Source organism: Catellatospora sichuanensis (assembly GCF_007483665.1).
Lineage (GTDB): Bacteria > Actinomycetota > Actinomycetes > Mycobacteriales > Micromonosporaceae > Catellatospora > Catellatospora sichuanensis.
Window position 1 is genome coordinate 5105 of sequence record NZ_ML660188.1, and the last position, 109187, is coordinate 114291.

Sequence of the window (109187 nt, forward strand, 5' to 3'; positions counted from 1 at the left end):
GCCCAGTGGCTCGCGCCCCCTCCGGGCACCGGGGGCGCGGCGGGGGGGGGTCCCCCCGGCCGCGCCGGTTGTCAGCCGCGAGCCGTAATGGCCTGTTCGGTGCGCCGGCGCAGGTCGTCGAGGTCGATACCGGCCTCGGTGACGATCAGGGCGGCGAGCCCTTTGCCCTCACGGATCATGCCGAGCAGGATGTGCTCGGTGCCGATGTACTTGTGTTTGAGGCGCAGGGCTTCGCGCAGGGACAGTTCGAGCACGACTTTGCTGCGCGGGGTGAAGGGGATGTGGCGGCCTTCGCTGACGGCGACGTGGGGGCGGCGGCGGAACAGGCCGCGCCGGGGTGGTGGGGTGACCTGGTTGAGGGCGCCGGGGCCGAAGGTCTCCTCGAGTTTGGCGCGTACCGCGTCGAGGTCGATGCCGATGGCCTGGAGCGCGGCGGCATCGGCGGCGCCGAGGGGCTCGGCGGTGCCGAGGTGGCGGCTGATGGCGGCGGTTACCTGGTCGCGGTCGAGGCCCGCGGCGGTGAGCAGGTCGTACGGGATGCCGCTGGTCGGGCGGAGCAGGCCGAGCAGCAGGTGTTCGGTGCCGATGTAGTGCTGCTGACCGCAGTGGCGGGCTTCGTCCTGGGCGCCCCTGACGACTTCGCGTGCGGCGGTGGTGAATCGTTCGAACATCACTTCTCCCGTCGGTCCGGTCCGGGCCAGCGGCCGGCGTGTTTCTTGTGTACGGCCTGTCGGCTGACGCCGAGGGCGTCGGCGATCTCCTGCCAGGACCAGCCTGCTTTGCGGGCGTTGCCGACCTGCAGTGTCTCGAGGGTTTCGAGCAGCCGTCGCAGGGCGAGCACGGCGCGCAGGCCGACGCCGGGGTCGGCGCTGCCGGCTGCGGCGGCGAGTTTTGTCGCGTCGCTCATGATGTCAATGTAGGTTGACAACCGCCGCCGTGTCAACTCCGGTTGACGCCAGGCTCGGTCCGAAGTGTCGCTGACCTCCACCGAAATTGAGCGAGCGGGTCGTTGTGAGTCCGTCGCGTCGTGAGGTCTGCCCGATATGCGCGACACAAGCCTTTGGTGCTGCATGGTCACCATTGGCGGTGTTAGCTTCTGCGGGCCCCCGCCACGCGCCGACGCCGTCGAGTGGCGCCCTGCTGCCTGGACCCAGGACGGAACACGATGACAGGTGCCACCGTCACTTTGCGTTTAACCGTGGTGCGCGATGCGCTGCTGTGGGCCGCGGTCGCCGCGGCCGCGGCGTGGACGTTCGCCTACCGGGCCGCCACCAGCCGCGCCCAGGTACTGGACTACGACGACGGCGTGTACTGGCAGACCGCGCTGGCCATCGCCGACGGCGCACGGCCGTACACGGAGGTTTTCCACGCCCAGCCGCCGCTGTTCCCGTGGCTGGTCGCACAGCCGTTCGCGCTGCTCGGCGCAGTGGACGGGGAGACCACCGCCCGGCTGCTGATGACCGGGTTCACGATGCTGCTCGCGGCGAGCGCGGCCGGTATGGCCGCGGTGCTGCGCGGACCCCGCGCCGGGATGCTCGCCGCGCTCGCGGTGGCCGCATTCCCGCTGGTGCAGCGTTACAGCTTCCAGTTCGGCGCGGACCTGCCCGCCGCGGCGCTGGGCGGGGTAGCGCTGTGCCTGGCGCTGCGGGCCCGTAGCGCGGGCCGGTCGGCCCGGTGGTGGTGGGCCGGGTCGGGGGCCGCACTGTGCCTGGCCGCGCTGGTGAAGCTGATCGCCGTGGTGGTGGTGCCGTCGCTGGCGCTGGCGCTGCTGGCCACCGCCAGCGCGGGCGTGCCCGGGTTCTGGGCGTGGCTGCGGCGCACCGCGGTGGCGATCGGGTGCTTCCTGGCCGGGTTCGCCGCCGCGGCGGCGACCGCGCTGCTGGTGATACGCCCTGGGCGGGCGGCCTGGGACCAGGTGTTCTCGTTCCATCTGAAGGCGGCGGAGTCCGTCAACTCGCCCGACGTCGTCGGGATGATCCGTAACACCGGGGACTGGGGTCTGCCGTACTTCATCGCCGCGGGCGTCGGCGGGCTGCTCGCGCTGTGCCTGCCCGGCCGGTCCGGTGGGCGTGCCGACGTCGCGGCGATCGCGGTGTGGGCAGCGGCGATCGTGCCGTACGGGTACCTGCATCATCCGGTGTTCAAGCACCACGTGCTGCTGTTCATCGCACCCGCCGGGGCGCTGATAGTGCTGGGCGTGGCCGCGCTGTGGGCGGTGGCGCGGCGTGTGGTGCAACGGATCACCGGGCCGCGCCGCCGCTGGGCCGGTGCCGTGGCGGTCGTGGCGGCTCTCGTGGCGGGAACGTGGCAGACCACGCACAGCACCGTCGCGCCGGTGCTCGCCGACACGTCGGTCGAGGCGTGCCTGCGCGCCCTGCCCCGCGATGTGGTGCTCGTGTCCGACGATCAGGCGATGCTGGCCCGCGCCGGGCTGCGTACGCCGCCGTGGCTGGTGGACACCTCCCACGTGCGTATCGACTCCGGCTGGCTCACCGATGCCGAGATCACCGCCGCGGCGTCCGCCGCCGACGGGGTGCTGTTCGCCCGGCCGCGTCGCATCGGCAAACACCCCGAGGTCAGGGTCTGGGCCAAGGCGTACTTCCCGGTGCGGTACACCGCCGACCGGTACGAGCTGTACGTCCACGCCGCACCGCTGGTCACCGGCTGCGCCGGCAAGGTCGAGATCGACGGGAAGACCGTCACCCCCAAGCCGTGACGACGAACTGCGGGACGTCCCCCGAGGTGGGACGTCCCGCAGTTCGTACCCGGCGGCGGCCGGATGCATGGCAGGTAGGAGGCAGCCGCCGGGAGCTCTACCGCTCCAGCAACTGCTCGTGGAAGTCGCGGTAACGCTGCACGGCCAGGCGCAGCCGCTCGGTGTCCGTGCCCGCGTCACCGAACGCCCCGTCCAGCTCACGCTGCCGGTCGGCCAGCGACTCCTGCAGCGTGCGCACGGCCTCGCCGACCAGGTCACGCAGCTCCGCGGCCACCGCGGGCGGGTCGTCGACGAACCGCAGCTGCGCGGCCTGCCACCGGGTACGCAGGTCCTCGGCGGCCGTCGCAGGCCACAGCGAGGCCGCCGCCACCAGCGTGTCGACGTCGGTGGACTCGGTCGCCGGCGGCGGGTCGACCGCATCCGGTCCGCCCACGACCTGCACCCCGTCCTCGGTCGCGAGGTCTGCGGCGTCGGTCGCCACGGGCTGGTCCACCGGGTCATCGGCGCGGTCCGGGTCATCGGCGGTCGCGTCCGGCGTGGTCAGGTCCTCGACCGCCAGGTCGGCTGGGGTGGGCTCGTCGGCGGGTGTGCCGTCGGGGGCCACGACGTCGTCGTCGTGGCCGTCCACCGGGCGGTCCGCGGTGTCGGCGAGGGCGTCGTCGGCCGGCACCTCCACGTCGGCCAGATCGTCGAGCGTCCTGGTCTCCGAGTCGACCGGCTCGTCGTCGTCGACGGCCTGTGCGACCGTCTCGTCCTGCACCTCGTCGGCGGGCACGACCGGGTCGGCCCGGTCGGCCGGGTCCTCGCCGATGTGGGCCTCGGGATGGGCCGGGTCGTCGGTCGCGTCGGGCTCGTCGTCGGCGACGTCCTCCAGGGCCGGCGTCTCGCCGTCGTGGGGGGTGGCGACGTCGTGGCCGCCCTCGGTGCTGCCGCCGAAACCGTCGAGGTCCACCGGCTCGACAGGCTCGCCGTCGCGTGCGGCATCCTGCTCGGCGTGCACGACGCCGTCCTGGTCGTGGCGGTGCTCCGGCTCGCCGTCGGGGTCCACGATCTCGCCGTCGACGACGTCGTCGGAGCGATCCTGGTGCGGCACGCCGTTGTGCCGGTCGCGCGGGTCCAGGTCGTCGTCGGAGTCGACGAGGCCTTGGTTGAACTGGGCTCTGGTGTCGTAGGTCATGCGTGGACCTCCTCGTCACGGCGGGTGGTGGGGGGCGCTGCGGCGGCGGGCGTCGCGGCGGGGGTGGGCTCCGCGGGCACCGGGTCCTCGCCGAGCAGCTGGGCGACCAGCTCGCGGTAGCGGACCACCCCGATGCGCAGGTCCTCGGTGCCGGCTTCGCCGCGGCTGTTGCGATCGGCGATCTCCTTGGCCTCGCGGTACGAGGCCAGCGTGGCGGCGTGGTCGACGGACAGCTGAGCGAGCTGCTCCTCGTCGTCGTCGCCGGGGTAACCGCGCGCCGTGATCAGGTCACGGACGAGCTCGTCGGCCTCCCCCACCGCGTCGGCCGGGGCGTCGATGAAATGCGACTGCAGCGCGTGCCAGCGGACCACGAACTGAGCGTGGTCCTCCGGGGTCAGCTCCCGCAGTTCCAGCTCGGCGTGGCGGCGCTCGCGGTCGCGCAGGTCCCGCTCGGCGTCAGTCCGGGTGTCGTGCTCGGCGACGGCGCGGTCGTACTCGGGGCCGAAGCGGCGGCGCAGCGACTGGCGGCGCATGGCCGTCCAGGCGACGTACGCGCCGGCCGCGAGCACGGCGAGCACGATCAGCAACAAGATGATCTGTCCGGTGTTCATCGGGGTACCTCCTTCGGCCAGGAGATACCCCTTTTCGCGGCGCTAAACCGCGGAATTGCGCCGGTGACGGGAATCGAACCCGCGGCCCCCCGCTCGACAGGCGGGTGCTCTCACCACTGAGCCACACCGGCAGCGTATGAAGTTGTGTCGCACGGGCGGCAGGATTCGAACCCGCAACCTTCGGATTTGGAGGCCGGTGCTCTGACCGTTGAGCTACACCCGCATGCGTGGAAATGAAGAACCGCCCGTCGCCCGGTGTTCCGGGGCGAGGGCGGCGTCGGCCGTTCGCAGGGCGCTCAGCGGCGCCGGTCACCCGGGATCGGATCGTCGGTGTCGTCCGTGGACCAGGAGCGGGTCACGGCGCGGCGGGACGGGGACCATCGCTGATCGCCGGTGTGCTGCGGTCGCATCGCTGTCCTCCTGTCCTGTCCGGGTGGTGTCCATACCGTAGGCGGTCGTGATCGCCTGGCACAAAGGATTTACGGTGGCGCGGCGCGCGGCGCGCCTGGGCAGGCGGTCAGAGTTCGGTGACGATGACGTCGAGCTGCCAGGGCCGTCCAGGCTTGGCGGGCGGCTGTTCCTCGACGGTGTGCTTCAGGTCGCGCAGGGCGGTGGCGAGTTCGGCCGGGGTGCGCGGGTTGCCGCCGTCGGCGAGCAGGTCGCGCACGATGCGGCCCTTGGTGGCCTTGTTGAAGTGGCTGACCACGGTCCGGGCACCGTTGCGTTCGTGCAGCACCCGCACGGTGGCGGTGCGGGTGGCGACGTCGCCGCGGGGCGTCCACGCCGGGGTGTACATCGACGAGCGCAGGTCCAGGACCAGGCCGGTGCCCGCGGCCTCGGGAAGGGCCTGGGCCATCGCGTCGCGCCAGTGGGTGGTGAGCAGGCCGACACCGGGTAGGCGCACGCCCATGGCGCAGCGGTAGGGCGGGATGCGGTCGTCGATGCGCAGCGCGCCCCACAGCCCGGAGAAGATGAGCAGCGAGCGTCGGGCGCGGGTCTTCGCCGGGGCGGGCAGGTCGGCCAGGCCCAGGTTGTCGTATAGCACGCCGGTGTAAAGGCTGCCCGCGGGCAGTGCCTTGGCGGTACGCAGCAGCGTGTTGCGGGTGATCTCGCCGCGCAGGCCGGGGCTGAGCCCGAGCACGTCCGCGGCCGTGTCGGCGTCGCCGGAGCACAGCGCCAGCAGCGCGGCCAGGGCGCGCTCGCGGGCGGGGTGCAGGGCGGGCAGGGACAGCCCTGCCAGGTCCAGCGGCTTGCCGGAGCCGGCGTCGGCCTTGCCCTCGGACGGCGGCAGCAGGATCAGCACCGGCTCACTCTAGGTGACCTGCCATGCCCGGCCGGCGTCGGCACGGCCGGTCAGCTCGTGATCGTCTTCCCGTGGACCTGGGCGAACGCGCTGGCGATCAGCTCCCGCAGGGCGGCGGTGTCCACGTCAGCCAGCTTCTTGACGTACAGGCAGGCCTTGCTGGTGGTGACCGGGCCGAGCCTGGCCAGCAGGTCGCCGTGCACGTCGAAGCCTTCGGTGACGTACAGGACCAGGCTCTGCTTGCGCGGGGAGAAGCCGACGGCGGGCCAGTCGCCCTGCTTGCCGGAGGCGTAGACGTAGCGGTATTGCCCGAAGCCGACGATGGCGCTGCCCCACATCACCGGCGGCTGCCCGGTGACGTCCTCCATCAGCTCGCACACCGCCTGGGCGTCGGCCCGGCGGCGGGCGTCGGCGACACCGGCGAGGAACTCCTCGACGCTCGCGTCGTTCTTCGTCGTCTTGGGCTCGGACATGGGGCCAGCGTATGCCGCCGGTCCGACAGCCGCGGTCGCGGGACAGCGCGGGCGTGACGTGGCGAAGTAGGCTCGCCCCATGACCACCCGTATCGCGCTGACCGCCCTGGTGGGCCGGACCGGCGCCGTGCTGCTGCGGATGCGCGACGAGCAGTCGACGGTGCGGGCCAACCGGTGGAGCCTGCCCGGTGGTGCGATCCGGGCCGGTGAGACCCCGGTCAACGCCGCCAAGCGGCACGTCGCCGAGCAGACCGGCCTGCCGGTCGACGGCGAGCCGGGACTGTTCTGGCACGGATTCCTGCCGGGCACGCGGACCGACGTGTACTTCTTCGCCGCGGGCACGCCCGCCTGGACTCCGGACATCGTGCCGCAGGACGGCGTGCTCGCCGAGTTCGTGGCGGGCGAGGACGTGCTCAGCGGGCGCGCGTTCACCCCCGCGTCCGGGTTCGTGCTGGGCCGGTTCCTGGAGTCCAACGAGTACCTGACGTTGGCCGGGCGGTTCTTCCCGGCCGATCCGGTCTGATGCCGTCGCTGCGCACGCCGGGGCTGTTCGAGGCCCTGGCCGGGTGCGAGCGCGTGCTGATCGCCGGGGCCGGGGGCGGATTCGACGTGTACGCGGGCCTGCCGCTGGCCCTGCAGTTGCACGCCGACGGCGTACAGGTGCACCTGGCGAACCTGTCGTTCGCCGATCTGAACGCCCTCGACACCGAGGTGTGGCTGGACCCGGACGTCGCGGCGATCGGCCCCTGGACCAAGGGCCTGGACGACTACTTCCCCGAGCGGACCCTGGCGCTGTGGCTGGAGGCCAACGGCCTGCCGTCGACGGTGTACGCGTTCCCGCGGGTGGGTGTGCAGCCGCTGCGCGAGGCGTACCGGCTCCTGGTGGGCCGGCTGGCGCCGGACGCGATCGTGCTCGTCGACGGCGGCACCGACATCCTGATGCGCGGCGACGAGACCGGGCTGGGCACCCCGGAGGAGGACATGACCAGCCTCGCCGCGGTCGCCGGGCTGGACGTGGCCGTCAAGCTGGTCACCTGCCTCGGCTTCGGCATCGACGCCCACCACGGCGTCAATCACGTGCAGGTGCTGGAGAACCTCGCCGAACTCGACAGGGCCGGGGCGTATCTGGGCGCGCTGTCGATCCCGGGGCACTCACCGCAGGGCCGGGCGTACGTGGAGGCGGTCGTGCACGCCCGGGCGCTGACGCCGGGGTGGCCGAGCATCGTCAACGGGCAGATCGCCGCGGCGCTGCAGGGCCTGCACGGGGACGTGCAGTTCACCCGCCGCACCGGCGGCAGCCGGCTGTTCGTGAACCCGCTGATGGCGGTCTACTTCACCGTCGACCTGGCGGGGCTCGCCGCGCGCAACCTGCTGCTGGACCGGATCGAGGGCACGCACCTGATGCGGCAGGTGAGCGCCGCGATCGAGGCGTTCCGCAACGAGACCGACACCCGGATTCCGCGGGTCTTCCCGCACTGACCGCCGGTCCTGCATACGGCCCGACCCGGCGAGACCGGCACGGTCCCCTTCGAACGGTCTGCACTCGCCGCGACGGCAGGCGGTCCTCCGTTGCGGGGTGGGCAAAGTGGATGAATGAGGTATCGCGTCGAGTCGATCGGACGGTTAGGTTCTGTGCATGTCCGGGGACGCGCTGATGATCGGCATTATCGGAGTGCTGCTGGGGATCCTGGTCGGCCGCCGGTGGCTGAAGATGCAGCAGGCGGGTGCGGGATACAAGTCCGCCGTCGCCGGGGTGCCGAAGGCCAAGGCCGCGGTGAAGACCGCCCGCAAGGCGTGGATGCTCGCCATGCGCGCCGCGATGCTCGCCGCGGTGCTGATGGTCGTGTACTTCCTGGCCACCACGACCGCGGTCTTCCAGTCCGCGCGGTGACCCAGCTCACCTGCGGCCGATATCGGGAGGCGGAGCCCGAGTTTGATCACTAACGTGGCCCGCGATGACACTTTCACATGACGTGGCCGGTGACGGCCCGACGATCGTTCTGCTGCATTCCACGGTCTGCGATCGGCGGATGTGGGATCCACAGCTGCCGGTCCTGACCGCGGCCGGTTACCGCGTGGTGCGCTGCGACCTGCGCGGATTCGGTGACACCCCCATGCCCGACCGGCCGTTCAACAACGCCGACGACGTCGCGGACCTGCTCGACGCGCTCGGCATCGAGCGCGCGGCGCTGATCGGGTCGTCCGGTGGCGGCCGGGTCGCGCTCGAGTTCGCGGCACGCCTGCCGCAGCGCACGACCGCGCTGGCGCTGCTGTGCACCGCGGTCGCCGACCACGAGCCCAGTGCCCGACTCAGCGCGTTCGGCGACCAGGAGGACGCGCTGCTCGAAGCCGGCGACGTCGCCGGGGCGACCGAACTCAACGTCACGGCGTGGATCGGCCCGCACGCCGACGACGCGACCCGCGACCTGGTGCGCCGGATGCAGCGCCACGCGTTCGAGGTGCAGCTCGCCCCCGTGGAGGAGGAGCACGGCTCGATCAAGAAGGACGTCGACCTGACCGCGATCACCGCACCGTGCCTGCTGGTGTCCGGGGAGCACGACTTCGCCGACTTCCGCGACATCGCCGAGCGGCTGTCGAAGCAGCTCGCCGGGTCGCGTCACGTGCACCTGGACTGGGCCGGGCACCTGCCGAGCATGGAGCGGCCCGAGGAGCTGAACCCGCTGCTGCTCGACTTCGTGCGCGAGACCGTTCCCGTCGCCTGAACCGGCGAGCCCGGCGGTCACCATGTCGCACTGTGTAGGCGTATAGCTACGTACAGTGCGGCATGGCGCCGCCGGTTCGCCCTATTAGCTCGCTATAACCGTCTTCTCCGATCCTTCACCGGGATCCGATCTTCCATCGAGGAGAGACGTGAATTCGTTCGTCCGACGCCGGGCGCAGCGCGTGCTGGGCGTGGCGGGCCTGGCGGCCGCGACCCTGCTGGCCTTCGGCAGCTTCGCCCAGGCCCAGCCCGAGGCCGCCGCCGTCATCAAGGCGTGCGTGAACAAGAAGACCGGCGACGTGCGCATCCCCGAGCTGCCCAGGGGCGGCGGCAACGGCTGCACCAAGCAGGAGCAGGCCCTCACCTGGAACGTCAAGGGGCCCAAGGGCGACCGGGGCACGCCAGGACCGCAGGGCCCGAAGGGTCCGGCTGGGCCTGCCGGACCGGCCACGCCGCCCGCCGGGTTCAGCGACGTCGAGCGGGACGGCACCCTCTCGGCCGATGACACCACCGTGCTGAGCCTCACCAACCTGCCGGCCGGCACCTACCAGGTGACGACGACGCTCAGTGCGGCGAGGATCGGCCAGTCGCCGCAGTTCCAGTGCCTGCTCGCGTTCAAGGCCACGGCGGACGGCCCGGCCCAGGCTGCCGGCACCATGGCCGAGGCGGACCCGCGGGCAGGTGTCGACGGCGCGTCGTTCGCCAGCTCCGGCGCCGTCGCCGCCCAGGTCAACCTGGGCGCGGGCGGCGAGGTCGTGCTCCTGTGCAGGGGTTCCGGCGGTTTCACGGCGGCGATGAACGCCGTCGCGGTGACCGCGCAGCCTGCGGCCGCCCCGTAAGAGGACACGAAGGGGGTCGACGGCCACGAGCGGCCGTGGGCCCCCTTTGCGGTGCGGTCCGGCTCGCTGGGGCTCAGGCTTCGGCGAGCGCGGCCGCGATCGCGTCGGCGTGCGAGCGGGCTTGCGCGTCGTCGGCGTACTTGGTGCGGGGCCAGAAGAAGCCGCGCAGGCCGTCGCCCTTGCTGCGGGGCACGACGTGGGTGTGCAGGTGCGGCACGCTCTGGCTGATCTTGTTGTTGAGGGCGACGAAGGTGCCCTGGGCCGACATCGCCGACTCGACGGCCCCGGCGATGCGCTGGACCTGCTGGAAGTAGCCGCCGACGGCCCCGGTGGGCAGGTCGTGCAGGGTCGGCACGTGCTCGCGCGGCACCACCAGCACGTGACCGGGGAACACCGGCCGGGTGTCCAGGAAAGCCACGACCGTGTCGTCGGCGTGCACCAGCCATGCCGGGCGCGCCCCGGCCGCGATCTCGCAGAACAGACATCCCTCCATGGCAACGCCGAGCCTATCGGTTGCCTGGGTAGCATCGGTCGCATGTCTGCTGCACCCATCGGAAACTTCGAGGCGGCCTGGCCCGCCGTGGACCGTGCCGACCTCGTGGCCGCGCCCGTGACCAAGGCCCTGGCCGGTTGGACCGGCGCCGAGCCGGTCGAATCGGTCCTGGTCGTGGACACCGACCCGGAGCTGGCCGACACCGCGAACTTCGGCGAGGCGTACGAGGTGGCGCCGGAGCTGTCCGCCAACTGCGTGGTGGTGGCCGCCAAGCGCGGGCAGGACGTGACCTACGCGGCGTGCATGGTGCTGGCCAGCACCCGCGCCGACGTCAACGGCCTGGTCCGCAAGCACCTCGGGGCACGCAAGGCGTCGTTCGCGCCGATGGACGAGGCCGTGTCGCTGACCGGGATGCAGTACGGCGGCATCACCCCGATCGGCCTGCCCGACAGCTGGCCGGTGCTGGTCGACGCCGCCGTCGCGGACGCGCCGTATGTGGTGATCGGCTCCGGCAACCGGCGCGGAAAGATCATCGTGCCCGGCAAGGTGCTGGCGGGCCTGCCCGGTGCCACCGTGCTGGAAGGGCTGGGCCTGTAGCGCCCCGGCGCGGCGAGATCGGCCCGGGACGCTCGGGCGAGCGCCTGGGCCGCTCGGCCGGGGCGCCGCCGCGGGCGGCCCGAGCGCGACGGTTCAGTTCGGCAGGGCGGCCAGCAGGCCCAGCAGCTCCCACCGCTCAGTCTCGGTCAGCACTTCGTAGATCGGCTCGTCACGGCGGTTCGTATCCTGCTCGATCGACACCCGCAGCGGGTCGCCCGGCGACAGCGCGCGCAACTGCTCCAGGGTCAGCCCGGCGGCGGCCCAGGCCGCCCGGTGCGCGTCGCCGCGGTGGTGGCGCAGCGCACCCAGCCGGGTGCTGACCTGCAGCGCGTACGACGCACCGGCCGGCTCGTACACCGGCGTCGCGGCGCCGAACGCCGGACCGCCGGTGGCCTCGCCGGCCTTGAGCAGGACGGCGAGCAGCTCGGCCAGCCGCGGCAGGGCCGCCTCGCCGGGCAGTGCGCCGCGGAACGTCTGGCCCCATTGCTCCTGCGCCGCGTCGGCGATCGCCTGCTGCAACGCCAGGGTGTAGGTGTGTCCGGTGTCGGTCAGCGACCACGTGCCGGCGTCGTCGACAGCCATGATGGCCTGCTCCAGTTCGTCGCTCATGTCGCCGGCACCGTAGGCGGTGACGGCCGCGAACGCGGCGGCGGGCATCGGCCGGGCCAGCAGCCCGAAGTAGAAACTGCTGTTGAGGCCTTGGCGCAGCCCGGTCTGCTCGGTCAGCAGCCGCACCCGGTCGCGGGCGGCCGTACGCATTCCGATGTAGACGCGGTCGATCGCGGGCCGGACGAGAGCGGCGTACGACATGTGGACTCCCCGTGGTCACTGTGCTGAACCCGACACCCTACCGAGCGGCTCGGAGGAGTTCCAGGCCACATTCCACGCTCACTCCGTAGTGCAGCACACATCGAAAGTGTCGGCTGGATCGCAGCAGAGCGTGCAGTCGCGGGCCACCATGGATGGCATGTCCTCCGTTCCCGATCCGATGGTGGTGGCCCGCGCGGCAACCTTCGCCGTCGTGCTCCTCGTGCTGTACGTCGGGCACCAGCTCGGCGACCACGTCGCGCAGACCGACCGGCAGGCGGAGGGCAAGGCCGCGGCCGGCCGGCGCGGCTGGACCGCGATGGCCGGGCACCTCGCCGGATACCACGTGACCATGGCCGTGCTGCTGGTCGGCACGACGGCGGTGCTGCGGCTGCCGCTGTCGGGTTGGGGCATCGCCGCGGGCCTGGCCTTCTCCGTGGCGACCCACGCGCTGCTGGACCGCCGCTGGCCGGTGCGGGCGCTGCTGCGGGCCACCGGCTCGCCCCGCTTCGCGGAGCTGACCACGCCGGTCTGCGGCATGTACGCCGCCGACCAGGCCCTGCACCTGCTCGCCCTGCTCGTGTCGGCGCTGCTGATCGTGGCGGTCTAGCCGAATTCCGGACAAACGGTGTGCGCAGGCGGCCGGAATATCGCGGGCGGCGCAGGTCAGCGCGCCGGTAGCCTGCCGGACATGGACAACACCGTGACACCCGACTGGGCGCAGGCGCTGGCCTGGATCGACGAGTCCCTGGCCGAGGCCGGTCTGCGGGCGACCGGCCCGGTCGAGCAGACCCGGGTACGGCCGTGGTCCGTGCTCGCGAAGGTGCCGGTCGGCGACGGCACGCTGTGGTTCAAGGCCAACGGCCACTGCTCGACGTACGAGGCACGCCTGCTCGACGCGCTGGGCCGCTGGGCGCCTGGCCGGGTCCTGGAACCCATCGCGATCGACGGCGAGCGCGGCTGGTCGCTGCTGCCCGACGGCGGCAGGACGCTGCGCGAGGTCGCCGCCGACGACCCGGCGCACTGGGAGGACCTGCTGGCCCGGCACGCCGAGCTGCAACGCGACCTGGCCCCGCGCGCAGCCGAGATGATCGCGCTGGGCGTGCCCGACATGACTGCGGCCCAGCTGCCCGGCCATTTCGCGACCCTGCTCGGCGACCCGCTGGTCGGCGGTTCGCTGGCTGCGGAACAGGCGGCGCTGCTGCGGGCGTACGAGCCGGGCTATCGGCTGCTGTGCGAGCAGGTCGCCGCGAGCGTGGTGCCGGTGTCGGTGCAGCACGACGACCTGCACGACGCGAACGTGCTGGTCGGTGACGGGTACCGGTTCTTCGACTGGGGTGACGCGTCGGTGGCGCACCCGTTCGCGGTGCTGCTGATCGCCATGCGGATCGCTGCGGACCGCTACGACCTCAAGCCCGGCGACCCGGTGCTGGCCCGGTTGCGCGACGCCTACCTGGAGCCGTGGACCGGGTTCGGCACCCGCGCCGAGCTGGCCGCCGAGGTCGAGCCCGCGGTGCAGGCCGCCAAGGTGAGCCGTGCCCTGTCCTGGCAGCGCTCCCTGCAGGACGCCGACCCCGGGTCGCTGGCCGAGTACGGCCCCGCCGTGCCCGGCTGGCTCGAGGAGTTGCTCGTCCCCAACGTCCTGTAGCAACGGTGGGCGTTCGCCTGCCGGTTGCCTGCGGCAGGCGGTTTCGGCTGCCGAACCGGCTGCCGCCCGGTTCGCCAAGAGCCGCCTCGCGGCGACCGGCGGCCGATAGCGTGGGAACGTGCGGATGTGGATCGCCCATGAGGCCGGTCGGGAGTTGATGGGACCACTGCCGGGCGGTGTCGACATCGCGGTGCTGCCGGCGGTCGACGCGCCGCTGCCGGGTGATCCCGCCGAGGTCGAGTTCTGGGTGCCGCCCAACGTGAACAGCCCGGACCTCGTCGCCCTGGCCCGGCCGATGACCGGCCTGAAGGTGATCCAGCTGCTGTCGGCGGGAGCCGACGCGTGGATCGGGCGGCTGCGGGACGGCGTGACACTGTGCGACGCGCGTGGCGTGCACGATCCGAACGTCGCCGAGTGGGTGGTCGGCGCGATCATCTCCTCGTTGCGCCGCTTCGACCACTTCGCCCGCGCGCAGGCCGCGCACCGGTTCGCGGACGGGGAGGTGACGCCCACCGATGAGCTTTGCGGCAAGCGGGTGCTGATCGTAGGCGCGGGCTCCATCGGCGCGGCCGCCGCGGCCCGGCTGACCCCGTTCGGCGTGCAGGTGACGAACGTGGCGCACACCGCCCGCGACGGCGTGCACGGCGTCGCCGACCTGCCCCGGCTGCTGCCCGACGCCGACGTGGTGGTGCTGCTGGTGCCGCTGACCGAGCAGACCGAAGGCATGGTCGACGCCGCGTTCCTGGCCGCGATGCCCGACGGAGCGCTGCTGGTCAACGCCGCCCGCGGGCGGGTGGCCGACGCCGCGGCGCTGACCGCGGAGCTGGCGAGCGGGCGGCTGCGAGCGGCGCTCGACGTGACCGACCCCGAGCCGCTGCCGCCCGACAGCCCGCTCTGGGACATGCCGAACGTGCTGCTGACACCCCACATCGCGGGCGCGGTGCGGGGCACGGTGCCGCGGGCGTACCGGCTGGTCGGCACCCAGGTGCGCCGCCACATCGCGGGCGAACCGCTCGACAACCAGGTCCGCGGCGGCTACTGAGCATCCGGATCCGCGGACGGCGTCGCACGTACCGGCGGTGCGACCAGGCGCGCTGTGGCGATCAGGCCGCTCTGTGCAGCTCGGCGAGCAGGGCGTCCGCGGACGGCGGGCGGCCGAGCAGGTCGCGCAGTACGTCGCCGGAGGGGCGGGCGAGACCGAATCGGTAGAGGTGCGCACTGACCCAGGCGTACCAGCCGGGGTCACCGGTGGACCAGTCGCCGCGGGCGGCGCGCACCGCGGCCCGCAGTTCGGCGGCGAGGATCGGCCCGAGCGCGTAGTTGACCATGTAGCCGGGTTCCTGGACGAGCTGGCCGCGCATGGCCCACCAGGACAGCTCCGGATGCGCGACGACGCCGAGGTAGGTCGAGGTCAGCTCGGTCCAGACGTCGTTCGGGCGGCGGGCAGGGTCGGCGTGCATGCGCATCTCGAACAGGGCCCAGCACACGTCGAGCATCACGTCGGCGTACCGGTCACGCAGCGCGGTCCGCTCCGGCACGCTCACGCCCAGCCAGTGCCGCTGCCAGGCGGGCTCGGCGGTGTCCAGCGCGGTCAGCTCGGCGATCGCCTCGGTCAGCGCGTCGCTGTCCGGCCAGTCCGCGTACGCGGGGCGGGTCGCGATCGCGGCGACGTGCAGTGCGTGGCCGGTCTCGTGGATCAACTCGGTGAGCTCGCCCAGCCCGCCAGCGGTGTACGTGCCGAGCACCCAGGGCACCGCCCGGATCCAGCCGGCGGAGGTCTCGCGCGGGCGGGACCCGAAAGTCGTGTACGCCACCGGCACCGGCGGCCGGGCCGGCCGGGCCGTGACGTCGTAGCGCACGCCCAGTTCAGCCGGGTCCGCGCCGAGCGCGGCGTGGTACGCGTCGGACAGCGGGCGCAGCCGGGGCAGCGGGATCGCCTCGCGCAGCGCCCGCGCGGTCGTGCCGTGGGTGTGCCACCAGTCCCAGGGCTCGATCGGCGGGCCGCCCACGGTGATCGCGCGCCAGGTGTCCAGGATGGCGACCAGTGCCGGTTCGACCTCCGACGCGTCCATGCCCAGGGCGGCCCCGTTCGCGGCGACGGGCGAGCCGTGCGCCCAGCGCCGGGCGCTGTGTGACAGCAGCCGACGGTACGGGCTGTCGTCGCCGTCACCGTCGATCGCCTGCCAGACCGGGCGCAGCGCGTGGAACAGGCGGCGGCGCTGCTCGGGGTCGGGTTCGTCGCCGAGCCTGCCCAGTACCGCCAGCCGGGTGAGCGTCCGCCCCTCGTGCTCCACGGCGGCCTGCCGAGTGCCGTAATCCCGTTCGATCGCGTCCCTGATCTCGTCGAACTCAGCCGTCACGCGCTGCCCGGGAGGCCCGGCTTGAGCAGGCTCGGCGGAAGTCTCGGCCCAACGCCGCATGATCTTCACCGCGCGGAGGTCGGCGTCGCCCGCAGAACCCGGGACGGGAAGCCAAGCGGCCGGTTGAGCGGCGGTAGGGCCGGTGAGGTGGTCAGCAGCCTGTCTGCTGTCGGTGAGGTGGTCGGTGTCCGGGCCGAGCTTCGCCAGGGCGGCGAGCAGGCGGGCGCGGCTGAGCGCGGCGTCCTCGGCCAGGCCTGGCTCGACGGCGCCGCGGGCGTCGGCGAGTTCCAGCCGGTCGGCGAGCTCGCGGGCATGCAGGTAGCAGCGTTCGGCGGCGGTGACGGCGGTGTCGGCCATGGCCGCGACCTTAGCCGAGCATGATCGTCGTAGGGCTCCTCCGTTCGACGCAGGCATCGCGGACCGTGTGCCGGTGGCGGCCTGCGGCGGTACAGTCCGGCCGTGACGGCTGAGACTTCTCCGCTCCCGCTCAAGGCGCGGCTGGCGGCGTGGCGGTACGCGTTCCTCACCACCAACCCGCCCGAACAGGGCGTGGTCGACGGGGTCACCCGCTGGCTGGTGGTGACCCGCGCCGGGGTGCTGCCGATGACGCTCACCTCGGGCCTGATGGCGGTGCTGCTGGCCGCCGTCTCCGACGCGCGGGTCGACTGGCTGAACGTGACCCTGGCCGTGGTCGGCATCGTGGTCGCGCACCTGGCCAACAACCTGATGAACGACCTGGCCGACACCGAGGTCGGCAACGACACCGCGGACTACCCGCGGGCGCTGTACGCACCGCACCCGATCCTCGCCGGGCTGGTCACCAAGCGGCAGCTGATCGCGGGCATCCTGCTCTGCCAGGTCGTCGACCTCGCCATCATGGTCACCCTGGTCGTGCGGCAGGACTGGTGGATCGTCGCGTTCGCGGTCGGCGGACTGTTCCTGTCGTACGCGTACACCGCACCGCCGCTGCGGCTGAAGAAGGTCGGCCTGGGCGAGCTGGACGTGCTGCTCACCTGGGGGCCGCTGATGGTCGGCGGGGTGTACTACGCGGGCACCGGCACGCTGCCGTGGCAGGTCCTGGCCGCGGCGACGGTGTACGCGCTGCTGCCGACGACGGTGCTGATGGCCAAGCACATCGACAAGCTGCCCTACGACGGCCCGGCGGGCACGAGGACGTTCCCGGTGCTGATCGGCGAACGGGCCGCCAAGCGGCTGACCCAGGCGATGATGGTCGCGTTCTATGTCGGCGTGGCCGTGCTGGTGGCGGTCGGGGCGCTGCCGTGGCCCGCGCTGCTGGTGCTGTTCGCGGTGCCGATGCTGGTCAAGGTGGTACGGGCGTTCGACAAGCCGGTGCCCGACGAGCCGCCCGCCGACAACCCGGTGTGGCCGCTGTGGTGGGCGCCGATCGCGTTCCTGCACACCCGGCGGGCCGGTGGCCTGCTGATCCTCGGGCTGCTGGGCTGGGCCGTCTGGCTCGCGGTGCGGAGCTAGCGGGCGGCCGCCGAGGCCGCGGGCAGGCCCGCCGGTTCGGCAGGCACGGCCACGCCGGCCAGGCTGCGCAGGATCCTGGTCGCGACGACGCAGATCGTCACCGCCAGGATGACGGAGAGCACGGCGGAGATGGCGACTGCTACGGGAGTCATACGTGGCCGGCTCATACCCGCCCTTCGGCGTCGAGGGTGACGAATGCCGGTCACGGTAGCGAACTCACGAGCCTCCCGCTGACCCGTCGTCGTGCTGCGCCGCGGACGGGTAGGCAAACCGAGGCCTGTACGTGTGGGGCAGTTGCCCCGGAACGTACAGGCCTCGGACGTGACATCGCCGCGTGGGCGGCGCGGACTCAGCTGGCGGCGCGCAGCGCCTGGCGGTAGTCCTTGTTGAGACGCGCGATGGTCTCCAGCGGGATGCCCTTCGGGCAGACCGAGGTGCACTCGCCGGTGTTGGTGCAGCCGCCGAACCCGGCCTCGTCATGCGCGTTGATCATGTCGATGACGCGGGTGTTGCGCTCGGGCTGACCCTGCGGCATCAGGCCCAGGTGGGTGATCTTCGCGGCGGTGAACAGCATGCCGGAGCCGTTCGGGCACGCCGCGACGCAGGCGCCGCAGCCGATGCAGGTCGCGGCCTCGAAGGCGGCGTCCGCGTCGAGCTTGGGCACCGGGGTGGCGTGCGCGTCCGGCGCGGAGCCGGTCGGCGCGGAGATGTAGCCGCCCGCCTGGATGATCTTGTCGAACGCGCGGCGGTCCACGACCAGGTCCTTCACGACCGGGAACGCGGCGGCCCGCCACGGCTCGATGTCGATCGTCTGGCCGTCGGTGAAGTGCCGCATGTGCAACTGGCAGGTGGTGGTCGCCTTCTCCGGGCCGTGCGGCACGCCGTTGATGACCAGGCTGCACATGCCGCAGATGCCCTCGCGGCAGTCGTGGTCGAACGCGACCGGGTCCTCGCCGTCGAGCGTCAGCCGCTCGTTGAGCACGTCGAGCATCTCGAGGAACGACATGTCCGGGGAGACGTTCTGCAGCTGGTAGGTCACCATGCTGCCCTTGTCCCGCGCATCGGCCTGCCGCCAGATGCGCAGCTTCAGGCTCATCAGCTTCTCGGTCACTTGTAGCTCCGCTGGCTCGGGTGTACGTACTCGAAGTTCAGGTCCTCCTTGTGAAGGACCGGCAGGTCGCCGCCGAATTCCCAGGCCGCGACGTAGCTGAAGCGCTCGTCGTCGCGCTCGGCTTCGCCCTCCTCGGTCTGGCTCTCGGCCCGGAAGTGACCGCCCGCGGACTCCTCGCGGTGCAGCGCGTCGATGCACATCAGCTCGGCCAGCTCGAAGAAGTCGGCCACCCGGCCGGCCCGCTCCAGGGACTGGTTGAGGCCCTCGCCGTCGCCGGGCACCTTGGCCCGCTGCCAGAACTCGGCCTTCAGCTCGCGGATCTCGCCGATCGCCTTGCGCAGGCCGGCGTCGGTGCGCTCCATGCCGCAGTACTCCCACATGATGCGGCCCAGCTCGCGGTGGAAGGAGTCGACGGTGCGGTCACCGTTGATCGACAGCAGCTTCTCGATGCGGTCCTCGACCAGCTTGCGCGCCTGCGCGACCTCGTCGTTCTCGCCGTCGAGCTTCGGGAACGGACCCGCGGCCAGGTAGTCGCCGATGGTGTTCGGGAGCACGAAGTAGCCGTCGGCCAGGCCCTGCATCAGCGCGGACGCGCCCAGGCGGTTGGCACCGTGGTCGGAGAAGTTGGCTTCGCCGATCACGAACAGGCCCGGGATCGTCGACTGCAGGTCGTAGTCCACCCACAGGCCGCCCATGGTGTAGTGCACGGCCGGGTAGATGCGCATCGGCGTCGAGTACGGGTCCTCGCCGGTGATGCGCTGGTACATCTCGAACAGGTTGCCGTACTTGGCCTCCACCGCGTCGCGGCCCAGGCGGCCGATCGCGGCGGCGAAGTCCAGGTAGACGCCCAGACCGCCGGGGCCGACGCCGCGGCCCTCGTCGCAGACGTTCTTCGCGGCGCGCGAGGCGATGTCACGCGGCACCAGGTTGCCGAACGCCGGGTAGATGCGCTCCAGGTAGTAGTCGCGCTCGTCCTCGGGGATGTCGGCCGGCACGCGGTCGTCGCCCTTGGCCTTCGGCACCCAGACCCGGCCGTCGTTGCGCAGCGACTCCGACATCAGGGTCAGCTTGGACTGGTGGTCGCCGGAGACCGGGATACACGTCGGGTGGATCTGCGTGTAGCACGGGTTGGCGAACAGCGCGCCCTTGCGGTGCGCCCGCCACGAGGCCGTGACGTTGCAGCCCTTGGCGTTGGTGGACAGGAAGAACACGTTGCCGTATCCGCCCGAGGCGAGCACGACGGCGTCGGCGAACTCGGTGCTGATCTCACCGGTGACCAGGTCGCGCACCACGATGCCGCGGGCCCGGCCGTCCACGATGATCAGTTCGAGCATCTCGTGCCGGTCGTGCATCTGCACGGTGCCGGCCGCGATCTGGCGCTCCAGGGCCTGGTACGCGCCGAGCAGCAACTGCTGGCCCGTTTGGCCCCGGGCGTAGAAGGTGCGGGAGACCTGCGCGCCGCCGAAGGATCGGGTGTCGAGCAGGCCGCCGTACTCGCGGGCGAACGGCACGCCCTGCGCCACGCACTGGTCGATGATCTGCACGGAGATCTGCGCCAGGCGGTGCACGTTCGACTCGCGGCTGCGGAAGTCGCCGCCCTTGACGGTGTCGTAGAACAGCCGGTGCACGGAGTCGCCGTCGTTGCGGTAGTTCTTCGCGGCGTTGATGCCGCCCTGCGCCGCGATGGAGTGCGCGCGGCGCGGGGAGTCCTGGTAGCAGTACGACTTGACCTGGTAGCCCAACTCGCCCAGGGTCGCCGCGGCCGAGCCGCCGGCCAGGCCGGTGCCGACCACGATCACGGTGAGCTTGCGCTTGTTGGCCGGGTTGACCAGCTTCGCGCCGAAGCGGCGGCGCTCCCAGCGGGTCTCGATCGGGCCGTCAGGCGCCTTGGTGTCGGCGACCGGGTCGCCGAGGGTGTAGTAGTCCGTCATGGTCACTTCACCAACCCTGTGAGTACGGCGAACGGAACAGAGAGGAAGCCCGCGCAGATCACGAAGGCGACGGCGAACGCGATGCCCTGCAGGAGGCGCTCGCGGCGGGCGTTGCTGACGCCGAGGGTCTGCAGCCCGCTCCAGATGCCGTGGCGCAGGTGGAACCCGAGCGTGGTCACGGCGAGGGCGTAGAAGGCGGTGACGTACCAGCGGTCCGGGCCGAAGTCGGCGGCGACCGCGGCGTGGGCCTTGCTGGTGTCCGCGACCGGGTTCAGGTGGCGGGTGGTCAGGTCCAGGATGTGGTAGACCACGAACAGGAAGACGATCACGCCGCCCCAGCGCATGGTGCGCGCGGCGTAGCTGCCCTGGACCGGCTTGCGGTGGGCGTACTTGACCGGGCGGGCCTTGCGGGCGCGGATGGTCAGCGCGGCGGCGGACCAGACGTGCAGGCCCAGGGCGACCAGCAGGCCGATCCGCTGGATCCACAGGAAGCCCGCGGTGGGCAGCATCGGCGCGCCGATCTCCCGCAGCCAGTGCGCGTAGTGATCGAACGCCTCGGCGCCGAAGAAGATCTTGAGGTTGCCGATCATATGAGCGAGCAGGAACAGCACGAGGGCTGCGCCGGAGATCGCCATGATGACCTTTTGGCCGACCGTGGATCGGAAAAGTCCAGGTCGGGAGAGGGTCTGATTCGCTACTGCCACGCCTCGGAGGCTAGGGGGAAGTGGATCAGGCGTCCAATGCATGGCTCCCGCGGTGTCGATAGCCGTGAGCTATCTGGAAACGCGCTGAAGACCTGAACGCAGGCTGTAAACGCGTGCCTGCCAGCGGCGGCGTGCCCTCGACCACGCCTTGACCTGTGATCCATCACTCAGGGCGTGGTCAAACTCACTGCGCGAATCGGCCGCCGCAGGGCTGGACCTTGACCCTGGGGCAAGGCCCAGCATGATGGGCGACCGACACGGAGGGAGCCGGGAGTGCAGTTGCTGACCATCGGCGCGTTCGCACGCGCCGCCGGGCTGTCGCCGAAGGCCCTGCGCCTCTACGACGAGCAGGGCCTGCTGCCGCCGGCGGCCGTCGACGCCGAGACCGGGTACCGGTTCTACGACCCCGACCAGCTCGAACGCGCCCGGCTCATCGCTGCCCTGCGCAGGCTCGACATGCCGCTGACCCGCATCCGCGGGATCTGCGAGCTGCCGCCCGACGCTGCTGCCGACGAGGTCGGCCGCTACTGGGCGCAGGTCGCGGCCGACACCGCAGCCCGCGAGCAGCTCGCCGCGGTGCTGGTCGGCCGCCTCTCGACGCAGGCCGAGACCGCACCCGCGCCGCACCTCACGCTGCGTGCCGCGGCGCGTTCGGTCGTCGGACTGGTGCGCGACACCGACGAGGACGTCGCGTACGCGGGAACCCGTCTGCTCGCCGTCGCCGACGGCATGCGCGGCACGGCCGGGGCGCTGGCCGCCGAGGCCGCCGTCGCGGCGCTGCACAGACTCGAAGCCCGCCCGGGTGACGATCCCGGCGCGCTGCTCGACGTGCTCGCGGCCGCGTTCGACGACGCCGACGCGGCGGTCCGGGACGTGGCGCGACGCGATCACGGCCAGCGGGAAACGGCGCGGCGCGACGGCGACGCGGCGCGGGCCGTGACCACGTTGACCGCGCTGCTGTGGACCGGCTCCCACACCGGACTCGCCCACGTCGGCGACACCCGCGCCTACCTGCTGCGCGACAGAGGGCTGCGGCAGCTCACCGGCGACCAGAGTTGGGTGCGCGAGCAGCTCGACCTGGGGCGGCTCAGTCACGAGGAGGCAGCCGTACACCCGCGGCGCTCGCTGCTCACCGCCGCGCTCGACGGCAGCGGCAGGCGGCCCGACCTGGCCCTGCATCCGGTCGCCGCCGGAGACCGCTACCTCCTGTGCACCGACGGGTTGTGGAGCGTCGTGGCCACCGCGACGCTGCGGACCGTGCTGTGCCGCTGCGCCGAACCCGGGCAGGCCGCCGACGAGCTGGTCGCGGCCGCGTACGCGGCGGGCGCGCCGGACAACGTGGCCTGCGTCGTCGCCGACGTCGTGGCGTCATGAGGCTCGGGGCGTACGCGGCCGACCGGCGGCCGCTGGCCGTTCCCGCGTTCCGGCGGCTGTGGGCGGCGTCGGCGGTGTGCGCCGTGGGCGGCTCGTTCAGCGGCGTCGCCGTGCCGACGCAGCTCTACACCCTGACCGGCTCGTCGGCGACGGTCGGGGCGGCTGCCGCCGTGTCGTTCGGCGCGCTGGTCGTCGCCGCCCTGTGGGCCGGGGCGCTGGCCGACCGCGTCGACCGCCGGCGGCTGCTGCTGGCCGCGCAGGGCGCGCTCGCGCTGACGTACCTGGGGCTGTGGGTCCAGGCGGGGCTCGGCGGGTCCGTCGCCGTGGTGCTGGTCCTGGTGGCGTGCCAGGGGCTGAGCTACGGCGCGGTCATGGTCACGTCCGGCGCGGTGGTGCCCCGGCTGGTGCCCAGGGACCTGCTGGCCGCGGCGACCAGCCTCAGCTCGCTGGTCCGCTACGGCGGCGCGATCGCCGGGCCGGTACTGGCCGGAGCGCTGATCCCGCTGCTCGGTCTCGACACGCTGTACCTGCTCGACGCGCTCGCCCTGTCCGCCATGCTGTGGGCGGTGCACCGGCTGCCGCCGCTGCCGCCCCTCCCCCAGGCGGAACCCGGCCCGGCGGCTCACGCAGCGCGGCTCCGGGGCGGCGCTGGGGGGCGGCGTTCTACCGTCGGGCAGGTGCTGGACGGGTTCAGGTACCTGCTGCGCCGGCGGCTGCTGGTCGCGGTGCTCGCCGTCGACCTGGCGGCGATGGTGTTCGGGCTGCCGTTCTCGCTGTTCCCGGAGCTGGCGCAGCAGGCGTTCGGCGGGGCTGCGGGCGGCGGTGTCGAGCTGGGGCTGCTGTACGCCGCGTACCCGGTGGGGGTGTTCGCGGCCGGGCTGCTGTCGGGTGTGTTCACCCGGGTCCGGCGGCACGGGGCGCTGATGGCTTCGGCCGCGGCGGCCTGGGGCGTGGCCGTGGTGCTGCTGGCGCTCGCCCCGCGGCTGGGGCCGGCACTGGCCGCGCTGGCGGCGGGCGGCGCGGTGAACTTCGTCCTCAGCACCTGCCGCAACGCCGTCTCGCAGGCGTACACCGATGACGCGCTGCGGGGCCGGATCTCCGGCTCACTGACCGTGGTGGTGATGGGCGGCCCGCAGCTCGCCCACGTCCTGCACGGCGCGGGTGCGTCGGTGCTCGGGCCGCGGGTGGCGATCGCGGTGGGCGGCCTGCTGACGGTGGCCGCGGTCGCCATGATCGTGCGCGCTGTACCGGCGCTGTGGACCTACACCGTCGCGCAGGCCGCCCCGGAGCCGTCCCCCGCGATGGCGGCATCGCCGGGCCGCAGACCATAGCTATACGCTATCGAGGTGCAGTTGCAGCAGCTCAAATACTTCGTGGCGGTCGCCGAGACGCGGCACTTCACCCAGGCGGCCGAGCAGGCCGGGGTCACCCAGCCGTCGCTGAGCAAGCAGATCCACGTGCTGGAGACCGAACTGGGTGCGCCGCTGTTCACCCGCTCGCGGGGCAACATCATGCTCACCCCCGCCGGGGAGGCGCTGCTGCCCCGCGCCCGGCGCATCCTCGCCGACGTGGAGACGGCCCGGCTGGAGGTGCAGGAGCTGATCGGGGTGCGCCGCGGGCGGCTGCGCCTGGGCGCCACGCCCAGCCTGTGCACCAGCCTGGTCGCCCCGGTGCTGCGGCGTTACCAGGAGGGCTATCCGGGCGTACGCCTCATGCTCGAGGAGGGCGGCTCGCAGGACCTCGTCGGCAAGCTCGCCCGCGGCGGCCTGGACCTGGCCCTGATCGTGCTGCCGGACCAGGGCACCGACCCGGCGCTGCGGGCCGAGCCGATCCTGCGCGAGAGCCTCGTCGTCGCGTCCGCGGCGACGCTGCCCGCGCCGACCGAGGCGGGCACGCTGAGCCTGTCCGAGCTGGACGGCCAGCCGCTGGTCATGTTCCGCCCCGGATACGACCTGCGCGACACCACCCTGGAGGCCTGCCGCCGCGCCGGGTTCACCCCCACCTTCGCGATCGAGGGCGGCGAGATGGACGCCGTGCTCGGCTTCGTCGAGGCCGGACTGGGCGTCGCCCTGGTCCCGTCCCTGGTCCTGTCCGGCCGCACCCGCCTGCGTTCCACGCCCCTGGCCCCGCCGGGGGTGCAGCGCACCATCGCCCTGGCCCACCGCCGCGACGTCACCCCCACCCACGCCGCCCGTGCTTTGCGCGAGGTCCTCCTGGCCTACGTCCACGAAGAGTCCGCCTGGTCCCGCCTCCCCACCGGCGTAGAACCCATCTGAGCGAAGGAAGGGCACCTTCTTATCGGATTCCGATGTAGAAGGTGCCCTTGCCAACCTCGCGGAGCGCTGATCAGGCCGCGGGGTCGGCGATGCAGGCGGTGGCGATGCGGGTGAAGCCCTGGCGTTCGTAAACGCGGGCCACGTCCTCCGACGCCGCCGACAGGAACACGAGGCCCGCGCCCTGCCCGAGGGCGTGCCGGGCGAGCAGCGCGGTGACGGCCCCGCCAAGGCCGCGGCGGCGCGCCGAGGGCAGCGTGGCCACCCCGACGATCTCGGCGACGTCGCCTGCGCGCTGGTAGAGGCCGCTGGCCACCGGGCCCAGGTCGGGCAGCTCGGCCAGGGCGTTGGCGTGGACGCCACTGCGGATGTCGGCGAGCTCCCGGGCGAGACGCTCGGCGTCCGGAACGGTCAGGGCGGCGTCGCGTTCGGCGGGTCCGGCGTCGCCGACCCCGGTGCCCGGGGAGCCGAACCCGATGTGGGCGACGGCCGCGACCGCGGCGAGGTCGGCGGCGGCGTCAGGGGCGTCCGCGTCGATGATGCGGGCGAGGTCCGTGGCGGCGGCGAGCCGGGCCGGGTCGAGCACGAGCAGCGGCGCGCGCAGCACGGACAGCCCGGCGGCCTCGGCGACCGGCAGCAGCCCAGGGGTGGTCTCGTCGACCCATTCGAACGCCTCGGGCACGCCGAGTTCGCGCTGGCGGGCGCGTACGGCGGCGACGTCTGCGGCGGTCGGGGCCGGCCCGCCCAGCACCGGCCGGGCGTAGAAGGGGTAGGGCGTGCTCTGCCGCAGGAACAGTTCGAGGGTGCCGTGGCGTTCCACGGCGGCCCGGTCACGGGGCACGGCGTCGTAGAAGCGTTCCAGGCGGTTCAGTAGATCGTCGGTCACCGGCTGAGGCTAGTGCGCGCCCAGCGCCCCGTCGCGCGGTTTACCCGGCGTGCCGAGATCGCCTTGACGGCGTAGGCAGCCGGATAAAGGGCTGCGCCTCTTGCGATCGCCATGTACTTTGCATTACAAAGTTCTTGGCGACCACGGAAAGGAGTTCGTCGATGACGACACCGGCGACCGCGTACCCGGAGCAGATGCTCGACGAGGTGCGCCGACTTCGCGAGCAGGCCCGCAGGCAGGCGCACGCCGGGGCGTGGTTCCCGGTGGCCGCGCTGGCGGTGCTGCTGCTGACCAGCATCAGCCTCTATGAGGTGCCGTTCGCGCAGGTCGACGCGGTGGGTGTCCACTCCCCCTGGGCGGGCCTGCCCGCCACGCAGCGCAGCGAACAGGCGTCCTACCTGTTCTGGTTCATCGGCACTCCGCTCACCATCGCGCTGATCGGCGCCTGGTACCGCTGGCGCGCCCGCCGCGTCGGAGTCCGGGTGCCATGGCGTTGGTTCGCGATCACGGCCATGGGCGCCCTGCTCGCGCTGGCCGTGATCGCGGCCATGCCGGCCGACCTGCCCGCCGGCCCGGACGCGATGGCGTCCTACGCCGCGGTCCCGTTCCTCGAGCAGATCAGGCTCGGGCTGTATACGCCGCTGATGCCGATCGCGCTCGCGATCGTGGTGCTCGGCTGGGCCGAACGCAGCCGGGCCGTGGCGCTGTCCGGCATCTGGGTCGGCGCGATCACCTGGTGGCAGTGCTCGCAGGGCCTGGGTCAGTTGACCGGCTGGCAGGCGTGGGTGCTCGGCGGATTCGAGGGTCCGGCGCTGGGCGGCGAGCTGACCCTGTTCGGACTCAACCGGCCCGGGCCGACGCTGATCCTGATGGCGCTGCCGCTGCTGGCCTTCGCCACGGTGCGGGCCGTACGCACCCGGGGCGGCCTGCGGTGACCGGCGACGACACGGCGCACCCGGCGCTGGCCCTGGACGAGACCGTCCACCAGCGCTTCCGGCTGGGCATCATGGCCGTGCTCGCCGAGACCGCCGAGTGCTCCTTCACGACTCTGCGCGACCAGCTCCAGCTCAGCGACGGCAATCTGAGCCGGCACCTGCGGGTGCTGGAGGAGGCCGGGCTGGTGGAGATCCGCAAGGGATACGAAGGCCGCAAGCCCTGCACCTGGCTCAAACTGACCCGCCAGGGCGCCGCCGCGCTCCGCCAGGAGATCGCCGCCCTCGAACAGCTCGTCGCGCGCATGCGCGCCACCGACCCCCTGCGCTGACCAGGCGCCCGCCCGCACAGGGACGAGGAAAGGGCACCTGCTGGACGTCCGTTCAGCAGGTGCCCTTTCCTCGGTCAGTACGGGTGGTGGTCGGGCTTGTTCTGCCAGGCTTCGTAGACGACGGCGCCGAGTTCGGGGTAGATCTGCTCCAGGTGGATGCGGCGCTGGTCGACGGGCTTGGCGAAGTCCTCGTACTGGAACGCGTCGTCGAAGCCGATCTTCCGGGTGGCTTCGACGTCGCAGCTGTAGTAGACGGCGTCGATCCGGGACCAGTAGATGGCGCTCATGCACATCGGACACGGTGCGCCGCTGGTGTAGATCGTGCAGCCCATCAGCATGCGGGCCCGTCGCGGCAGCGGATCGGGCGAGCCCTCGGGGCGCTCGACGTAGGCCAGGGTCGACTCGTCCTGGTGGTCCTCCGGGATGGACGGGGCCTCGGGGTTGAGCACCTGCACGGCCTTGCGGATCGCCTCGACCTCACCGTGCGCGGTGGGATCGCCGGTAAGCAGCACACGGTTCTGCCCGCGTGCGATGATCTCGCCGTCCCTGGCGATCACCGCACCGAAGGGGCCGCCCCAGCCTCGCTCCACGGACTCCGCCGCCATCCGTACGGCTTCAGCCAGGAGCTCCTTGTGGTCCATCGCGCCTCCCGTCGACGGGGTCCCCGAGCTTCACCTTAGTGTCCATCATGTTCTGTTCACGCTGATTGCACGATAAGTTCCTCTTGTGTAGGCTAGTTGATCGTGGAGCCACGGGTGGACCCGGCGGCGGCGGACGGGCACACCGCCAGTGCGACCGTCGTCATCACCCAGCACGTCACGGCGGGCCGCGAGGACGACTACCAGCCCTGGCAACAGCGGGCCATCGAGGCCGCCCGCGGCTTCGACGGATTCGAGAACGCCGAGATGTGCCCGCCGGAAGCCGGCGGCGAGCGGGTCGTGGTCTACCGTTTCACCACCGTCGACCAGCTGACCGCCTGGATGCAGTCCGATGTGCGCCGACGGCTGCTCGACGAGGGCGAAGCCCTGTTCGACGCCCCGCCCACCACCGAAGTGCTCGTCGGTGAGCCGCCCGCGCGGGACGTCGTCACCGCGGTCGTGTCGCACGACGTGCTGCCGGGTAAGGAGCAGGCGTTCGCGCGGTGGCAGGACCGGATGAGCCAGGCCCAGGAGCGGTTCCCCGGATACCTCGGCAGCGAGCTGTTCCCGCCCGTGCCGGGCGTCCAGGAGCACTGGGTCGCGCTGCTGCGCTACGACACCGCGGCGCACCTCACCGGATGGCTCGACTCGGACGCACGTGCCAGGCTGCTGCGCGACGGTGGACGGTTCCTGCGTCGGCCGTTCGACCTGCACACGGTCCGGTCGCCGTTCAGCGGCTGGTTCGGCTTCGGCGGCGCACCCGCCGCGGTGCCCAGCTGGAAGCAGGCGATGGCGGTGCTGCTCGCGCTGTTCCCCACGGTGACGCTGCTGTACTACGGCGCCGGTCCCCTGTTCCGGGCACTGCACATCACCGGGTCGTTCGCCATCTTCGTCAGCAACGTGCTCAGCAGCGTCATCCTCACCTGGGTCCTGATGCCGCTGGGTCAACCGGGCCCTGGCGTTCTGGCTGGTGCCGCACGGTCCGCACCGGGTCCGCACCGACATCGTCGGCGCCACCGTCGTCGTGGCCTGCTACGCGGTGCTGATCGCCGTCTTCACCGCCCTGTTCGGGTGAGGCGGTCGGCGACGTCGGGAGTCACCGCCGGGCGGGCCACGTGTTCACTCGTGCGGGTGGCGACCGGCGGTGTGCGCCGGCGGGACTTCCGCACCGGCGGCGAGGCTCAGGCAGACCCGGTCTCGTGACAGCGGCAGGGTGCCGAAACGGATCCCCGTGGCGTCGCGTACGGCGTTGGCCAGCGCGGGAGCCACCGGGTTGAACGGGCTCTCGCTCATCGACTTCGCACCCAGCGGGCCGAGCCGGTCCACGGTGTCGGCGAAGTGCACCTCGGTGCGCGGCACGTCGCCGAACGCCGGAACGTGATAGTTGCGGAAGGTCTCCGTGGTGACCCGCCCGGTCTCGTCGAGCACCATCGACTCGTACATCGCCGCGCCCAGCGCCTGCGCGACGCCGCCCTCGACCTGCCCGCGGCACTGCATCGGGTTGACCACGCGCCCGGCGTCGGCAGCGTGCACGCTCTGCATGATCCTGATCTCGCCGGTGCCCGGATGCACCGCGACCCGGAACCCGTGCACGTTGAACGCCACCGACCGCGGCGTGCCGTCGCACGCGCCCTCACCTGCCGCCTCCCAGCCGCCCTGCGCGAGGTCGGCGAGCGGGAGACGTACCCCGCCGCAGCGCACCGCGTCGCCGTCCAGCTCGCAGGCCGACGGGTCCAGGTTCGTCCGCGCGGCGGCCGCGACGATGAGCTGGTCCCGCAGTGCCTGCGCGGCCCGCGTCGCGGCCAGGCCCGCGACCACGATCCCGGTGGAACCGAACGCGCCGGTGTCGTACGCGACGACGTCCGTGTCGGCCTGCCGCAGCCGGATCCGGTCGACGCTCGTGCCGAGCACCGACGCGGCAAGCTGGCGGTGCACCGTGGAGGTGCCGTTGCCGAACTCGGCGGTGCCGACCGCGAGCTCGTACCCGCCGTCGGCGCGCAGGCTGATCCGGGCGCGGGACCGGTGGCCGTGCGGCGGCACCGTGTCGATCATCGCAAGCGCGATACCCTGCCCGACCAGCCAGCCCGGCCCCGGGGCCGTCCGGTCGCCGCGGTGCAGCGCCGCGTCGACGAGTGCGAGGCACTGGTCGAGGCCGTAGCTGCCGATCTCGACGTCCTCGGGTTCGGTGCTGTGGGCGATCATCGGGTCCGTGGGGCCGATGACGTTGCGCTGCCGGAACGCGGTCGGGTCGATGCCCAGGGCGCGGGCCAGCTCGTCCATCGCCGACTCGACGGCGAAGATGGTCTGGCTGAGTCCGTACCCGCGGTAGGCGCCGGCGGGCATGGTGTTGGTGTAGACGGCGTACCCGTCGACCTTCTTGTTCGGGCACCGGTACACCGAGACGGCCTCGTGGCAGCTGTGGAACATCGCGGCGGCGTGGTTGCCGTACGCCCCGGTGTTGGAGACCACCCGCAGCCGCATGGCCGTCAGCGTGCCGTCGCGCCGCGCGCCCACCTTGATCTGCACCGTCGTCGGGTGGCGGGTCGTGGTGGCGGTGAACTGCTCCTGCCGGGTGAACTCCAGCTGCACCGGCCGCCCGGTGCGCAGCGTCGCCAGGGCGACCAGGTCCTCGGTGAGCATCTCCTGCTTGGCCCCGAAGCCGCCGCCGACGCGGCCGCAATGCACCCGGACCGTCGGCTCGGGACGGTCGAACAGGTCGCACAGCGCGCCCCGGGTCAGGAACGGCACCTGGCTGCTGGTACGCACGTCGAGCCGGCCGGTCTCGTCCAGCCGGCTGATCGAGGCATGGGTCTCCAGGTGGGCGTGCTGGACCCGGTGGCTGACGAACGTGTGCTCGTACACCGCGTCGGCGGCGGCGAAGCCGGCCTCGACGTCGCCGACCTCGCCGTGCACCTCGACGGCGATGTTGCGCTCCGCAGCGGCGATACGCTGCTCGGCGCCCTTGCCCGGGTGCAGCGTCGGGGCGCCGGGCGCCATCGCCTCCTCGGGGTCGAACACGGCGGGCAGTACCTCGTAGTCGACGACCAGCCGCCGACAGCCCTCCTCCGCGGCGGCCACGGAGTCGGCCAGCACCGCGGCCACCCGCTGGCCGACGAACCGCACCACGTCGTCGAACAGCCGCGTGTCGGCGGGATCGTCGTGGGGGTCCTCGTGGCGTGCCGTCGAGTAGAGCTTCTCGGGCGCGTCCTCGTGGGTGAACACGGCCAGCACGCCGGGCACGGCCACGGCCGCGCTCGTGTCGATCGCCGTGATCCGGGCGTGCGCGTACGGCGAGCGCAGCAGTTTCAGATGCGTGAGCCCGTCCACCGCGGCGTCGAGGGTGAACCGGGCGGCCCCGGTGACCACCTGCGGACCGGCCGGTGCGGGCAGGTTGCGGCCCACCTGGTCGCCGGGCCCGGAGTGCTCGACGTGGGTCAGGCCGTTGACGGCGTCCTCGATCGCGCGGTAGCCGGTGCACCGGCACAGGTTGCCTTTGAGCGCCCGGCCGAGGTCCTGTCGTTGTTCCGCGTCGAGCGCGGCCACCGTCATGATCATCCCGGCGGTGCAGAAGCCGCACTGGAAACCCTGCGCGCCGAGGAAGGCCCGCTGCACCGGGTGCGGCTCGCCGACGTCCGGGGCCAGGCCTTCGATCGTCGTGACGCGGTGCCCGAGCGCGCGGTACGCGGGCAGCAGGCAGCTGTGCACCGGCACGCCGTCGAGATGCACGGTGCACGCGCCGCAGTCGCCCGCGTCGCAGCCCTTCTTCACCCCGTGCCAGCCCAGCTCGCGCAGGTAGGTGCGCAGGCACTGCCCCGGCCGCGGCTGGGCGGTGAAGGACCTGGCGTTGACCTCGATGGACCTCGGTGTCATGCCGCTCCGTGCCCGTCCAGCTCGCGGCTGATCTCCTCGGCGAACCGCAGGGTCATGTGCCGCCGCCAGGCCGGGCTGCCGTGCACGTCGTCGTAGTACAGCGGCGGGCCGATCGCCCGGTCGACGGCGGCGGCCAGCGCGGCCGGGCCGGGCACCGTCGGAAACCGCAGCTGGATCGGGCGCACGGTGGAGGCGGTCACGGTCAGCGTGAAGGAGTCGGGCGTAAACGCGCCGATGAGCAGCGCCGCCGACCGACCGTGCGGGGTCAGGGAGATCTGCCGGAAGGCCGTCGTGGCGCGCAGAGCCCGGTCCGGCAGTGTGACCGAGCGCAGCAGCTCGCCAGGCGCCAGCACGTTGCCGCGCGGGCCGGTGACGAATTCGGCGGCGGCGACGTGGCGGTGTCCGCCGTCCGGGGTCCAGATCGTGCAGACGCCGTCCAGGGCCGCCGTCAGCGAGATCATCGGGCCGGGTGGCAGCGACAGGCACAGGTTGCCGCCGACGGTGGCCTCGTTCCAGACCTTGAAGGAGCCCAGCAGCGCATGGCAGCAGTCACGGATCAACGGTCCCGCCGGCCAGTGCGGCGGCAGCGGTGCGGCGTACAGCTGAGCGAGGGTGCACGTCGCGGCGATCTCCAGCCCGGTCTCATCGGCGCGCAGCGGTGCCCAGCCGAAGCCGGTCAGGTCGACCAGCCGCCGCAGGTGCGGCTGCGGTTCGGAGAACAGCCAGGTGCCGCCGGCCAGCCAGGCGTCGCCCGGTTGCCAGGCCGCCTGGGCGGCCCGGGTGGGCGCCTCGATGACCGAGGTGATGGTGTGCAGATCCATCCGCGCCCCCTCCGCCGAGCACCGCCCCTGCCAGATTCCCTCCGATGGTGGGGTCGGGGGCGGTAAACGCCACACGCGGCCGGTGACCGGCCGCGGTCAGGCGGCGGTGCGGGGCCAGTCGGTGAAGGCGGCGCGGACCGTGGCGCAGGCCTGCGGGGTGAGCCCGTACAGCTGCCGCCAGACGTCGTCGGCGAGCCGGTCCAGGCGGTCCATCGCGGCGGTGAAGTCCTCGTCGGACAGCGTCGGGTCGGCCCGCAGGCCCAGCTCGACGAGCTGCTCACGGGTGTAGTCGCGCAGCGCGCCCGCCACGTCGATGTAGTCGCGGGGCTCGGCCCGGGTCGCCAGCGCCGCGACCTTGCCGCCGAGCACGTCCTCGACGTGCAGCACCGGGCCGATGTCCATGACCACGGTGCCACGGTTGCGGTCGAACCGGGCCAGGGTCAGCCGCATCACCGCGTCCCCGCGCGTGATCTGGAACTCGACCAGCTCGTCGTCGAGGCCGCCGAACACCTCGCCCAGGTCGTCGCCGCAGGTGGTGACATCCAGCCCGGACGCGCGCAGCGCCCGCGCCACCAGTGCACCGGCGGCACGGACGCCGCCGTCCACGTCGGTGAACAGGTCCACGTCCTCGGTGGCGCGGTGCACGATGCCGTACAGGTTCAGCGCGTGCCCGCCGCCGAGCGCGAACCCGTGCGCCTGGGCCACACCCAGCGCGATCCGCGCGACCTCGACCTGCAGTTCCTCGACCGTCATCCAGGATCGCCCGTCACCGGACGGCGACGGGGGCGCGCAGCGCCGGGTGGCGCTCCTCCCAGACCCGGCGCACCCCGCGGGGCAGGAACAGCTGCGGCCACAGCCGGACCAGGGTCGGCCCGTCGAGCCAGGCGCGCAGCTCCTCGACCGTGCTCGCCTCGCGCAGCACGGTCTCGTACATCCACTGCAGCAGGTGCGCGTTGTCCAGGTCGATGCGGCGGTCGGCCTGCCAGAACAAGCGGTGCGGCAGCACCGCGACACCGGACGTCGGCCCGGTCAGCGCGGACAGGTCCGGGGCCACCAGCGCACGACGGCCCGGCCGCGCGCTCGGGGGCGCGGCACTGCGGCGATCGCGGCGGTCCACACACTGAGGGTAGCGGCTGACGGACCCGGCGGAACAGCCGCGCGCCCCTGCCGTCGCCCGCCGGTGGCCGACACGGCTGTGACCTCGGCAGACGCTGAGGTACGGCGCCGGTCAGCGGCGGCGGATGCCGCGGGCGGGACGGGCACGCGGCGGGCGGGACGGGCGGGCGGGGCTGGTGGCGTCGCCGGTGGCCGTGTGCGTGGCGGGCCAGTGGGCCGGGCGGGTGAGCGTGGGCGGCAGCTGCGTGCCGAGGTCGCCGCGGGCGGCGTCGAGCTGCGACTGGATCAGGTACAGGCAGCCGGTGAGGTCCGCACCGCGGATGTCGGCGCCGCGCAGGTCCGCCCCCAGCAGGTCCGCCCCGCGCAGGTCCGCGCCCCGCAGGTCGGCGCCGATCAGGTACGTGCCGCGCAGGCTCGCCCGGCGCAGGTCGGCCTCGCGCAGGTCCGCGCCCATCAGCTCGGACCCGGACCGGTCGGGTCCGAGCCGCCCGCCCCGCCCGCGGGTCACCGCGCTGGCCTGGCGCAGCAGGTCACCGGCCTCGCGGCGGCGCGCGTCGACGTCGAGGGCGGCCAGCTCGGCAGGCGTGCCGCCGGTGAGCTGCTCGGTCTGCGCCAGCACCCGGGCCAGGTCCGCGGCCAGGGCCTCGCCGGGCCGCAGCGACACCGCCTCGTGCAGGTAGTACAGCAGCTCGTGCAGGTGCCGCATCACCGAGAACGAGGCGAACATGTCCCTGGCCGTCGCGGGCTCGGCACGCCAGTCGCGGCCGCCGAACGTCACCTGGGCGACCTGCTGGCCCGCGCCGAAGCAGTCGAACACGGTGCACCCGGCGAAGCCGCGCTCACGCAGCTGCGTGTGGATGCCGCAGCCGAAGTCGGTCCGCAGGTTCGGGCAGGCCGTGCCCGCAGGCTTGTCGATCGCGAAGTCGGCCGAACGCGCGAACGCGGGGGCCACGCAGCACAGCGCGAAGCAGCGCGAGCAGTCGGCGTGCAGACGCTCGCGCCAAGGCTCGGCGGGCCGATCGTCGGGCACGGGCATGCCTCCTGAACTGGTCTTTTCGTGGTCGCTTCCGAGCCTAGCGGGCGGGTGCGGGCTCACTCGCCGGTGACGCCGTCGACGGCCTCGCGGATCAGGTCGGCGTGGCCGTTGTGGCGGGCGTACTCCTCGATCATGTGCAGGTACACCCAGCGCAACGACATGGTCTGCTGGAGCCGCTCGTGCACGAAGGTGTCGTCCAGCGACACCCCGGCGACGGCGTCGCGGCAGGCCTGCTGCTCGGCGGTCAGCGTCGCGAGGTCGGCCTCCGCGCCGGCCGGGTCGGCCAGGTCGAACGCGGCCCCCGGGCGGCCGTCGGGGTGGGCGTACAGCGACGTGACCGCCTCGCCGCGGACCCGGCGGCGGAACCAGGCGCGCTCGACGTCGGCCATGTGCCGGACCAGGCCGAGCAGGGTCAGCGTCGACGGCGGCGCGGACGCCTCGGCGAGCTGCCGCCCGGTGAGCCCGGCGCACTTGTGCAGCAGCGTGGCACGGTGCCGGTCGAGGTATCCCTCCAGCAGGGTGCGCTCGTCGGCGGCGTACGGCTCGTCGGTGCGGGTGATCTGGGGCGCGGTCCACGTCATGTGACGCATGATGCCTGTTTCGTCCCTGGTGGGTGGGACGGGGGTGCCCCCGGTACGCTCCCGGACTTGTGATCGAGACCGAGCGGCTCGTGCTGCGCCCATACACCCCCATCCTGGCGGCGCGGATCGCCGACGGCGCGCCGCGCGACCCGCGCTGGGCCGACGACTACCCGTTCGACGGCGACCAGACCGCGGCCCGGATGTACCTGAACGCCGGTGCGCCCGCCGGGCCGTGGGTGCCGTACACGGTCGAGGTGCGCGCGACCGGCCTGGTCGTGGGCGGGGTCGGCTTCCACGGCGCGCCCGACGAGTCGGGCACGGTCGAGATCGGGTACGGCCTGGCCGAGTCCGGGCGCGGGCACGGCTACGCCGCGGAGGCGGCGGGCGCGCTCGTCGCGCTGGCGCAGCGGCTGGGCGCGCGGCAGGTCGTCGCGACGCTCGAGTACGACAACAAGCCCAGCGCGAACGTGCTGCGCCGGGCCGGTTTCACCGAGCAGAGCCCGCTGCACTGGGTCCGGGCGTCGGCCTGACCCAGCCCGCGGGCAGCGCGTACTCCCAGCCCGGCTGCCACGTGAACGGCGCGGTCACCTGAGCGGCCAGGTCCGCGCCCGCCAGCAGGACCGCGAGGGCGTACCGGTTGGCCGCGTGCGCGACGAGCAGCACGCGCCGCCCGTCGCGAGTCGCGGCCAGCTCCTCCAACAGGTCCGCGGTGCGTGCCACCACCTGCCGATACGACTCGCCACCGGGAAACGGCAGGTCCACGCGGTGCAGGCGCTCGGCGTCCAGCCGCGCCACAGGCATGCCGTTGAGCTCCCCATAGTTGATCTCACGCAGTCGCCGGTCGGTGCGGTGTTCGACGCCGGTGCCGCCGAACGCGATCCGCGCGGTCTGCACGGCGCGGTGCAGGTCCGAGCTGACGACCAGGTCGATGCGCTCGCCGCGGCGGCGTTCGCCCAGCTCGGCCGCCTTGCGCAGGCCGGTCGGGGATAGCTCGCCGGGCAGCCACCCGGTCGCGAAGCCTGCCTCGTTGTCCAGCGTCGGCGAGTGCGTCTCGTACACCAGTGACACGGTCACGACGCGGAGTCTGGCACAGCCGGACCGGTGCCGTGGTTCGGCGAAACGTGCATCTGACCCCGATTCGTCCGGACAATGGACGAGGAGGTGGAGGCCATGAAGGCAAAGGTAGGCGACACCATCGTCGTCGAGGGCACGCACGTCGGGGACCACCGCAGGATCGGGGTGATCACCGCGGTGCCGCACGAGGACGGCAGCCCGCCGTACACGGTCCGCTGGGAGGACGACCAGCACGAGGGGATCCTCTACCCGGGCCCCGACACACACATCAAAACCGGGAACTGACCCGCCAAGATCGCGACGATCTTGCGTGAACTGTTGAGGGTTCGCCCCTTTGGGGCGTGTCGTACCCACAGTTCGCGCAAGATCGTCGCGGGGTGAGGGGTGTTACGCGCGGGCCACGGCGTTGGCGTGGATCGCGTCGTGGAGGTACTGGGTCATGCCGGGTTTGATGGCCTCGTACGTGGCCATGAAGCGCTCGTCGGCGAGGTACATGTCGGCCAGACCCGTGTGGATCTCGTAGCTGCACTCGTAGAACCAGCGGCTGATCAGTTGGCGGTGCTCCTCAACCAGGTCCATCGCCTCGGGGCTCTCGGCGGGGGCGCCGGAGTCCATCAGCTCGGTGAAGCGGCGGCCCCAGTCCTCGTTCTCCTGCTTGTTGCGCAGCCAGTCGTCCTTGGTGTAGCGGGCGGTGCGCCGGCTGGACTCCTTGTAGGCGTCCGTGCCGCCCCAGCGCTGCTCCACCTCCTCGGTGTGGTCGTCGGGGTTGAAGTCCCCGAAAACCTCGAAACGCTCCTCGGGCGTGAGGTTGACTCCCACTTTCTTCGCCTCCATCGCGAACTCGATCGCGGTGACCATCTCCTGCATGCGCTTGATGCGCCCGGTCAGCAGCTCGTGCTGGCGGCGCAGGTGCGCCGTCGCGTCGGACTGCGGATCGTCGAGGATGGCCGCGATCTCTTCCAGCGAGAACTCCAGCTCCCGGTAGTACAGGATCTGCTGCAGCCGCTCCAGGTCCGCCTCGACGTACCGGCGGTAGCCGGTGGCCGAGCGCTCGCTGGGCGACAGCAGGCCGATCTCGTCGTAGTGGTGCAGCGTCCGGACGGTCACTCCGGCGAGTTCGGCGACCTTGCCCACGGTGTAAGCCACGGTTCTCTCCTTTCCGAGAACCAGGTTCGAGTCTTCCGCTACGTGAGAGTCAAGCCGATTCGGCTGCGATTCGCGGGCGGCTCGCGGTGACGCTCACCACCGCGAGCACGAAGACGGTGCAAAGCGTCAGCATCTGCGGCAGCAGCTTGATCACGTCCTCGAGCTGCCGGTACGCGTCGTCGACCAGGCCCGGGTCCCAGCCGCTGACGCTGGACACCCACCACAGCGGCGCGAACCGCCGCGGGGCGCGCTCGGCGGGCAGCGCGGCCAGCACGTACACCGCGGTCGCGGCCGCCGGCAGCAGCACACCGCCGGCCACGCCGACGACCCGCGCGGCGGCGGACCGTCCGTTCCGCAGCAGGACCCGCAGTGTGTACGCGAGCAGCGCCGCCCCCGCGGCCCAGCACGCGATCGCGGTCAGTGAGGCGGCCGACTCCTCACCCATGACCTGGCCGAACCCCGGCAGGACCGCGATGGCGGCCACGCCCAGCCCCAGCGCCACGGGCACGGCGAACACCACGGCCGGGATCGGCCGGGTCCGCGCCATCCACCGGCCGAACAACCACGCCGGCGGGACCGACAGCACCGTCGCCGCGGCGTACATGTAGCCACCGAACTCGTACAGCTTCCCCAGGTTGGCCAGCACGCCCATGGTCGAGATCAGGGCGAGCATCAGCACGCCCAGCGCGGACGGCGTGCCGAGCAGCCTGAGCATGGTCCACGCGGCGGTGCGGGCCTGTGCCATGGTCATCGTCTCCGCTCGGTGGGTGAGCCGGTCGCGCAGCGCGCACCAGGCCGTGTCGGCCAGGTCCCGGCCGGGTGCAGGGCTGGCGTGCAGCAGCTCGGCGATCTCGTCGCCGTAGCGGTCGCGAATCGCCGCCGGGTACAGCGCGAGCACCGCGCGGACGAGCAGGGCGCGCATCAGGCGACCGCCAGCCGGCGCAGCCCGGTCGCGGCGAGCGAGCGCATGCGCTGCAGTTCGGCGTTGAGCGCGGCCCGCCCGGCGTCGGTCAGCCCGTACGGCTTGCGGCGGTCCTGTTCGGGCAGGGCCTCGATGTAGCCGTGCTCCTCCAGGCGCCGGATCGCGCCATAGAGGGTGCCGGGTCCGGGGCGGGAGCCGGTGAGCTCGCCGATGTCGTCCTGCATGGCGTAGCCGTGCTTGGGCCCGGGAGCCAGGCTGATCAGGATGTGCAGCGCGGGTTCGGAGAACCTGCCGAGGTCGGCGAGACCGGCCATGACCACTCCTCTACTACGTTGTGCGTAGCATCGCACGGCGTAGTAGAAGCGTCAACGGGCGACGAAGATCACGTATCCGGACCTGCGGTCGGCCGCATACCGTCAGCCGATGGGGCCGAACCGCTGGCTGATGCTCGGGCTGGGCATGCTCGCCCAGGGCGCCTGCTACCTGCCCACCGGCGCACTCATCCTGCTGGTGCCGGCACTGCGCGCGGCGGGATTCGGGCTCGGCGACGTCGGACTGCTGCTGGGCGCGCCGAGCGCGGGCATGGTGCTGGCGCTGATCGCCTGGGGCTGGTGCGCCGACCGCTACGGCGAGCGCCTGACCATGACCGTCGGGCTGGTCTGCGCGACGCTGACGCTGACCGCGGCGGCGTACGCCACCGGCCTGGCGGCGCTCGGCGTGACGCTGACGCTGGTCGGGGCCGCGTGTGCGTCCGGCAACGCGGCGAGCGGGCGGGTGGTGCTGGGCTGGTTCCCGCCGCAGCGGCGCGGGTTCGCGATGGGGCTGCGCCAGACCGCGCTGCCGATCTCCGGCGCGCTGGCCGGACTGGGCACGCCGCTGATCGTGCAGGCGCATGGAGTGCGCGGGGTGCTGCTGGTGTGCTCGGCCGTCTGCCTGGTGGCGGCCGCCGCGGTGGGCGTGTTCGTGGTCGATCCGCCCCGGCCGGAGCGGGCGGCGGTGGCCGCGGCGGGTTCGCCGTACCGGACGGCGAGCCTGTGGCGCATCCACGGGGCGAGTCTGCTGCTGGTCGTCCCGCAGTTCACCACCAGCGTCTTCGCGGTGGCGTACCTGGTGGGCGAGCGCGGCTGGTCGGAGATCGCGGCCGGGCAGGCCGCGGCGGTGGCGCACCTGCTCGGCGGTGCGGGAAGGCTGGCGTGCGGACGGTGGTCGGACGCGGTCGCCAGCAGGCTGCGGCCGATGCGGCAGTTGGCCGTAATCAACGCGGCCGTGGTGCTGCTGGTCGCGGCGGCGACACAGGCTGGGTCGGGCCTGACCGCGCCGCTGCTGGTGCTGGCGGTCGCCGTGTCGATGAGCGGCAACGGCCTGTCCTACACCGCGGTGGCCGAACACGCCGGGCCCGTCTGGGCCGGGCGAGCCCTGGGCACGCAGAACACGGTCCAGAACGTCGGCGCCGCCCTCACCCCGGCCGTGCTGGGTCTGCTCATCGCTCCGGTCGGCTACGGCGCCGCGTTCGCCCTCGCAGGCGCGCTGGCCCTGCTCGCCGCGCCGCTCACCCCCGCCGAGCCCGGCTGATCCGGCCGCAGCCGGCGGAAAACCGGGTCGACGCTGGATCTAGGCTGGCGACGTGGTCTACGACGCGCTGAGCGATTACGAGCTGGGATTTCCGGGGCCGTTGCGGGACAAGCTGGTGGCGGCGGTGCTGGACGGGAGCAAGACCTCGACGACGGGGCTGCTGATCGGATACGAGTACGACGCCGAGCCGCTGCCGTCGCCCGGACAGCGATCCACGCTGATCGACTCGGACGGGCAGCCGCTCGCGATCCTCGAGGTCACCGAGGTGCGGCAGGTGCCGCTCGGTGAGATCGACCTCGCCCACGCGATCGACGAGGGCGAGGGCTACTCGTCCGTCGCGGACTGGCGCGCCGCGCACGAGAACTTCTGGCACTCCGAGGAGATGCGCGGCTACCTGGGGCAGCCGGACTTCGCCGTGGACGACGACACGATCGGCGTGGCCGAGCGGTTCCGGGTGGCGTCGCTGATCCCGGACGCGACCACCGTCGGCGCCGCGATCGCCGCGGAGTCGGCCGCGCTGGTCGCGGCGCTGCGAGCGGCCCCGACCGCGGACCTGGACCGGCCCACCTGCTGCCCGCCGTGGACGGTGCGCGGCGAGTTCGCGCACACCGCGATCGCGCTGTCGCGCACCCTGGCGATGCTCGACGCACCACCTCCGCCGGGCCCGCCGGTCGACACGGCGCGCTATTACTCCCCCGACGAGCGCTTCAGCCCGCCGGCCGACCGCGAACGGGTCGACACGGCGCAGGAGTTCGCCGAGCGGCGCACCCCGACCGATCTGATCGACTGGTTCGAGGAGCAGGCCGCGCAGGTGGTGGCGCGGGTCGCGGGCACGCCGGGGTCGCGGCTGGTCACCACCCGCCACGGCGACCCGATGCGGCTCACCGACTTCCAGGTCACCCGGGTCGTCGAGCTGGCCGTACACGGCCTGGACCTGGCCGACGCCCTCGGCGGCGCGCCGTGGCTCACCGCTCAGGCCGCCGGAGTCGTCGAGGGCCTGCTGTTCGGGCTGTCCGCGCCGCGTGCGGTCCGTGAGCTGGGCGTGGACCGGGCCGGGCTGCTGCGCCGCGCCACCGGCCGGGTCGCCCTGTCCGGGGCCGAGCGCGCCCGGTTGCAGGAGCTGGGCATCACCTGGCTGACGCTGGGCTGACATGCGGCACCCGCAGCCGGTCGCGTGGGCGGTGTCGCGGTGGTGCGCCGACCCCTGGTCGCGGGGCGCGTGGACGGGACTGCTCGTCGGCGGGACGGGCGCCGACCGGGCCAGGCTGGCCGCACCGGTGTCGGACCGGCTGGTGCTGGCCGGGGAGGGCGTGCACCCGACCCGCCCGGCCATGGTGCACGGCGCCTACGAGTCGGGGCTGACCGCGGCCGGGCACCTGCTCGCCGCGGGCCGTCCCGGCGAGCGGATCGTGGTCGTCGGTGCGGGCGTGGCGGGTCTGGCCGCCGCCCGGGAACTGCGCCGCCACGGCCGCCGGGTGCGGGTGCTGGAGGCGCGCGGCCGCGTCGGCGGGCGGGTGCACTCGGTCGACCTGGGTGGCGTCACCGCCGACCTGGGCGCGGCCTGGCTGCAGCAGTATGCCGACAACAGCCTCGCCGCCCTGGCCCGCGAGTGCGGGCTGCCCGTCGTCGCGACGGACTTCACGGACCCGCTGACGCTGTCGGCGGACGGCCGGGTCGAGGGCGCGACAGTGGCGCTGGACGCGCTTGCGCGCACCGCACACGCGCTGACCGCCGCGGCCGACCGGCCCGTCGCCGAGGTGATCGCCGCCCACGCGGCCGGCCTGGACACCGCGTCCCGGCGCACCCTCGCGTACGCCGTCGAGGCCGGGGTGACCCTGGAGTCCGGGCTGGATTTCCGGCTGGCCTCAGCCCGGGGCGCGTTCAGCGAGCCCGGGGTCGGCGAGGGCGACCGCTGGCTGCCGGGCGGCCTGGGCACGGTGGTGACGCACCTGGCGGACGGGCTGGACGTCATCCTCGACCGGCCGGTGACGGAGATCCGGCCCGGATCGGACGGCGTGACCGTGACCGGCTCCTGGGGTGCGCTGCACGCAGACCGCGTGGTGCTGGCGATGCCCCTGGCGGCACTGGCGGATCTGGCCGTGGACCTGCCGGACGGGCACCGGGCGGCGCTGGCCCGGATCGGCACCGGCCGGGCGGAGAAGGTGCTGCTGCGCTATCCGGACCGGTTCTGGCCGGTCTCCCCCGGCGGCTACCTGTGGTGGGGCGAGGGCACCGACACCTGGTGCGAGTGGGCGGACCTGACCGACGGCCTCGGGCACCCGGTGCTCGCGCTGCTGGCAGCCGGCGACGCCGCGACCTCGCTGCACTCCCCCACCCGCACGGACGCCGACATCGCTGCCAGGGCGCATGCCACGGTGGTCCGGATGGCCGCAAGTTTCCCCAACCTTCCCTGATATCGCCTTGGATAGCCACGATAGGGAGTGCTAACGTGGGCACCTCGCCGCCGATAGGGAAGGATGCGGAATGTTACGGCCTGCAGCATCGCTGTCGACCCTTGTCGGCGACATGATCGAAATTCCGGCCGGACCTGTCGACCTGCGCGATGAGGGCACCGGCCGAACATGGCGCGTCGACGTCAAGCCGTTCCTGCTGGCAGCGCACCCGGTGACCCGCGAGCTGTACGCGGCGCTGCGCGGCGGGCGACGGCCGGTCCTCGCGTCCGGCGACCCGCGGCCGCGGGTTCCGGTGACCGACGTGTCGTGGCTGGACGCGGTCCGGCTCTGCAACGAGCTGTCGGCGGCGGTCGGCCGCAGGCCGTGCTACACCCTCGGCGACGACCCCGACGGCCACGACGTGACCTGCGAGCCCGATGCCGACGGCTACCGGCTGCCGACCGAGGCCGAGTGGGAGTACGCCTGCCGCGCCGGGACCAGCGGCGAGCGCTACGGCGATCTCGACGCGACCGCGTGGCACCGGGCGAACTCCGGCGGCGGCGCCCACAACGTCGCGACCAGGGCCCCGAACGCCTGGGGCCTGCACGACATGATCGGCAACGTGTGGGAGTGGTGCTGGGACGTCTACGACCCACGGATCTACGGCCCGTACCGCGTCTTCCGCGGCGGCGGCTGGCAGGACCTGCCCCGCGCGCTGCGCGCGTCGTGCCGCCGCCGTAGCCATCCGGCGTTCCACATCGACGACCTCGGCTTCCGGCTCGCCCGCTCACCGTGCCCGGCCCGGGTGGAACAGCCTGCCGGAACACCGCACCCCGACGACCGGACCGCTGCGGCGGCCCACCGCGACCGACACGGAGAAACGACGATGTCCACCATGCCTTCCGCCCCCGACCGGCTCGTGACCTACGACGGCGGGACCATGCTCGTCCGCGACGGCGACGGCCTCCCGGTCACCTCCGTGCAGGACGCGCTCGACCTGATCGGCGCGACCTTCGGCTGCGCGGACACCGTGGCCGTGGCCGCGCACCTGCTCACCGACGACTTCTTCACCCTCGGCACCGGCCTGGCCGGCGAGATCATGCAGAAGTTCGTGAACTACCAGGTCAGGTTCGTCATCGTCGGGGATGTCTCGGCGCACCTGGCCCGCAGCAACGCGCTCCGCGCCTTCGTGTACGAGTCCAACCGCGGACGGCACGTCTGGTTCACCGCGGACCTCGACGAACTGACCCGCCGGCTCGGCGAGGCTGCCGCCGCGACCGGCAGGAGGTGACGCGATGTCGGAGCTGTACTCGGTCGAGCAGGTCGCCGAACGCCTCGGCCTGCACGTGAAGACGGTGCGCAACTACGTGCGCGAGGGCCGGCTCAAGGCGGTGCGCATCGGCAAGCAGTACCGCATCAGCGCCGCCGACCTGGCCGCGCTGACCGGCGGCGCCGTGCCCGCCACACCCCGCGAGCAGGCCCGCCGGACCCGCCACGTCGAGGTGTCCAGCGTGGTCTCCATCGACGCGATCTCCCGCGAGGACGTCGACCGGCTGACCACGCTGGTCACCACCGCGGTCGGCGGCCGCCGCGACGACGACGACGGACCGGTTCGGGTGCAGGCGGTGTACGACGAGGAGCGGGCGCGGCTGCGGCTGATGCTGCTCGGCGGCGCGGCGACCACCGCCGAGCTGCTGCGCCTGGTCGACGCGCTGCTGGAGTCCTGACCGGCGCTCAACTGGCCAGGGCGGAGGCGGGGCGCTGGGCGAACCATTCGATCTGTTCCCGCAGGTCGCGCGCCTCGGGCACGTCCGCGAAACGGGAGTCGCGCAGGGCGTCGCCGACGCGCGCCACCCCGGCCATCACCTCCGCGGTGCGCCGGGGCAGGTCAAGGCGCAGCACCGGACCGAGCGTGTCCCGGGCCGCGGTCGTGTCACCGGCCCATACCCGGGTCAGCGCGAGCACGCAGCGCGCTCCCGCCTCGTCGCCGAAGGACCGCTGCTCGGGCGTGGCCGCGGCATACAGGGCGATCGACCGGGTGGCCTCGTGGACCGCACGCTCCTGCTGGCCGGGAAGGCAGGCGTACGCGTCGGCGGCGTAGTGGTGCTGGCGGGCGGGGGCGAACAGGAAGATCCCGCCGATCGCGTCGAGGTCGTCGTGCACGTGGTGTTCGCGCATGTCGTCGGCGCGTACCAGGGCCAGCCGGGCGGGTTCGGCCGCGCCGAGCCGGGCCAGCGCCCGCGCCTGAGAGCTGGCCAGCCAGGACGTCACGGATCCGCTCTGCTCCGCGGCGATCCGCGCGCCGCAGTCGGCGAAGGCGGCGGCCTCCTGGGGCCGGCCCGCGGAGTAGGCCAGCAGGCTCTGCAGTCCCCGGCTCCAGGCGCGCAGGCCGGTGTGGCCGATGTTGTCGGCGCACACGTACCCCATCCGCGCGAGCGACATCGCCTGGTGCTCGCGGTCGAGGTCGTGGTGGGCCTTGGCCAGCATGGCGGACACGAGCGCCGCCAGCAGGTAAAGGTCGTGCACGTGGTCGGGCACCGGATCGTTCTCCAGCCGGCTGAAGACGCGTTCCTGGGTCTCCAGCAGCGGGCCGAACAGCTCGGTCACCGGGTCGCACAGGCACCGCCCGGCCAGGGCCGTCACCTCGTCGCGCAGCTGCTCGACAGTGATGTTCTCGGCAAGGATGGTCATCGGTGGTCGCCTCTCAGTGCACGCCGGACATCAGTTCACCGATCCGGCGGGCGCCGAACCAGAAGCAGACGCCGACGATGACGGCCAGCGCACCCAGGGTGCCGTAGTACGCCGCGTCGGACAGCTTGCCGCTCAGCGGGGTGACCCAGGTGTTGAGGGCGTTGCCGGCGGCGGTGGCCAGGAACCACAGGCCCATCACCTGGCTGGCGTAGCGCAGCGGGGCGAGTTTCGTGGTGACGGACAGCCCGACCGGGGACAGCAGCAGCTCGGCGCAGGTCTGGATGAAGTACACCAGCACGATCCACCACGGCGAGATCAGCCCACGGGCGGCGGCCGCCCCGGCCGTGCCCATCACCAGGAACGACAGGCCGATGCCGAGCAGTGCCAGGGAGAACTTGACCGGTGTGCCGGGCTGGCGGCGGTCCAGCCGCGTCCACATCCACGCGAACAGGGGCGCGAGCAGCAGGATCAGCACCGGGTTGATCGACTGGAACCAGGCCGTGGGAATCTGGAAGCTGCCGACCTGCCGGTCGACCTTCTCGTCGGTGAACAGGCTCACCAGGCTGCCGGCCTGGTCGTAGATCATCCAGAACAGCGCCGCCCCGATGAAGATCCACACGTAGGCGCCCACCCGGGAGCGCTCCTGGTGGGTCAGGGTCTTGTCGCGGAACATCATCATGAAGTACAGGGCGGGCACGACCAGCGCCAGGATCGTGAGCGCGTTCTTGACGTGGTCGGCCTTGAAGGTGCCCGCTGCGATGTCGATCGCCAGCAGCACCACGATGACGGCCACCACGATTGCGGCGATCTTCAGGATCTTGTTGCGTTCGTGGGCCTGCAGCGGCTTGTGCGCCTTGAGGCCGACACCCTCGAGCCGGCGGTAGCCCAGCAGGTACTGGATCACGGCGATGGTCATGCCGAGCGCGGCGATGCCGAACGCCACGTGCCAGTCCCGCCTGGCCGCGAAGATGCCGGTCAGCAGCGGGGCGAAGAACGCGCCCAGGTTGATGCCCAGGTAGAACAGCGTGAAGCCGGCGTCGCGGCGGGACTCGTGCATCTCCGGGTGCTTGTCGTAGAGCTCGCCGACCATGGCGGAGATGTTGGGCTTGAGCAGGCCGGTACCGAGCACGATGAGCACGAGGCCGAGGTAGAACATGGACCTGGCGGAGAACGCCAGCGCGTAGTGGCCCAGCGCGATGATGATGCCGCCCCACAGCACGCTGCGGCGGGTGCCGAGGATCCGGTCGGCGATCCAGCCGCCGGGCAGGGCCGTGAAGTAGACCATCGAGACGTAGATGGAGTACAGCGAGGCGGCGGCGACGTCGTCCATGCCGAAGCCGCCGTCGGTCAGCTCCGCGGCCAGGAACAGGGTGAGGATGGCCCGCATGCCGTAGTAGCTGAACCGCTCCCACATCTCGGTGAGGAACAGCACGACCAGGCCACCGGGGTGACCGAGCCAGGTCTTGACCGGTTTGCCCGATGCCGGCACCGCCGTGGTGGCCATCGCGTTACCCCCGGATGTGATGTACCCCGCAAAACTGGTCCAATCGGACGATATCGCGCCGCTCAGGCACACATGAGGAGCTCTCCGGAATCGGCTGCGGCTGCGGCGTGTGTCATGGTGGGGAATCGTCCGGGCGATCAGGTCGTTGCATCACCCGGAAGCCATACGAGTGTGAGGAGCTGACATGGGCGATCGGATGTTGCGGGGAAGCCGCCTGGGGGCCGTCAGCTACGAGTCCGAGCGCAACACCGAACTCGCGCCGCGTCAGATGCGCGAGTTCCTGTGCGCCCAGGGCCACCGCTTCGAGGTGCCGTTCGCGGTCGAGGCCGAAGTGCCCGCGACCTGGGAATGCAAGTTCGACGGGAGCGTGGCGCGCCTGGTCGACGGCACCGAGCCGGAGCAGAAGAAGGTCAAGCCGCCGCGTACGCACTGGGACATGCTGCTCGAGCGCCGGTCCATGACCGAGCTCGACGAGATCCTCAACGAGCGCCTGGCCGACGTACGCACCAGACGCGGCCGCTGAGCACACGCAAAAGGCACCCGCCCCGATTCCGGGGCGGGTGCCTTCGTGCTGTCAGTCGACGATCTCGCCTTCGATGACCTCGGTCGGCCCGGGCCGTCCCGCCGCGGGCGGATGTGGCGGGTGGGGCTGGTGGTGCGGGTCGTGCGGAGTGCTGACCCGGACCTTCCTGGGCCCGAACACGCTGTTGGCGGCCGACGCCGGGATGCGCTTCTCGGTCGCGGCCCGGATCCGGCCCCGGACGAGCCCGCGCACCGGCGGGATCAGCAGCAGCAACCCGACCGCCGCGGTCAGCAGCCCGGGGATGATCAGCAGCAGTCCCGCGATCAGCCCGACCACGCCGTCGAGGGCCTGGTCGCCGCGCGCCTGCCCGGCCAGCCGAGCCTCGCGTAGCCGCCGCCACGCCGAGAGCCCCTCCTTGCGCAGCAGCACCGCGCCGAGCAGCATCAGGCCGACGGACAGCAGCAGCGTCGCGCCGATGCCGATCAGGCGGCTGACGCCCCAGAAGACGGCGAACTCCACCGCGCCCAGCAGCAGCACGGCCAGCGGCACCCACCGCAGTCTGCGCATCCGGTCACCTCCAGCCGGTCCGGCCGGCGTGGGATCACGGCCAGCGGTCACTCGGCTTGAACATACGCCGCACCGACTCGCGGCGGGACTGGGCACCCCACACGGTGACCTTCCACAGCGCCTCCTTGATGATGGAGCCGCTCATCTTGGACACGCCGTGCTCGCGCTCGGCGAACGTGATCGGCACCTCCACGATGCGGAAGCCGTGCCGGTGCGTGCGGTAGGTCAGCTCGACCTGGAAGCTGTAGCCGCGCGAGGTCACCGTCTCGACGTCGATCTTGCGCAGGACGGGGAGCCGGTACGCGCGGTAGCCGCCGGTGGCGTCCTTGACGCCCATGCCCATGACCACGCGGGTGTAGAAGTTCGCGCCGCGCGACAGGATGAGCCGGCGCACCGGCCAGTTGACGACCTTGCCGCCGCGCACCCAGCGCGAACCGATGACCGCGTCCGCGCCGCGCAGTGCGTCGAGCAGGCGCGACAGCTCCTCCGGGGCGTGCGAGCCGTCGGCGTCCATCTCGACCACGGCGTCGTAACCGTGCTCGTGGGCCCAGTCGAAGCCCGCGATGTACGCCGCGCCGAGGCCCTGCTTGCCGGGCCGGTGCAGCACCTTGACGTGGTCGTCGGCCGCGGCCATCTCGTCGGCGATCGCGCCGGTGCCGTCGGGGCTGTTGTCGTCGGCGATCAGGATGTCGACCTCGGGCGTGGCCCGGCGCACCCGGGGCACGATCAACCGGACGTTCTCCGACTCGTTGTACGTCGGAATGATCACCAGTACCCGGCCTACGCCGGGATACCCGATCTCCGCCTCGTTGCCGCTCACCGGGGCCTCCACTATGCCGCTCCTGCCTGTCCAGTGTCCTCCACCGGCGCGGGGCGACGCCTGCGCGCCACGCCCGCCGCGATCAGCAGCGCCACCGCCCCGAGGGTCAGCAGCAGCTCCGGCCACGCCCCCGCCCGCGTCGCCGGCGTGGTGCCGGAGCCGAGGTGAAGGTCGCGCACGAGCACCGCGTCGGTATTGAAACCAGATGCATCATGCACATTTCCGTCGGCAGTTACAAATCCGGACACACCGACAGTCGACGCCATGAGGCTGTCACGGCCGTGTTCGACGGCCCGCAGCCGCACCATCGCCATCTGCTGCAGCGCCTCGGACTCGTCGAACGTGGCGTTGTTCGTCTGCACGGCGAGCAGCTGCGCACCGGCCAGCACGGTGTCGCGCACGACGTCGTCGTAGGCGACCTCGAAGCAGATCACGTCGCCGACCTTCGCCGGGCCGAGGGTGAGCACGCCGGGGGCGGTGCCCGCGACGAAGTCGGTGCGCAGCAGCTTGGCCTGGTTGGTGATGGCCTGCGCGAGCGGTTCGACGATCGGGCGCAGCGGCAGGTACTCCGCGAACGGCACCGGGTGCTGCTTGAGGTACATCTGCTCGGGCAACGCGCCGGGTGCGAGGTCGGCGGGCCAGACCAGGCCCGCGTTGCGCGACTGACCCTGCTCCGGTCCCGACAGCACCGCGCCGACCAGGATCGGCGCGCCGATCGCCCGGGCGGCGGTGTTGATCGCGTCGGCGGCGCCGGGATTGCGCAGCGGGTCTATGTCGGAGGCGTTCTCCGGCCACACCACCAGGTCTGGCTGCTTCGCCTGGCCGGCGCGGACCTTTTCGGCGAGCGCGACGGTGGCGGCGACGTGGTTGTTGAGCACGGCCTGGCGCTGGGCGTTGAAGTCCAGGCCCAGTCGCGGCACGTTGCCCTGCACGACGGCGACGGTCACCGCGGGGCCGTCCGGGGTGGTGGCAGGCAGGACGAGGCCCAGCAGCGTGACGGCCAGGGCCCCGACGGTCGCGGCCGCGGCGCGGGTCCAGGCTCGCGCGGCGATGAGCTCGCCGAGGGCGTACGCCAGCAGCCCACCGGCCGCCGCGACGGCGAAGGTGACCAGCGGGGCGCCGCCGTACCCGGCCAGCGCCAGGGTCGGGGCGTCAGCCTGGCTGAACGCGAGCCGTCCCCACGGGAACCCGCCGAACGGAGCGCGGTCGCGCAGCGCCTCCTGGGCGACCCAGAGCAGCGCGATCGCGGCGGGCCACAGCCACGGCCGGCGCCTGGCGAGGGGGCTGACCCAGGCCAGGGCGAGGCCGAGCAGGCCGAGATAGGTGGCCTGGAACAGGGTGAGCAGGATCCACGGGGCGTAGCCGACGTGCAGGTTCGTCCAGGCCAGCAGCGGACCGAAGAACACAGCGCCGGTGAGCAGGCCGAGGCCGAACCCGGCGCGCAGCCGCCGCCCGCGGACCGCGACGGCCAGCAGCGCCACCCCGATCGGGGCGGTCCACCACAGGCCGTACAGCGGGAATGCGGCCAGCAGCGCCAGCCCGGCGGCGACCGCCAAGACCAGGGCCGCGGGCAGCCGCAGCGGTGTCCATGCGCCTGCGGGCGCGTCGCCGGGCACGCTGTCCGGGCCGGTTACGCCGTCCGCCGAAGCGAGGGTCTGCACAGTCACCACGTCACCAATCTTTCCCCGCCCGGGCGCGCACGTACGCCACCCGCGCCAAGATCGGCGGTCCGGGTGCCGGTGCAAGGCTACACAGCTCTCCCCCGCGCCTTCACAGCCTCGCGCCCGCACCGCTTCCGTGCCGCAACAGCCCTTCGCCCATGCCCGGCGAACTGCAGTTTCAGGGAAACTGCACGCAAAGGCGAGCGCGAAAGGCCAGATTCCCCGAAAGTGCAGACCCGCGCCGACGGCGCTTGGCATCGGCGGCGGTGGATCGGGTGAGGGGCGCGTCGGTGGCGGGCAAAGGCCGGGGCGCGGCCGGAAAGGCCGCGCCCCGCACTCCCAACTCCAACGGTGCCAGCGGTCGACCTTCGGGCCGATCGGCGTCCGGGGCCTGACCCGGTGCCGATCGTTTTCTACTGATCGGTGCTGGCCCCTGCCGCGCCCGGCCGCCGGATCGGCGACGCCCGCCGGGGAGGCGGCAGGCACGGTGGAGGACCTCACGACGGTACCGGCGCGGCCCCGCACGGTCAATTTCACGATGTGGTCACCCACCGTGACGAACACCGCAGTTCGTGGCATCAGCCCAGCTCAGAGGCGAGTAGCGCCGCCGCGGCGTCGGGATGTTCCACCGAGAGGAGTCCTGCCGCGGCCAGAATGTAGGACGCGTCGACGACCGTCCGGGCGGCGCGCGGCAACGCCCAGCCGCCCGCGGTGTCACGCAGGCCCGCGCCGAGCACGGCTTGGGCGACGTGCGGCGGGCTGTGCCGCAGCACGCCGCCGGAGCCGATCGCGGTGCGCACCGCGCGCAGGTCACGTCCGCCGCGGCGCGGACCCCCGGCCACCACGGCTTCGCCACGGGCGTGGCGGCGCAGCGCGACGGTCACCGCGAGTTCGGCCAGCCGCTGGTCGACGGCGCGTTCGACGCCGTCGTCGGCGACGTACCCGGGGTGCTCGGCGCGGGCTGCCGCGGCGAGTTCCAGGACCTGCGCCTCGTCCGTTCCGATGATCTTCTCGAGGGCCGCGGCTGCCACGACACCGGGCGCGGACCAGCGCATGCCGAGGTCGCCCTCGACGGTGCGGGCCGCCCACATCACCCCGGCGACCTCGTCGCGCACTCCGGCGAGCTGCTCGGCGTCGGGGGTGAGCACCGAGTACACGTCGGTGGTGGCCCCGCCCACGTCGACGACCAGCAGGTCCTCCCCCGCGCGGGCAGCCAGCAGCTCGACGCCGGACAGCACCGCGTCCGGGGTCGCCGCCCGTACCAGCGAGGCGAACCGGGGCCCGCGGGACAGCTTCTTGCCGCCGATGACGTGCTGCAGGAACACCTGCCGGATCGCGGCCCGGGCCGGGCCGGGGTCGAGCACGCCGATGGCGGGCAGCACGTTGTCGACCGGGACCACCGGCACGCCCGCCCCGGAAAGCAGCTCGGCGAGCTGCTCGCGGCAGTCGGCGTTGCCGGCCAGCACCGTCGGCACCCGCCAGCGGGCGTTGGCCAGCCGGGTCGCGTTGTGGGTGATCGTCTCGGCGTCGCCGCCGTCGGTGCCGCCGACCAGCAGCACCACATCGGGCCGGGCGGCGCGCAGCTCGGCCAGCCCGGCCCGGTCGAGACGTCCCGCGGCGACATGCACGACCCGCGACCCGGCCGACAGCCCGACCCGGTGCCCGGCCTGCGCCGTCACCAGTCGCTCGTAGCCGACGACGGCAAGCCGCAGCCCGCCGCCTGCCGACGAGCACACCAGCAGCCCGTCCGGGGCACGCCCGGTCGCCGCCACGGCCGCGTCCAGGCCGTGCAGGACGTCGGTGCCGACAGTGGTGCGGTGCGAACCGGTCGCGACCAGTTCACCGCTGCCGGTGTCGACCAGGGCCGCCTTGGTGAACGTCGACCCGACGTCGACACAGCACAGCAGGCTCACTTGGCCGGGACCACCACGGTGCCGGTCGCCGTCACCGCGGTCACCGGCGGGTCGAGGACCTCGGCGGCCGACTCGGACCGGTCCGGGCGGCCCCGGCACACCACGCGCGCCTCGAAATCGATGGTGCGGCTGCGGTTGCCCATCCGGGCCACCGTCGCAACGATCTCCAGCACGTCCCCGGCCCGCATCGGGGCCTTGAACTGCACGTCGGAGTACGACGCGAACAGGCCTTCATCGCCGTCGAGCTGGATGCACACCTCGGTCGCGACGTCGCCGAACGCCGCGAGGGCGTACGCGCCGTCGACGAGGTTGCCCGCGTAGTGGGCGTGGCTGTAGGGCACGTACTTCCGGTGGGTCACGGTAAAACCGACGCTCATGCCCGCTCCTCGCTTCGCTCGTCACCGGCATGAGCTCTCACGTGCCCCATGATTCGCTCGCTGCGCTCGCTCATGCCGCCACTGCCTTCTTCCGCTCGGCTTTCTCGGTGATCAGCGCGTGCACCAGATAGCTGGCGACCTCGCGCGGGGTGGTGCCGCGACCGAAGATCCGGTCGACGCCCAGCTCGCCGGTCATCAGCTCGTCGAAACGCGGCCCGCCGACGATCAGCAGCGGCCGCTTGTCCGCGGGCAGGGCCTCGCGGAACGCCGCCGACATCTCGCGGGTGTTGTGCAGGTGCGCGTCGCGCTGGGTGACGACCTGCGAGACGAGGACCGCGTCGGCCTTCTCCGCCTTCGCCGCGGCGACCAGCTCGGGCACGGTGATCTGCGCGCCCAGGTTGACGACCTTCAGCTCGCGGTAGTACTCCAGGCCCTTCTCGCCGGCGATGCCCTTGAGGTTGAGGATCGCGTCGATGCCGACGGTGTGCGCGTCGGTGCCGATGCACGCCCCGACCACGGACAGCTTGCGGCGCATCTTCTGCTTGACGACCGTGTTGACCTCCTTGGCGGTCAGCAGCGGGAAGTCGCGCTCGACGACCACGACCTTGTCGAGTTCGACCAGGTGCCGGACGCTGCCGTAGATCACGAAGAAGGTGAATCCGTCGCCCATCTGCTTGGCGTGCACGAGCATCGCCGGCTCCAGGCCCATCTTCGCCGCGAGCTGCAGAGCCGCGCCTTCGGCCTTCTTGTCGTGCGGCAGCGGCAGGGTGAAGCTGACCTGGGTCATGCCGTCGCCGGTGGTGTCCCCGTACGGGCGGATGACCGTCTTCACTGCTGCTCCTCCTTGGCCGGGGCCTCCAGGATCTCGGTGGCCGGGTTGTAGTAGCCGTCGTCGTGCTTCGCGACGCCGTCCAGGCCCTTGCCCCGGTGCGCGGGCCGCTTCATGATCCCGAACGTGCCGTCGGCGATCGCGTTGAGCAGCGTGTCGTCCTCGATCTTTTCGAGGAGGTCGATCGCCTCGTCGAGGACCTGGTGGGCGCGGCGCTGGATGAACCCGTCGGGCGCGGGCACGAAGTCCTCGTGCAGGTTGCCCGCTGCGCCGAGCACGTAGCGCACGTTCTGCAGCGCGATGTCGCGGTCGGACAGCCACGGGGTCACCACGGCCTCGGTCATCATGCCGACGAGCAGGATGCCCTGGCCGGTCAGCGCGCCGACCAGGTTGAAGAACCCGTCGAGCAGGTTGCCGCGGAACACGTCGCCGGTCATGTGCTTGGTCGGCGGCATCCACTTCAGCGGCGCCTCCGGGAACAGCTCCCGCGCCAGCAGCGCGTGGGCGAGTTCGAGCCGGAACGACTCCGGCAGCTCCGGGTTGATCTCGAACGCGTGCCCGAGGCCCAGCTGCCAGTCCGCCAGCCCGGCCTCGTGCGCGAAGTACTCGTTGAGCAGCTGCGACACGGTGACGGTGTGCGCGGCCTCGACCGCGTCGGCGGTGGTGAGGTAGTTGTCCTCACCGGTGTTGATGATGATCCCGGCGCGGGCGTGGATCTGGCGGGAGAAGCGCTGGTCGACGAACGTGCGGATCGGGTTGATGTCGCGGAACAGGATGCCGTACATCGAGTCGTTGAGCATCATGTCCAGGCGCTGCAGTCCGGCCAGGGTCGCGATCTCGGGCATGCACAGGCCCGACGCATAGTTGGTCAGCCGCACATATCGGCCCAGCTCCTTGCTGGACTCGTCCAGGGCGGCCCGCATGAGCCGGAAGTTCTCCTGCGTGGCGTACGTGCCCGCGAAACCCTCGCGGGTCGCGCCCTCGGGCACGTAGTCCAGCAGGGACTGCCCGGTGGAGCGGATCACCGCGATGACGTCCGCGCCCGCGCGGGCCGCGGCCTGCGCCTGCGGGATGTCCTCGTAGATGTCGCCGGTCGCCACGATCAGGTAGATCCAGGGGCGCTGCTTCGGGTCGCCGTACCGCTTGATCATCCTGTCGCGGTCGGCGCGGTTGCGGTCGATCTGCTTGATCCCGGCGGCGACCTGGCGCCGGGACGCCTTCTTCGCGGCGGTGACGGCCTTGCCGGTGGGCAGGTCGAACCGCACCGACCCGGCGGCGGCCTTCTGCGCCAGCAGGGTCAGCTCCGCCGCCGTCGGGTCGAGGCCGTGCTCGGCGAGGGCGTGGAACACCGGCAGTGCCACGCCGTGACCCAGGCCGACGTCGTTGCGCACCGCGTCGACCAGGCGGTTGACCCACGGGATGCCGTCGGGGTCGGCGCCGGTGACCCCGGCCAGCCGCAGCACCGCCCGCTCCACCGACACGGTGGTGTGCGAACGCGCCATGTCCACCACGGGCCGGCCGGCCTTCGCGGCCAGCGCCCGGGCCCGGTGCACCAGCGCCGGGTCGAGACCGAGTTTATTGCTGCTCATAGATCGTTTCTCCACGCAGGACGGTACGGACACAGACCGGCAGCTCGTCATGCTGCTCAAGACTGGGAAGGGTGCCGGACAACCCGGCCGGGGTACGCCACACCGCGAACGTCGCCGGAGCGCCCGGCGCCAGCACGCCCTCGGCGTCCTTGTGCACGGCGCGCCAGCCGCCGCGGGTGTGCGCCGCGAACGCCGACTTCGCGCTCATCCGCTGATGGGTGTTGAAGTGCTGCATCGCCGCCCGGACGCTGCCCCACGGGTCCAGCGGCGTCACCGGGCTGTCGGACCCGAACGCCAGCGCCACGCCCGTGTTGTGCATCTGCCCCATGGGGTTCGACGCCAGGCTCCGCGCCACCCCGAGCCGCTGGGCGTACATCTGGTGCTCGCCGCCCCACAGGCGGTCGAACGCGGGCTGCATCGACGCGACGATGCCGTACTCCACGAACGCGGCGATCAGCCGCTTGTCCATGATCTCGGCGTGCTCGACCCGGTGCCGGGCGTCCCGGAGCGCGTCGGTGCCCAGCACCTCGTCGGCGGCGGCGAATCCGGCCACCACCGTCGAGATCGCCGCATCGCCGATGGCGTGGAAACCGCCCTGCATCCGGTGCCGGTGGCAGTCGAGCAGGTGATCGCGCACCTGCTCGACGGTCACGTAACCGTGCCCGCAGCCGCGCTCACCGTCGAGGTAGTCCTCGCCGATGTGCGCGGTCCGTGAGCCGAGCGCCCCGTCGGCGTACAGGTCACCGCCCGCGCCGACCGCGCCCAGTTCCCGGGCCTTGGCCGCGCCCATCAGCTCGCCCCAGAACCCGTACACCTCCGGCAGCCCCTGCCCCGACAGGCGCAGCAGCTCGGTGAAGTCGTCCTCGCTGGACGTGCCGGGACCGCCGCACTCGTGCACGGCCGCGATGCCCAGGCTCGCCGCGTGGCGCAGCATCCGCATCTGCGCGTCACGCCGCTGCACGATCGTGATCTGCCCGAACGCCGCCGCTCGCACCACGTGGTGCGCGTCGCGGCGCACCCAACCCGACGCGTCGTAGCCCGCAGCGTCGGCGGCCATGGCCAGCAGGTCCGAGGAGACCAGCGCCGAGTGGATGGACGCCTGGGACAGGTACACGCTGCGCCCGCCCGCGGCCCGGTCCAGCTCGCCCGCGGTCGGCGGGGTCTGCGCCGCACCCCAGGTGCTCTCGTCGAAGCCGTGCCCGAGCACGACCGCCTCCGGGCCCAGCCCGGACGCGAACGCGGCCACGGCCTTGAGCAGCTCCGTCGCGCTGCGTACGGCGGACAGGTCCAGTCCGGCCAGGGCCAGGCCGGTGTCGGTGGCGTGCACGTGCGAGTCGACGAACGCCGGGGTCACCAGGGCCCCGCCAAGGTCGACCCGGAGGTCTGCCCTGGGTGCGTCGGCGAGCGGGCCCAGCCACACGATGTGCTGGCCGCGGGTGAGCAGTGCCGTGGCACCCGGATCAGCGGGGCTGCGGACGACGGCGTCGTGCCAGAGCGTCGTGCGCTCGGCCGGCAATGCGGAGATCTGCATTACGTCAGTCTGCCGTGCCGGACGTGGCCCGCGAGGCCTCGTGGTGCAGACGGGACTCGAACAGCGCTCGCACCGCCGGGACCTGACGCAGCAGGTCCAGCGCGTACGCGGCGTGCCCGGGCACGTAGCCGTTGCCGACCAGCATCGTCACGTCCGCGGCCAGGCCCTCCGCGCCCAGCGCCGCCGCCGCGAAACTCGTCGCCATCGAGAAGAAGATCACGGTGCCGCCGTCGGCGGTGGACAGGATCGCACCGTGCTCGCAGCCGGGCACGTCCACGCAGACCACGGTCACGTCCGCGGCCCGGCCGCCCAGCGCGGCCTCGACCGCCTCGGCCAGCGCCACCGGGTTGCGGGCGTCGGCCATCGCGACGGCGTCGGCCAGGCCCGCATCCTCCAGCAGGGTGCGTTCGCGCTCGATCGGCACGACGCCGACGGTGCGGCTGGCGCCGGCGGCCTTGGCGGCGGCCAGGGACAGGGAGCCGCTCTTGCCCGCGCCGCCGATCACGGCGACGGTCGGGTTGTCGTACCGCGCCACCACCCGGGCGGTCAGTGCGGGCGCGCCGCACACGTCCATGACCGCGAGAGCCAGCTCGGGATCCATGTCGGCGGGCAGGACCGCGGCGATGGAGCGGGCGAACAGGATCGCGTGGCCCTCGCAGGGCACCTGCTCGCCGCCGCCGTCCCAGTGCTTGAGGCCGTCGGTGATCGACAGCGGGGTCAGCGTGAGGGAGACCAGGGTGGCGACCCGGTCGCCGACCTTGAGGCCGAGTGGGGAGTCCGGGCCGACGGCCTCGACGGTGCCGATCAGCATGCCGCCGGAGCCGGTGACGGGGTTCTGCATCTTGCCGCGGGCGCCGATGATCTCCAGGACCTCGGCGCGCACCGCGGCGCCGTCACCGCCGTGCTTGGTGGCCAGCTGCCGGAAGCTCGCCGCGTCGAGGTTGAGCCGCTCGACGGCGATCCGCACCTCGTCTGCCGCTATTTCGGGCGAATTGTCCAGGCGGAGCGCCGCCTGGGGCAATACGCCGCCCGGTTCCAGGACCCGGTGCAGGCCGATCGGTGACGTCATTGTCCGGTTCTCCTAAAAAGTGAAGTGCACCCGCGAGATCAAAACCAATATTGCGGTTAGATTTGATGTGTGCGGGAAATTCTACGGCAGACTAGTTGGTAGGCCGAAGAACTTCCAGTATGGTCAACGGGACCGCAAAGGAGAGGCCACCGATGAACGCTGGGCAACCCTACGAGTACCGCCGCGTAGAGCTGATCGAACCGGACTGGACCCGGTTCCCGGGCTGGCGCGACGTCACCCTCGCGCAGTGGGAGTCCGCGCAGTGGCAGCGCGTCAACTGCATCAAGAACATCAAGCAGCTGCGCGCCGTGCTCGGCGACACCGTCGACGAGACCTTCTACGCCGACCTCGAGGCCGACCAGAAGGCGCTGGCCACGATGTCGATGCTGGTCCCCCCGCAGATGATCAACACGATGGCGCGGGAAGAGCTGACCACCGAGGCGTTCTACGCCGACCCGGTGCGCCGCTACATGATCCCGGTCGCCTCCGACCGGCTCACCGAGTGGGCCAGCCACCCGCACGCCAGCCGCGACAGCCTGCACGAGCACGACATGTGGGTCGCCGAGGGCCTCACCCACCGCTACCCCACCAAGGTGCTCGCCGAGCTGCTGTCCACCTGCCCGCAGTACTGCGGCCACTGCACCCGCATGGACCTGGTCGGCAACTCCACCCCCGCGGTCGAGAAGCTCAAGCTCACCCTCAAGCCCGTCGACCGCTACGACGCGCACATCGCCTACCTCAAGGCCCACCCGGGCGTGCGTGACGTCGTCGTCTCCGGCGGCGACGTGGCCAACGTGCCGTGGAAGAACCTCGAGTCGTACCTGATGCGCCTGCTCGAGATCGACACCATCCGTGACATCCGGCTGGCCACCAAGGCGCTGATGGGCCTGCCCCAGCACTGGCTGCAGCCCGAGGTCGTCGAGGGCCTGGAGCGGGTCGCCCGCACCGCCCGCCGGCGCGGCGTCAACCTGGCGATCCATACGCACGTCAACCACGCCAACTCGATCACCCCGACCGTGGCCCGGGCCGCGAAGACGGCCCTCGAAGTCGGCGTCCGCGACGTACGCAACCAGGGCGTGCTCATGCGCGGCGTCAACGCGACCTCGCCGGACCTGCTCGACCTGTGCTTCGCGCTGCAGGGCGAGGCGAACATCCTGCCGTACTACTTCTACATGTGCGACATGATCCCCAACGCCGAGCACTGGCGGGTCTCCGTCGGCGCCGCCCAGCAGCTGCAGCACGACATCATGGGCTACCTGCCCGGCTACGCCACCCCGCGCATCGTCTGCGACGTGCCGTTCGTCGGCAAGCGCTGGGTCCACATGGTCACCGAGTACGACCGCGAGAACGGCATCTCGTACTGGACCAAGAACTACCGCACCTCCATCGAGGCCGACCAGGACGTCGACGTGCTGTCCCAGCGCTACGCGTACTACGACCCGATCGACACCCTGCCCGAGTCCGGCCAGAAGTGGTGGCGCAAGCAGATGGACGAGCAGCTCGCCACCGAGGCCTGAGCCCGTCCCCGCACGACAGGGCCCCGCCTCCCGCTGTTTACGCAGCTGGGGGCGGGGCCTTTCTCGATACTGAGGACATGGCGAGCACCGTCGTCGACAACCGCCGGCAGGCCCGGCGCGGCCTGACCGTCTTCGGAATCCTCGTCGCCGTCTTCGCCGCGATCTTCCAGTCGATCCTCGCCGCCACCACCAACCCGTGGTGGGTGTACGCCGTCATGTGGTCGGTCGCCGCCGCCTCCGTCATCACCCGCCTCGTCCTGAACGAGGGCTTCGACGACGTCTCCTTCCGGTTCGGACCCGCCCGCCGCACCCTGCCCTGGATCGCCCTCGGCATCGCCTTCCCGCTGGTCGTCGGAGGAGTCGCCTACGGCACCGCATGGCTCACCGGACTCGCCCGGTTCACCGCGCCCGCAGCGTTCGGCGGCTTCGGCGGCCGCCTCCTGCTGGCCGCCACCATCGGCACCGTGATCAGCGCCCTGTCCGCGGCCGGTGAGGAGATCGGCTGGCGCGGTTACATGCTCACCCGGCTCATCCAGGCCGGGGTGCCCCGGCCCGTGTTCGTCAGCGGGCTCATCTGGGGCCTGTGGCACGTCCCGCTCATCCTCACCGGGTTCATCTACGGCGGCCACCCGTACACCTGGCTCGCGGTCCTGGTGTTCTTGATCTCCGCCGTCGCCACCGGTTACGTGATCGCCCGTACCCGGCTGGAGACCGGCAGCATCTGGCCGCCCATCACCCTGCACGCCGCTTACAACAGCGTCGTCCAGGCCGTGTTCGACCCGGCCACCGCCGGCCCGAACGCTGCGTTCTGGGTCGGTGAGGAGGCCGGGCTGCTCGTCGCCGCCACCCTCGTCGTCGCCGCCGTCATCTGCAGCCGCGGCACCTGGCGCCTGCTCGCCACGCCCGGCCGGCCGCTCGCCGTGCCGCCCGGCATCCGCCTGTGAGCCTGCCGGCCGCGTTCCCGTCAGGCGGGGACCGTGCCCGCGACCACCCAGACCGTCAGCGCCACCAGGAAGTCCTCCCGCTCGTCCGCGTCGCGGACCACGTCCAGCCAGCGGTCCACCGTCGCCGTGGCGTCGCCGTCCTCCTCCCCCACGATGTGCAGCAGCATGTCCCGATCGAAGTAGGGCACCACGTGCTGCGCCTCGGCCGGGTCCGTGAAGCACATCGTCATCGGGTGGCACTCCAGCTCGCCGACGCCCGCCCGGCGCAGCCGGTTGCGCAGCGTGCGGCCCATCGTCGGGTTGGACATCACGCTGTGGTGCCGCAGCCGCCACATCATCGGTGTGAGCACCTCGGCGGGCAGCCCGTCGAAGACCAGCGACTCCCAGTCGGTGTCCACCAGGCAGATCCGCCCCTGCGGGCGGGTCACCCGGATCAGTTCCGCGATCACCGCCTCCGCCTGCGGCAGGTGTTGCAGCGTACGCTCGCACCGCACCGCGTCGAAGACGTCGGCCGGGTAGTCCAACCTGGCCAGATCCCCGGTGACGAAGCGGACGTCGCCGGCGTCGGGGTGGGTCTGGTGCCACCGCTCGTAGCGGTGCGCGGCCAGCGAGAGCATGCTGCGCGAGTTGTCGACGCCGTCGACCCGGCCGTCCGCGCCGACCAGCAGCGCCAGCGCGAGCACTTCCTCTCCCAGCCCGCAACCTCCGTCGAGCACGTGGTGACCGGGCTTGACGTGCATCGTCTCGGATGCCCGCGTCCGGATGTCGGTGATCGCCCGGTAGGCGGCGGCTTTGTCGAGGTATGCCACGAGCCGTGCCTGCATCTGCGGCGGGCTCTGGTCGACCCGCGCGTAGTGCGGCATGAGCGGCGCATCCGTCATACCTCAATTCTGTGAGTACTGGAGCCTCCGCAGGCGGAACCGCCAAGATCACCTCCTACCGGCGGCGGCACGCTCCCGCTAGAGCTTCCTAGGCCGCTAGGAGCAAGACTCACAGGTCGAAACCGCCCGTCCTGGTTCTGATCACCGCTAACGTGTCCTCAGGAACACGAGCGGGGAGGATCGGCACCATGCGAGAGATCGTGGTGGTCCGGCACGGGCAGACGGAGTGGAGCGCCAACGGCCGCCACACCTCGTACACCGACCTGCCACTGACCGCCGAAGGCGAACGCCAGGCCGCCCAACTGGCCGGACGGCTGGCAGGGCGGGCGTTCGCCGCGGTGCTGTGCAGCCCCCTGCAGCGCGCGGTACGCACCGCCGCGCTGGCCGGTCTGGAGATCACCGCCACCGACGACGACCTGCTGGAGTGGAACTACGGCGCCTACGAGGGCCGCACCACGGTCGAGATCCGCCAGGAGCGTCCCGAGTGGACCGTGTGGCAGCACGGCTGCCCGGGCGGCGAGACGGCCGCCCAGGTCGGCGCCCGCAGCGACCGTGTCCTGGAACGCGCCCGGACCATGCTGGCCAGTGGCGACGTCGCGCTCGTCGGGCACGGCCACCTGCTGCGCGCGCTAACCGCCCGCTGGCTGGGTCTGCCGCCACAGGACGGCGCGTTGTTCCGGCTGGAGACGGGCACCCTCAATGTGCTCGGCTTCGAGCGCGAGACACCCGTCCTGCTGCGCTGGAACAGCTGAGCCGCCACTGCCCCGAACATGCCGTCGGCCAACGCGCGCTGCCAGCGTGCCGCGGGTGAGGTCCTCTCGGTGACGGCGGCGCGAGCTGTGGCGGCTGCACGGCTACCTGGCGGTCGTCGCGGTCGACGGCGCGTCGGCGTTCGGCCGCCCCTTCGTGCGGCGGATCGCCGAGGCGGTGGCCCGCTACCGTTAGGCGCGCAGCCTTCGGCCGCCCTCGGTGGGGGCTCAGGCCCGCAGCGCGTCGTCGGGGTCGGCGCCGACGGCCGACAGCACGCCGCTGAAGAAGCGGCGGATGCACACGGCCAGCACGATCTGCAGGACGTCGGTGTCGGACAGCCCGAATGCGCGCAGCGGGGCGGCGTCCTTTCCGGTGATCGAGGTCGGATCGGCCGCGGCCTGGTCCGCGAAGTCCATGATCGCGACGTCGACGGGGTCGAGGCCGGCGCTGTGGTGGTCGGCGATGATGGCCCGCAGTTGTGTTTCGTCGTAGAAGCGGTCGCGTAGCACCTTGGCGTGGGCGAGGGTGCAGTAGTCCGAGCCCAGCCGCCGGGCGGCGGCGAGGGTGACCAGCTCGTACCGGCGCAGGTCCATGCCGTCGCGCACGCTGCCGGCCAGCTGCTGCCAGCCCGCGTACGCGTCGGGCGCCAGCGCGAACACCCGCAGGTAGTTGGGGATGTAGTCGGTCTGGTCGGCGTACAGGGGCGACGCGGCGGGGGTGACGAGATAGGTCATGGCCGCGACGTTAGACGCGGGTGCGCTCCGGCGCGGGCCGAAGTCCCCCATCCGTCAGTCCGGACGACGGGGCCGGTCAGGCTCCTGCGGGCCGGGCCTCTGCCGGCACCTGCAGCAGACCGAGGCTGCTGTGCCAGAGCGTGCCCAGCTGGGCCGGGTCGTCCAGCAGCTTCGCCAGCAGTACCCGGCCCTCGACCTGGGCGACGATGGAGCGGGCCGCGTCACGGGTGTCGACGGCGGGGCCCGCCTGCCCGGCGCTCTTCGCCTCGACGATCACCTTCTCGATCATGTCGATCTGCGCCTCGAAGATCTCCTGCAGCCGGTCGCGGATCTCCGGGACCTGGTTGCTGAGTTCGGCGGCGAGGTTGCCGAACAGGCAGCCGACGACCAGGCCCGCCTGCTGCCGACCGGCCCGCTGGAATTGCTCGGTCGCCTCGAACAGGTCGCGCAGCCGCTCCAGGGGCGCGCGACCGCTGCCGAGCAGCTCGCTCCACTGCTGCTGCTGAGCGGCCCAGTGCTCGTCGATGACGGTGAGCGCGAGCGCCTGCTTGGAGGCGAAGAAGTGGTAGAAGCTGCCCTTCGGCACACCGGCGGCCGCGCAGATCTCCGCGACGCCCAGCGCCGAGTAGCCCCGCTGCTCGATCAGCGTCCGGGCCGCTTCCAGGATCTTGTTCCGCGCGTCACTCGTTCTACCCATGGCATTGACGATACACGACCAGTCGTCTACCTTTTAGTAGACCGGTCGTCTAGTACGCCTCCGGCCACCGCGAAGAGCAAAGGAAACGAACCATGAGCTTCGAAAACGGGCAGAAGGTCGCTGTGATCACCGGTGCCTCGCAGGGCATCGGCGCGGGCCTGGTGGAGGGCTACCGCAAGCTCGGCTACGGCGTCGTCGCGACCTCGCGCACCATCCCCGCCTCGGCCGACCCGAACATCGTGACCGTGCAGGGCGACATCGCCCACGCCGACACCGCCGAGCGCGTGACCCAGGCTGCGCTGGACCGCTTCGGCCGCATCGACACCCTCGTCAACAACGCGGGCATCTTCATCGCCAAGCCGTTCACCGACTACACCGTCGACGACCTCGCACAGGTCACCGGCATCAACCTCGCCGGATTCTTCCACCTCACCCAGCGGGTGCTGCCGCACCTGCTGGCAGCCGGCGGCGGTCACATCGTCAGCATCACCACGAGTCTGGTGGACCAGGCCGACAAGAACGTGCCGTCGGTGCTGGCCTCGCTGACCAAGGGCGGCATCAACTCCGCGACCAAGTCGCTGGCCATCGAGTACGCCTCGCGCGGCGTGCGGGTCAACGCCGTCGCGCCGGGCATCATCAAGACCCCGATGCACCCGGTCGAGTACCACGAGACGTACGCCGGGCTGCACCCCGTCGGCCGGATGGGCGAGACGGACGACATCGTCGGGGCGGTCCTGTACCTCGAGTCGGCACCCTTCGTCACCGGCGAGATCCTGCACGTCGACGGCGGCCAGAACGCCGGCCACTGACCCGCCCGATCACCAGAGAGGACCGATCATGCCCATCGTCAACATCCAGATCACCCGCGAGGGCAGCACGCCGGGCACGGCGGCCGCGACCGCCGAGCAGAAGGCGGCGCTCATCGCGGGCGTCAGCAAGCTGCTGCTGGACGTGCTGGACAAGCCGCTGGACTCGACGTTCGTCGTCATCGACGAGGTCGAGCCCGAGAACTGGGGCCGGGGCGGCCTGCCCGTCCCGCAGTACCGCGAGCAGCAGCGCTCGGGCGACCGCCGGTAGGGCGTCTGCCCGCCGGGGCAAAGCAGGGGCGTGTGGTTTCCGTGTCACCGGGAACTGCGCGCCCCTGTCGGGACTCGCCGTGGCGTGACCCCTGACCGATTCCCTCTCCCCCGGCCCCGCGACGGAGCCGTCGGGCGCACCGTCACCGCCGTGCTGGCCTGCGCCACCCTGCTGGTGGTGCTGGCCCTGTGGGTGACCGCCGGCGGTGTGACCGAGCTGGGCACCGACGGCACCGGGCTGGTGACCGTGGCCCGCCTCACCGGGCTGACCGCCTCGGATCTGCTCCTGCTGCAGGTGCTCGCGATGGCACGGGTGCCCTGGGTGGAGCGCGCCTGGGGCCAGGATCGGCTGGCCCGGATCCACCGGCTGCTCGGTTTCACCTCCTGCTGGCTGATGACCGCGCACGTGGTGCTGGTCGTCGCCGGGTACGCCGCGTCCACGGACACCGGTGTGCTCGCCCAGTCGGCCGATCTGGTGGTGCGTTATCCGGGGATGCTGCTGGCGGCGGCGGGCACGGCGCTGCTGGTCCTCGTCGTGGCGCTGTCGGTGCGGGCGGCACGGCGCCGGGCGCGCTACGAGAACTGGCACCTGCTGCACCTGTACGCGTATCTCGGGGTGGGCCTGGCCCTGCCGCACCAGTTGTGGAACGGGGCGCACTTCGTCACCTCCCGCGCCGCGACGGCCTACTGGTGGACGCTGTGGGGCTGCGCCGCCGCCGCGCTGCTGGCGTTCCGTGTCGGGCGGCCGCTGTGGCTGTCGCGCCGCCACCGGATCACCGTCGACGAGGTGCGCCACGAGGCGTCCGACGTGTACTCCGTGTACCTGTCGGGGCGGCGGCTGGACGGGCTGTCGGCGCGGCCCGGGCAGTTCCTGACCTGGCGGCTGCGCACCGGGCGCGGCTGGAGCCGGGCGCATCCGTTCTCGCTGTCCGAGGCCCCGCGCAAGGACCGGCTGCGGTTCACCTTCCGCGCCGCGGGCGACGACGGCGCCCGCCTGGCCGGGGCGGTCCCCGGCACGGCGGTGCTGATCGAGGGCCCCTTCGGTACGCTCACCGAGGGCCGCCGCCGCGGCGAGCGGGTGCTGCTGATGGCCGCGGGCATCGGCATCACGCCGATGCGCGCGCTGCTGGAGGGCATGCGGTACGTCGACGGCGAGCTGACCCTGATCTACCGGGCCCGCAGCGCCGACGAGCTGGTGCTGCGCGACGAGATCGACGGCATCGCCGCCGAGCGCGGCGCGCAGGTGATCTACCTGCCCGGTCCCCCGCCGACCGGACGCAGCTCGTGGCTCACCGCCGAGCTCGCCGAGCGCCACGCCGACCATGAGGCGCTCACCCGCCTGGTCCCGGAACTCGCCGCGCGGGACGTGTTCCTGTGCGGTCCCCCACCCTGGATGGCGGCGGCACGTGCCGCGCTGCGGACGGCCGGGGTGCCCGCGCGCCAGGTCCACGACGAGCGGTTCGGATGGTGAGTGATGCGTAAGATCACGTTCTTCCTGCTGGCGACGATCGCGGGCCTGATCGGCCTGTTCAGCTACCGCACCAGCTTCGGCGAGGCGGTGCCGCAGTCCCGGCCCGCCGAAGCGGCGACGCCCGCGCCGTCGCCGACGGTCATCGCGGGTGGGCGGCTCGTCGACGGTGACGCGGTTTTCACGGAGTACGGCACCGTGCAGGTGCGGGTCACGTTCGCGGGCGGGCGCGTGGCCGACGTGGTGATCCTGCAGAAGCACACGGTGCACGAGCATTCGCTGGTGCTCAACGAACTCGCCCTGCCGCGGCTGCGGGAGCAGGTGCTCGACGCGCAGTCGGCCGAGGTCGACACCGTGTCCGGCGCCACCGCCACCAGCCGGGCATACCTGGACTCACTGCAGTCCGCGATCGACCGGGCACACACCCCGTGAGCCCGCTCGTCCCGCCGCGGCGGGCCTGGGTCGAGCAGATCATGGGGATGCCGGTGAGCCTGCACCTGCGCGGCCCCGGTCTGGACTCGGCACCTGTCCGGCGGTCCGTGGACGCCGTGTTCGCGCTGCTGCGCGAGGCCGACGCGGTGTTCAGCACGTACCGGACGGACAGCGACGTGAGCCGGATCGACCGGGGCGAGCTGACCGTGGCGGACGCGCACCCGTGGGTGGCCGACGTCGCAGCGCTGTGCGACGAGGCCCGTGAGCACACCGGCGGCTGGTTCGACGCATGGCTGCCCGCCCCCGACGGGGCGCGGTGGTGGGATCCGTCCGGACTGGTCAAAGGCTGGGCGGTCGAGCGGGCGGCGGAGCTGCTGTCCGGTGCGGACTTCTGCCTCAACGCCGGTGGCGACGTCGTCGTGTCCGCTGCGCCCGGACACCCGCCGTGGCGGGTCGGGGTGGAGGACCCGCGGCAGCCGTCGCGGCTGGCCGAGGTGTTGACTCTGACGTCGGGCGCGGTCGCCACCTCGGGCACCGCGCAGCGCGGCGCGCACATCGTCGACCCGTACCGCAGGTCGACGACGGCCGACGTAGCGGGCGTGACCGTCACCGGGCCGTCGCTGCGGTGGGCCGACGTGTACGCGACAGCGGCCGCCGCGAGCGGTGTGACCGGGTTGGACCTGCTGCGCGGCACTGGATACGAGGGGATGCTGATCGGTCGGGACGGGCGCGCGCGAGTCACCGAGGGCTTCGCCGGTGCCCCCCGCTGACACCGCCGGACTTGTAGCATCCCCGCGACCCCGTCAGCTCCGGCGGGCTTGCCCGGCCCACGACCGCGACCCGCCCGTTCCCATCGACGCAGCCACGGTCGCCGCACGAGAGGAACAGCGTTGTCGACCGACCTACTCGGAGTTCCAGCGGCGCACGACACCCGCCCCGGACCCATCCGGCGGACACGGCGGGCGGTGGACCTGCTCTTCGCGGTCTTCGCGCTGCTGAGCCTGGTCCTGGCGTACGGCATGCTGATCTGGTTGGTGATCTCGCTGACCGAGCCGGACCGGTGGACGCGCGAACGACCCGACGCCGGTGAGGCCGCCCTGCACTGGGGTCTGCACCTGGCGTCGCTGGGCGTGCTCGTGCTCGGGCTGACGACCCTGGCGTTCCACCTGTTCCTTCAGCGGGCGGAGCCTGAGGACGACACCGAGGACCGCTGGCTGATCGCGGCCCGCGCCGCCGCCGGGACCGCCGTGTGGCTCGCTCTTGCGCTGACGGTGCTCCGCCGGTTGATGTTCACCGACTTCACCGATCCCGAGCGATGGACGGCGACGGCGTACATCGTCGGCGGGACCCTGCTCGTGGTGACCTCGCTCGTGCTCGCGGTGTATCTGCGCGGTTTTCCCGCCGAGCGCCGGTTCCGCATGGCCCGGCTCACGATCGGCGTCGGCATGTGTGCGCTGAGCCTGGTCACGTTGCTGGTGTCGGCTCTGCTGATCCCGTGGGGGGTCCCCTGCTGCCCCTACTAGAACCGCGGGTCGGCACCCGGCCGGCGGAACGCTAACGCCCCGCTAACACCACGTTGGACAGACTCCCACCGGGTGACCGCGGTCCGCGGTCGGGAGCGAAACGGTGGTGACATGACCGATCCGGCGACGGGCACGACGACGCAACTGCACCTCGGCATGCTCGCGTGGGCCTCCGCCGCGGCGGCACGGCGACTGCTGTACCCGTTCTTCGCCGGCGTGGCAGGCATCGGCGGCACCGTGATCTTCGCGGCGATCGGCTGGACGCTCGTCGGGATGGTGCTGCGCTCCGACCCGGACGTGATCATGCGTTACTGGCTGTGGCACATGGTCGCGGCGGCACTGCTCCCGGCCGGCCTGGGTGTGCTGTCGGTGCAGCTGTTCCACCAGGTCGGCGACGGCGAGGGCGCCGAGCGGGCCTGGCTGGTGTGGGCGCAGGTCAGCGCCGCCCTCGCGCCGCTACCCGGCCTGGTGCTGATGATCGCCAGGCCGCTGCTGTTCCAGGGCTACGACGTCCACGAACGCTGGGGCGTGCCCGTGCTGCTCGCCGGCGGGATCGCGCTGGCAGGCGCCGTGGCGGCCGGTGTCCGCCACGTACGGCGGGTGCCGGCACGCCTGCGGCCCGCGGTGGTCCGGCTGGCGACCGGCGTGGCCATGGTGGCGACCGGCCTCACCGCGATCGGGCTGACCGCGCTGTACCTGCCCGCGCCGCTGCCGTGCTGCCCCTGATAGGGCTCACTCCGCCAGGTGGATGCGGGGTGCGCGCTGCTCGAACGGGGTGGACAGCACCACGGTCGTACGCGTGGTGACGTTGGCCGAGGTGCGGATCTCCTGCAGCAGGCGCTCCAGGTCGACCGGTGACGCGACGCGTACCAGCAGGATGTAGAAGTCCTCACCGGCCACCGAGAAGCACGACTCGATCTCGGACAGGTGCGCCAGGCGCTCGGGGGCGTCGTCGGGCTGCGCCGGGTCGAACGGGCGGATCGCCACGAACGCCGTCAGCGGCAGGCCGATCGCGTTGTAGTCGACGCGCGCGCCGTACCCGGTGATGACGCCGCGCTGCTCCAGCCGGCGTACCCGCTGGTGGACGGCGGACACGGACAGCCCGACCTTCTCGGCCAGGTCCGTGTACGACATGCGCCCGTCAGCGGTCAGGGCCGAAACGATGGCCTGGTCGGTCTCTTCCACGGCGCTCAAGCTACACCGACCCGCCGTTCGGGCGCACCAGCACTTTCAGCGCCTTCCGATCGTTCATCGCGGCATATCCGCCGGGCACCCCGTCGAGATCGACGGAGGAGTCGAAGACCGGCGACGGGTCCAGCGTCCCGGCCAGCACGTCGGCGAGCAGCTCCGGAATGTACGCGCGGGCGGGTGCGACACCGCCGCGCAGCGCCACGTTGCGGCCGAACATGTCGCCGATGTCGACGCCCGCCGAGCCGCCGTGCGGCACGCCGACGAAGCCGACCGCTCCGCCGTCGCGGGCCACCCCGATCGCGGTACGCATCGACTGCTCGGTGCCGACGGCCTCGATGACCGCGTGCGCGCCCTGCCCACCGGTCAGCTCCCGCACCACGGCGACGGCCTCGTCGCCGCGCTCGGGCACCACGTCGGTCGCGCCGAACCGCCTGGCCAGCGCGGTGCGGGAGTCGTGGCGACCCAGCGCGATGATGCGCTCGGCGCCGAGGCGGTGCGCGGCGAGCACGCCGCACAGGCCGACCGCGCCGTCGCCGACCACGGCGACGGTGCCGCCCTTGCGAACCCCGGCGGAGAGCGCGGCGTGGTGGCCGGTCGACATCACATCGGACAGCGCGAGGATCTTGACGAGTAACGCGTCATCGAGCCCGGACGGCAGCTTGACCAGGGTGCCGTCGGCGTACGGGACCCGCACGGCCTGACCCTGGCCGCCGTCGGAGCCGGGCTGGCCCCAGAAGCCGCCGACCGGGCAGGAGGTGTGCAGGCCCTCGCGGCAGAACTCACAGGTGCCGTCGGACCACACGAACGGGGCCACCACCGTGTCACCGGGCTTGACGCCGGTGACGTCCGCCCCGGCGGACTCGACGACGCCCAGGAACTCGTGTCCGATGCGCTGTCCCGGCTCGCGTGCCGCGACGCCCTGGTAGGCCCACAGGTCACTGCCGCAGATACAGGCGTGCGTCACCCGGACCACGGCGTCGGTCGGGTGCACCAGGACCGGATCGGGCACGTCCTCGACCCGCACGTCGTGCGGGCCGTAGATCACCGTTGCGCGCATCTGATCATCGTAGTCGCGGCGGTTCGTCCCGGTCGCCGGGATACCCTGCGGCGCGCGGCGCGACGGTCACATCGTTGCGCTGCCGCCCGATGGTGCGCGGGCCCGGTCAGACCGCGAGCAGGACCCGCCCGAAAGGTTGGCACTCGGCGAGCAGGTGCTGCGCCGCGGCCGCCTGTGCGAGCCGGAACACCTGTGCCACCGACGGGTGCAGGTCGCCGGCGGCGAGCCGGGCGAGCAGCGTGGTGTTCGCGGCGTTCACCTGCTCGGGGGTGAACGCCGCGAACCGGAACCCGTGCAGGTGGGCGTTCCTGCCGATCAGGTCGATGACATCGGTGGCGGCCAGGATCCCGGCGGCGTACCCGATGCTGACCAGCGTGCCGTCCACGGCCAGGCAGCCGAGCGCCTGTCCCGTGAGCTGCCCGCCGACGCCGTCGAGCACGACGTCGACGCCCCTGCCGCCGGTGAGCCGGGTGACGCCGTCGCGCAGCGACTCCCGGGACAGGTCGATGACCTCGTACCCGGCGGCGCGGCCCTGTTCGGCCTGGTCGGTGCCGGTGGCGGTGGTGATCGCGTGGGCCGCGCCGAGGACCCCGGCGACCTCGACACCGCCCTGGCCGACCGCGCCGCCGACGCCGGGCGCGAGCACGGCCTGTCCGGGACGGAACGCGGCCAGCGCGGTCAACGCGAGGTAGGCGGTGAGATGACCGGCCCCGGTGGTCAGCGCGGCCGCGGCCTCGTCGTCGACAGTATCGGGCACGACGACCAGGTTCGCCGGGTCGACGGCGACGTACTCGGCCCAGCAGCCGTCGGCGCCGACTCCGTAGCGGCCGCCGCTCACCGCGACGCGTGCGCCCCGCGGGAGACCGGACGCGCCGGGCTCCTCGACGACCCCGGTCCCGGTGCCACCGGGGCGGATCGGCAGCGGTTTGTGCAGGACCGGGGCAAGATGGCCGGCGCGCACCGTCTCGTCCAGCGGGCTGACCCCGGCAAGCATCATCCGGACCAGCACCTGCCCGTCAGCGGTGGTCGGCCGGGGGGCCTCGACCAGGTCGAGCACGTCGTAGCCACCGAAGTGGTCATACTCGATCGCTCGCACGGCGTGACTCCTCACCGGTGGATGCCGCCCCGGTCTACTGCCCAGCGGCTCCATTGTCCCAGCGTGCGGCCGGCCCGAAGGCCGGATCGGCGATCGGGGCGCGGCTCAGTGCCGCTCGCGGAGCAGGCAGAACTCGTTGCCCTCGGGGTCGGTGTACACGGTCAGGTCCTCCTGCTCGCGGACCAGCGTCGCACCGGCGGCGACGATCGCGGCCCGTTCCTCGTCGTCGGCCACGATGTCCAGGTGGATGCGCCCGACCGGGAGCAGGTCGAACGCCTGCGCGAGCCACACGTCCGGCTCGGTGCCCGACGGGTCGTGCAGCAGCACCGACTCGCGCTCGGCCAGGCTGCGCTCGGCCAGTTTCACCGCGTCCTCGTCGACGACGGGCAGGCCGGTGACCAGGCTCCAGAAGGGCGCCATCAGGTATGGGTCGCGGCAGTGGATGACGACGGAGGAGATGTACGGCATGGCGGCCACCCTAGCCGGGTAGACGGTTTCGGCCGACCGGATAACCGAGCGGTCTTGACATCGCTGCCTCGCGGCCGCTTACCGTGTGTAGCCGCCACCGGTTCGGTACCGGTACCGCGAGACGGCGTGGTTTCTCGGAGGTCCACATGCGCGTGACGATCGCCGACGTCGCCCGGCTGGCCGGAGTGAGCAAGGCGACGGTGTCGCGGGTGCTCAACGGTCGGCCCGACGTCGAGCGGGCCACCCAGGCCCGCATCGAGGAGATCATGGCCGAGACCGGGTACGTGCCCAGTTCCCGCGCCGTCGACCTGGCCCGTGGGCGCACCCGCACGGTCGGGGTGCTCGCCCCCACGCTGCGCACGCCGTGGATGCCGGAGCTGCTACAGGGCGTCGCCGACGTGGTGGAGCCGTCCGGTTACGGCCTGCTGTTGCACTCGGCCGCGGGCGGTGGCCCGGCGCTGGAGCGGTTCGCGGCGAGCGTGCGCGGCCACGCGGTGGACGGCGTACTCGCCGTCGACCCCGGCGCCGCCCTGGACCACCTGCGTGACCTGCACCAACAGGGCCTGCCCGTGGTCGTGGTGGACACCGGCGGCAAACGCGCGCCGCTGCCGTCGGTCGGCGCGGACTACACCGACGGCGGACGCCGGGCGGCGGAACTGCTGCTGGCCGCGGGTCGGCTGCGCCTCGCCATGATCACAGGACCTGCCGAGGACCCGGCCGGAGCCGCCTGCGCCGGCGGGTTCGCCGATCTGCTCACCGGCACCGGGGCGGTGCTGCGGGCCAGTCACGTGACCGAGGCCGACGGGACCGAGCAGGGCGGCTTCGACGCCGTCCAGCGCCTGCTGCGTGCGCGGTTGTTCTTCGACGGCCTGTTCGTGCACGGTGATCCGATGGCCGCCGGCGCGCTGCGGGCCCTGCAGGAGGCCGGCCGGCAGGTGCCCGGCGAGGTCGCCGTGGTCGGTTTCGGCGACGTCCCGCCCGCCGCGTACACCGTGCCGCCGCTGACCACGGTGCGGGTGCCGTGGGAGGAGATGGGCGCGGCCGCGGCGCGGGCGCTCATCGATCGCCTGCACGGCAAGCACGCCGACGACGACCCGGAAATATTCGAGACATCCCTGGTCAGCCGAGGTAGTACGCCGCCGGTGGGCCGCATCCCCGGGCAGCGCAACCGGCGCGTGGCACGTTCGACGGAGTTGCCCGCCTTCTGATCACGGCACCGGTCACGGAACCGGTACCGGAGCTGTGAACTGCTAATACTCAGTTCAGATGGCCGAGGACGGCGGCTGGATCGACGACGGTCGGCAGGTCGCTGACCTGACCGTCACCGAGTTCGACCACGCGCCACATCCCGTCGTCACGCAGTGCGACATCGGTCGTGACGAACGGATGCCCGAACGCGGCCACCAGCGGGGCGATGGCCGTCAGGTCGGGCTCGTGGAACAGGTCCGGCGTGTCCGGGTGCGGCCCGGCAAGCACCGGCTCACCGCCCACCCACCAGACCCGGGCCTCCACAGTGCGGCCGTCGCGCCGCGCGAACTGCTCGAACCGCCGCACCACGAGACCGCCCTGCAGGAACTCCTCCTGCAGTTCGACCATTCGCGTGACGACCCGATGGGCGTGCGCGACGTCGGTGAGATCGGGGATGTAGCAGGCCTCGGCCCACTCGTGCTTGCGTGACTTGACGTAGTCCTTGACCACGGCGGGTCCGCCGCCCAGCGGCGCCACCAGCTCCGCGACCTGCCCCACGGTGGGCGGCTCGCCCGGCTGCCACGGCGTCCACACGCTCTCTGGCGTCACCTGTGCCAGGGTGGCGTACCAGCCGGGCAGCTCGTGCGCGGCACGGTAGGCGGTCGCGGAGACGCGCAGGGTGACGCCGCACCCGGCGAGCGCATCGGACAGCGCGGCGTAACGGCCGACCGGGATCATCCAGCCGCGGTACCAGACCGAGCCCAGGTCGCGTGGGATGCGGCGGACCGCGGCGGCGACGTCGCCGGCCAGCAGGGCGTCGAGGTCGAGCAGGGCGACGACGGCACCGGCATCCCGCACGGCCCGCGCCTGGATGGCGAAGTGGGGATCGGTGCGGGCCGGGGCGAGGGGGTCGGCGCAGAAAACCACGGTCACGACGGGCCAGCCTAGTCGACCCGGTCCGGCTGCGACGCAACGTTTTCCGCCACCGACGGGGCAGGCCCCGCCCTGCGTCACCGACGCCCGCCGAGGCCTGCCGTCACCGCGAGCAGATCATGCCGTGCCGGACTGTGCCCGAAATGTCAGGAAGCCAGCCTGTGCATCCAGGACTCGACGTCGGCCGCGGTGCGCGGCAGGCCGTCGGACAGCATCCGGTAGCCGGTCTCGGTGATCAGCAGGTCCTCCTCGATCCGGAAGCCCATGCCGCGCAGCTCGGCCGGGATCAGCCCGTCGTCAGGCTGGAAGTAGATCCCCGGCTCGACGGTGAGCACATGCCCGGGGGTGAGCGTCCCGTCGAGGTAGTGGTCCGCCCGCGCCGCGGCGCAGTCGTGCACGTCCAGGCCGAGCATGTGCCCGGAGCCGCACAGGGTCCAGCGCCGGTACAGGCCGCTGTCCTCGTCGAGGGCCTGCTCCGCGGAGACCGGCAGGATGCCGAGGTCGGCGAGGCCGTACGCGTAGACGCGCATCGCGGCGCGGTGGAAGTCGCGGTATGCCGCGCCGGGCACCAGCGCGGCGAGCGCCGCGTCGTTGGCCTGGCGGCACAGCTCGTACAGGTCGCGCTGCAACGGGGTGAAGTGCCCGGAGATCGGCAGCACGCGGGTGATGTCGGCGGTGTAGAGCGAACGCGTCTCCACTCCGGCGTCGAGCAGCAGCAGGTCGCCGTCGCGGACCGGGCCGTCGTTGTCGATCCAGTGCAGCGTCGCGGCGTGCGCCCCGGCGGCGACGATCGAGTGGTAGCCGACCTCGTTGCCCTCCAGCCGGGCACGCTGCCAGAACACGCCCTCCAGCAGCCTCTCCGAGGTCGCCTTCGCTTGCGGCAGAGCACGCACGACGTCCTCGAAGCCGCGGGTGGTGATCGCGACGGCCTGCTCCAGCTGGGTGATCTCCCAGGCGTCCTTGACCAGCCGCAGCTCTGCCAGCACCGCCTTCAGCTCGGCGTCGCCGTGCAGGGGCGCGACCGCGGCGTCGACCTCGGCGTCCAGGCCGCGCAGCACCAGCGTGGGGGTGTCCGGCTTGAGCGCGGCGGACAGCTCGTCGCGGTGGCGGGTGGTGACGCCGAGCGCACGGCTGCTCTCCCCCAGCGTCGGGCGGCGGCCCGCCCACAGCTCGCCGTAGCGGCGGTCGCGGAAGAACTCGCCGTTCTCCCGAGCGGAGCGCGGACGCAGGTAGAGGGTGCTCTCGCCGTCCGGTTCGACGACGAAAACGCCGTCGCTGGACTGATCGCCGGACAGCCACACGTATGCCGAGTGCGCCCGGAAGCGGTAGTCCTGGTCGTTCGAGCGCGACTTGAACGTGCCTGCCGGGACGACGATGCGGTGCCCGGGGAACGCCTGGTGCAGCCGGGCGCGCCGGGCCGGCGTCCACGCGGCGACCTCGGCCCGCGGCAGGTCGTGGTGCTCCGAGTCGAGCCAGCCCGTACGCATGAACTCGTCGAGCGCCGCCGACACGGGCAGGTCGTGGCTACCGGTGTGGAATCGCTGCTCCGCCATGCCGAGGACAGTACCGCATCCCTTTCAGCTCCTTACCCTCCCAGAAGGAAGGGCACCTTCTTATCGGTATACGTAGTGGAGGGGCACCTTGTTAACGCCTCACCCGCTGCCGCCAGCGCGTTCACGTCAGGGCATCCGCCGGGCCGGACCCTCGCTAGAATCCCGCCATGTCCACAGAGCTGGATGCCGCCCGCGTCCTGACGCCGAGCACCCCCGGCCGCCTGACGACCAGGTTGCAGTTCACACTCGCCGCCGTCTACTTCCTCGCCGTCGGGGTGGCGCTGGGCCGGGCGGCCCAGTTCTCGGGGAGGCTCTACATTCCGCACCAGGGTGACCGGTACACCGGCAACGCCGACCTGTGGCCCGGCGGACTCGCCGCGGTATGGCCGGCGCTCATCGTCGTGATGACCGCCGTGCCGCTGCTCACCGGGCTCACTGCGGTGGTCGCGGTCGCACAGCTCACCACGGCACGGTTGCGCGCCGACCGCGCACGCTGGCGGTTGCTGCTGGCGAGCACTGTGCTGTCCGGGCTCGTCCTCGCGGCGTCGCTCACTGCGCAGGCGCAGTTGGTGCTCGGCTGGCTGCTGGACTAGCGGCCGAAGCCTCCATACCCGAGCGATGACGCGCAAACCGGACCTGCCCCCGGCTGCGGTGCGGTCCGTCCTGCATCGTGCGTTCGGCCGCGCCGTGCCGGTCGACTTCGCACGCGCCGTCGACGGTGTCTCCACCCAGGTGTATCGGGTCAAGCGCGGCACGCAGACGTTCTACCTGCGTATCGCCGAGCACCCGGACGAGAACCTGGAAACCGACGCGATCCTGCATCAGCACCTGCGCGACCTGGGGATCAGCGTCGCGCAGGTCGTCTACGTCGAGCCGGGCGCCATGTCGCTCGACCGCTCCCTGATGATCACGACTGAGGTGCCCGGAGTGCCGCTCGCTGCGCTCGACACACTTGAGGACGCCCGCGCCGCCGTCGCCGCAGCCGGGGAGGACCTGGCCCGCCTCAACCGCATAGCCGTGGACGGGTTCGGCTGGGTGGAACGCCACGGAGCCGGCTGGCCGCTGCGCGCCGAGTACGACGCCTACCCGCCGTTCCTCGTCTCCTACCTGCCAGACCCTTGGCCGGGCCGGCTGGCCGCGCTGCTGCCGACGCCGATCCTCGCCGCCGTCGCGGAGATGATCGAGCAGGAGTGCCGCCACCCGCCGCACCGCGCCCGGCTGGCCCACGGCGACTTCGACACGACAGCCGTGTTCTGCGCGGACGGGCGATACACCGGTCTGATCGACTTCGGTGAGATCCGCGGCGCGGAGCCGACGTTCGACCTCGGGCACTTCTGCCTGCAGGACGAGCAGTTCGTGCTGCTGCCAGCCCTGGTCGTGGGATATCAGCGAATCGAGCCGCTGCCGGAGGACCACCGGCGAACGATCCTGCGCAGCGCGGTCCTGCTCGGGCTGCGACAACTGTGCCGGTGGTTCGGGCCGACCCACCGGTACGCCCCGGACCACCCGGCGGTCGTCCACCGCGCTCGGCGGATCGCGGATCTGGTCGGGCTGCACGGCCGCGGAACGTGGTGACGTCCCGCGGCTGCGGGGCGCCCGCGCCGGGTGCCCCGCAGCCGGGTCAGGTCAGCCGATGAACCCGAACGCGGGCTCGCGCTCCTGGACGGCGGCGGCGGCGGGCTCGGTGTCGGCGTCGTCTGTGACCGCCACCGCGAACGCGGCCAGGCCAACCGCGGTGACGTCCTCAGCCAGTGCCCAGTAGCGGTCGGGCAGGTTGGTCCGCTGATCGAGTGCCGCCCGCAGGTGGTAACCGCCGAAGGCGCCCAAACCCGCACCGGCCGCGCCGAGCGCCGCACCGGCCACGGCGCGGCTGAAGCCGCGCTCGTCGGACCAGCCCAGCAGCCCGCCCGCCAGACCGCCGAGGGCGAGCCGGGCCAGCAGCGGGCCCCGGTTGAGCCGGCTGGGGGTGCTGGGCAGCTTGTCGGCGACGAGTTCGGTGGCGGCCGTGGCGACCAGGCTCTTGCGCACGAGCGGGCTGGACAGCACCTGACCCTGCACCATCGACGAGAAGCCGCGACCCTTCTTGCCCTTCTTCCTGCCGCCCCGGCTCATGGCCACCGCGAGCGCGGCCAGCCCGAGCTGCGAGCGCATCCCCGTGGCCATGCCCAGCGCCAGCGGCCGCAGAACCGTGATCGCACCCATGCCTACAGGCTATGCCCGCCGCCGCCGCGCCGAGGCCTGGTCGGCGACCCCGACCCCGACCTGCCGTTCGGCCGTTTCGACCGCCATCGCCTGCGCAGGGCGATAGTTTGGGCGGCGGACACCTCACCGGGCCGATGTCGACCCGCCCGCCGCTCCCACCGTCGCAGATCGTCGACGTGGCGGCGGCCGCGACTCGGCGAAGACCACGTCATCGAGGGTGATCATGCGCCAGACGAACCTCGCCGGGGAGTCGGCCGACTACCTGCACGCCCGCGAACAACTGCGGCTGGCGGAGATCGAGCTGATGCGGCACCGGGAACGGGTGGCCGAGCTGCGCCGGCAGCTGCCGCCCGGCCCCGTCGTGGACGATTACGAGTTCCTGACGGGTCCCGCGGACCTGGCCGCCGGTGACGAGCCGGTCACCACGGTGCGGCTGAGTGAACTGTTCACCGGGCCCGGCCGTGATCTGGTCGTCTACCACCTCATGTACGGCAAGCGGCACACCGAGCCCTGCCCCATGTGCACCATGTGGCTCGACGGGTTCAACGGCGTCGCCCGGCATCTCGGGCAGAACGTGGACCTCGCGGTCGTGGCCGCCGCTGATCCGCCCGCGCTGCGCGGACACGCCCGGTCCCGGGGGTGGACGGGCCTGCGCCTGCTGAGTGCGGGGTCGAGCAGCTTCAAGTTCGACCTCGGCAGCGAGGACGCCGAAGGCGAGCAGGATTCGACGGTGTCGGTGTTCACCCGTGACGACGACGGTTCGGTACGGCACGTCTACTCGGCCCACCCGCGGATGGCCGACGACATCGACGAGCGGGGAATCGACCTGCTCTGCCCGGTCTGGCACGTCCTCGACCTCACCCCCCGCGGCCGGGGCGGCTGGAACGCGGGCCTCGACTACTGACGCATCGCGGCCCGTGCGGCCTCTGCCACCGGTGCGTCGAGCCGTGCGGCCTCGGCACCGGACCGGGCAGCCGGGCCTACCCTGCGGGAGTGGCGCGGACGGCGAGGAAGCGGGCCGGGTCGTCGAGGATGGCCTGGGTGACCGCGCGGGCCGCGCCGACCAGGGCGGCATCGGAGCCGAGCGCGGAGGCGCGCACCTTCGCCGGGGCCCAGCGGGCGGTGATCACACGCCGGGCCAGCTCGCGCTCGATGGCGGGCCGCAGCCAGTCGATCAGTTCGGCATAGTGGCCGCCGAGCACCACCGTGCCGATGTCGAGCAGGTTCACCGCCCCGGACAGCGCCACACCCAGCGCCGTGCCCGCGTGTTCCAGCGCGTCCAGCACCGGGCCGCTGCCCTGGCGGGCGCCGTCGACCAGGTCGGCGAGCACCGCCCCGCCCGCGCGCAGGCCGGCGGCGGCGCGGATGGCCTCCTCGCCGGCGTACTGCTCGAGGCAGCCCCGGGAGCCGCAGTGGCAGTCAGGGCCCTGCGGGTCGATGGTGACGTGGCCGATCTCTCCCGCCCAGCCGTGCGAACCGCCGAACAGCTCGCCGTCCAGCACGATGCCGCCACCGATGCCGATCTCACCGGAGACGTAGAGGAAGCTGCGCAGCCCGGTGGCGTGCCGCTCCCCCAGCGCGGCCAGGGTGGCCTCGTTGGCGACGTCCAACGGCAGGCCGCGCAGGCCGCCCAGGTCCTCCGGCCGGGGCAGGGCGACCTGCTGCCAGCCGAGGTTGGGGGCGATCCGGATGGTGTCGCCCTCGACCAGGCCGGGCACGGCGATCACGCCGCCGGCCGGGGTCAGGCCCTGCACCGCGACGGCGGCGACGGCGTGGTCGGCCAGCTCGGCGAGCGCCTGCCAGGTCTGCGCGGGGCTGTGCTCGCGCTGATCGAGGTGCCGCACCTCGCGATGGCGTACGGCGCCGGTGAGGTCGACCGCGCACACGGCCAGGTAGTCGACGTTGACCTCCATGCCGAGCCCGGCCGGTCCGGTGCCCGCGGGCACGATGCCGGTGCCGGGCCGGCCGACGCCGGAGCGGGACACGGGCTCCAGTTCGGCGACCAGCCCGCCGGCGATCAGCTCGTCGACGATGGTGGAGACGGTGGCCCGGGTCAGCCCGCTGGCCGCCGCGATCTCGGCCCGCGACGGCGGCCGGTTCGAGGCGGTGACATGACGCAGCACCAGCGCGAGGTTGTGGTCGCGCAGGCTGCGTTGGCGCACCGGATCGTCTCGGCGCGGCGGGCGGGGCGGCATGGTCTTGACAATGCCACACCCTATAAGTTCAATGGCTGAACAAACAAGATTTCAAGGAGATGACATGACGCAGCCGACTCCGGCGGACAAGTTCGCGTTCGGCCTCTGGACCGTGGGATGGCCCGGCCGGGACCCGTTCGGCGACGCCACCCGCGAGCCGATCGACCCGGTCGAGTCCGTGCACCGCCTCGCCGAGCTGGGCGCCTACGGCGTCACGTTCCACGACGACGACCTGATCCCGTTCGGCTCCGAGGACAGCGAGCGCCAGCGCCTGATCAAGCGTTTCCAGGCCGCGCTCGCCGAGACCGGCATGGTGGTGCCGACGGCGACCACCAACCTGTTCACCCACCCGGTCTTCAAGGACGGCGGCTTCACCAGCAACGACCGCGCCGTGCGGCGGTACGCGCTGCGCAAGGTCATGCGCAACATGGACCTCGCCGCCGAGCTGGGCGCGCAGACCTACGTGCTGTGGGGCGGCCGCGAGGGCACCGAGTACGACGGCTCCAAGGACGTGCGCACCGCGCTCGAGCGCTACCGCGAGGGCCTGGACATGCTCGCGCAGTACAGCATCGACCAGGGCTACGGGCTGAAGTTCGCGCTGGAGCCCAAGCCCAACGAGCCCCGCGGCGACATCCTGCTGCCGACGATCGGCCACGCCCTCGCGTTCATCGACAGCCTCGAGCACCGCGACATGGTCGGCCTCAACCCCGAGGTCGGACACGAGCAGATGGCGGGCCTGAACTTCGTGCACGGCATCGCACAGGCGCTGTGGCACGGCAAGCTGTTCCACATCGACCTCAACGGCCAGCGCGGCATCAAGTACGACCAGGACCTGGTGTTCGGTCACGGCGACATCGTCAACGCGTTCTTCCTGGTCGACCTGCTGGAGTTCGGCGCCGCCGACGGCGGCCCGGCGTACCACGGCCCGCGCCACTTCGACTACAAGCCCTCGCGCACCGAGGACCTCGACGGCGTATGGGCGTCCGCGGCCGCGAACATGCGTACGTACCTGCTGCTCAAGGAGCGCGTCGCGGCGTTCCGGGCCGACCCGCGGGTCGCCGAGGCCCGCGCCGCCGCCCGCTACGACGAGCTGGCCGTGCCGACCCTGGGCGCGGGCGAGACCTACACCGAGCTGCTCGCCGACCGGTCCTCGTTCGAGGACTTCGACGTCGACGCACAGGCCGCCAAGGGCGGCGCGTTCGTCCAGCTCAACCAGCTGGCGCTCGAGCACCTGCTCGGCGCCCGCTGATCGTCGCCGAACAAGATCGCCGTTTCGTGTCGGTTCGCCCTGTCGAACAGCGCGTCGACACGAAACGGCGATCTCCCGGGCAGGTACGTCGGCGGGCAGCGGCCATGGCGCGGCGGATCCATACTCGAACCGACCTGTGAAACCACGCTTCGGGTCATTCGAGCAGAAGGCCGGCGCACAGGCAGAGCACGCCGAGCACCACACCGACGATGATCCAGGTGATGGGGTCCAGCTCCCCGGTCTGGACGTCCTCGATCAGCCCGAGCAGCACCGGGACGACGGCGGCCAGCACGCCCAGAACCACCACGCCGAGACACAGCAACGCGAGGATCTCCATGATCCCTCCAGGGCCGACGCGCGATCACTGCGGTCGATGTTATGGCCGCCGTGCGACAACCGGTGCGCGGACCGGGCTCCGGCCCGCGCACCGTCCGATCAGGAGGCGGTGACCAGCGAGCCGCGCTGCTCGGAGTCACGGCGGCGCAGCAGGCCGTCGAGCGAGAAGGCGCCCGGGCCGAGTACCGCGACGATCAGGAACGACCAGCAGAACAGGGCGGCCGCCTCGCCGCCGTTGTTCAGCGGCAGCAGGCCCTGGGTCTGGTGCACCACGAAGTATGCGTACGCCATGGAGCCGGAGCAGAGCAGTGCGGCCGGCCTCGTCGCCAGCCCCGCGATCACCAGGATGCCGCCGGCCAGCTGGATGAGCGCCGCCCACCAGCCGGGCCAGGCGGCGAACTCGACGGCCTGGCCGGAGCCGCGGTTGCCGCCGAACACGCCGAACAGCGAGGCCGCGCCGTGGAACGCGAACAGCAGGCCGAGCACGACCCGGAACAGCGCCAGGGTCACGGCAGCGGATCGGGCAGAGGACATGAAGGTCTCCTCAGGTGAGATCTGATGTCGTTGCCCGGACGCGTCCAAGATTAGATTGATTGATTCCCACCTGGCAATGTTCATCCCAATGGGCGAGCACCGCTCGGGGCCACACCCGCCCGGCCGTCGTCCAGCACCGGATATGGATATGTGTCCGGGTAGATGCTTATCATCATCGCGGCGTGGCAGGCGCAGCCGACGTGGCTGCGCCTCAGCGCAGGCACTGCGACCCGATGGGTGGACACATGCTTCACGGCGAGAGCGTGACGCTCCGGCCGGTGCTGACGGCCGATCTGGACCGGCTCTACCGGGCGCACACCGACATCGCCAACCGCGGGGCGCACTTTCCGCTGGGCGTGCGGTCCGAGCCGGACTTCCGGCGCGACCACGCCGAGACGGGTCTCTGGCAGCGCGAAGCGGGTACCCTGCTCATCGTCAACGGCGCGGCCGAGCTGCTGGGACACATCGAGTTCTTCCGGCCGGTGAACTACTGGGACGCCTTTGAGCTGTCCTACCAGCTCTATGACGGGGCCTTCGCCGGGCGCGGACACGTCACCGAGGCCGTCCGGCTGCTCGTCGACTATCTCTTCGCAACGAAGAAGCAGCACCGCATCCAGCTCGTGATCGTTCCGGAGAACGGCGCGTCCCGGCGCATCGCGGAGAAGTGCGGCTTCACCCTCGAGGGTACGGTGCGCGGCGCGTTCTTCAACGACGGCCGCAGCCAGGACGTCGTCCTGTACTCGCTGCTACGGACCGATGCGCGCCCGTGGCGGGCGGACATGTGATGGCACCGTACGGCTACCCTCCGCGCATGAACGAGCTCGGCGAGCGGGAACTCGATCCTCTTCCCTTCCTCGTGATCGGTCTCATCCTGTTGGGTCTCGGCCTGGTGATGCTGTGGCGCGGTGTCGGGTTGCGCCGGATACACCGCGGCCAGGCGGAGCACGTGGTCACGAGCGGCCCGACGGTCGACGGCGCCGCCCCGGAGCAGGACACGCCGGACCCGCGTCCCGCCGGGCGCCGCGATCCGCGCGACTGGCTGCGAATCTTCGTGGAGGGCCTGCTGCTGACCGGCGTCGGGCTGGCCTTCACGGTGCACGCGGCGAGCCGCCTGCTGGGCTGAGTCACAGCCGTCGCATGTGCGGGATCGGTGAGACGATCAGCCACAGCACGCCGGCCAGCGCGCCGATGGTGGCGATCCACAACGTCTCGCGTACGCCCAGGGCCGTGCCCAGCGCACCGCCGATGACCGCGCCGATCGGGCGGATGCCGTAGTTGATGGTGCGGTGCGCGCCCGTCACGCGGGCCCGCAGCTCGTCCGGGATGACGCTGGCCTGCAGTGAGCCGCCCGCGGTGTCGAGGACCATGACGCCGAATCCGGAGAGGAACTCGGCGCAGAACACCATCGCCAGCACCAGCCAGTGCGGTCCCTCGGCCAGCGGGATGAGGATGAGCGGGGCCGGGAACATCAGGTAGCCGAAGACGTACAGGGGTCCGACGCCGAAGCGCTCGGCGAGCCTGCGCGCGACGGCCGCGCCGATCAGTGCGCCGACGGCGGCGAGGCCCATGCCCAGGCCCAGGACGTCCGGGGTGATGTGCAGCTCGGTCGTGACGTACAGGATGACCAGCGCGAGGTACATGAAGTTGAACAGGTTGAGGGTGGTGCTGGCGCTCACGGCCGCCCGCATGACCGGGTGGCGCGCGATGAACGACAGGCCTTCGCGCAGCCCGAGGCCGCGTCGGGCGCTCGGCGTCGGCTCGGTGACCTCCACCCTGGCGATCATCACCGCGGAGAACACGAACGACACCGCGTCCAACAGCAGCGCGAACGGCGCGCCGACCAAGCGCACCAGCAGGCCGCCGGCGCTCGCGCCGGCCACCGACGAGAACGCGCGCGAGCCGTTGAGCAGCGCGTTCGCGGGCAGGAAGTCCTCACGCGACACCAGTGACACGAACAGGGTGGTGCGGCACACCTCGAACAGCACGCTGAACGTGCCGACGGTGAACGCGACCAGGTAGAGCTGGGTCATGGTGAGCGCGTCCAGCAGGTACAGCACCGGCACGGCCAGCAGCGCGACCGCGCGGGCGACGTCCGCCGCGACCATGATGGTGCGCTTGTACGGCCGCCGGTCGGCCCAGCCGCCGAACAGCAGCGAGAACAGCAGGTTGGGGGCGAGCGCGGCGGCGGTCAGGTAGCCCATCTCGGCCGGGCCGGCGTGGGCGACGAGCACGGCGAACAGCGGCAGCGCCAATTCGGTGATCTGGTCGCCGAGCAGGGCGACGCTCTGGCCGGTCCAGTAGCGGCGGAACGGGGTCTGCCGCAGCAGGGGCGGCACCCAGCGGCGGGTGGCGGGGGTGGCGGTGGCGGTCATGGGGGTGTGCGCCTCCGGGCGTCAGGGCTGTTCGAAGGTGGTCACGTAGTAGCTGACGTGGACCGCCCGCGCGCCGGGTGGCCGCAGGGACGGGTCGGTACGGCGGGGCAGGTACTCGCCGAAGAGGTCGTCGATGCGGCGCGACAGCTCGGCAAGCTCCTCGGCGGTGAGGAAGGCCAGGTCGTCGCCGGGGCCGGTGACGGCACGCCACTGCGGCGGGTCGGCGTCGCGGCGGGCCAGCCAGGCCAGGGCGCGCTCGTAGAAGCGGCGGATGAGCACCGCGTCGAGCTGGTCGACGGCGGCGCGGGTCTCGGTGTCGTCGGACTCGCGGCCCCAGCTGGTGGACAGCGCGGTGGCCTGCCACGGCTTCTCCCGGGCGTCGGCCCCCTCGACCCGTTCGACCAGGCCGTACTTGGCGAGCTGGCGCAGGTGGAAGGAGCAGTTCGGCACGCTCTCCCCGAGCAGGTTCGCCGCCTGGGTGGCGGTGAGGGGTCCCTCTCTGCGCAGCAGGCCCACCAGTGACATGCGCAGCGGATGGGCGTACGCGCGCAGGGCGACGGGGTCGCTGAGAGCCACGGTAGGGCGGTCGGTCATATTCTAAAGATAGCTTTAGAAAGCTTTCTCTACAATCGCCGGGCACCACTCCTGCGCAGTCGCCTACCGGACAGGGCGCTATTCGATCCACTCAAGTCGATCACCTGATGCCGAGACAGCGCCCCTTACGGGCAATCCGAGCAGCGTTCCCGGAGCTTCACTAATCGATGACCGAGGATGTGAAGCACTTCCAAAGTTCTCCCGGCTTCTATATATATAGCTCTCAGTGGCTACCGCCACTTTCCACTGAGTCGGGGAGGACTCGTGAAAAGAACCCTCGCGACCGGCAGTGTCGCCCTACTCGTGGGCGCCATGCTGTCGGTGTCGGCAACCTCCGGCAACGCGGCGCCCAGCACCCCGTCGGCGCCTGTCGGCGTCGCGGCCGCCGAGCGCGCCCTCGCTGAGCACCCGTCGGACGTACGAGCCGCCGGCGGCGACGCGTACCGCATCGACCGCACCGTCAGCGACAGCAGCGGCACCCACGTGCGCTACGCCCGCACGTTCCACGGCCTGCGGGTGTACGGCGGCGACTTCGTCGTGCACACCGCCCCCAATGGCGTCTACAAGGGATCGTCGGTCGGCCTCGAGGCCCCGCTGACCCTGTCGACCACTCCGCAGATCACCGCAGCCAAGGCCGCACAGACCGCCCGCAGCCGGTTCTCCGGCACCGTGGCCGCGGTCGGCTCCCCCGAGCTGTTCGTCGACGCCAGCACCGGCAAGGGCCGTCTGGCCTGGGAGACCGTCGTCACCGGCATGCGGGCCGACAAGCAGACGCCGTCCGAGCTGCACGTCATCACCGATGCGGCGACCGGAGCCGTCATCGGCTCGTTCGACGAGGTCAAGATGGTGAACGGCACCGGCAACAGCCTCTACTCGGGCACCGTCACCGTGGACACGACGCTGTCGGGTTCGACGTACACGATGATCGACCCGTCGCACGGCAACGGCCGCACCTGCGACATGAACAACGGCACGTCCACGTGCACCAACTTCACCGACGCGGACAACGTGTGGGGCACCGGGGCCAACTCCAACCGGCAGTCCGCCGGTGTGGACGCGCACTTCGGCGCCGCGGCGACGTTCGACTACTTCAAGAACGTGCACGGCCGCAACGGCATCTTCGGCAACGGCGCGGGCGTGCCCAGCCGCGTCCACTACGGCAACGCGTACGTCAACGCGTTCTGGGACGGCGCGCAGATGACCTACGGCGACGGCTCGGGCAACAGCCGCCCCCTCGTCTCGCTGGACGTCGCGGGCCACGAGATGAGCCACGGCGTCACCGAGGCCCTGGCGGGCCTGGTCTACTCCGGTGAGTCCGGCGGCCTGAACGAGGCCACCTCGGACATCTTCGGCAACATGGTCGAGTTCTACGCCAACGCCCCGTCCGACCCCGGTGACTACCAGGTCGGCGAGAAGATCAATATCAACGGCAACGGGACCCCGCTGCGGTACATGTACAACCCGACCCTCGACGGGGCGTCGCACGGCTGCTGGTCGACCAGCACCAACAGCGTCGACGTGCACTACAGCTCGGGCCCGGGCAACCACTTCTTCTTCAACCTGGCCGAGGGCACCGGCGCCACGTCCTACGGCACCAGCCCGGTCTGCGGCTCGGCTCCGGCCGTGGTCGGCATCGGCCGCACCAAGGCCGAGAAGATCTGGTACCGCGCGCTGGACGTGTACTTCACCTCCAGCACCCGCTACGTGCTGACCAGCAACCCGGCCAACACCGCCCGCGCCTACACCCTGCGGGCGGCGACCGACCTGTACGGCCTGTGCTCGGTGGAGTACAAGACCGTCCAGGCCGCCTGGACCGCGGTCAACGTGGCCGGCAGCGACGCGGCCTGCCCGGCGGGCAACGACTTCTCCCTCGCGGCAGCGCCCGCGTCGGGTTCGGTCAACCCCGGCGGCTCGGTCACCAGCACCATCACGTCCACGCTGACCAACGGCAGCGCGCAGACGGTCAACCTGACCGCGAGCGGCCTGCCCAGCGGCGCGACGGCGACCTTCAGCCCGTCTTCGATCAGCTCGGCCGGCGGCACCTCATCGCTGGCCATCGCCACGGCCGCGGCCACCCCGCCCGGCACGTATGCGATCACCATCACCGGCACCGGCGCGTCGTCGACGCGGACCACGACGTTCAACCTGACCGTCAACGGCCCGCCCGGCTGCTCCGGCACCAACTCCACCGACGTCGCGGTGCCTGACAACGCGACCGTCGAGTCCTCGATCACCATCTCCGGCTGCACCGGCAACGCAGGCGCGGGCAGCACGGTCGAGGTGCACATCCTGCACACCTACATCGGTGACCTGGTGGTGAACCTGGTCGCGCCGGACGGCACGACGTACCTGCTGCACAACCGGGCAGGCGGCAGCGCCGACAACATCAACCAGACGTACACGGTCAACCTGTCGGGAGAGGCCGCCAACGGCACCTGGAAACTGCGGGTGCAGGACGCGGCGACGGCCGACACCGGCACCATCGACTCGTGGACGCTGAACCTGGGCGGTGGGGCCCCGCCTTCCTGCGGCGGCACCAACGGCACCGACCTGACCATCCCGGACAACAGCACCGTCAACAGCCCGATCACCGTGTCGGGTTGCTCGGGCAACGCGTCGTCGACCGCCACCGTCGAGGTGCACATCGTGCACACGTACAAGGGTGACCTGGTCGTGACCCTGGTCGCGCCGGACGGCAGCCTCTATGTGCTGCACAACCGGGCCGGCGGCAGCGCCGACAACATCGACCAGACCTTCACCGTCAACCTGTCGAGCGAGGCGAAGAACGGCACCTGGAATCTGCGGGTCCAGGACGCCGCCTCCGCCGACACCGGCTACCTCAACAGCTGGACGCTGACCCTCTAGAGCGAGCCGCACGACAGCGAGGGCCCCGGCACGAGCCGGGGCCCTCGTCCATGCTCAGCCGAGACTCAGACGCCCGAGTCCGGGCGGGCGGGCACGTCCAGCTCCGTGGCCAGTCCACGCAGCAGCGGGCCGTACTCCGGATGCGCCAGCGCCGTGGCCATCTGGGCGACCAGGTAGTCGGCCGGGTTGCCGGTGTCGTACCAGCGGCCCGAGATGACCTGCCCGTACACGGCCCGCGTCGCCGCGTAGGCGTTGATCGCATCGGTCAGGTAGACCTCGCCGGTGCGCCGCTCGTACCAGCGCTGGGTCTGCTCCCGCAGCTCGTCGATGATGCCCGGGGTGACGACGTAGCCGCCGATGGCCGCGAACGCCGACGGCGCGTCCTTCGGCTTGGGCTTCTCCATCAGGCCGGTGATCCGCATCAGGCCGCCGTCCAGATCCTCCTTGACCACCGGGACCCCGTAGCGCTGCGAGTCCTCCGGGCTCATCGGCATCAGCGCCAGGACCGGGCAGTTCGTCGCCTCGTACGCGCGGATCAGCTGCTGGGCGCGGGGCACCTCGGCGACGAACACGTCGTCGGGCCACAGCACCAGCATCGGTTCGTCGTCGAAGTTGCGGGCCGCGTTGAGCACCGGCGTGCCGTTGCCGTACGGGCCGTGCTGGTCGAGGTAGGTGATGTGGCCCTGCTGCGCCAGCTCGGCGATCTCCTCGACGGCGTCGGCGTAGGCGGTCTTGCCGTCCGCGCGCAACTGCTCCACCAGCGCCGGATTGGGTCGGAAGTGATCCTGGATCAGCGACTTGCCACCCGAGATCACGATCGTGATGTCCGTGATGCCGGAGGCCACCAGCTCGCGTACGGTGTGCTCGATCACCGGCTTGTCGCCGACGGGCAGCATCTCCTTGGGGATGGCCTTGGTCAGGGGCAGCAGCCGGGAGCCGAGCCCGGCGGCCGGGATCACGGCCCTGCGGATGGTCGAAGGCATGAGAATTTCTCCAGGTCGGAAGTCGTGCGGCGGTACACCCGACGCTAACAGGCAAGCAGGTCGACAGCCCGCAACCTGCGGGCGGGGCGTCCCGGCGGGCCGTCCCGGGAACCCCTCGCCCCCACCGAGACTCGTGTGCGGCATGAGACGCCTGCTCGCCCTGCTCCCGGTGGTGGTCCTCGCCGCGTGCACCACGACCGTGCCATCCCCCGGCCCGTCGACCGCGCCCACCACCGGCCCGACGAGCTCACCGGCCGCGACGCCGTTCCCCGACGACGGCGTGGCCCGCGTGTCCTGCGACCACGTGATCGGCGTCGAACCCAGCCCGGCGGCGCAACTGCCGGTGCTGCTCGACGCGGTCGCGCTGCCGGTCGGGCGGCAACTGCAGGTCACCCCGGTCGACGGCCGGTGGTGGGCCAAGCAGGGCCTGGTGGTGCGGCCCGGCACACCCGTCGACCTCGAGATCGTCGGCGAGGCGGCCCTGACGTCGACGATCGGCTGGGGCAACAGCCCGGGCACGGCGGTCACCCGCATCCGCGTGTTCTGCCCCGACATCTACGACGTGCCCGGCTGGTACGCGTTCGCCGGCGGGTACACCGTCGACAAGCCGCGCTGCCTACCGCTGCGGGTCCGCTCCGGCGACCGCGAGACCCTCGCCCGCATCCCCGTCGGCGCACCCTGCTGAAACGAGCCCGTCGTGATGCTCCCTGGTGCAGTTTCGGGGAAACTGCCGCAATCAGCCACGCGGTGCCTGCAGTTTCCCCGAAACAGCAGGCTGACCCGCGACCGCGGCGGGGACGGCCCGTGCGGGGTGGGCGAAGATGGGGCCATGACGGCTGGCTTCTCCGGGGACGATCCGCTCGTGGAGCGGATGCGCCCGTTCGGCACGACCATCTTCGCGACCATGTCGGCGCTCGCCATGAAGACCGGGGCGGTCAACCTCGGCCAGGGCTTCCCCGACACCGACGGGCCCGCCGAGATGCTGGACGCGGCCGCCGTCGCGCTGCGCGGCGGGTTCAACCAGTACCCGCCGGGGCCGGGCATGCCGGTGCTGCGCGAGGCCGTCGCCGCACACCAGCGGCGGTTCTGGGGGCTCGAGTACGACCCGGACGGCGAGGTCGTCGTCACCGCCGGAGCCACCGAGGCGATCGCGGCGGCGATCCTCGCCCTGTGCGAGCCCGGCGACGAGGTGGTCTGCTTCGAGCCCTACTACGACTCGTACGCCGCGAGCATCGCGCTGGCGCGGGCGACCCGCCGCCCGGTGACGCTGCGCCCCGGCCCCGACGGGCGCTACGCGTTCGACCCCGACCAGCTGCGCGCCGCGTTCGGCCCCCGCACCAGGCTGGTGCTGCTCAACTCGCCGCACAACCCGACCGGCAAGGTGTTCACCCGCGAGGAACTCCAGCTCGTCGCCGACCTGTGCCAGGAGTTCGGCGCGTATGCCGTCACCGACGAGGTCTACGAGCACCTGGTCTTCGACGACGCCGGGTCGCCGCACATCCCGCTGGCGACGCTGCCCGGCATGCGCGAGCGCACCCTGCGCATCTCGTCGGCCGGCAAGACGTTCTCGTGCACCGGCTGGAAGGTCGGCTGGGCCAGCGGACCGGCGGCGCTGGTGTCGGCGGTGCTGCGGGTCAAACAGTTCCTGACCTTCGTCAACGCCGGGCCGCTGCAGCCCGCCGTCGCGGTCGCACTGGGCCTGCCCGACTCCTACTTCACGGGCTTCACCGCCGGTCTGCAGGCCCAGCGCGACCAGCTCCGGGCCGGGCTCGTCGACGCCGGTTTCGGCGTGCTCCAGGCCGAGGGCACCTACTTCATCACCACCGACATCCGCCCGCTGGGCGGCACCGACGGCGTCGAGTTCTGCCTCGGCCTGCCCGAGCGCAGCGGCGTGGTCGCGATCCCGTCCCAGGTCTTCTACGACGACACGGACGCCGGTCGCCACCTGATCCGCTTCGCCTTCTGCAAACGCCCCGAAGTCATCACCGAAGCCGTAACCCGCCTGAAACCCTGACCCCCGCCCCGCGTGGCGACGATCTCGCGTGGACAGCGGGTACGACACACTCGTATGCCGCGAAAGGGCAACAGTTCACGCAAGGTCGTCGTGATCATGGGTGGGCGTCGTACCGCGTGAATACGATCTGCCTGTGGGACTGACGAGCCGGGCACGGCCGCTGGATCTGGTCGAGCTGTTTCCTGGGCTGGCGGCGTTTGCGCGGACTGCGACGCGGTTGCACCCGCGGCCCGGTGCACCCGAGATCACCGGGAGCCACGTCGGCGGACCCCTGTTATGGCCGGCCGGCGAGGCGTGGCCGACGTGCGCGGGCCCGCATCGGGTGGAGGAGGAGACCCTTGCGTCGCCGGAGCTGGCCGCGCGTCTGCGGCGGTCCTCCTACGACCGCTACCTGGTGGCGCGGGAGATTCCGGGATTCTTCGGCGTAGTGCAGCGGGACGGCGGCACGTATGTCATCGCGCACGTGGAGCGCATGGAGACAGCAGCGAGCCCGCTGCGGCCGGTGGTGCAGTTGCACGCGGCAGATGTCCCGGACCTGCCGATGCCGTCCGGCATGGACCTGCTGCAGGTGCTCTGGTGCCCGCACGACCACCACGAGGAGCGTCACCAGTACGGTGCCGCAGTGCAGCTGCGCTGGCGGCGGGCTACCGATGTCGGCGAGGTCCGCGCCGCCGCGCCCGCGCCGACGGTGCAAGCCGCGCAGGAGTACACCGTCCGTCCCTGTGTGCTGCACCCGGAGCAGGTCGTCGAGTATCCGTGGTGGCAGGAGCTGCCCGAAGAGCTCGGCCGCCGGGTGCGCGACCACGACGACATGCGGCAGCACCCTGAACACCTGTACTTCCACCTGTCGCAGGCCACCGGGTGGAAGGCGGGCGGCTGTGCACGCTGGGACGTCAGCGAGCTGAAGCCCATGGTCTGCGACGGTTGTGCAGACCCGATGGAGCTGGTGCTCACCATCGCGTCGCGCGAGTCCGCCGGCGGCGTGTGGCGCACCGTCGAGGAGGCACACCTCGTGCCGTCACCGGCCGATCCGGCGTGGACGGCTGCCGACGAGCCGACCGGCGTCACCGTCGGCCGCCGCGCGGACCTGCGCATCTTCGCCTGCCTGAGCTGTCCCGGCACGCCGTACCTGCTCGACATCCAGTGACGGCTACGGGACGAAGGAGAGGAACAGGAAGGCGCCGAAGATGGTCAGATGCACCATGCCCTGCATCAGGGTGGCCCGGCCGGGCGCGACGGTCAGCGTGGTGACCACGACCGTGATCGCGAGCAGCACCATGTCCTTAGGGTCGAGGCCGAGCACGAGCGTGTTCTGCAGCCAGATCGAGGCGATGGCGATCGCCGGGATGGTCAGGCCGATGCTGGCCACCGCCGAGCCCAGGGCCAGGTTGAAGCTGGTCTGGATCTTGTTGCGGGAGGCGGCCCGGACCGCCGCCGCGGTCTCCGGCAGCAGCACCAGCAGGGCGATGACAACGCCGACCACCGCACGGGGCGCGCCCGCGACCGCCACGAAATGCTCGATCGCCGGTGACTCGACCTTCGCCAGGCCGACCACGGCGACGAGGCACAGCAGCAGCATGAACAGGCTGACCGCGGCCGCCTTGGGACCGGGTCCCGCCTCGTGCTCCTCGTCGTCGGTCTCCAGCGGCAGAAAGTAGTGGCGGTGCCGGATCGTCTGCACGAAGACGAAGGACGCGTACAGCACCAGCGAGGCGGTGCCGGCGAAGGCGAGCTGCGGCCCGGAGTAGGTTGGCCCGGGGCTGCTGGTGGTGAACGACGGCAATACCAGCGCCAGGACGGCGACGGTGCTGAGGGTGGCCAGGGTGGCGGTGACACCCTCCACGTGGAACTCGACCTCGCGGTGCCGCAGGCCGCCGACCAGCAGGCAGAGTCCTACCACGCCGTTGCACACGATCATGAATGCCGCGAAGACGGTGTCCCGGGCGAGCGTGGAGGGTCCTTCCGGGCCGGAGGTCATCAGCATGATGATCAGGCCGACCTCGATCGCGGTCACCGCGACGGCCAGGATGAGCGTGCCGAACGGCTCGCCGACGTGGTGCGCGACGATCTCCGCGTGGTGCACGGCCACCACGACGGCGGCGACCAGCGCTATGCCGACCACCACCAGGCCCACGCCGCCGACCTTGTGCCCCCACGCCGCCACGAGCACGATCACGCACAGCGGCGGGATCAGTGCCCACCACGACAGCGCGCGTGCGGCTTTGAGCATGTACCGAGGCTACGCGGACAAACCTCACCTACCGGCCATAATCCCTGCAACAGGGCAGTGGGCTGTGCCCTCACCGCGGAGTGGCACTACATTCTGCGCGTGCTCTCACGATCTCTCGCCGCGGTGCCGCTGCGGCTGACCGTCCTGGCCGCCGTGCTCGGACTCGCCGCCTGCGGCAGCACCGCTCCCGGCGCTGCGGGACCGTCCGATCCGGCATTCGTGACGCCCTCTGGCACGGCCACGCCAACGGCCTCGGCCTCGGTGGCCGCCGGCCCCAGCGCCGCGGCGTCGGCCTCCCCCACCGCCGGGCCGTGCGGGGTGTTCCCCGCGAACAGCGTGTGGCGCGCCGACGTGTCGAAGCTGCCCGTGCACCGCTCGTCGGGCACGCTCGTGAACAGCATCGGCGCCGCCGCCCACATGCACCCCGACTTCGGCGCAGGCCTGTGGGACGGCGCGCCGATCGGCATTCCCGTCACGACGGTCAAGCCCGGCCAGAAGACCGTCAAGGTCAGCTTCGAGTACGCGGGCGAGAGCGACAAGGGCCCCTACCCCGTACCCGCCGACGCCAAGGTCGAGGGCGGGCGCGGCAGCGACGGCGACCGCCACGTCATCCTGTATGACGCCGCGGCCTGCAAGGTGTACGAGCTGTACGCCGCCTACCCGTCCGGTTCGGGCTGGCGGGCCGGCTCCGGCGCGATCTACGACCTGCGTTCCCACAAGTTGCGCCCCGCGGGCTGGACCTCGGCCGACGCGGCTGGGCTGTCCATCTTCGCCGGGCTGGTCCGCTACGAAGAGGTCGCCGCCGGGCGCATCACCCACGCGCTGCGCATCACCGTGCCGCGCTCACGCAACACCTACGTCTGGCCCGCCCGCCACGCCGCCTCGAACTCCGGCGACGCCTCACTGCCGCCGATGGGCCTGCGGCTGCGCCTGAAGGCGAGCGTCGACATCTCGAAGATGCCCAAGCAGGCCCGGGTCATCGCCGAGGCGATGAAGAAGTACGGCGTGATCGTCGCCGACAACGGCTCGCCCTGGTACCTGTCCGGCGCGCCGGACGACCGCTGGTCCAACGACGCGTTGCGCGCGCTGAAGAACCTGCAGGGATCCGACTTCGAGGCCGTCGAGACCGCCGGGCTGATGGCCGACCGGAACTCGGGCGCGGTACGCGGGTGATCTCGTCGCGTCCCTGGCCGGAGGCCGCGTCGAGGGCGGAGGTCGCATGAGCAACTCACGGATGTACCCATTGCTGCGGACCGAGGACTCCGCGGAGGCGTACGGGTTGGCCCAGCGGCTGGTATCGCTCGCCATCGCGGTCCGCCACGTAGCCGCGTGCGTCTGGACGAGCAGCCACGACCTGGCCCGCTACCACCGTGTGCCCGGCGCGCAGTGCCAGGCGGAGACCACGCCGGAGCTGGCTGCGGTGCTGCTCGACGCGCTCGGCGTCCAGGGCGTCGAGCGGCTCATCGAGGCGCGCGACTGGGACGACGGCACGAGCACCGTGTACTGCGTGGACCCGCGGTCGGCGGAGCCGTTGCGCGCGGTGCCGCCGGTGCGGGTGGCGGTGCAGTTGGCGCGTTCCACCCCCGGCGAGGCCGACCGGGAACTCGTCGCAGCGGTGCGGACCGACCCGGGACACCTGCACTGGGAGGTCGACTGGCCGGCGCTGCCCGACCTGGACCTGCCGGCGAGCCTCAAGCACGGCGGCGTGGAGATCACCTTCAACACGGACGAGCCGTGGAGCGACGTCGTGACCGGGCGGCATACCGTATGGGTGCATGACGGCAGGCACGGCGAGCTACGCGCACCCTGGCTGGCCGCGGCGGCCGGACTCGCCGACCCGAGAGTCATCGGCCCGGTCGCGCACGGCATCTGACTCAGAGCACGGTCGCGGTGACAGTGCCGGGCAGGCCGAGGAAGCGGCCGTGGTGGTCGGCGGCGGCCTGCACCGCCGCGGCCCGGTCCGGGTCGAGCGGAGCGTAGACCAGCACCTCGATGGCGACCTCGGTGCGGCCGACCGTGCGCTTCCAGTGCCCGGCGACCTGGCTGTCGATGATCAGCACGCCGTTGTAGACGGGCCGGTCCAGGCGCTGCCCGCCGCCCACCCCGCCGAGGTTGAGCAGGTGCTTGCTCTCGGTGTAGCCCACGATGTATTCGTCATAGCCCTGCAGCAGGTGCGCGACCGGACCGACCGGGGTGGGCGGCTGCAGCGGCTCCCCGGCGAACCAGTAGGTCAGTCCGTCCACGTCCAGGCTTGCCAGTTGCCCGCGGACCATGTCCAGGCCGCGGCGGATCTCGGCCTGGGTGAGGCTGGACCACCACCGGAAGTCCTTCACGGTGGCCGGACCGTGGCTGGTGAAGTAGCGCAGGGTCAGCTCGGCGAGCGCCTCGTCGGGGTCCAGGGTCCGGGCCTGCGGTGCGCGCTCGGCCAGCAGCGCGTACGTGTGCTGCTTGCCCTTCATCGCTCCGCTGCAGATCAGGCCGTTGAGCTCGGCATTCATCAGGATGTACGCCATCCGGAAGCCCTCGGTGCCGATGCCCGCCGCCTGGAACAGCGCGGTCAACTCCTTGCGCGTGAGCTGCGTGCCTGTCAGCGCCTCGATCAGCATCGCGTCGCACCGCGCCCGCACCTGCTCGTCGAGGCCGAGCTGGCGGTAGATGTACCCGTTGAGCTGGTGCACCCGCGGGCCGGTCAGCGCCAGCACCCAGCCGATGTCGTCCGGGGTGAGGAAATGCCAGGTCGGCCGTAGGGCGTGGGTTCGCAGCAGGGCGCCGGCAGCGAAGTCCCGGTGCACCCGGTCCTCCTGGGCCGCCGTGATGCGTTCACCAACCGACCAGGTTGCCGGGCCGTAGTCCTGGGACTGCACCGCGCCCAGCCGGCCGACCACGTCCTGGGGCGTGGCGTCGATCGTGGCGTGCAGGCCGAGGTTGTGCATGCGCCACGAGGCCAGCTGTAGTGCGTCCATCGCCGCGATGCTATCCGCGCAGTACGACAGGATCGCCGAACCGGACCGTGCCCGCGCGCTCGACGTGAGCCAGCACCCCGAACGTCAGCTCGTCCGCGGTGGCGACGGCGCGCAGGATCCGGCCGTCGTGCGGCAGGTCGTCCTGCGCGTTGTTGACCATCACGCAGCGGGGCATCCGGCGGACCACCCGCAGCACCACCTCGTCGCCGACGTGCAGGGCCCGCCCCGGCCAGCCGTCCTCCAGCCGCGCGTCCGCGCCGGGCACGTCGACCAGCAGGTTGGCGCGGAAGCGCCGGGGGTCGACCGGACCGCCCAGCAGCGCGCCCAGGTGGCGCAGCGAGGCGGTGGTCAGCACGTGCAGCGGGCCCTCGTCGAAGTGCGACACGTCCTCCTCGGCGGTCAGCGTCACCGGCTCGCCGACGTGCCGGCTCAGCGTCGCATGCACCGCCGGATCGTCGCCGCGCAGCCGCGCGCCGGACGGGAAGCTCAGCACCGGCACCGCGCCGTCGTAGTGCGCGGCCAGCTGGAACAGCCCGTCCATCTGGCGGAACCGGCGGGTGCTCTTGCCGCTGCCGAAGCGCCCGTCCGCGCCGCGCACCGCCCAGCGGCGGTCTCCGGCGAGCCCGCGCGACTGCACCACCGCCTCGGTGAGCGTCTCCCCGAGCAGCGACTTGACCGGGAAGCGCCGCAGCTCTCCGAGCGTGCCCACCATCATGAACCGATCACGTCAGCAGTATGCCCGGCGTGGCCCCGTGCGGCAGGATGACGGGGTGGAGCTGGAGCCCTTTCTGCGTACGGCCGAGGCGCTGCTCGCCGTGCCGTCGACCGCCGACCGTCCCGACCAGCTGCACCGTGCGCTGGACCTCGTCCTCGACGCGGTCGGACCGGGCTTCGCCGTGGAGCGTTTCGAGTCCGCGGGCAAGCCGAGCGCGCTGCTCTACCGCGACACCGGCGCGGGCCGGCCCGCCTTCCGGGTGATCCTCAACGGGCACCTGGACGTGGTGCCCGCCGCGCCGGAGCAGTTCACGCCGCGCCGCGAGGGCGATCGCCTGTACGCCCGCGGCGCGCAGGACATGAAGATCTCGGCGCTGGTGATGGCGCACGTGTTCGCCGAACTCGCCCCGACACTGCCGTACCCGCTGGCGTTGCAGCTGGTCACCGACGAGGAGATCGGCGGGCGCAACGGCACCCTGCACCAGCTGGAGCAGGGCGTCACCGGGCAGTTCGTGGTGATCGGCGAGTTCAGCGGGCTGGAGATCGTCACCGACTCGAAGGGCATCCTGCAGGCCCGGCTGACCGCGACCGGGCGCGCGGCACACAGCGCGTACCCGTGGCAGGGCGACAACGCGCTGCTGCGGTTGACGGACGCGGTCCGGGCGCTGCACGCGGCGTATCCGCTGCCGACCTCGGAGGCGTGGGCGACGACCGTGAACCTGGCCCGGCTGGACACCCCGAACACCGCGTTCAACCAGGTCCCGGCACTGGCCGAAGCCTGGCTGGACATCCGCTTCCCGCCCGGCGAGCCCGGCTTCGACGGGCGCACCGCCGAGCAGATCGCCGCGCACCTGAGCGAGATCTGCGGGCCGGGCATCACGGTGGCGGTCGAGCACGCCGACGCCCCGCACCATGCCGACCGGGACCGGCCCGAGGTGACGGCCCTGCAGCAGGCGGCACGGGCGCAGGGCTACCCGGCGGGCTTCCTGCGCAAGCACGGCGCCGCCGACGGGCGCTTCTACTCCCAGCGCGGCGTCGACGCGGTGATCTTCGGCATCGGCGGCGCGGGCCTGCACGGCCCAGACGAGTACGCCGACCTCACCACGATCGTGCCTTACCACCGGGCGCTGCACACGTTCCTCACCGCGATCTGACGGCCCACACGGGGCTGACGGCATGCGATGCCTGGGCAACGCCGACGGGGTGATCGGCATGCGGCCGGGGCGCTGACTAGGGTGGCCGGATGCAGCAGGTGGCGTTGGTGACCGGGTCGGCGTCGGGCATCGGGGCGGCGACCGCGCGGCGGCTCGCGGCGGACGGGATGACCGTGGTGATCCATTCGCGGTCGAGCCGGGCGGCCGGCACCGCGCTGGCCGCCGAACTCGGCGGGACCTATCAGCAGGCCGACCTGGCCGACGACGAGGCCGCCGCCGGGCTGGTCCCGCGGGTGCTGGCCGAACACGGACGGCTCGACGTGCTGGTGAACAACGCGGGCATCAGCTGGCCGGTCCCGCACGCGGACCTGGACGCGCTGACGGCCGCCGACTGGCGTCGGCTGCTCGACGTCAACCTCATCGCGCCCTGGCTGCTCTGCACGGCGGCCCTGCCCGCGCTCCGGGAGTCGAACGGCTGCGTCGTGAACGTGACCAGCCACGCGGGCGTCCGCCCGAAGGGCAGTTCGATCGCGTACGCCGCCAGCAAGGCGGCTCTCAACCACGTCACCAGGTTGCTGGCCGCCGCGCTCGGCCCCGACGTGCGGGTCAACGCCGTCGCCCCCGGGCTGGTCGACACGCCGCTCACCGCCGACTGGGCCGACGCGCATGCGTTGTGGAACGCCTCCAGCCCCATGCGCCGCCCGGCCCGGCCGTCGGACGTCGCCGACCTCATCGCCGCCGTGATCGGCAACTCGTACCTGACCGGCGAGGTCATCCTCCTGGACGGCGGGCTGAACCTGCGCTGACGATCCACCACACCGGCCACGTCCGATGGACATCGACGGACCGGCTCTGGGGGAAGATGGCAGCGTGACCGACGTACCGATCCGTGATGACATGATCCGCCTGGGCCAGTTCCTGAAGCTCGCCTCCGTGATCGATACCGGTGGTGAGGCGAAGCTGCGCATCGCCGCCGGTGAGGTGACCGTGAACGGCGAGGTGGAGGTGCGCCGAGGCCGCCAGCTGCACCGCGGCGACGTCGTCGTCATCGACGGCGAAAGCCTGCGCGTCGCCTGACTCCTGGCTGCGCGGTGTCGATCGTTCGCCGTGGCGGGAGCGGCCGACCACCGACCACGGGACCGGGGCCCGCGCAACGTCAGTCGTTCGCCGTGGCCGGAGCGGCCACGCTCGGCCGCGGTGGCGCGAGGGTGGTCGCCGCGGCTGCGGCCCCGAGACCGAGGGCGACGCCGAGCAGCAGGCGGGCACCCGTGGTGTGCGGCAGGAACGCTCCGGGCAGCTGTGCCGCGACCACCGCTGAGGCCGCGGTGACCGTGGTGGCCACGGACCAGAACAGTCCCGGCCGCACCGGCCGGGCAGGCGGCGCGCCGTGCCAGGCCCGCAGCAGCCGGTGGCGGCCCACCTGCACGGCCAGCGCCAGTGCCGCCAGCGCGCCGCCCACGGTCGACGCCAGGTCCAGCACCGGTGCGGGCTCGGTGAGCCGGTCCCAGACCAGGTGGCTCGCGGCGGCGAGCAGCGCCGACAACGCGCTGACCGCGAAGGCCGGCCGGGTCGTGCCGAGCACGCCGTAGTCGCGCAGCGCCAGCGCGGCGGGCCACCGGGGCAGGTGTGCGGCGACCACGGCCGCCGAACGGCGTACGAGCAGCGCGCCGGCCAGCGTCACCGGCAGGCAGAACAGGATTACACCGGGCCACTGGTGCGACAGCGGGAACACCGGCAGGCCCGAACCGTCCAGGGCGTACGCGAGATCGGGCGAGGCAGCCCCGACCGTCAGTGCCACCCCGTCGAACCAGCGGGGGCGCCACAGTTTCAGCGGCAGGGGCAGGGCGGCGTGCGAGGGGAACGTCAGCGGCACCGCCGCAGGTTAACCTCTCTCGGCCCGCGGCCACCGCCCGCAAACGATTTGATCAGCACCACGCAGCGGGTCAGGATGGCCGGATGAAAATCCGCACCGCCCTGCCTGACGACGCCCCGGCCGTGGTCGCCCTGCGCGCCGACGTGTACCCGTACCTGGTGCGCGGAGTCGCCTCGACACGGCAGATGATCGCTGAGCCACCGGACGGGGACTGGATCGCGTTCGTGGTCGAGCACGACGGACGGATCATCGGCTGGACCTCGGCGTTCCGGAACACCACCACCTCCGAGGCCGACTTCGGCGAGATCTCGCTGCTGCACGTACACCCGGCGCACCGCGGCCGGGGCGCGGGCACGCTGCTGTTCGACGCCGCCGCCCGGCACCTGTCCGCGCTCGGCGTGCAGCGGGTGCGCGCCTGGACGCAGGAGGAGTCGCTGGACTTCGCCCGTGCCCGCGGGTTCACCCCGAGCCGGGAGATGCGCTACTCGATGCTGGAGACCCGGCTGGCGCCGCCCGCCCCGGCCGCGCCGCCCGGGGTCACGGTCGTGCCGCTGTCCGGGCTGGACGAGCACGTGCTCTACACCGCGTACGTCGCGGCCAGCTCCGACGAGCCCGGCGACGTGCCCTCGGACGCGATCTCCTTCGACACCTGGCGCTACGAGGTGTGGGACAACCTGGGGCTGGACAAGGATGCCAGCGTCGCCGTCGTCGACGGCGGGCAGATCGTGGCGTTCACGCTGGTCAAGCGCGACGGGGAGCGGATGTGGTCGGACATGACCGCGACGCTGCCCGAGCACCGCGGCCGCGGCCTGGCCCGGCTGGCGAAGACGGTCGCGCTGCACCGGGCCGCCGCCCGCGGCGTGACGGCCGCGTACACCTCCAACGACGAGTCGAACGCGCCGATGCTCGCCGTCAACGCCCGCCTGGGCTACCGGCCCGTCACCGTCCAGTGGTCCTGCCTGGGCACGCTGCCCGGCAGCGCAGCCGCGTAGGTTCCCGCCGACCGGCGGGAGCGCTCGCAGCACAACGCGGTCGGGCTGGTGAGGTCACCAGCCCGACCGCGTTCCCCCGTCAGCCGGCAGGTCGCTCGACGACCCGCCCGCGGTTCACTCGGTGTCGTACTCGTCGTGGCGGCGCCACCAGAAGCCGGCCTCGTTGCGCCCGAGCGGCGCACGGTCGAGCCACTGGTACATGCCCCAGAGCGCGTCCACGCCCCGCTCGTAGGTCGAGTACGTGTGGTAGACGACGCCGTCGTCGAGCACGAACGCGCTCATGCCGGGACCCTGCTGCCGGTAGGTCGGCCAGTCAGTGCCGACCGACGACGCGATCTGGTTGAGGAACGGCAGCTCCTCGCCCGACGGCGACGGCCGCACATCCATCGAGCGGAAGTTGTAGTCGACCGCGCCGGACTGCCACTCCTCCTTGGTGTGCGTCACGTGGAAGTCGTGGTTGAACTCGCCGCCGAACGAGGACGCCCAGGGAAAGCTCCAGCCCATCCGCTGCTTGAACGCCTGCAGTTTCGGCAGCGGAGCCTGCGACACGGCGTACAGGGTGACGTCGTGATTGGCGAGGTGGACGACGGAGCCGTCGAAGCCGTCCGCGATCGCCGAGCAGGACGGGCATCCGGCCTCGTAGTCGGGGCCGAACATGAAGTGGTAGACGAGCAGCTGCGAGCGACCCGCGAAGAGGTCGGCCAGGGACGCGTCGCCGTCGTCGGTCGCGAAGGTGTACTGCTTGTCGATGCGGACCCAGGGCAGCTCCTGCCGTTGCCGTGCCACGTCGTCGCTGCGCCGCGTCAGCGCCTTCTCGGCCTCGAGCAGCTCCAACCGGGCCGCGAGCCACTCTTCCCTGGTGCCTGTCTTGTGATCGATCATCGTTGTCACCTCTTCTGTCGTCAGTGGTGCAGGTGGTGGTGGCCGGTGCCGTCCACGGGACGGGTCGCCGGCGGGGTGAGCCCGGGAACCGTGCCGGGCGCCAGCACGATCACGACGCCGAGCGCGACGATCGCCAGGGCCACGGGCACGTCGACGGCGGCTCGCGCGGGCAGGAGCTTCTGCGCCAGGCAGAGCACGGTGATCACGCACATCCAGGTGACGCTCATGACCCCCACCGCGACCAGCACCAGCATCAGTCCGATGCTCGACCCGACGCAGTGCAGCCCGTACGCGAGTCCGGAGCGCGGATGCCCGCCGCACCGCCGCCGGAAGTGCCGCTTGACCGGGGTCAGCTCGTAGGCGCCCGCCACGATGACGATCACGCCGGCGGCCACCGGCCCATGCGGCCGGTACAGCGCGAACACGGCGACCCCGACGAGGGTCCAGACGGCGAGGTACGACGCGATGAACACCGTCACCGCGCCCGCACCGCCGCCGTCGTGCACCCGGCGCAGGACCGCCGGAACCGCGCCCGGCAGCATCATGGCCGCGATCATCGACGCCCACACGGCGACGAAGAACGCGAACGGGCCGAGCGGGGTCGCCGGGCCCATGTCCATGCCGTCCATGAGCCGGATCATCACGACCCAGCAGGCGGCGGCGAGGCCCAGCGTCACCGCCGGCGCGATCTGCCGAAGCTGCATCGTGCGCCTCCCCCGGTCATGACTGCCTTGGTTCTCCATCCGGCGGGAGTGCGTCCCGCTCGGCCGCCTCGGCGAGACGTTTGATGGTCGCCAGGCGCCGGTCCCAGTCGGACGCGAGCGCGGCCATCCACCGCGCCGTCGCGTTCAGCGCCGCGGGCCGCACCGCGTAGAGCACCTCGCGCCCGGCCCGGCGGCCGGTGACCAGCCCCGCCGCGTCCAGCACGGCGAGGTGCTTGACCACCGCCTGCCGCGAGATGGGAAGGTGCTCGGCGAGCGTCGTCGCGGTCACCTCGCCCAGCTCCGCAAGCAGGTCGAGCAACTGACGCCGGGTCGGGTCGGCCAGCGCCGCCAACACGCCGTCGACCGGCGAGACGTCGCCGTGATGCTCTTCGGTCACACGGAGGACTCTTCGGCGCGCGCCTTGAGCGCCTCGAGCTCCAGCGGCCAGCCGCCGGAGTTGTCCCGCACCGCGTTGCGGCGCAGCTCCTCGGACCCGGCCAGCGTCGCAAAACCGCTCTCGACCACCCGGAGCCGCGTCTTGGCTCCCTCCGCGGTCAACGTGAACTCGACGAGGGTGCTGTTGTCCGGGCGCAGCTCCTCGCCGGGAAACGCCGGGGCCCAGCGGTACGCCAGGTAGGTCGGCGGGTCGACCTTCTCCACGCGGACCGGGAAGTCGCCGTGCTCGGCGTTCTTCGCGATCATCGACTCGCCCTCCCTGGCCACGGTGCCGGGCAGGCTCGCCTTGTCGGCCACCCAGAACCCGGGCTGGGCGACCAGCGTCCAGACCCGCTCGAGGGACGCCTCGATCAGGGTCTCGCGTTCGATCCGGTCCTCGCTCATGAGCACTCCTTCAGCGCCGCAGGTTTGATGTGCAACTCCACAGTTGCACATCAACTCGCGAGGCGCAACCCCGGAGTTGCACATGGCTCCGCGGGACGACGTGATGTCATTCCCCGCCCCTACACTCCCGGCCATGATCGAACGTCCGAGCGCTGCGTGGCGCCGAGAGGTGCGCGAGCAGCAGCAGGCGCTCGCCGCGGGCACGCTGTCCCCCGACGACGCCTACGCCGAACGACTGTGGCCCGAGGACTTCACCGACGCGGTCGACGCCGCGCTCGCCGCGTACCAGGCCGAGGTGGCGGCGCTGCGCGAGCCGTCCGACGACGAGCTGTTCGCCGCGGCCGAGCGGGTCGTGCTCGCGCTCAACGACATCGACGAGGAACACGGCCACCACATCGAGACCGACGAGCGCGACGAACTCTGCGGATACATCGAGAACGTGCTCATCCACATCGGCGTCGACATACGGGCGCTGTGCGCCCGCCGCGGCGGCGATCGGGAGTTGCTGACCGCCGGACGGGACTGGTGACGACGGACGAACGCTGGTTCTGTCGCGGGCGGGACGGGGCCTAGACGATCCGGGTGAGGGTCACCGGTCCGGGCTCGTCCGGCACGGCCGCGAAGTCGTAGCGCACCAGATCGGGGCCGATCGCGAGCAGGGTGACCGAACTGGAGCCGTAACGCAGGTCGTCGCCGAAGGTGTGGCGCAGGATCAGCGCCCGGGGGTCCTCGCGGTCGATCCCCTCCCCGGCTGCCAGGCCCGGCCATGCACCCCAGCCGTCCGCCGGGTCCGGCCTCGGGGTGGCCCGTAGCGCCGCCAGCAGGTGCGCGGCACGCGGTTCGGCCGGGTCGTCGCCGCTGTTGACGATCACCGTGAACCCCTCCGGCGGGGTCGTCCCGGTTCGGGTATCGCCGTCCCAGCCGACCATGGCAGCGCCGGACAGATCCACAGTGATCAAATAGAACGGATCGAACGCGCGCAGGTCGTCGGGCACGGGCAGCCCCGCCGCGGCCAGCAGCGGCAGGTCGCCGCGGGAACGGCGACCGTGCTCGGGCGCCAGCTGCCCGCGCCCGTTGAGCACGAATCCGGCCCTGCGGGCAGCCGGGTCCACGGCAAGCCAGGTGCCCCCGGCGACCAGGTCGATCCCGCCGAGCACGCCGGGGTGGCGCGGCCAGTGCTCCGCCGGCGGCTCCCAGGGCCGCACCAGCAGCTCGTCGCGTACGGCCAGCACCAGCAGCGGCACCGGCGACGACGGCTCGAAACTGAGGGCGACCGTACACATGATCGGCACTATATGCCGCAGCGGAACCCGGCCGACGCGGCGGCAACGCGCTGAAACACCACGACGCGCCCCGGACGGCGGCTAGCGTGATCTCCGAAGCGTGTGCCGTCGTTCGCCGTGCACGGAGGCAGCCATGACCACCTGGTTCATCACCGGAGCGTCCCGCGGGTTCGGCGTGGAGATCGCCCGGCAGGCCCTCGATCGTGGCGACGACGTCGTCGCGACCGCGCGCGACCCGAAGACCGTGGAGAAGGCCCTGCCCGGGTATGCCGACCGGCTGCTGGCCGTGGCGCTGGACGTCACCGACGCGGCGGCCGCGCACCGCGCCGCCGACGCCGCGGTGGCTCGCTTCGGCACCATCGACGTGCTGGTCAACAATGCCGGCCGAGGGCTGGTCGGGGCCATCGAGGAGACCAGCGACGCCGAGGCCCGGGCCGTGTTCGACACCAATCTGTTCGGCCTGCTCGCGGTCACCCGCGCGGTGCTGCCGGTGATGCGACGCCAACGCTCCGGCCGCATCGTGAACATGAGTTCGATCGGCGGGATCCGGTCATGGCCCGGGTGGGGCCTGTACGCGGCGACGAAGTTCGCCGTCGAGGCGATCACCGAAGCGATGAGCCAGGAGCTCGCGCCGCTGGGCATTCAGGCAATCGCCATCGAGCCCGGCCCGTTCCGCACCGACTTCCTCGACTCGAGCTCGCTGCACCGCACCGAGCAGGTGATCGACGACTACGCCGCCAGCTCCGGCATGATGCGCAGCTGGTCCGACGAGAACAACCACGCCCAGGAGGGCGACCCGGTCAAGGCCGCCACCGCGATCCTCACCATCGTCGACGCACCCCGGATGCCGGTACGCCTCGCCCTGGGCAGCAGCTGCGTCACCGACATAGAGGCGAAGGTCAAGGAGGTCGCCGCGGACCTCGACCGGTGGCGCGAGCTGTCGGTGTCCACGGACTTCGCCACCACCGGCTGAGTCCCGACCGGCCGCGCGGCGCAGCGTGCTGTACCAGTGCCGGCCGTGCGGGGTGCGCGGCCGGCACTGGGTTGAGGGTGGCTCAGGCGGAGATGAGGGCGAACACGATCGGCAGGACGGCCTGGCCTACCGGCCCGGCGGGACGGGGTCAGACCGTGATGACGGTCTTGCCGGAAAGCGTTCCGGCGTCGCTGCGCGCGTGGACGGCGGGCAGTTCGTCGAGGGTGACGTGGCCGGCGACGTGGATGTGGAGCTTGTCGGCGTCGACCAGCTCGACGAGGGCGGCAAGCCGGCCGGCGTCGGGGTGGACGAACACGCTGATCGAACGCACGCCGCGCGGGTCGTCCTGCGGGCCGGGGGTGGTGGTCGTGACCAGGGCGCCGCCGTCGCGGACCAGGCCGGCCAGCGTGACCATGTCGGCCGGCGCGACCGGGGCGAAGTTCAACACCGTGTCGAACGGGCCGGCGAGGCCGCCGATGTCGCGGCCGATCACCTGCGCGCCGTAGCCACGGACCCGCTCGGCGTTGCGTTCACCGGCTGTCGCGACGACGGTGGCGCCGGCCTGGACAGCCAGTTGCACGGCGTAGCCGCCGACCGCGCCGCCGGCGCCGTTGATCAGGATGCGCTGGCCAGGCTGCACGTCGGCGTGCTCGAACAGCGCCTGCCAGGCGGTGAGCCCGGTCGCCGGCAGCGCGGCGGCGTCGGCGAGCGGGATCGTCGTCGGCGCGGCGGCCAGGACCTCGCCCGAGGCGAGCACGTACTCGGCCGCGGCGCCGTCGGCGGTCATCGGCAGGAACCCGATCACCTGCGCACCGACGTGCAGGCCGGTGACTCCTTCACCCACGGCCGTCACGGTGCCGGCGACGTCGATGCCCGGGGTGTGCGGCAGCGCGACCGGGAACACCTGTCGCAGGTGGCCGGCGCGGATGGTGGCGTCGACCGGGTTGAACGACGTGCCCGCGACCTTCACGAGCACCTGGCCGAAACCGGGGGTCGGCTGCTCGACGTGGTCGAGCCGCATGGTGCCGGCGTCGCCGTGCTGGTGGAAACGGATGGCCCTCATGGTTCTCACTCCTTCGAATATGCTTCGAACTTGAAGCATGCCACGACTATAGCTCGTTTCAAATTCGAAGCAAGTAGGATGGCGGTGTGAGCCACGAGACAGCACCCCTGGACGCCGAACAGCTCGGCGCGTACTTCGCCCTCATGGAGGTCAGCACGCTGCTGCAGCACGCCGTCGACGAGCACCTGCGCGCCGACGGCGACCTCAGTTACGTGCAGTTCCAGATCCTCGCCCGCCTCACCGACGCCCCCGACGGCAAGTTGCGCATGACCGACCTCGCCGACGGCGTCGTCTACAGCCGCAGCGGCCTGACCTACCAGGCCGGACTGCTGGAAAAACGCGCCCTGATCACCCGCACACCCGCGCCCGACGACGAACGCAGCGTCATCGTCACCGTCACCGACACCGGTCGCGGCCTCGTAGCGCAGGTGCTGCCCGGCCACATCGACGTCGTCCGGCGGCTGCTGTTCGACTCACTGCACAAGCGCGACCTCGCCACCCTCGGCAGCGTCCTCGGCCGGGTCCGCGAACACATGCGCGCCGCCCCACCCCGCTCGGCCAAACCCCGTGCCGCTCGCCCCCGGACCGCCTGACCACGAAGGCGCCACCGGCTCGCTCACGGCACGCGGGAAGGGCGCCCACGGCAGACCCACGAGAGTGGAGAGACATGGATCTTCAGCTGACCCGGCTCGGCGGTGTCGACCCGGCCGACATCATCGCGCTGATGAGCCACCGCGCGGTCCGTCGGCACATGCCGCTGGCCGAGGGAGCCTTCGGCGCGGCCGAGTGCGCCGCGTTCGTCACGGCCAAGGAGGCGTTGTGGCGCGACCACGGGTACGGCCCGTGGGCCTTCCTCGTTGACGGAGAGTTCGCCGGCTGGGGTGGCCTGCAACCCGAGGACGGCGGCGACGCCGATCTGGCGCTGGTCCTGCATCCGCGATTCTGGGGTCACGGCCGGGCGATCTGCGCGCGGGTCCTGGACGAGGCGTTCGGCACGTTCCGGTTCGACTCGGTGACCATCCTGCTGCCGCCCACCCGCCGCAGCGGACATGCCGTGGCCCGGCTCGGGTTCCGTACCGACGGTGAGACCAGCATCGAGGGCAGGCGTTTCCTGCGCTTCCGGCTGCACTCCGCCGACCGGCCGCGGCCGTGAAGCCGATGCCTGCGGCCATCAGCGCAGGTGGCTCACGAGCCAGTCGCGGGCCAGGACGGCGGCCTGCTGGAGGGTGCCGGGTTCCTGGAACAGGTGGGTCGCACCGGGGACGATCTCGACGGCGTGCTCGCAGGTCAGCTGCGCGGCCGCCTGCTCGTTGAGCTCCAGCACGGTGTGGTCGAGGCCGCCGACGATGAGCAGCGTCGGCGCGCGTACCTCGGCGAGGTGACCGCCGGCCAGGTCGGGGCGGCCGCCGCGGGAGACCACGGCGGCGACGTCGGCGTTGCCGTTCGAGGCGGCCCACAGCGCGGCGGCCGCGCCGGTGCTGGCCCCGAAGAGGCCGACCGGCAGGCCCTGTGCGGCGGGGCGGGCACGCAGCCAGGCGAGCACCTCGGTGAGGCGCCCGGCGAGCAGCCGGATGTCGAAAACGTTGCCGCGGTCGTTCTCCTCGGACTCGTTGAGCAGGTCGAACAGCAGCGTGCCGAGTCCCGCGTCGCGCAGCAAGCGGGCGACGTACTGGTTGCGGGGGCTGTGCCGGCTGCTGCCGCTGCCGTGGACGAACACGACGATCCCGGCGGCCTGCGGGGGTATGGCCAGGTGGGCCGAGAGTGCGGCTCCGTTCACGGGGATGACGACCTCGGCCGCTGTTCCGTTGTCTCCGGACGTCATGTCGTCCACCTCTCCATCCTTGCTCGCCCGGCGGCCGACCGCTCGTGTTGAGGACAGATGGCGCATCTTTACGAGCCTGAAACTTGCACGTAATCTGGGTCACACTTTGCAAGAATTTTCAGTCGCCGCTCCCCCGGCCACCACCCCTGTTCCGGGAAGGAAGACCATGCGCCGCCTCTGGAGGTCCGTGCTCGCCGCCACACTGGTGGCCGCCGGGTTGTCCCTCGTCTCCCCCACCACGCCCGCCCAGGCCGGGATAGACACCTTGACCCTGGGCGGCCGCTACTCCGGCACCAATGTGAACTTCCGGGTGTACTCCTCGCGGGCCACCCGCATCGCGGTCTACGTCTACTCCGCCGCCACCGGCGCCCAGGAGAAGGCTTCCTACCTGCTCACCAAGGGGACCGGTGACGTCTGGGCGACCACGGTCGGCGTGGCGACGCTGCAGGCCGCGGGCGTGACCGGCACCGTCTACTACGGCTACCGGGCGTGGGGCCCGAACTGGCCCTACAGTGCGAGCTGGACGAAGGGCTCGACGGCCGGGTTCGTCGCCGACGTGGACGCCACGGGCAACCGGTTCAACCCGAACAAGCTGCTGCTGGACCCGTACGCCCGGGAGATGAGCCACGACACCGCGATGCCCGACGGCGTCGCAAGCGACTACTCGTCGGGCCCGGCCAAACGGGCCGCGGACACCGGCACGATCGCGCCCAAGGGCATCGTGCTGGCCGCCGACGGCACCAGCATCGGCACCAAGCCGACCCGGGCCTTCAAGGACGACATCGTGTACGAGGTGCACCTGCGCGGCCTCACCAAGGCCGACACGTCCATCGCGGCGGCCGAACGGGGCACCTACAAGGCGGCCGGGCAGAAGGCGGCGTACCTGGCCTCGCTCGGGGTCACCGCGGTGGAGTTCCTGCCGCTGCAGGAGACCCAGAACGACGCCAACGACGCCAGCCCGAGCAGCACCACGGGCGACAACTACTGGGGTTACATGACCGAGAACTACTTCGCCCCCGACCGGCGCTACGCGTACGACAAGACGCCGGGCGGGCCGACGAAGGAGTTCAAGGCCATGGTGAAGGCGTTCCACGACGCCGGGATCAAGGTGCTGGTCGACGTCGTCTACAACCACACCGCCGAGGGCGGTGCCATCGGCGACAAGAACACGTACAACATCTTCTCCTGGCGCGGGCTGGACAACCCGACGTACTACTCGCTGACCTCCGACATGCAGGGGTCGATCGACAACACCGGGCTGGGGCACAACTACAACACCCGCAACCCCACCGCGCAGAACCTGATCGTGGACTCCATCGCGTACTGGAAGAACACGCTCGGCGTCGACGGCTACCGGTTCGACCTGGCGTCGGTGCTGGGCAACACGTGCCAGCACGGGTGCTTCAACTACAGCCGCACCGACGCGAACACCGCGCTCAACCGGCTCACCGCCGAGATGCCGGCCCGCCCGGCGGGCGGTGGCGCGGGCGTGGACTGGATCGCCGAGCCGTGGGCCATCGGCGCGGGCACCTACCAGGTGGGCAACTTCCCGGTGGCGTGGTCGGAGTGGAACGGGATCTACCGCGACACGCTGCGCCGCGACCAGAACAAGCTGGGCGTCGACGCGGTCACCCCGAGCGACCTGGCCACCCGGTTCGCCGGGTCGTCGGACCTGTACGGCGATGACGGCCGCAGACCGTGGCACTCGGTGAACTTCATGGTGGCCCACGACGGGTTCACCCAGAAGGACCTGTACTCGTGCAACACCAAGAACAACGGCCAGGCCTGGCCGTTCGGGCCGTCCGACGGCGGCAGCGAC

General features: G+C 72.2%; 119 protein-coding genes, 2 tRNA genes and 2 pseudogenes (1 of these 123 cut by a window edge). 58 read left to right on the forward strand and 65 right to left on the reverse strand.

Annotated elements, in window-relative coordinates:
* Positions 1–71: 71 nt before the first annotated feature.
* Both FLL47_RS45135 and FLL47_RS08815 read right to left on the reverse strand, forming a co-directional pair.
* Positions 72–671, reverse strand: a complete 600-nt coding sequence (locus FLL47_RS45135) for a Clp protease N-terminal domain-containing protein (protein ID WP_144119965.1) — start codon at positions 669–671, stop codon at positions 72–74.
* The gene (locus FLL47_RS08815; RefSeq protein WP_144119966.1) at positions 671–907 is read right to left on the reverse strand and encodes a helix-turn-helix domain-containing protein; all 237 of its coding nucleotides are present in this window, start codon (positions 905–907) and stop codon (positions 671–673) included. The genes FLL47_RS45135 and FLL47_RS08815 overlap by 1 nt, the downstream gene beginning before the upstream one ends.
* Before the next feature lie 258 nt (positions 908–1165).
* Here FLL47_RS08815 and FLL47_RS08820 point away from each other — a divergent pair, with 258 nt between their 5' ends.
* Positions 1166–2716 carry an ArnT family glycosyltransferase gene (locus FLL47_RS08820; RefSeq protein WP_144119967.1) on the forward strand — a complete coding sequence of 517 codons (1551 nt, stop codon included), beginning with the start codon at positions 1166–1168 and terminating at the stop codon, positions 2714–2716.
* Between the two features lie 97 nt (positions 2717–2813).
* Here the strand turns inward: FLL47_RS08820 and FLL47_RS08825 are convergent, their stop codons facing one another.
* The 6 genes from FLL47_RS08825 to FLL47_RS08850 form a co-directional block, all read right to left on the reverse strand.
* Positions 2814–3893, reverse strand: a complete 1080-nt coding sequence (locus FLL47_RS08825) for a hypothetical protein (protein WP_144119968.1) — start codon at positions 3891–3893, stop codon at positions 2814–2816.
* Entirely contained in the window at positions 3890–4504 is a 615-nt protein-coding gene (locus FLL47_RS08830; protein ID WP_186315620.1) for a hypothetical protein, read from the reverse strand. Before FLL47_RS08830 ends, FLL47_RS08825 begins: the two co-directional genes overlap by 4 nt.
* Before the next feature lie 58 nt (positions 4505–4562).
* Positions 4563–4635 (reverse strand) — tRNA-Asp (locus tag FLL47_RS08835).
* 19 nt (positions 4636–4654) lie between these two features.
* Positions 4655–4727 (reverse strand) — tRNA-Trp (locus FLL47_RS08840).
* A 294-nt stretch (positions 4728–5021) separates the two neighbouring features.
* Positions 5022–5807 (reverse strand): peroxide stress protein YaaA, encoded by a 786-nt coding sequence (yaaA, locus tag FLL47_RS08845; RefSeq protein WP_144119969.1) that lies wholly within the window; start codon positions 5805–5807, stop codon positions 5022–5024.
* 50 nt (positions 5808–5857) lie between these two features.
* Entirely contained in the window at positions 5858–6280 is a 423-nt protein-coding gene (locus FLL47_RS08850; protein ID WP_144119970.1) for a DUF1801 domain-containing protein, read from the reverse strand.
* 79 nt (positions 6281–6359) lie between these two features.
* On the opposite strand from FLL47_RS08850, the gene FLL47_RS08855 reads away from it, so the two are divergent.
* The 5 genes from FLL47_RS08855 (at position 6360) to FLL47_RS08875 (ending at position 9841) form a co-directional block, all read left to right on the forward strand.
* Complete coding sequence (locus tag FLL47_RS08855) at positions 6360–6803, forward strand: NUDIX domain-containing protein (protein ID WP_144119971.1); 444 nt, start codon at positions 6360–6362, stop codon at positions 6801–6803.
* Complete coding sequence (locus tag FLL47_RS08860) at positions 6803–7759, forward strand: DUF1152 domain-containing protein (RefSeq protein ID WP_144119972.1); 957 nt, start codon at positions 6803–6805, stop codon at positions 7757–7759. Before FLL47_RS08855 ends, FLL47_RS08860 begins: the two co-directional genes overlap by 1 nt.
* Positions 7760–7916: 157 nt before the next feature.
* Entirely contained in the window at positions 7917–8171 is a 255-nt protein-coding gene (locus tag FLL47_RS08865) for a hypothetical protein (RefSeq protein WP_144119973.1), read from the forward strand.
* Positions 8172–8235: 64 nt separating this feature from the next.
* Positions 8236–9003 (forward strand): alpha/beta fold hydrolase, encoded by a 768-nt coding sequence (locus tag FLL47_RS08870; RefSeq protein WP_144119974.1) that lies wholly within the window; start codon positions 8236–8238, stop codon positions 9001–9003.
* A 148-nt stretch (positions 9004–9151) separates the two neighbouring features.
* Entirely contained in the window at positions 9152–9841 is a 690-nt protein-coding gene (locus FLL47_RS08875; RefSeq protein ID WP_144119975.1) for a collagen-like protein, read from the forward strand.
* Between the two features lie 73 nt (positions 9842–9914).
* Here FLL47_RS08875 and FLL47_RS08880 read toward each other — a convergent pair whose 3' ends face one another.
* On the reverse strand, positions 9915–10334 hold the full coding sequence (locus FLL47_RS08880; protein WP_144119976.1) for an HIT family protein: 420 nt from the start codon (positions 10332–10334) through the stop codon (positions 9915–9917).
* Positions 10335–10376: 42 nt separating this feature from the next.
* On the opposite strand from FLL47_RS08880, the gene FLL47_RS08885 reads away from it, so the two are divergent.
* Positions 10377–10931 (forward strand): YbaK/EbsC family protein, encoded by a 555-nt coding sequence (locus FLL47_RS08885; RefSeq protein ID WP_144119977.1) that lies wholly within the window; start codon positions 10377–10379, stop codon positions 10929–10931.
* Between the two features lie 93 nt (positions 10932–11024).
* Here FLL47_RS08885 and FLL47_RS08890 read toward each other — a convergent pair whose 3' ends face one another.
* The gene (locus tag FLL47_RS08890) at positions 11025–11741 is read right to left on the reverse strand and encodes a hypothetical protein (protein WP_144119978.1); all 717 of its coding nucleotides are present in this window, start codon (positions 11739–11741) and stop codon (positions 11025–11027) included.
* A gap of 157 nt (positions 11742–11898) precedes the next feature.
* Here FLL47_RS08890 and FLL47_RS08895 point away from each other — a divergent pair, with 157 nt between their 5' ends.
* The 3 genes from FLL47_RS08895 to FLL47_RS08905 all read left to right on the forward strand — a co-directional run bounded on the left by FLL47_RS08895 (position 11899) and on the right by FLL47_RS08905 (position 14428).
* On the forward strand, positions 11899–12348 hold the full coding sequence (locus FLL47_RS08895; RefSeq protein WP_246157689.1) for a DUF3307 domain-containing protein: 450 nt from the start codon (positions 11899–11901) through the stop codon (positions 12346–12348).
* A gap of 81 nt (positions 12349–12429) precedes the next feature.
* Positions 12430–13386 (forward strand): phosphotransferase, encoded by a 957-nt coding sequence (locus tag FLL47_RS08900; RefSeq protein WP_144119979.1) that lies wholly within the window; start codon positions 12430–12432, stop codon positions 13384–13386.
* Between the two features lie 118 nt (positions 13387–13504).
* Entirely contained in the window at positions 13505–14428 is a 924-nt protein-coding gene (locus FLL47_RS08905) for a 2-hydroxyacid dehydrogenase (RefSeq protein ID WP_144119980.1), read from the forward strand.
* Positions 14429–14489: 61 nt separating this feature from the next.
* Here FLL47_RS08905 and FLL47_RS08910 read toward each other — a convergent pair whose 3' ends face one another.
* A complete protein-coding gene (locus FLL47_RS08910) occupies positions 14490–16103 on the reverse strand; it encodes a gluzincin family metallopeptidase (protein ID WP_144119981.1) in 1614 nt (537 codons plus the stop codon).
* 102 nt (positions 16104–16205) lie between these two features.
* On the opposite strand from FLL47_RS08910, the gene FLL47_RS08915 reads away from it, so the two are divergent.
* Positions 16206–17237: a prenyltransferase gene (locus tag FLL47_RS08915; protein ID WP_144119982.1), complete on the forward strand. Its 1032-nt coding sequence runs from the start codon at positions 16206–16208 to the stop codon at positions 17235–17237.
* Here FLL47_RS08915 and FLL47_RS42755 read toward each other — a convergent pair.
* From FLL47_RS42755 to FLL47_RS08935, 4 genes are all read right to left on the reverse strand, one after another.
* Positions 17234–17389 carry a hypothetical protein gene (locus tag FLL47_RS42755; RefSeq protein WP_186315621.1) on the reverse strand — a complete coding sequence of 52 codons (156 nt, stop codon included), beginning with the start codon at positions 17387–17389 and terminating at the stop codon, positions 17234–17236. The genes FLL47_RS08915 and FLL47_RS42755 overlap by 4 nt on opposite strands.
* A gap of 197 nt (positions 17390–17586) precedes the next feature.
* On the reverse strand, positions 17587–18333 hold the full coding sequence (locus FLL47_RS08925) for a succinate dehydrogenase/fumarate reductase iron-sulfur subunit (RefSeq protein WP_144120227.1): 747 nt from the start codon (positions 18331–18333) through the stop codon (positions 17587–17589).
* 11 nt (positions 18334–18344) lie between these two features.
* The gene (locus FLL47_RS08930) at positions 18345–20279 is read right to left on the reverse strand and encodes a fumarate reductase/succinate dehydrogenase flavoprotein subunit (RefSeq protein WP_144120228.1); all 1935 of its coding nucleotides are present in this window, start codon (positions 20277–20279) and stop codon (positions 18345–18347) included.
* A 2-nt stretch (positions 20280–20281) separates the two neighbouring features.
* Positions 20282–20983 carry a succinate dehydrogenase cytochrome b subunit gene (locus FLL47_RS08935; RefSeq protein WP_281286678.1) on the reverse strand — a complete coding sequence of 234 codons (702 nt, stop codon included), beginning with the start codon at positions 20981–20983 and terminating at the stop codon, positions 20282–20284.
* A gap of 273 nt (positions 20984–21256) precedes the next feature.
* On the opposite strand from FLL47_RS08935, the gene FLL47_RS08940 reads away from it, so the two are divergent.
* Genes FLL47_RS08940 through FLL47_RS08950 form a run of 3 tightly spaced genes read left to right on the forward strand, consistent with a single transcriptional unit; the run spans position 21257 to position 24633 of the window.
* Positions 21257–22357 (forward strand): MerR family transcriptional regulator, encoded by a 1101-nt coding sequence (locus tag FLL47_RS08940; protein ID WP_144119984.1) that lies wholly within the window; start codon positions 21257–21259, stop codon positions 22355–22357.
* Positions 22354–23688 (forward strand): MFS transporter, encoded by a 1335-nt coding sequence (locus FLL47_RS08945; protein ID WP_144119985.1) that lies wholly within the window; start codon positions 22354–22356, stop codon positions 23686–23688. Before FLL47_RS08940 ends, FLL47_RS08945 begins: the two co-directional genes overlap by 4 nt.
* Positions 23689–23697: 9 nt before the next feature.
* Positions 23698–24633, forward strand: a complete 936-nt coding sequence (locus FLL47_RS08950; RefSeq protein ID WP_144119986.1) for a LysR family transcriptional regulator — start codon at positions 23698–23700, stop codon at positions 24631–24633.
* Between the two features lie 70 nt (positions 24634–24703).
* On the opposite strand, the gene FLL47_RS08955 is transcribed toward FLL47_RS08950, so the two are convergent.
* The gene (locus FLL47_RS08955; RefSeq protein WP_144119987.1) at positions 24704–25516 is read right to left on the reverse strand and encodes a GNAT family N-acetyltransferase; all 813 of its coding nucleotides are present in this window, start codon (positions 25514–25516) and stop codon (positions 24704–24706) included.
* Positions 25517–25677: 161 nt separating this feature from the next.
* On the opposite strand from FLL47_RS08955, the gene FLL47_RS43945 reads away from it, so the two are divergent.
* Both FLL47_RS43945 and FLL47_RS43950 read left to right on the forward strand, forming a co-directional pair.
* A complete protein-coding gene (locus tag FLL47_RS43945; protein WP_186315622.1) occupies positions 25678–26451 on the forward strand; it encodes a hypothetical protein in 774 nt (257 codons plus the stop codon).
* Complete coding sequence (locus FLL47_RS43950; protein ID WP_246157692.1) at positions 26448–26780, forward strand: winged helix-turn-helix domain-containing protein; 333 nt, start codon at positions 26448–26450, stop codon at positions 26778–26780. Before FLL47_RS43945 ends, FLL47_RS43950 begins: the two co-directional genes overlap by 4 nt.
* 74 nt (positions 26781–26854) lie before the next feature.
* Here FLL47_RS43950 and FLL47_RS08965 read toward each other — a convergent pair whose 3' ends face one another.
* Positions 26855–27421, reverse strand: coding sequence for a nucleoside deaminase (locus tag FLL47_RS08965; RefSeq protein ID WP_144119989.1), 567 nt, complete (start codon positions 27419–27421; stop codon positions 26855–26857).
* 102 nt (positions 27422–27523) lie between these two features.
* Here FLL47_RS08965 and FLL47_RS08970 point away from each other — a divergent pair, with 102 nt between their 5' ends.
* Positions 27524–28621 carry an antibiotic biosynthesis monooxygenase gene (locus FLL47_RS08970; protein WP_222106006.1) on the forward strand — a complete coding sequence of 366 codons (1098 nt, stop codon included), beginning with the start codon at positions 27524–27526 and terminating at the stop codon, positions 28619–28621.
* On the opposite strand, the gene FLL47_RS08975 is transcribed toward FLL47_RS08970, so the two are convergent.
* The 6 genes from FLL47_RS08975 to FLL47_RS09000 all read right to left on the reverse strand — a co-directional run bounded on the left by FLL47_RS08975 (position 28538) and on the right by FLL47_RS09000 (position 34842).
* The gene (locus tag FLL47_RS08975) at positions 28538–31288 is read right to left on the reverse strand and encodes a molybdopterin-dependent oxidoreductase (RefSeq protein WP_144119990.1); all 2751 of its coding nucleotides are present in this window, start codon (positions 31286–31288) and stop codon (positions 28538–28540) included. The two genes, FLL47_RS08970 and FLL47_RS08975, sit on opposite strands and share 84 nt — an antisense overlap.
* Positions 31285–32109: an FAD binding domain-containing protein gene (locus tag FLL47_RS08980; RefSeq protein ID WP_144119991.1), complete on the reverse strand. Its 825-nt coding sequence runs from the start codon at positions 32107–32109 to the stop codon at positions 31285–31287. The genes FLL47_RS08975 and FLL47_RS08980 overlap by 4 nt, the downstream gene beginning before the upstream one ends.
* Positions 32110–32205: 96 nt before the next feature.
* Positions 32206–32862, reverse strand: coding sequence for a nucleotidyl transferase AbiEii/AbiGii toxin family protein (locus FLL47_RS08985; RefSeq protein WP_144119992.1), 657 nt, complete (start codon positions 32860–32862; stop codon positions 32206–32208).
* 13 nt (positions 32863–32875) lie between these two features.
* Complete coding sequence (locus tag FLL47_RS08990) at positions 32876–33226, reverse strand: hypothetical protein (protein WP_144119993.1); 351 nt, start codon at positions 33224–33226, stop codon at positions 32876–32878.
* 111 nt (positions 33227–33337) lie between these two features.
* Entirely contained in the window at positions 33338–34255 is a 918-nt protein-coding gene (locus tag FLL47_RS08995) for a pentapeptide repeat-containing protein (RefSeq protein ID WP_246157693.1), read from the reverse strand.
* Positions 34256–34317: 62 nt separating this feature from the next.
* A complete protein-coding gene (locus FLL47_RS09000) occupies positions 34318–34842 on the reverse strand; it encodes a DinB family protein (RefSeq protein ID WP_144119995.1) in 525 nt (174 codons plus the stop codon).
* Positions 34843–34910: 68 nt separating this feature from the next.
* Between FLL47_RS09000 and FLL47_RS09005 the strand changes: the two genes are divergently transcribed.
* A complete protein-coding gene (locus FLL47_RS09005) occupies positions 34911–35372 on the forward strand; it encodes a GNAT family N-acetyltransferase (RefSeq protein WP_186315623.1) in 462 nt (153 codons plus the stop codon).
* Here the strand turns inward: FLL47_RS09005 and FLL47_RS09010 are convergent.
* The gene (locus FLL47_RS09010) at positions 35329–35916 is read right to left on the reverse strand and encodes a histidine phosphatase family protein (RefSeq protein ID WP_144119997.1); all 588 of its coding nucleotides are present in this window, start codon (positions 35914–35916) and stop codon (positions 35329–35331) included. The genes FLL47_RS09005 and FLL47_RS09010 overlap by 44 nt on opposite strands.
* Before the next feature lie 96 nt (positions 35917–36012).
* On the opposite strand from FLL47_RS09010, the gene FLL47_RS09015 reads away from it, so the two are divergent.
* A complete protein-coding gene (locus FLL47_RS09015; RefSeq protein ID WP_120322317.1) occupies positions 36013–36201 on the forward strand; it encodes a DUF1918 domain-containing protein in 189 nt (62 codons plus the stop codon).
* Between the two features lie 102 nt (positions 36202–36303).
* On the opposite strand, the gene FLL47_RS09020 is transcribed toward FLL47_RS09015, so the two are convergent.
* The 3 genes from FLL47_RS09020 to FLL47_RS09030 are packed head-to-tail and all read right to left on the reverse strand — an operon-like array spanning position 36304 to position 38298.
* Positions 36304–37062 carry a MerR family transcriptional regulator gene (locus FLL47_RS09020; RefSeq protein WP_144119998.1) on the reverse strand — a complete coding sequence of 253 codons (759 nt, stop codon included), beginning with the start codon at positions 37060–37062 and terminating at the stop codon, positions 36304–36306.
* 49 nt (positions 37063–37111) lie between these two features.
* Complete coding sequence (locus FLL47_RS09025; RefSeq protein WP_144119999.1) at positions 37112–37984, reverse strand: hypothetical protein; 873 nt, start codon at positions 37982–37984, stop codon at positions 37112–37114.
* A complete protein-coding gene (locus tag FLL47_RS09030) occupies positions 37984–38298 on the reverse strand; it encodes a PadR family transcriptional regulator (protein ID WP_144120000.1) in 315 nt (104 codons plus the stop codon). Before FLL47_RS09030 ends, FLL47_RS09025 begins: the two co-directional genes overlap by 1 nt.
* A gap of 109 nt (positions 38299–38407) precedes the next feature.
* Between FLL47_RS09030 and FLL47_RS09035 the strand changes: the two genes are divergently transcribed.
* The 6 genes and pseudogenes from FLL47_RS09035 to FLL47_RS09055 all read left to right on the forward strand — a co-directional run bounded on the left by FLL47_RS09035 (position 38408) and on the right by FLL47_RS09055 (position 43676).
* Positions 38408–39556 carry an MFS transporter gene (locus FLL47_RS09035; RefSeq protein WP_144120001.1) on the forward strand — a complete coding sequence of 383 codons (1149 nt, stop codon included), beginning with the start codon at positions 38408–38410 and terminating at the stop codon, positions 39554–39556.
* A 52-nt stretch (positions 39557–39608) separates the two neighbouring features.
* Positions 39609–40025 (forward strand): annotated as a pseudogene (locus tag FLL47_RS43955) (ASCH domain-containing protein); the annotation flags it as partial.
* Between the two features lie 39 nt (positions 40026–40064).
* Positions 40065–40706 (forward strand): annotated as a pseudogene (locus tag FLL47_RS43960) (maleylpyruvate isomerase N-terminal domain-containing protein); the annotation flags it as partial.
* 1 nt (position 40707) lies between these two features.
* Complete coding sequence (locus FLL47_RS09045; protein ID WP_144120002.1) at positions 40708–41970, forward strand: flavin monoamine oxidase family protein; 1263 nt, start codon at positions 40708–40710, stop codon at positions 41968–41970.
* Positions 41971–42082: 112 nt separating this feature from the next.
* The gene (locus FLL47_RS44985; RefSeq protein ID WP_144120003.1) at positions 42083–43240 is read left to right on the forward strand and encodes a DUF4180 domain-containing protein; all 1158 of its coding nucleotides are present in this window, start codon (positions 42083–42085) and stop codon (positions 43238–43240) included.
* A 4-nt stretch (positions 43241–43244) separates the two neighbouring features.
* On the forward strand, positions 43245–43676 hold the full coding sequence (locus FLL47_RS09055) for a helix-turn-helix domain-containing protein (RefSeq protein ID WP_144120004.1): 432 nt from the start codon (positions 43245–43247) through the stop codon (positions 43674–43676).
* 7 nt (positions 43677–43683) lie between these two features.
* Here FLL47_RS09055 and FLL47_RS09060 read toward each other — a convergent pair whose 3' ends face one another.
* Positions 43684–44640, reverse strand: coding sequence for an XRE family transcriptional regulator (locus FLL47_RS09060; protein WP_144120005.1), 957 nt, complete (start codon positions 44638–44640; stop codon positions 43684–43686).
* A 13-nt stretch (positions 44641–44653) separates the two neighbouring features.
* A complete protein-coding gene (locus tag FLL47_RS09065) occupies positions 44654–46144 on the reverse strand; it encodes a peptide MFS transporter (protein ID WP_144120006.1) in 1491 nt (496 codons plus the stop codon).
* Positions 46145–46328: 184 nt separating this feature from the next.
* Between FLL47_RS09065 and FLL47_RS09070 the strand changes: the two genes are divergently transcribed.
* Positions 46329–46667: an RNA polymerase-binding protein RbpA gene (locus FLL47_RS09070; RefSeq protein ID WP_144120007.1), complete on the forward strand. Its 339-nt coding sequence runs from the start codon at positions 46329–46331 to the stop codon at positions 46665–46667.
* 51 nt (positions 46668–46718) lie between these two features.
* On the opposite strand, the gene FLL47_RS09075 is transcribed toward FLL47_RS09070, so the two are convergent.
* From FLL47_RS09075 to kdd, 9 genes are all read right to left on the reverse strand, one after another.
* Positions 46719–47234, reverse strand: a complete 516-nt coding sequence (locus FLL47_RS09075) for an FxsA family protein (protein WP_144120008.1) — start codon at positions 47232–47234, stop codon at positions 46719–46721.
* A gap of 34 nt (positions 47235–47268) precedes the next feature.
* Positions 47269–48054 carry a polyprenol monophosphomannose synthase gene (locus FLL47_RS09080; RefSeq protein ID WP_246157694.1) on the reverse strand — a complete coding sequence of 262 codons (786 nt, stop codon included), beginning with the start codon at positions 48052–48054 and terminating at the stop codon, positions 47269–47271.
* A gap of 11 nt (positions 48055–48065) precedes the next feature.
* Positions 48066–49670, reverse strand: a complete 1605-nt coding sequence (lnt, locus tag FLL47_RS09085) for an apolipoprotein N-acyltransferase (protein ID WP_246157759.1) — start codon at positions 49668–49670, stop codon at positions 48066–48068.
* A gap of 623 nt (positions 49671–50293) precedes the next feature.
* Positions 50294–51628 (reverse strand): glutamate mutase L, encoded by a 1335-nt coding sequence (locus FLL47_RS09090; protein ID WP_144120010.1) that lies wholly within the window; start codon positions 51626–51628, stop codon positions 50294–50296.
* Positions 51625–52005 (reverse strand): 3-aminobutyryl-CoA ammonia lyase, encoded by a 381-nt coding sequence (kal, locus tag FLL47_RS09095; protein WP_144120011.1) that lies wholly within the window; start codon positions 52003–52005, stop codon positions 51625–51627. The genes FLL47_RS09090 and kal overlap by 4 nt, the downstream gene beginning before the upstream one ends.
* A gap of 70 nt (positions 52006–52075) precedes the next feature.
* Entirely contained in the window at positions 52076–52837 is a 762-nt protein-coding gene (kamE, locus tag FLL47_RS09100) for a lysine 5,6-aminomutase subunit beta (RefSeq protein WP_144120012.1), read from the reverse strand.
* Positions 52834–54423: a lysine 5,6-aminomutase subunit alpha gene (gene kamD / locus FLL47_RS09105; protein ID WP_144120013.1), complete on the reverse strand. Its 1590-nt coding sequence runs from the start codon at positions 54421–54423 to the stop codon at positions 52834–52836. Before kamD ends, kamE begins: the two co-directional genes overlap by 4 nt.
* Positions 54410–55954 (reverse strand): amidohydrolase, encoded by a 1545-nt coding sequence (locus FLL47_RS09110; RefSeq protein WP_144120014.1) that lies wholly within the window; start codon positions 55952–55954, stop codon positions 54410–54412. Before FLL47_RS09110 ends, kamD begins: the two co-directional genes overlap by 14 nt.
* Before the next feature lie 4 nt (positions 55955–55958).
* Positions 55959–57023 (reverse strand): L-erythro-3,5-diaminohexanoate dehydrogenase, encoded by a 1065-nt coding sequence (kdd, locus tag FLL47_RS09115; protein WP_144120015.1) that lies wholly within the window; start codon positions 57021–57023, stop codon positions 55959–55961.
* Positions 57024–57175: 152 nt separating this feature from the next.
* Between kdd and FLL47_RS09120 the strand changes: the two genes are divergently transcribed.
* Positions 57176–58540, forward strand: a complete 1365-nt coding sequence (locus FLL47_RS09120) for a KamA family radical SAM protein (protein WP_144120016.1) — start codon at positions 57176–57178, stop codon at positions 58538–58540.
* A gap of 77 nt (positions 58541–58617) precedes the next feature.
* Positions 58618–59484, forward strand: coding sequence for a type II CAAX endopeptidase family protein (locus tag FLL47_RS09125; RefSeq protein ID WP_144120017.1), 867 nt, complete (start codon positions 58618–58620; stop codon positions 59482–59484).
* A 20-nt stretch (positions 59485–59504) separates the two neighbouring features.
* Here the strand turns inward: FLL47_RS09125 and FLL47_RS09130 are convergent, their stop codons facing one another.
* Positions 59505–60365, reverse strand: a complete 861-nt coding sequence (locus FLL47_RS09130) for a methyltransferase domain-containing protein (protein ID WP_144120018.1) — start codon at positions 60363–60365, stop codon at positions 59505–59507.
* 188 nt (positions 60366–60553) lie between these two features.
* Here FLL47_RS09130 and FLL47_RS09135 point away from each other — a divergent pair, with 188 nt between their 5' ends.
* Complete coding sequence (locus tag FLL47_RS09135; RefSeq protein ID WP_144120019.1) at positions 60554–61117, forward strand: histidine phosphatase family protein; 564 nt, start codon at positions 60554–60556, stop codon at positions 61115–61117.
* Between the two features lie 225 nt (positions 61118–61342).
* Here FLL47_RS09135 and FLL47_RS09140 read toward each other — a convergent pair whose 3' ends face one another.
* Positions 61343–61849: a carboxymuconolactone decarboxylase family protein gene (locus tag FLL47_RS09140; protein WP_144120020.1), complete on the reverse strand. Its 507-nt coding sequence runs from the start codon at positions 61847–61849 to the stop codon at positions 61343–61345.
* Between the two features lie 76 nt (positions 61850–61925).
* Positions 61926–62546: a TetR/AcrR family transcriptional regulator gene (locus FLL47_RS09145; protein ID WP_144120021.1), complete on the reverse strand. Its 621-nt coding sequence runs from the start codon at positions 62544–62546 to the stop codon at positions 61926–61928.
* 92 nt (positions 62547–62638) lie between these two features.
* Here FLL47_RS09145 and FLL47_RS09150 point away from each other — a divergent pair, with 92 nt between their 5' ends.
* The 7 genes from FLL47_RS09150 to FLL47_RS09180 all read left to right on the forward strand — a co-directional run bounded on the left by FLL47_RS09150 (position 62639) and on the right by FLL47_RS09180 (position 67771).
* Entirely contained in the window at positions 62639–63355 is a 717-nt protein-coding gene (locus FLL47_RS09150; RefSeq protein WP_144120022.1) for an SDR family NAD(P)-dependent oxidoreductase, read from the forward strand.
* Positions 63356–63383: 28 nt separating this feature from the next.
* Positions 63384–63623 carry a tautomerase family protein gene (locus FLL47_RS09155; RefSeq protein ID WP_144120023.1) on the forward strand — a complete coding sequence of 80 codons (240 nt, stop codon included), beginning with the start codon at positions 63384–63386 and terminating at the stop codon, positions 63621–63623.
* Between the two features lie 84 nt (positions 63624–63707).
* Positions 63708–65093, forward strand: coding sequence for a ferredoxin reductase family protein (locus FLL47_RS09160; protein WP_246157695.1), 1386 nt, complete (start codon positions 63708–63710; stop codon positions 65091–65093).
* Positions 65094–65096: 3 nt separating this feature from the next.
* Positions 65097–65522, forward strand: a complete 426-nt coding sequence (locus FLL47_RS09165; protein ID WP_144120024.1) for an FMN-binding protein — start codon at positions 65097–65099, stop codon at positions 65520–65522.
* Positions 65519–66292, forward strand: coding sequence for an FAD:protein FMN transferase (locus FLL47_RS09170; protein ID WP_222106007.1), 774 nt, complete (start codon positions 65519–65521; stop codon positions 66290–66292). The genes FLL47_RS09165 and FLL47_RS09170 overlap by 4 nt, the downstream gene beginning before the upstream one ends.
* Before the next feature lie 195 nt (positions 66293–66487).
* Positions 66488–67045 (forward strand): hypothetical protein, encoded by a 558-nt coding sequence (locus tag FLL47_RS09175; RefSeq protein ID WP_144120025.1) that lies wholly within the window; start codon positions 66488–66490, stop codon positions 67043–67045.
* A 111-nt stretch (positions 67046–67156) separates the two neighbouring features.
* A complete protein-coding gene (locus FLL47_RS09180) occupies positions 67157–67771 on the forward strand; it encodes a hypothetical protein (protein WP_144120026.1) in 615 nt (204 codons plus the stop codon).
* Positions 67772–67777: 6 nt separating this feature from the next.
* On the opposite strand, the gene FLL47_RS09185 is transcribed toward FLL47_RS09180, so the two are convergent.
* The 4 genes from FLL47_RS09185 to FLL47_RS09200 all read right to left on the reverse strand — a co-directional run bounded on the left by FLL47_RS09185 (position 67778) and on the right by FLL47_RS09200 (position 70857).
* Positions 67778–68230: an Lrp/AsnC family transcriptional regulator gene (locus tag FLL47_RS09185; RefSeq protein ID WP_144120027.1), complete on the reverse strand. Its 453-nt coding sequence runs from the start codon at positions 68228–68230 to the stop codon at positions 67778–67780.
* A 10-nt stretch (positions 68231–68240) separates the two neighbouring features.
* Positions 68241–69293 (reverse strand): zinc-dependent alcohol dehydrogenase family protein, encoded by a 1053-nt coding sequence (locus tag FLL47_RS09190; RefSeq protein ID WP_144120028.1) that lies wholly within the window; start codon positions 69291–69293, stop codon positions 68241–68243.
* A gap of 106 nt (positions 69294–69399) precedes the next feature.
* Positions 69400–70389: a quinone oxidoreductase family protein gene (locus FLL47_RS09195; RefSeq protein ID WP_144120029.1), complete on the reverse strand. Its 990-nt coding sequence runs from the start codon at positions 70387–70389 to the stop codon at positions 69400–69402.
* A 105-nt stretch (positions 70390–70494) separates the two neighbouring features.
* Entirely contained in the window at positions 70495–70857 is a 363-nt protein-coding gene (locus FLL47_RS09200; protein ID WP_144120030.1) for a VOC family protein, read from the reverse strand.
* A 146-nt stretch (positions 70858–71003) separates the two neighbouring features.
* Between FLL47_RS09200 and FLL47_RS09205 the strand changes: the two genes are divergently transcribed.
* A complete protein-coding gene (locus tag FLL47_RS09205; protein ID WP_144120031.1) occupies positions 71004–72065 on the forward strand; it encodes a LacI family DNA-binding transcriptional regulator in 1062 nt (353 codons plus the stop codon).
* 49 nt (positions 72066–72114) lie between these two features.
* On the opposite strand, the gene FLL47_RS09210 is transcribed toward FLL47_RS09205, so the two are convergent.
* Both FLL47_RS09210 and FLL47_RS09215 read right to left on the reverse strand, forming a co-directional pair.
* A complete protein-coding gene (locus FLL47_RS09210) occupies positions 72115–72978 on the reverse strand; it encodes an ATP-grasp domain-containing protein (RefSeq protein WP_246157696.1) in 864 nt (287 codons plus the stop codon).
* Between the two features lie 146 nt (positions 72979–73124).
* On the reverse strand, positions 73125–74531 hold the full coding sequence (locus FLL47_RS09215; protein WP_144120032.1) for an aminopeptidase P family protein: 1407 nt from the start codon (positions 74529–74531) through the stop codon (positions 73125–73127).
* Between the two features lie 167 nt (positions 74532–74698).
* On the opposite strand from FLL47_RS09215, the gene FLL47_RS09220 reads away from it, so the two are divergent.
* Positions 74699–75124, forward strand: a complete 426-nt coding sequence (locus tag FLL47_RS09220; RefSeq protein WP_144120033.1) for a hypothetical protein — start codon at positions 74699–74701, stop codon at positions 75122–75124.
* 25 nt (positions 75125–75149) lie between these two features.
* Complete coding sequence (locus FLL47_RS09225; protein ID WP_144120034.1) at positions 75150–76106, forward strand: phosphotransferase family protein; 957 nt, start codon at positions 75150–75152, stop codon at positions 76104–76106.
* A 51-nt stretch (positions 76107–76157) separates the two neighbouring features.
* Here the strand turns inward: FLL47_RS09225 and FLL47_RS09230 are convergent, their stop codons facing one another.
* Complete coding sequence (locus tag FLL47_RS09230) at positions 76158–76733, reverse strand: DUF4126 family protein (protein WP_144120035.1); 576 nt, start codon at positions 76731–76733, stop codon at positions 76158–76160.
* Between the two features lie 223 nt (positions 76734–76956).
* Here FLL47_RS09230 and FLL47_RS09235 point away from each other — a divergent pair, with 223 nt between their 5' ends.
* Positions 76957–77637, forward strand: a complete 681-nt coding sequence (locus FLL47_RS09235) for a DUF899 family protein (RefSeq protein ID WP_144120036.1) — start codon at positions 76957–76959, stop codon at positions 77635–77637.
* A 76-nt stretch (positions 77638–77713) separates the two neighbouring features.
* On the opposite strand, the gene FLL47_RS09240 is transcribed toward FLL47_RS09235, so the two are convergent.
* Positions 77714–78928: an ROK family transcriptional regulator gene (locus FLL47_RS09240; RefSeq protein ID WP_144120037.1), complete on the reverse strand. Its 1215-nt coding sequence runs from the start codon at positions 78926–78928 to the stop codon at positions 77714–77716.
* Between the two features lie 64 nt (positions 78929–78992).
* On the opposite strand from FLL47_RS09240, the gene xylA reads away from it, so the two are divergent.
* On the forward strand, positions 78993–80177 hold the full coding sequence (gene xylA / locus FLL47_RS09245) for a xylose isomerase (protein ID WP_144120038.1): 1185 nt from the start codon (positions 78993–78995) through the stop codon (positions 80175–80177).
* A 154-nt stretch (positions 80178–80331) separates the two neighbouring features.
* Here the strand turns inward: xylA and FLL47_RS09250 are convergent, their stop codons facing one another.
* Entirely contained in the window at positions 80332–80514 is a 183-nt protein-coding gene (locus FLL47_RS09250; RefSeq protein WP_144120039.1) for a hypothetical protein, read from the reverse strand.
* 98 nt (positions 80515–80612) lie between these two features.
* Entirely contained in the window at positions 80613–81047 is a 435-nt protein-coding gene (locus tag FLL47_RS09255; protein WP_144120040.1) for a DoxX family protein, read from the reverse strand.
* Positions 81048–81292: 245 nt separating this feature from the next.
* Between FLL47_RS09255 and FLL47_RS09260 the strand changes: the two genes are divergently transcribed.
* Positions 81293–81832, forward strand: a complete 540-nt coding sequence (locus FLL47_RS09260; RefSeq protein ID WP_186315626.1) for a GNAT family N-acetyltransferase — start codon at positions 81293–81295, stop codon at positions 81830–81832.
* A 26-nt stretch (positions 81833–81858) separates the two neighbouring features.
* Complete coding sequence (locus tag FLL47_RS09265) at positions 81859–82170, forward strand: hypothetical protein (protein WP_144120042.1); 312 nt, start codon at positions 81859–81861, stop codon at positions 82168–82170.
* 1 nt (position 82171) lies between these two features.
* Here FLL47_RS09265 and FLL47_RS09270 read toward each other — a convergent pair whose 3' ends face one another.
* Both FLL47_RS09270 and FLL47_RS09275 read right to left on the reverse strand, forming a co-directional pair.
* Positions 82172–83419 carry an MFS transporter gene (locus tag FLL47_RS09270; protein ID WP_144120043.1) on the reverse strand — a complete coding sequence of 416 codons (1248 nt, stop codon included), beginning with the start codon at positions 83417–83419 and terminating at the stop codon, positions 82172–82174.
* A gap of 21 nt (positions 83420–83440) precedes the next feature.
* Positions 83441–84013, reverse strand: coding sequence for a winged helix-turn-helix domain-containing protein (locus FLL47_RS09275; protein ID WP_144120044.1), 573 nt, complete (start codon positions 84011–84013; stop codon positions 83441–83443).
* Positions 84014–84277: 264 nt separating this feature from the next.
* On the opposite strand from FLL47_RS09275, the gene FLL47_RS09280 reads away from it, so the two are divergent.
* The gene (locus FLL47_RS09280) at positions 84278–86878 is read left to right on the forward strand and encodes a proprotein convertase P-domain-containing protein (protein WP_246157697.1); all 2601 of its coding nucleotides are present in this window, start codon (positions 84278–84280) and stop codon (positions 86876–86878) included.
* 65 nt (positions 86879–86943) lie between these two features.
* On the opposite strand, the gene FLL47_RS09285 is transcribed toward FLL47_RS09280, so the two are convergent.
* Positions 86944–87861 (reverse strand): UTP--glucose-1-phosphate uridylyltransferase, encoded by a 918-nt coding sequence (locus FLL47_RS09285; protein WP_144120045.1) that lies wholly within the window; start codon positions 87859–87861, stop codon positions 86944–86946.
* 142 nt (positions 87862–88003) lie between these two features.
* Here FLL47_RS09285 and FLL47_RS09290 point away from each other — a divergent pair, with 142 nt between their 5' ends.
* The 3 genes from FLL47_RS09290 to FLL47_RS09300 all read left to right on the forward strand — a co-directional run bounded on the left by FLL47_RS09290 (position 88004) and on the right by FLL47_RS09300 (position 91022).
* Positions 88004–88546 carry a hypothetical protein gene (locus FLL47_RS09290; protein WP_144120046.1) on the forward strand — a complete coding sequence of 181 codons (543 nt, stop codon included), beginning with the start codon at positions 88004–88006 and terminating at the stop codon, positions 88544–88546.
* A 144-nt stretch (positions 88547–88690) separates the two neighbouring features.
* A complete protein-coding gene (locus FLL47_RS09295) occupies positions 88691–89875 on the forward strand; it encodes a pyridoxal phosphate-dependent aminotransferase (RefSeq protein WP_144120047.1) in 1185 nt (394 codons plus the stop codon).
* Between the two features lie 133 nt (positions 89876–90008).
* Complete coding sequence (locus FLL47_RS09300; RefSeq protein ID WP_144120048.1) at positions 90009–91022, forward strand: hypothetical protein; 1014 nt, start codon at positions 90009–90011, stop codon at positions 91020–91022.
* A 3-nt stretch (positions 91023–91025) separates the two neighbouring features.
* Here FLL47_RS09300 and FLL47_RS09305 read toward each other — a convergent pair whose 3' ends face one another.
* Positions 91026–92105: a calcium:cation antiporter gene (locus tag FLL47_RS09305; protein WP_144120049.1), complete on the reverse strand. Its 1080-nt coding sequence runs from the start codon at positions 92103–92105 to the stop codon at positions 91026–91028.
* 99 nt (positions 92106–92204) lie between these two features.
* Between FLL47_RS09305 and FLL47_RS09310 the strand changes: the two genes are divergently transcribed.
* Positions 92205–93278: a hypothetical protein gene (locus FLL47_RS09310; protein WP_222106008.1), complete on the forward strand. Its 1074-nt coding sequence runs from the start codon at positions 92205–92207 to the stop codon at positions 93276–93278.
* 46 nt (positions 93279–93324) lie between these two features.
* Positions 93325–93978 (forward strand): hypothetical protein, encoded by a 654-nt coding sequence (locus tag FLL47_RS09315; protein ID WP_144120050.1) that lies wholly within the window; start codon positions 93325–93327, stop codon positions 93976–93978.
* Position 93979: 1 nt separating this feature from the next.
* Here FLL47_RS09315 and FLL47_RS09320 read toward each other — a convergent pair whose 3' ends face one another.
* On the reverse strand, positions 93980–95068 hold the full coding sequence (locus tag FLL47_RS09320) for a winged helix DNA-binding domain-containing protein (protein WP_144120051.1): 1089 nt from the start codon (positions 95066–95068) through the stop codon (positions 93980–93982).
* A gap of 10 nt (positions 95069–95078) precedes the next feature.
* A complete protein-coding gene (locus FLL47_RS09325) occupies positions 95079–95783 on the reverse strand; it encodes an MOSC domain-containing protein (RefSeq protein WP_246157698.1) in 705 nt (234 codons plus the stop codon).
* Positions 95784–95838: 55 nt separating this feature from the next.
* Here FLL47_RS09325 and FLL47_RS09330 point away from each other — a divergent pair, with 55 nt between their 5' ends.
* The 3 genes from FLL47_RS09330 (at position 95839) to FLL47_RS09340 (ending at position 98013) form a co-directional block, all read left to right on the forward strand.
* Complete coding sequence (locus tag FLL47_RS09330) at positions 95839–96936, forward strand: M20 family metallopeptidase (RefSeq protein WP_246157699.1); 1098 nt, start codon at positions 95839–95841, stop codon at positions 96934–96936.
* An 89-nt stretch (positions 96937–97025) separates the two neighbouring features.
* A complete protein-coding gene (locus FLL47_RS09335; protein WP_144120053.1) occupies positions 97026–97742 on the forward strand; it encodes an SDR family NAD(P)-dependent oxidoreductase in 717 nt (238 codons plus the stop codon).
* Positions 97743–97767: 25 nt separating this feature from the next.
* The gene (locus tag FLL47_RS09340; protein WP_144120054.1) at positions 97768–98013 is read left to right on the forward strand and encodes an RNA-binding S4 domain-containing protein; all 246 of its coding nucleotides are present in this window, start codon (positions 97768–97770) and stop codon (positions 98011–98013) included.
* 79 nt (positions 98014–98092) lie between these two features.
* Here FLL47_RS09340 and FLL47_RS09345 read toward each other — a convergent pair whose 3' ends face one another.
* Complete coding sequence (locus tag FLL47_RS09345) at positions 98093–98809, reverse strand: DUF4184 family protein (RefSeq protein WP_144120055.1); 717 nt, start codon at positions 98807–98809, stop codon at positions 98093–98095.
* Between the two features lie 83 nt (positions 98810–98892).
* Between FLL47_RS09345 and FLL47_RS09350 the strand changes: the two genes are divergently transcribed.
* A complete protein-coding gene (locus tag FLL47_RS09350; protein WP_144120056.1) occupies positions 98893–99801 on the forward strand; it encodes a GNAT family N-acetyltransferase in 909 nt (302 codons plus the stop codon).
* Positions 99802–99915: 114 nt separating this feature from the next.
* Here the strand turns inward: FLL47_RS09350 and FLL47_RS09355 are convergent, their stop codons facing one another.
* The 4 genes from FLL47_RS09355 to FLL47_RS09370 are packed head-to-tail and all read right to left on the reverse strand — an operon-like array spanning position 99916 to position 102227.
* Positions 99916–100683, reverse strand: a complete 768-nt coding sequence (locus tag FLL47_RS09355; RefSeq protein ID WP_144120057.1) for a DUF899 domain-containing protein — start codon at positions 100681–100683, stop codon at positions 99916–99918.
* 20 nt (positions 100684–100703) lie between these two features.
* A complete protein-coding gene (locus FLL47_RS09360; protein ID WP_186315627.1) occupies positions 100704–101387 on the reverse strand; it encodes a DUF2182 domain-containing protein in 684 nt (227 codons plus the stop codon).
* Positions 101388–101403: 16 nt separating this feature from the next.
* Entirely contained in the window at positions 101404–101784 is a 381-nt protein-coding gene (locus tag FLL47_RS09365) for an ArsR/SmtB family transcription factor (protein ID WP_144120059.1), read from the reverse strand.
* Positions 101781–102227, reverse strand: coding sequence for an SRPBCC domain-containing protein (locus FLL47_RS09370; protein WP_144120060.1), 447 nt, complete (start codon positions 102225–102227; stop codon positions 101781–101783). The genes FLL47_RS09365 and FLL47_RS09370 overlap by 4 nt, the downstream gene beginning before the upstream one ends.
* A 133-nt stretch (positions 102228–102360) precedes the next feature.
* Between FLL47_RS09370 and FLL47_RS09375 the strand changes: the two genes are divergently transcribed.
* Positions 102361–102756 carry a hypothetical protein gene (locus FLL47_RS09375; protein ID WP_144120061.1) on the forward strand — a complete coding sequence of 132 codons (396 nt, stop codon included), beginning with the start codon at positions 102361–102363 and terminating at the stop codon, positions 102754–102756.
* Positions 102757–102796: 40 nt separating this feature from the next.
* On the opposite strand, the gene FLL47_RS09380 is transcribed toward FLL47_RS09375, so the two are convergent.
* The gene (locus FLL47_RS09380) at positions 102797–103510 is read right to left on the reverse strand and encodes an NRDE family protein (protein ID WP_144120062.1); all 714 of its coding nucleotides are present in this window, start codon (positions 103508–103510) and stop codon (positions 102797–102799) included.
* Between the two features lie 133 nt (positions 103511–103643).
* Between FLL47_RS09380 and FLL47_RS09385 the strand changes: the two genes are divergently transcribed.
* Complete coding sequence (locus FLL47_RS09385; RefSeq protein WP_144120063.1) at positions 103644–104483, forward strand: oxidoreductase; 840 nt, start codon at positions 103644–103646, stop codon at positions 104481–104483.
* A 148-nt stretch (positions 104484–104631) separates the two neighbouring features.
* On the opposite strand, the gene FLL47_RS09390 is transcribed toward FLL47_RS09385, so the two are convergent.
* Positions 104632–105546 (reverse strand): NADP-dependent oxidoreductase, encoded by a 915-nt coding sequence (locus FLL47_RS09390; RefSeq protein WP_144120064.1) that lies wholly within the window; start codon positions 105544–105546, stop codon positions 104632–104634.
* Between the two features lie 86 nt (positions 105547–105632).
* Between FLL47_RS09390 and FLL47_RS09395 the strand changes: the two genes are divergently transcribed.
* The gene (locus FLL47_RS09395) at positions 105633–106139 is read left to right on the forward strand and encodes a MarR family winged helix-turn-helix transcriptional regulator (RefSeq protein WP_246157701.1); all 507 of its coding nucleotides are present in this window, start codon (positions 105633–105635) and stop codon (positions 106137–106139) included.
* Between the two features lie 74 nt (positions 106140–106213).
* Positions 106214–106699 carry a GNAT family N-acetyltransferase gene (locus FLL47_RS09400; RefSeq protein ID WP_144120065.1) on the forward strand — a complete coding sequence of 162 codons (486 nt, stop codon included), beginning with the start codon at positions 106214–106216 and terminating at the stop codon, positions 106697–106699.
* Between the two features lie 18 nt (positions 106700–106717).
* Here the strand turns inward: FLL47_RS09400 and FLL47_RS09405 are convergent, their stop codons facing one another.
* Entirely contained in the window at positions 106718–107368 is a 651-nt protein-coding gene (locus tag FLL47_RS09405) for a dienelactone hydrolase family protein (protein ID WP_222106010.1), read from the reverse strand.
* A gap of 166 nt (positions 107369–107534) precedes the next feature.
* Here FLL47_RS09405 and FLL47_RS09410 point away from each other — a divergent pair, with 166 nt between their 5' ends.
* Positions 107535–109187, forward strand: partial view of an isoamylase gene (locus FLL47_RS09410; RefSeq protein ID WP_144120067.1) — the 5' portion only. It continues 648 nt past the right edge of the window; 1653 of the gene's 2301 nt are visible here — the first part of the coding sequence; the start codon lies at positions 107535–107537; its stop codon lies beyond the right edge, outside the window.

Excerpts from the sequence above, each read along its gene's own strand:
- FLL47_RS45135 (WP_144119965.1), bottom strand. The coding sequence starts at position 671 with ATGTTCGAACGATTCACCACCGCCGCACGCGAAGTCGTCAGGGGCGCC.
- FLL47_RS08815 (WP_144119966.1), bottom strand. The coding sequence starts at position 907 with ATGAGCGACGCGACAAAACTCGCCGCCGCAGCCGGCAGCGCCGACCCC.
- FLL47_RS08820 (WP_144119967.1), top strand. The coding sequence starts at position 1,166 with ATGACAGGTGCCACCGTCACTTTGCGTTTAACCGTGGTGCGCGATGCG.
- FLL47_RS08825 (WP_144119968.1), bottom strand. The coding sequence starts at position 3,893 with ATGACCTACGACACCAGAGCCCAGTTCAACCAAGGCCTCGTCGACTCC.
- FLL47_RS08830 (WP_186315620.1), bottom strand. The coding sequence starts at position 4,504 with ATGAACACCGGACAGATCATCTTGTTGCTGATCGTGCTCGCCGTGCTC.
- FLL47_RS08850 (WP_144119970.1), bottom strand. The coding sequence starts at position 6,280 with ATGTCCGAGCCCAAGACGACGAAGAACGACGCGAGCGTCGAGGAGTTC.
- FLL47_RS08855 (WP_144119971.1), top strand. The coding sequence starts at position 6,360 with ATGACCACCCGTATCGCGCTGACCGCCCTGGTGGGCCGGACCGGCGCC.
- FLL47_RS08860 (WP_144119972.1), top strand. The coding sequence starts at position 6,803 with ATGCCGTCGCTGCGCACGCCGGGGCTGTTCGAGGCCCTGGCCGGGTGC.
- FLL47_RS08865 (WP_144119973.1), top strand. The coding sequence starts at position 7,917 with ATGTCCGGGGACGCGCTGATGATCGGCATTATCGGAGTGCTGCTGGGG.
- FLL47_RS08870 (WP_144119974.1), top strand. The coding sequence starts at position 8,236 with ATGACACTTTCACATGACGTGGCCGGTGACGGCCCGACGATCGTTCTG.
- FLL47_RS08880 (WP_144119976.1), bottom strand. The coding sequence starts at position 10,334 with ATGGAGGGATGTCTGTTCTGCGAGATCGCGGCCGGGGCGCGCCCGGCA.
- FLL47_RS08885 (WP_144119977.1), top strand. The coding sequence starts at position 10,377 with ATGTCTGCTGCACCCATCGGAAACTTCGAGGCGGCCTGGCCCGCCGTG.
- FLL47_RS08890 (WP_144119978.1), bottom strand. The coding sequence starts at position 11,741 with ATGTCGTACGCCGCTCTCGTCCGGCCCGCGATCGACCGCGTCTACATC.
- FLL47_RS08895 (WP_246157689.1), top strand. The coding sequence starts at position 11,899 with ATGTCCTCCGTTCCCGATCCGATGGTGGTGGCCCGCGCGGCAACCTTC.
- FLL47_RS08900 (WP_144119979.1), top strand. The coding sequence starts at position 12,430 with ATGGACAACACCGTGACACCCGACTGGGCGCAGGCGCTGGCCTGGATC.
- FLL47_RS08910 (WP_144119981.1), bottom strand. The coding sequence starts at position 16,103 with ATGGCCGACACCGCCGTCACCGCCGCCGAACGCTGCTACCTGCATGCC.
- FLL47_RS42755 (WP_186315621.1), bottom strand. The coding sequence starts at position 17,389 with ATGACTCCCGTAGCAGTCGCCATCTCCGCCGTGCTCTCCGTCATCCTG.
- FLL47_RS08925 (WP_144120227.1), bottom strand. The coding sequence starts at position 18,333 with ATGAGCCTGAAGCTGCGCATCTGGCGGCAGGCCGATGCGCGGGACAAG.
- FLL47_RS08930 (WP_144120228.1), bottom strand. The coding sequence starts at position 20,279 with ATGACGGACTACTACACCCTCGGCGACCCGGTCGCCGACACCAAGGCG.
- FLL47_RS08945 (WP_144119985.1), top strand. The coding sequence starts at position 22,354 with ATGAGGCTCGGGGCGTACGCGGCCGACCGGCGGCCGCTGGCCGTTCCC.
- FLL47_RS43945 (WP_186315622.1), top strand. The coding sequence starts at position 25,678 with ATGACGACACCGGCGACCGCGTACCCGGAGCAGATGCTCGACGAGGTG.
- FLL47_RS08965 (WP_144119989.1), bottom strand. The coding sequence starts at position 27,421 with ATGGACCACAAGGAGCTCCTGGCTGAAGCCGTACGGATGGCGGCGGAG.
- FLL47_RS08975 (WP_144119990.1), bottom strand. The coding sequence starts at position 31,288 with ATGACACCGAGGTCCATCGAGGTCAACGCCAGGTCCTTCACCGCCCAG.
- FLL47_RS08980 (WP_144119991.1), bottom strand. The coding sequence starts at position 32,109 with ATGGATCTGCACACCATCACCTCGGTCATCGAGGCGCCCACCCGGGCC.
- FLL47_RS08985 (WP_144119992.1), bottom strand. The coding sequence starts at position 32,862 with ATGACGGTCGAGGAACTGCAGGTCGAGGTCGCGCGGATCGCGCTGGGT.
- FLL47_RS09000 (WP_144119995.1), bottom strand. The coding sequence starts at position 34,842 with ATGACGTGGACCGCGCCCCAGATCACCCGCACCGACGAGCCGTACGCC.
- FLL47_RS09015 (WP_120322317.1), top strand. The coding sequence starts at position 36,013 with ATGAAGGCAAAGGTAGGCGACACCATCGTCGTCGAGGGCACGCACGTC.
- FLL47_RS09025 (WP_144119999.1), bottom strand. The coding sequence starts at position 37,984 with ATGCGCGCCCTGCTCGTCCGCGCGGTGCTCGCGCTGTACCCGGCGGCG.
- FLL47_RS09030 (WP_144120000.1), bottom strand. The coding sequence starts at position 38,298 with ATGGCCGGTCTCGCCGACCTCGGCAGGTTCTCCGAACCCGCGCTGCAC.
- FLL47_RS09035 (WP_144120001.1), top strand. The coding sequence starts at position 38,408 with ATGGGGCCGAACCGCTGGCTGATGCTCGGGCTGGGCATGCTCGCCCAG.
- FLL47_RS09045 (WP_144120002.1), top strand. The coding sequence starts at position 40,708 with ATGCGGCACCCGCAGCCGGTCGCGTGGGCGGTGTCGCGGTGGTGCGCC.
- FLL47_RS44985 (WP_144120003.1), top strand. The coding sequence starts at position 42,083 with ATGATCGAAATTCCGGCCGGACCTGTCGACCTGCGCGATGAGGGCACC.
- FLL47_RS09055 (WP_144120004.1), top strand. The coding sequence starts at position 43,245 with ATGTCGGAGCTGTACTCGGTCGAGCAGGTCGCCGAACGCCTCGGCCTG.
- FLL47_RS09060 (WP_144120005.1), bottom strand. The coding sequence starts at position 44,640 with ATGACCATCCTTGCCGAGAACATCACTGTCGAGCAGCTGCGCGACGAG.
- FLL47_RS09065 (WP_144120006.1), bottom strand. The coding sequence starts at position 46,144 with ATGGCCACCACGGCGGTGCCGGCATCGGGCAAACCGGTCAAGACCTGG.
- FLL47_RS09070 (WP_144120007.1), top strand. The coding sequence starts at position 46,329 with ATGGGCGATCGGATGTTGCGGGGAAGCCGCCTGGGGGCCGTCAGCTAC.
- FLL47_RS09075 (WP_144120008.1), bottom strand. The coding sequence starts at position 47,234 with ATGCGCAGACTGCGGTGGGTGCCGCTGGCCGTGCTGCTGCTGGGCGCG.
- kal (WP_144120011.1), bottom strand. The coding sequence starts at position 52,005 with ATGAGCGTCGGTTTTACCGTGACCCACCGGAAGTACGTGCCCTACAGC.
- kamD (WP_144120013.1), bottom strand. The coding sequence starts at position 54,423 with ATGAGCAGCAATAAACTCGGTCTCGACCCGGCGCTGGTGCACCGGGCC.
- FLL47_RS09110 (WP_144120014.1), bottom strand. The coding sequence starts at position 55,954 with ATGCAGATCTCCGCATTGCCGGCCGAGCGCACGACGCTCTGGCACGAC.
- kdd (WP_144120015.1), bottom strand. The coding sequence starts at position 57,023 with ATGACGTCACCGATCGGCCTGCACCGGGTCCTGGAACCGGGCGGCGTA.
- FLL47_RS09120 (WP_144120016.1), top strand. The coding sequence starts at position 57,176 with ATGAACGCTGGGCAACCCTACGAGTACCGCCGCGTAGAGCTGATCGAA.
- FLL47_RS09125 (WP_144120017.1), top strand. The coding sequence starts at position 58,618 with ATGGCGAGCACCGTCGTCGACAACCGCCGGCAGGCCCGGCGCGGCCTG.
- FLL47_RS09130 (WP_144120018.1), bottom strand. The coding sequence starts at position 60,365 with ATGACGGATGCGCCGCTCATGCCGCACTACGCGCGGGTCGACCAGAGC.
- FLL47_RS09135 (WP_144120019.1), top strand. The coding sequence starts at position 60,554 with ATGCGAGAGATCGTGGTGGTCCGGCACGGGCAGACGGAGTGGAGCGCC.
- FLL47_RS09140 (WP_144120020.1), bottom strand. The coding sequence starts at position 61,849 with ATGACCTATCTCGTCACCCCCGCCGCGTCGCCCCTGTACGCCGACCAG.
- FLL47_RS09145 (WP_144120021.1), bottom strand. The coding sequence starts at position 62,546 with ATGGGTAGAACGAGTGACGCGCGGAACAAGATCCTGGAAGCGGCCCGG.
- FLL47_RS09150 (WP_144120022.1), top strand. The coding sequence starts at position 62,639 with ATGAGCTTCGAAAACGGGCAGAAGGTCGCTGTGATCACCGGTGCCTCG.
- FLL47_RS09155 (WP_144120023.1), top strand. The coding sequence starts at position 63,384 with ATGCCCATCGTCAACATCCAGATCACCCGCGAGGGCAGCACGCCGGGC.
- FLL47_RS09165 (WP_144120024.1), top strand. The coding sequence starts at position 65,097 with ATGCGTAAGATCACGTTCTTCCTGCTGGCGACGATCGCGGGCCTGATC.
- FLL47_RS09180 (WP_144120026.1), top strand. The coding sequence starts at position 67,157 with ATGACCGATCCGGCGACGGGCACGACGACGCAACTGCACCTCGGCATG.
- FLL47_RS09190 (WP_144120028.1), bottom strand. The coding sequence starts at position 69,293 with ATGCGCGCAACGGTGATCTACGGCCCGCACGACGTGCGGGTCGAGGAC.
- FLL47_RS09200 (WP_144120030.1), bottom strand. The coding sequence starts at position 70,857 with ATGCCGTACATCTCCTCCGTCGTCATCCACTGCCGCGACCCATACCTG.
- FLL47_RS09205 (WP_144120031.1), top strand. The coding sequence starts at position 71,004 with ATGCGCGTGACGATCGCCGACGTCGCCCGGCTGGCCGGAGTGAGCAAG.
- FLL47_RS09215 (WP_144120032.1), bottom strand. The coding sequence starts at position 74,531 with ATGGCGGAGCAGCGATTCCACACCGGTAGCCACGACCTGCCCGTGTCG.
- FLL47_RS09220 (WP_144120033.1), top strand. The coding sequence starts at position 74,699 with ATGTCCACAGAGCTGGATGCCGCCCGCGTCCTGACGCCGAGCACCCCC.
- FLL47_RS09225 (WP_144120034.1), top strand. The coding sequence starts at position 75,150 with ATGACGCGCAAACCGGACCTGCCCCCGGCTGCGGTGCGGTCCGTCCTG.
- FLL47_RS09230 (WP_144120035.1), bottom strand. The coding sequence starts at position 76,733 with ATGGGTGCGATCACGGTTCTGCGGCCGCTGGCGCTGGGCATGGCCACG.
- FLL47_RS09235 (WP_144120036.1), top strand. The coding sequence starts at position 76,957 with ATGCGCCAGACGAACCTCGCCGGGGAGTCGGCCGACTACCTGCACGCC.
- FLL47_RS09240 (WP_144120037.1), bottom strand. The coding sequence starts at position 78,928 with ATGCCGCCCCGCCCGCCGCGCCGAGACGATCCGGTGCGCCAACGCAGC.
- xylA (WP_144120038.1), top strand. The coding sequence starts at position 78,993 with ATGACGCAGCCGACTCCGGCGGACAAGTTCGCGTTCGGCCTCTGGACC.
- FLL47_RS09250 (WP_144120039.1), bottom strand. The coding sequence starts at position 80,514 with ATGGAGATCCTCGCGTTGCTGTGTCTCGGCGTGGTGGTTCTGGGCGTG.
- FLL47_RS09255 (WP_144120040.1), bottom strand. The coding sequence starts at position 81,047 with ATGTCCTCTGCCCGATCCGCTGCCGTGACCCTGGCGCTGTTCCGGGTC.
- FLL47_RS09260 (WP_186315626.1), top strand. The coding sequence starts at position 81,293 with ATGCTTCACGGCGAGAGCGTGACGCTCCGGCCGGTGCTGACGGCCGAT.
- FLL47_RS09265 (WP_144120042.1), top strand. The coding sequence starts at position 81,859 with ATGAACGAGCTCGGCGAGCGGGAACTCGATCCTCTTCCCTTCCTCGTG.
- FLL47_RS09270 (WP_144120043.1), bottom strand. The coding sequence starts at position 83,419 with ATGACCGCCACCGCCACCCCCGCCACCCGCCGCTGGGTGCCGCCCCTG.
- FLL47_RS09275 (WP_144120044.1), bottom strand. The coding sequence starts at position 84,013 with ATGACCGACCGCCCTACCGTGGCTCTCAGCGACCCCGTCGCCCTGCGC.
- FLL47_RS09285 (WP_144120045.1), bottom strand. The coding sequence starts at position 87,861 with ATGCCTTCGACCATCCGCAGGGCCGTGATCCCGGCCGCCGGGCTCGGC.
- FLL47_RS09290 (WP_144120046.1), top strand. The coding sequence starts at position 88,004 with ATGAGACGCCTGCTCGCCCTGCTCCCGGTGGTGGTCCTCGCCGCGTGC.
- FLL47_RS09295 (WP_144120047.1), top strand. The coding sequence starts at position 88,691 with ATGACGGCTGGCTTCTCCGGGGACGATCCGCTCGTGGAGCGGATGCGC.
- FLL47_RS09305 (WP_144120049.1), bottom strand. The coding sequence starts at position 92,105 with ATGCTCAAAGCCGCACGCGCGCTGTCGTGGTGGGCACTGATCCCGCCG.
- FLL47_RS09315 (WP_144120050.1), top strand. The coding sequence starts at position 93,325 with ATGAGCAACTCACGGATGTACCCATTGCTGCGGACCGAGGACTCCGCG.
- FLL47_RS09320 (WP_144120051.1), bottom strand. The coding sequence starts at position 95,068 with ATGGACGCACTACAGCTGGCCTCGTGGCGCATGCACAACCTCGGCCTG.
- FLL47_RS09325 (WP_246157698.1), bottom strand. The coding sequence starts at position 95,783 with ATGATGGTGGGCACGCTCGGAGAGCTGCGGCGCTTCCCGGTCAAGTCG.
- FLL47_RS09335 (WP_144120053.1), top strand. The coding sequence starts at position 97,026 with ATGCAGCAGGTGGCGTTGGTGACCGGGTCGGCGTCGGGCATCGGGGCG.
- FLL47_RS09340 (WP_144120054.1), top strand. The coding sequence starts at position 97,768 with ATGGACATCGACGGACCGGCTCTGGGGGAAGATGGCAGCGTGACCGAC.
- FLL47_RS09350 (WP_144120056.1), top strand. The coding sequence starts at position 98,893 with ATGAAAATCCGCACCGCCCTGCCTGACGACGCCCCGGCCGTGGTCGCC.
- FLL47_RS09355 (WP_144120057.1), bottom strand. The coding sequence starts at position 100,683 with ATGATCGATCACAAGACAGGCACCAGGGAAGAGTGGCTCGCGGCCCGG.
- FLL47_RS09360 (WP_186315627.1), bottom strand. The coding sequence starts at position 101,387 with ATGCAGCTTCGGCAGATCGCGCCGGCGGTGACGCTGGGCCTCGCCGCC.
- FLL47_RS09370 (WP_144120060.1), bottom strand. The coding sequence starts at position 102,227 with ATGAGCGAGGACCGGATCGAACGCGAGACCCTGATCGAGGCGTCCCTC.
- FLL47_RS09375 (WP_144120061.1), top strand. The coding sequence starts at position 102,361 with ATGATCGAACGTCCGAGCGCTGCGTGGCGCCGAGAGGTGCGCGAGCAG.
- FLL47_RS09380 (WP_144120062.1), bottom strand. The coding sequence starts at position 103,510 with ATGTGTACGGTCGCCCTCAGTTTCGAGCCGTCGTCGCCGGTGCCGCTG.
- FLL47_RS09385 (WP_144120063.1), top strand. The coding sequence starts at position 103,644 with ATGACCACCTGGTTCATCACCGGAGCGTCCCGCGGGTTCGGCGTGGAG.
- FLL47_RS09390 (WP_144120064.1), bottom strand. The coding sequence starts at position 105,546 with ATGAGGGCCATCCGTTTCCACCAGCACGGCGACGCCGGCACCATGCGG.
- FLL47_RS09400 (WP_144120065.1), top strand. The coding sequence starts at position 106,214 with ATGGATCTTCAGCTGACCCGGCTCGGCGGTGTCGACCCGGCCGACATC.
- FLL47_RS09405 (WP_222106010.1), bottom strand. The coding sequence starts at position 107,368 with ATGACGTCCGGAGACAACGGAACAGCGGCCGAGGTCGTCATCCCCGTG.